Annotated in this window: 102 protein-coding genes and 1 tRNA gene (1 of these 103 running past the window's edge); 67 read left to right on the plus strand and 36 right to left on the minus strand. The window is 49.4% G+C overall.

What is annotated here, in order from left to right:
* Positions 1 to 22 precede the first annotated feature (22 nt).
* Positions 23 to 1,303, minus strand: a complete 1,281-nt coding sequence (locus AAC007_RS10700; protein WP_339676659.1) for an AMP-binding protein — start codon at positions 1,301 to 1,303, stop codon at positions 23 to 25.
* Positions 1,304 to 1,838: 535 nt separating this feature from the next.
* On the opposite strand from AAC007_RS10700, the gene AAC007_RS10705 reads away from it, so the two are divergent.
* Complete coding sequence (locus AAC007_RS10705) at positions 1,839 to 2,867, plus strand: AraC family transcriptional regulator (RefSeq protein WP_295872509.1); 1,029 nt, start codon at positions 1,839 to 1,841, stop codon at positions 2,865 to 2,867.
* 14 nt (positions 2,868 to 2,881) lie between these two features.
* Here AAC007_RS10705 and AAC007_RS10710 read toward each other — a convergent pair whose 3' ends face one another.
* Positions 2,882 to 3,769 carry a LysR family transcriptional regulator gene (locus tag AAC007_RS10710; protein ID WP_339676665.1) on the minus strand — a complete coding sequence of 296 codons (888 nt, stop codon included), beginning with the start codon at positions 3,767 to 3,769 and terminating at the stop codon, positions 2,882 to 2,884.
* Positions 3,770 to 3,965: 196 nt separating this feature from the next.
* Here AAC007_RS10710 and AAC007_RS10715 point away from each other — a divergent pair, with 196 nt between their 5' ends.
* The 4 genes from AAC007_RS10715 to AAC007_RS10730 are packed head-to-tail and all read left to right on the plus strand — an operon-like array spanning position 3,966 to position 7,755.
* Positions 3,966 to 4,652, plus strand: coding sequence for a histidine phosphatase family protein (locus AAC007_RS10715; protein WP_339676668.1), 687 nt, complete (start codon positions 3,966 to 3,968; stop codon positions 4,650 to 4,652).
* Between the two features lie 39 nt (positions 4,653 to 4,691).
* Positions 4,692 to 5,915, plus strand: a complete 1,224-nt coding sequence (locus tag AAC007_RS10720; RefSeq protein WP_339676671.1) for an acyl-CoA dehydrogenase family protein — start codon at positions 4,692 to 4,694, stop codon at positions 5,913 to 5,915.
* A 12-nt stretch (positions 5,916 to 5,927) separates the two neighbouring features.
* Positions 5,928 to 6,956: a phosphotransferase gene (locus AAC007_RS10725; protein WP_339676672.1), complete on the plus strand. Its 1,029-nt coding sequence runs from the start codon at positions 5,928 to 5,930 to the stop codon at positions 6,954 to 6,956.
* A gap of 19 nt (positions 6,957 to 6,975) precedes the next feature.
* On the plus strand, positions 6,976 to 7,755 hold the full coding sequence (locus tag AAC007_RS10730; protein ID WP_339676673.1) for an SDR family NAD(P)-dependent oxidoreductase: 780 nt from the start codon (positions 6,976 to 6,978) through the stop codon (positions 7,753 to 7,755).
* Positions 7,756 to 7,794: 39 nt separating this feature from the next.
* Here the strand turns inward: AAC007_RS10730 and AAC007_RS10735 are convergent, their stop codons facing one another.
* A complete protein-coding gene (locus tag AAC007_RS10735) occupies positions 7,795 to 8,721 on the minus strand; it encodes a LysR family transcriptional regulator (protein ID WP_339676675.1) in 927 nt (308 codons plus the stop codon).
* A 158-nt stretch (positions 8,722 to 8,879) separates the two neighbouring features.
* Here AAC007_RS10735 and AAC007_RS10740 point away from each other — a divergent pair, with 158 nt between their 5' ends.
* Positions 8,880 to 9,236, plus strand: a complete 357-nt coding sequence (locus tag AAC007_RS10740; protein WP_295872494.1) for a hypothetical protein — start codon at positions 8,880 to 8,882, stop codon at positions 9,234 to 9,236.
* 255 nt (positions 9,237 to 9,491) lie between these two features.
* Positions 9,492 to 11,021 carry an acetyl-CoA acetyltransferase gene (locus AAC007_RS10745; protein ID WP_339676676.1) on the plus strand — a complete coding sequence of 510 codons (1,530 nt, stop codon included), beginning with the start codon at positions 9,492 to 9,494 and terminating at the stop codon, positions 11,019 to 11,021.
* 51 nt (positions 11,022 to 11,072) lie between these two features.
* On the opposite strand, the gene AAC007_RS10750 is transcribed toward AAC007_RS10745, so the two are convergent.
* The 3 genes from AAC007_RS10750 to gpt form a co-directional block, all read right to left on the minus strand.
* Positions 11,073 to 12,092 (minus strand): AraC family transcriptional regulator, encoded by a 1,020-nt coding sequence (locus AAC007_RS10750; RefSeq protein ID WP_339676678.1) that lies wholly within the window; start codon positions 12,090 to 12,092, stop codon positions 11,073 to 11,075.
* Positions 12,093 to 12,171: 79 nt separating this feature from the next.
* Positions 12,172 to 12,248, minus strand: a tRNA-Arg gene (locus tag AAC007_RS10755).
* Between the two features lie 104 nt (positions 12,249 to 12,352).
* A complete protein-coding gene (gpt, locus tag AAC007_RS10760) occupies positions 12,353 to 12,817 on the minus strand; it encodes a xanthine phosphoribosyltransferase (RefSeq protein ID WP_339676680.1) in 465 nt (154 codons plus the stop codon).
* 234 nt (positions 12,818 to 13,051) lie between these two features.
* On the opposite strand from gpt, the gene AAC007_RS10765 reads away from it, so the two are divergent.
* Complete coding sequence (locus AAC007_RS10765; protein WP_339676682.1) at positions 13,052 to 14,389, plus strand: sigma-54 dependent transcriptional regulator; 1,338 nt, start codon at positions 13,052 to 13,054, stop codon at positions 14,387 to 14,389.
* Positions 14,390 to 14,396: 7 nt separating this feature from the next.
* Here AAC007_RS10765 and AAC007_RS10770 read toward each other — a convergent pair whose 3' ends face one another.
* Entirely contained in the window at positions 14,397 to 14,798 is a 402-nt protein-coding gene (locus tag AAC007_RS10770; protein WP_339676684.1) for a VOC family protein, read from the minus strand.
* Positions 14,799 to 14,929: 131 nt separating this feature from the next.
* Positions 14,930 to 15,277 carry a stress response translation initiation inhibitor YciH gene (locus AAC007_RS10775; RefSeq protein ID WP_339676685.1) on the minus strand — a complete coding sequence of 116 codons (348 nt, stop codon included), beginning with the start codon at positions 15,275 to 15,277 and terminating at the stop codon, positions 14,930 to 14,932.
* A gap of 86 nt (positions 15,278 to 15,363) precedes the next feature.
* Here AAC007_RS10775 and AAC007_RS10780 point away from each other — a divergent pair, with 86 nt between their 5' ends.
* Positions 15,364 to 15,582, plus strand: a complete 219-nt coding sequence (locus AAC007_RS10780) for a SlyX family protein (protein ID WP_339676686.1) — start codon at positions 15,364 to 15,366, stop codon at positions 15,580 to 15,582.
* Positions 15,583 to 15,635: 53 nt separating this feature from the next.
* On the opposite strand, the gene AAC007_RS10785 is transcribed toward AAC007_RS10780, so the two are convergent.
* Positions 15,636 to 15,896: a cold shock domain-containing protein gene (locus AAC007_RS10785; protein ID WP_339676687.1), complete on the minus strand. Its 261-nt coding sequence runs from the start codon at positions 15,894 to 15,896 to the stop codon at positions 15,636 to 15,638.
* Positions 15,897 to 16,153: 257 nt separating this feature from the next.
* Between AAC007_RS10785 and AAC007_RS10790 the strand changes: the two genes are divergently transcribed.
* Positions 16,154 to 18,934, plus strand: a complete 2,781-nt coding sequence (locus AAC007_RS10790; protein WP_339676689.1) for an ATP-binding protein — start codon at positions 16,154 to 16,156, stop codon at positions 18,932 to 18,934.
* 64 nt (positions 18,935 to 18,998) lie between these two features.
* On the opposite strand, the gene AAC007_RS10795 is transcribed toward AAC007_RS10790, so the two are convergent.
* The 5 genes from AAC007_RS10795 to AAC007_RS10815 all read right to left on the minus strand — a co-directional run bounded on the left by AAC007_RS10795 (position 18,999) and on the right by AAC007_RS10815 (position 24,922).
* On the minus strand, positions 18,999 to 19,208 hold the full coding sequence (locus tag AAC007_RS10795; RefSeq protein WP_339676690.1) for a cold shock domain-containing protein: 210 nt from the start codon (positions 19,206 to 19,208) through the stop codon (positions 18,999 to 19,001).
* Between the two features lie 317 nt (positions 19,209 to 19,525).
* Complete coding sequence (locus AAC007_RS10800) at positions 19,526 to 22,393, minus strand: valine--tRNA ligase (protein WP_339676691.1); 2,868 nt, start codon at positions 22,391 to 22,393, stop codon at positions 19,526 to 19,528.
* A gap of 170 nt (positions 22,394 to 22,563) precedes the next feature.
* The gene (locus AAC007_RS10805) at positions 22,564 to 22,992 is read right to left on the minus strand and encodes a hypothetical protein (protein WP_296436387.1); all 429 of its coding nucleotides are present in this window, start codon (positions 22,990 to 22,992) and stop codon (positions 22,564 to 22,566) included.
* 6 nt (positions 22,993 to 22,998) lie between these two features.
* Positions 22,999 to 23,421 carry a DNA polymerase III subunit chi gene (locus tag AAC007_RS10810; RefSeq protein ID WP_296436388.1) on the minus strand — a complete coding sequence of 141 codons (423 nt, stop codon included), beginning with the start codon at positions 23,419 to 23,421 and terminating at the stop codon, positions 22,999 to 23,001.
* A gap of 19 nt (positions 23,422 to 23,440) precedes the next feature.
* On the minus strand, positions 23,441 to 24,922 hold the full coding sequence (locus AAC007_RS10815; RefSeq protein WP_295872455.1) for a leucyl aminopeptidase: 1,482 nt from the start codon (positions 24,920 to 24,922) through the stop codon (positions 23,441 to 23,443).
* Positions 24,923 to 25,280: 358 nt separating this feature from the next.
* On the opposite strand from AAC007_RS10815, the gene lptF reads away from it, so the two are divergent.
* The gene (gene lptF / locus AAC007_RS10820; protein WP_339676695.1) at positions 25,281 to 26,393 is read left to right on the plus strand and encodes an LPS export ABC transporter permease LptF; all 1,113 of its coding nucleotides are present in this window, start codon (positions 25,281 to 25,283) and stop codon (positions 26,391 to 26,393) included.
* Entirely contained in the window at positions 26,386 to 27,447 is a 1,062-nt protein-coding gene (gene lptG / locus AAC007_RS10825; protein ID WP_295872451.1) for an LPS export ABC transporter permease LptG, read from the plus strand. Before lptF ends, lptG begins: the two co-directional genes overlap by 8 nt.
* Before the next feature lie 8 nt (positions 27,448 to 27,455).
* On the opposite strand, the gene AAC007_RS10830 is transcribed toward lptG, so the two are convergent.
* Both AAC007_RS10830 and AAC007_RS10835 read right to left on the minus strand, forming a co-directional pair.
* Positions 27,456 to 28,016, minus strand: a complete 561-nt coding sequence (locus AAC007_RS10830) for an RDD family protein (protein WP_339676699.1) — start codon at positions 28,014 to 28,016, stop codon at positions 27,456 to 27,458.
* Between the two features lie 51 nt (positions 28,017 to 28,067).
* Positions 28,068 to 28,556, minus strand: coding sequence for a hypothetical protein (locus AAC007_RS10835; RefSeq protein ID WP_296436393.1), 489 nt, complete (start codon positions 28,554 to 28,556; stop codon positions 28,068 to 28,070).
* A gap of 177 nt (positions 28,557 to 28,733) precedes the next feature.
* Between AAC007_RS10835 and AAC007_RS10840 the strand changes: the two genes are divergently transcribed.
* Together AAC007_RS10840 and AAC007_RS10845 are read left to right on the plus strand one after the other, a co-directional pair.
* A complete protein-coding gene (locus AAC007_RS10840) occupies positions 28,734 to 29,411 on the plus strand; it encodes a response regulator transcription factor (protein ID WP_103683491.1) in 678 nt (225 codons plus the stop codon).
* Entirely contained in the window at positions 29,398 to 30,771 is a 1,374-nt protein-coding gene (locus tag AAC007_RS10845) for a HAMP domain-containing sensor histidine kinase (RefSeq protein ID WP_339676704.1), read from the plus strand. The genes AAC007_RS10840 and AAC007_RS10845 overlap by 14 nt, the downstream gene beginning before the upstream one ends.
* Before the next feature lie 24 nt (positions 30,772 to 30,795).
* Here the strand turns inward: AAC007_RS10845 and AAC007_RS10850 are convergent, their stop codons facing one another.
* Positions 30,796 to 31,401, minus strand: coding sequence for a hypothetical protein (locus AAC007_RS10850; protein WP_339676705.1), 606 nt, complete (start codon positions 31,399 to 31,401; stop codon positions 30,796 to 30,798).
* A gap of 156 nt (positions 31,402 to 31,557) precedes the next feature.
* Here AAC007_RS10850 and AAC007_RS10855 point away from each other — a divergent pair, with 156 nt between their 5' ends.
* The 5 genes from AAC007_RS10855 (at position 31,558) to AAC007_RS10875 (ending at position 38,063) form a co-directional block, all read left to right on the plus strand.
* Positions 31,558 to 32,598, plus strand: coding sequence for an AraC family transcriptional regulator (locus AAC007_RS10855; RefSeq protein ID WP_339676707.1), 1,041 nt, complete (start codon positions 31,558 to 31,560; stop codon positions 32,596 to 32,598).
* 212 nt (positions 32,599 to 32,810) lie between these two features.
* On the plus strand, positions 32,811 to 34,010 hold the full coding sequence (locus AAC007_RS10860; protein WP_339676709.1) for an acetyl-CoA C-acetyltransferase: 1,200 nt from the start codon (positions 32,811 to 32,813) through the stop codon (positions 34,008 to 34,010).
* A gap of 132 nt (positions 34,011 to 34,142) precedes the next feature.
* Complete coding sequence (locus tag AAC007_RS10865; RefSeq protein WP_339676711.1) at positions 34,143 to 36,305, plus strand: 3-hydroxyacyl-CoA dehydrogenase NAD-binding domain-containing protein; 2,163 nt, start codon at positions 34,143 to 34,145, stop codon at positions 36,303 to 36,305.
* A gap of 167 nt (positions 36,306 to 36,472) precedes the next feature.
* Positions 36,473 to 37,675 carry an EAL domain-containing protein gene (locus AAC007_RS10870; protein WP_339676712.1) on the plus strand — a complete coding sequence of 401 codons (1,203 nt, stop codon included), beginning with the start codon at positions 36,473 to 36,475 and terminating at the stop codon, positions 37,673 to 37,675.
* A 4-nt stretch (positions 37,676 to 37,679) separates the two neighbouring features.
* Positions 37,680 to 38,063, plus strand: a complete 384-nt coding sequence (locus AAC007_RS10875; protein ID WP_339676715.1) for a gamma-glutamylcyclotransferase family protein — start codon at positions 37,680 to 37,682, stop codon at positions 38,061 to 38,063.
* A 7-nt stretch (positions 38,064 to 38,070) separates the two neighbouring features.
* Here AAC007_RS10875 and AAC007_RS10880 read toward each other — a convergent pair whose 3' ends face one another.
* Both AAC007_RS10880 and rlmC read right to left on the minus strand, forming a co-directional pair.
* Positions 38,071 to 39,006 carry a 2Fe-2S iron-sulfur cluster binding domain-containing protein gene (locus tag AAC007_RS10880; protein ID WP_339676717.1) on the minus strand — a complete coding sequence of 312 codons (936 nt, stop codon included), beginning with the start codon at positions 39,004 to 39,006 and terminating at the stop codon, positions 38,071 to 38,073.
* A gap of 43 nt (positions 39,007 to 39,049) precedes the next feature.
* Positions 39,050 to 40,195 carry a 23S rRNA (uracil(747)-C(5))-methyltransferase RlmC gene (rlmC, locus tag AAC007_RS10885; protein WP_339676719.1) on the minus strand — a complete coding sequence of 382 codons (1,146 nt, stop codon included), beginning with the start codon at positions 40,193 to 40,195 and terminating at the stop codon, positions 39,050 to 39,052.
* Between the two features lie 134 nt (positions 40,196 to 40,329).
* Here rlmC and AAC007_RS10890 point away from each other — a divergent pair, with 134 nt between their 5' ends.
* Positions 40,330 to 41,007: a class I SAM-dependent methyltransferase gene (locus tag AAC007_RS10890; RefSeq protein WP_339676721.1), complete on the plus strand. Its 678-nt coding sequence runs from the start codon at positions 40,330 to 40,332 to the stop codon at positions 41,005 to 41,007.
* Positions 41,008 to 41,130: 123 nt separating this feature from the next.
* Complete coding sequence (locus AAC007_RS10895) at positions 41,131 to 41,532, plus strand: TM2 domain-containing protein (protein WP_339676722.1); 402 nt, start codon at positions 41,131 to 41,133, stop codon at positions 41,530 to 41,532.
* 36 nt (positions 41,533 to 41,568) lie between these two features.
* Here AAC007_RS10895 and bcsG read toward each other — a convergent pair whose 3' ends face one another.
* Positions 41,569 to 43,182, minus strand: coding sequence for a cellulose biosynthesis protein BcsG (gene bcsG, locus AAC007_RS10900; protein WP_339676724.1), 1,614 nt, complete (start codon positions 43,180 to 43,182; stop codon positions 41,569 to 41,571).
* A gap of 212 nt (positions 43,183 to 43,394) precedes the next feature.
* On the minus strand, positions 43,395 to 45,047 hold the full coding sequence (locus AAC007_RS10905; protein WP_339676727.1) for a BcsE family c-di-GMP-binding protein: 1,653 nt from the start codon (positions 45,045 to 45,047) through the stop codon (positions 43,395 to 43,397).
* 159 nt (positions 45,048 to 45,206) lie between these two features.
* Between AAC007_RS10905 and AAC007_RS10910 the strand changes: the two genes are divergently transcribed.
* From AAC007_RS10910 to AAC007_RS10980, 15 genes are all read left to right on the plus strand, one after another.
* Positions 45,207 to 45,407, plus strand: a complete 201-nt coding sequence (locus AAC007_RS10910; RefSeq protein WP_295872418.1) for a hypothetical protein — start codon at positions 45,207 to 45,209, stop codon at positions 45,405 to 45,407.
* The gene (gene bcsQ / locus AAC007_RS10915) at positions 45,407 to 46,183 is read left to right on the plus strand and encodes a cellulose biosynthesis protein BcsQ (RefSeq protein WP_295872416.1); all 777 of its coding nucleotides are present in this window, start codon (positions 45,407 to 45,409) and stop codon (positions 46,181 to 46,183) included. The genes AAC007_RS10910 and bcsQ overlap by 1 nt, the downstream gene beginning before the upstream one ends.
* Entirely contained in the window at positions 46,176 to 48,836 is a 2,661-nt protein-coding gene (gene bcsA / locus AAC007_RS10920; protein ID WP_339676731.1) for a UDP-forming cellulose synthase catalytic subunit, read from the plus strand. The genes bcsQ and bcsA overlap by 8 nt, the downstream gene beginning before the upstream one ends.
* Positions 48,833 to 51,094: a cellulose biosynthesis cyclic di-GMP-binding regulatory protein BcsB gene (bcsB, locus tag AAC007_RS10925; protein WP_339676734.1), complete on the plus strand. Its 2,262-nt coding sequence runs from the start codon at positions 48,833 to 48,835 to the stop codon at positions 51,092 to 51,094. Before bcsA ends, bcsB begins: the two co-directional genes overlap by 4 nt.
* Complete coding sequence (gene bcsZ, locus AAC007_RS10930; RefSeq protein ID WP_339676736.1) at positions 51,094 to 52,227, plus strand: cellulose synthase complex periplasmic endoglucanase BcsZ; 1,134 nt, start codon at positions 51,094 to 51,096, stop codon at positions 52,225 to 52,227. Before bcsB ends, bcsZ begins: the two co-directional genes overlap by 1 nt.
* Positions 52,224 to 55,985, plus strand: coding sequence for a cellulose synthase subunit BcsC-related outer membrane protein (locus AAC007_RS10935; RefSeq protein ID WP_339676738.1), 3,762 nt, complete (start codon positions 52,224 to 52,226; stop codon positions 55,983 to 55,985). Before bcsZ ends, AAC007_RS10935 begins: the two co-directional genes overlap by 4 nt.
* Before the next feature lie 71 nt (positions 55,986 to 56,056).
* Positions 56,057 to 56,311: a hypothetical protein gene (locus tag AAC007_RS10940; RefSeq protein ID WP_296436416.1), complete on the plus strand. Its 255-nt coding sequence runs from the start codon at positions 56,057 to 56,059 to the stop codon at positions 56,309 to 56,311.
* An 8-nt stretch (positions 56,312 to 56,319) separates the two neighbouring features.
* The gene (locus tag AAC007_RS10945) at positions 56,320 to 57,642 is read left to right on the plus strand and encodes a glycosyltransferase (RefSeq protein WP_339676741.1); all 1,323 of its coding nucleotides are present in this window, start codon (positions 56,320 to 56,322) and stop codon (positions 57,640 to 57,642) included.
* Positions 57,643 to 57,760: 118 nt separating this feature from the next.
* A complete protein-coding gene (locus AAC007_RS10950) occupies positions 57,761 to 58,516 on the plus strand; it encodes an amidohydrolase family protein (RefSeq protein ID WP_295872402.1) in 756 nt (251 codons plus the stop codon).
* A 246-nt stretch (positions 58,517 to 58,762) separates the two neighbouring features.
* A complete protein-coding gene (gene cbiB, locus AAC007_RS10955; RefSeq protein ID WP_339676745.1) occupies positions 58,763 to 59,704 on the plus strand; it encodes an adenosylcobinamide-phosphate synthase CbiB in 942 nt (313 codons plus the stop codon).
* The gene (locus AAC007_RS10960; protein WP_339676747.1) at positions 59,701 to 60,744 is read left to right on the plus strand and encodes an aminotransferase class I/II-fold pyridoxal phosphate-dependent enzyme; all 1,044 of its coding nucleotides are present in this window, start codon (positions 59,701 to 59,703) and stop codon (positions 60,742 to 60,744) included. The genes cbiB and AAC007_RS10960 overlap by 4 nt, the downstream gene beginning before the upstream one ends.
* 11 nt (positions 60,745 to 60,755) lie before the next feature.
* The gene (locus AAC007_RS10965; RefSeq protein ID WP_295872398.1) at positions 60,756 to 61,118 is read left to right on the plus strand and encodes a TfoX/Sxy family protein; all 363 of its coding nucleotides are present in this window, start codon (positions 60,756 to 60,758) and stop codon (positions 61,116 to 61,118) included.
* A 30-nt stretch (positions 61,119 to 61,148) separates the two neighbouring features.
* Positions 61,149 to 61,475 carry a BolA/IbaG family iron-sulfur metabolism protein gene (locus AAC007_RS10970; protein WP_295872395.1) on the plus strand — a complete coding sequence of 109 codons (327 nt, stop codon included), beginning with the start codon at positions 61,149 to 61,151 and terminating at the stop codon, positions 61,473 to 61,475.
* Between the two features lie 7 nt (positions 61,476 to 61,482).
* On the plus strand, positions 61,483 to 62,433 hold the full coding sequence (locus AAC007_RS10975) for a rhodanese-related sulfurtransferase (RefSeq protein WP_339676751.1): 951 nt from the start codon (positions 61,483 to 61,485) through the stop codon (positions 62,431 to 62,433).
* Positions 62,434 to 62,665: 232 nt separating this feature from the next.
* Positions 62,666 to 64,354, plus strand: coding sequence for a wax ester/triacylglycerol synthase family O-acyltransferase (locus AAC007_RS10980; RefSeq protein ID WP_339676754.1), 1,689 nt, complete (start codon positions 62,666 to 62,668; stop codon positions 64,352 to 64,354).
* A 51-nt stretch (positions 64,355 to 64,405) separates the two neighbouring features.
* Here the strand turns inward: AAC007_RS10980 and AAC007_RS10985 are convergent, their stop codons facing one another.
* The 7 genes from AAC007_RS10985 to AAC007_RS11015 all read right to left on the minus strand — a co-directional run bounded on the left by AAC007_RS10985 (position 64,406) and on the right by AAC007_RS11015 (position 73,353).
* Positions 64,406 to 65,047: a flavin reductase gene (locus AAC007_RS10985; protein ID WP_339676756.1), complete on the minus strand. Its 642-nt coding sequence runs from the start codon at positions 65,045 to 65,047 to the stop codon at positions 64,406 to 64,408.
* 236 nt (positions 65,048 to 65,283) lie between these two features.
* Entirely contained in the window at positions 65,284 to 66,807 is a 1,524-nt protein-coding gene (locus AAC007_RS10990) for a diguanylate cyclase (protein WP_296436426.1), read from the minus strand.
* A gap of 124 nt (positions 66,808 to 66,931) precedes the next feature.
* Positions 66,932 to 68,320, minus strand: coding sequence for a multicopper oxidase family protein (locus AAC007_RS10995; RefSeq protein WP_296436427.1), 1,389 nt, complete (start codon positions 68,318 to 68,320; stop codon positions 66,932 to 66,934).
* A gap of 24 nt (positions 68,321 to 68,344) precedes the next feature.
* Positions 68,345 to 69,460 carry a DUF1513 domain-containing protein gene (locus tag AAC007_RS11000; protein WP_296436428.1) on the minus strand — a complete coding sequence of 372 codons (1,116 nt, stop codon included), beginning with the start codon at positions 69,458 to 69,460 and terminating at the stop codon, positions 68,345 to 68,347.
* 30 nt (positions 69,461 to 69,490) lie between these two features.
* Positions 69,491 to 70,534: an imelysin family protein gene (locus AAC007_RS11005; protein WP_296436430.1), complete on the minus strand. Its 1,044-nt coding sequence runs from the start codon at positions 70,532 to 70,534 to the stop codon at positions 69,491 to 69,493.
* Positions 70,535 to 70,644: 110 nt separating this feature from the next.
* Positions 70,645 to 72,084 (minus strand): di-heme oxidoredictase family protein, encoded by a 1,440-nt coding sequence (locus tag AAC007_RS11010; protein WP_296436432.1) that lies wholly within the window; start codon positions 72,082 to 72,084, stop codon positions 70,645 to 70,647.
* A 3-nt stretch (positions 72,085 to 72,087) separates the two neighbouring features.
* On the minus strand, positions 72,088 to 73,353 hold the full coding sequence (locus AAC007_RS11015; RefSeq protein ID WP_296436434.1) for an imelysin family protein: 1,266 nt from the start codon (positions 73,351 to 73,353) through the stop codon (positions 72,088 to 72,090).
* 176 nt (positions 73,354 to 73,529) lie between these two features.
* On the opposite strand from AAC007_RS11015, the gene AAC007_RS11020 reads away from it, so the two are divergent.
* Positions 73,530 to 74,405, plus strand: a complete 876-nt coding sequence (locus AAC007_RS11020; RefSeq protein WP_296436435.1) for a CoA ester lyase — start codon at positions 73,530 to 73,532, stop codon at positions 74,403 to 74,405.
* Positions 74,406 to 74,433: 28 nt separating this feature from the next.
* Here AAC007_RS11020 and AAC007_RS11025 read toward each other — a convergent pair whose 3' ends face one another.
* A complete protein-coding gene (locus tag AAC007_RS11025) occupies positions 74,434 to 75,444 on the minus strand; it encodes an alpha/beta fold hydrolase (protein WP_339676760.1) in 1,011 nt (336 codons plus the stop codon).
* A 243-nt stretch (positions 75,445 to 75,687) separates the two neighbouring features.
* Here AAC007_RS11025 and AAC007_RS11030 point away from each other — a divergent pair, with 243 nt between their 5' ends.
* From AAC007_RS11030 to AAC007_RS11055, 6 genes are all read left to right on the plus strand, one after another.
* Positions 75,688 to 77,838 (plus strand): TonB-dependent receptor, encoded by a 2,151-nt coding sequence (locus tag AAC007_RS11030; RefSeq protein ID WP_339676762.1) that lies wholly within the window; start codon positions 75,688 to 75,690, stop codon positions 77,836 to 77,838.
* 104 nt (positions 77,839 to 77,942) lie between these two features.
* Positions 77,943 to 78,347 (plus strand): nuclear transport factor 2 family protein, encoded by a 405-nt coding sequence (locus AAC007_RS11035; RefSeq protein WP_339676764.1) that lies wholly within the window; start codon positions 77,943 to 77,945, stop codon positions 78,345 to 78,347.
* Positions 78,348 to 78,668: 321 nt separating this feature from the next.
* Positions 78,669 to 79,598, plus strand: a complete 930-nt coding sequence (locus AAC007_RS11040; RefSeq protein WP_339676766.1) for an OmpA family protein — start codon at positions 78,669 to 78,671, stop codon at positions 79,596 to 79,598.
* Between the two features lie 35 nt (positions 79,599 to 79,633).
* A complete protein-coding gene (locus AAC007_RS11045; protein WP_339676768.1) occupies positions 79,634 to 81,319 on the plus strand; it encodes a hypothetical protein in 1,686 nt (561 codons plus the stop codon).
* 794 nt (positions 81,320 to 82,113) lie between these two features.
* Positions 82,114 to 82,746, plus strand: a complete 633-nt coding sequence (locus tag AAC007_RS11050) for a TetR/AcrR family transcriptional regulator (protein ID WP_339676770.1) — start codon at positions 82,114 to 82,116, stop codon at positions 82,744 to 82,746.
* Positions 82,747 to 82,811: 65 nt separating this feature from the next.
* Positions 82,812 to 83,723, plus strand: a complete 912-nt coding sequence (locus tag AAC007_RS11055) for an alpha/beta hydrolase (protein WP_296436445.1) — start codon at positions 82,812 to 82,814, stop codon at positions 83,721 to 83,723.
* A gap of 54 nt (positions 83,724 to 83,777) precedes the next feature.
* Here AAC007_RS11055 and AAC007_RS11060 read toward each other — a convergent pair whose 3' ends face one another.
* Positions 83,778 to 84,917, minus strand: coding sequence for an epoxide hydrolase (locus AAC007_RS11060; protein ID WP_296436447.1), 1,140 nt, complete (start codon positions 84,915 to 84,917; stop codon positions 83,778 to 83,780).
* 550 nt (positions 84,918 to 85,467) lie between these two features.
* Here AAC007_RS11060 and AAC007_RS11065 point away from each other — a divergent pair.
* Together AAC007_RS11065 and eda are read left to right on the plus strand one after the other, a co-directional pair.
* Positions 85,468 to 86,808 carry a hypothetical protein gene (locus AAC007_RS11065; protein ID WP_296436448.1) on the plus strand — a complete coding sequence of 447 codons (1,341 nt, stop codon included), beginning with the start codon at positions 85,468 to 85,470 and terminating at the stop codon, positions 86,806 to 86,808.
* Positions 86,809 to 87,239: 431 nt separating this feature from the next.
* Entirely contained in the window at positions 87,240 to 87,860 is a 621-nt protein-coding gene (eda, locus tag AAC007_RS11070; RefSeq protein WP_296436450.1) for a bifunctional 4-hydroxy-2-oxoglutarate aldolase/2-dehydro-3-deoxy-phosphogluconate aldolase, read from the plus strand.
* Positions 87,861 to 87,864: 4 nt separating this feature from the next.
* Here the strand turns inward: eda and edd are convergent, their stop codons facing one another.
* From edd to zwf, 3 genes are read right to left on the minus strand one after another with little or no spacing between them, the layout of a single operon-like run.
* A complete protein-coding gene (edd, locus tag AAC007_RS11075; RefSeq protein WP_296436451.1) occupies positions 87,865 to 89,700 on the minus strand; it encodes a phosphogluconate dehydratase in 1,836 nt (611 codons plus the stop codon).
* Complete coding sequence (gene pgl, locus AAC007_RS11080; protein ID WP_339676775.1) at positions 89,700 to 90,392, minus strand: 6-phosphogluconolactonase; 693 nt, start codon at positions 90,390 to 90,392, stop codon at positions 89,700 to 89,702. The genes edd and pgl overlap by 1 nt, the downstream gene beginning before the upstream one ends.
* On the minus strand, positions 90,385 to 91,845 hold the full coding sequence (gene zwf, locus AAC007_RS11085; RefSeq protein ID WP_339676777.1) for a glucose-6-phosphate dehydrogenase: 1,461 nt from the start codon (positions 91,843 to 91,845) through the stop codon (positions 90,385 to 90,387). The genes pgl and zwf overlap by 8 nt, the downstream gene beginning before the upstream one ends.
* 221 nt (positions 91,846 to 92,066) lie before the next feature.
* On the opposite strand from zwf, the gene AAC007_RS11090 reads away from it, so the two are divergent.
* Entirely contained in the window at positions 92,067 to 92,669 is a 603-nt protein-coding gene (locus AAC007_RS11090) for a GNAT family N-acetyltransferase (protein ID WP_339676779.1), read from the plus strand.
* Between the two features lie 22 nt (positions 92,670 to 92,691).
* On the opposite strand, the gene flgN is transcribed toward AAC007_RS11090, so the two are convergent.
* The 3 genes from flgN to flgA are packed head-to-tail and all read right to left on the minus strand — an operon-like array spanning position 92,692 to position 94,205.
* Positions 92,692 to 93,120, minus strand: coding sequence for a flagellar export chaperone FlgN (flgN, locus tag AAC007_RS11095; RefSeq protein WP_339676781.1), 429 nt, complete (start codon positions 93,118 to 93,120; stop codon positions 92,692 to 92,694).
* Positions 93,121 to 93,125: 5 nt separating this feature from the next.
* Positions 93,126 to 93,428 carry a flagellar biosynthesis anti-sigma factor FlgM gene (gene flgM, locus AAC007_RS11100; protein ID WP_219043864.1) on the minus strand — a complete coding sequence of 101 codons (303 nt, stop codon included), beginning with the start codon at positions 93,426 to 93,428 and terminating at the stop codon, positions 93,126 to 93,128.
* Positions 93,429 to 93,488: 60 nt separating this feature from the next.
* Positions 93,489 to 94,205, minus strand: a complete 717-nt coding sequence (flgA, locus tag AAC007_RS11105) for a flagellar basal body P-ring formation chaperone FlgA (protein ID WP_339676785.1) — start codon at positions 94,203 to 94,205, stop codon at positions 93,489 to 93,491.
* Between the two features lie 318 nt (positions 94,206 to 94,523).
* Here flgA and flgB point away from each other — a divergent pair, with 318 nt between their 5' ends.
* The 21 genes from flgB to fliG form a co-directional block, all read left to right on the plus strand.
* Entirely contained in the window at positions 94,524 to 94,940 is a 417-nt protein-coding gene (gene flgB, locus AAC007_RS11110; RefSeq protein ID WP_339676787.1) for a flagellar basal body rod protein FlgB, read from the plus strand.
* 3 nt (positions 94,941 to 94,943) lie between these two features.
* Positions 94,944 to 95,345, plus strand: coding sequence for a flagellar basal body rod protein FlgC (flgC, locus tag AAC007_RS11115; protein WP_219043861.1), 402 nt, complete (start codon positions 94,944 to 94,946; stop codon positions 95,343 to 95,345).
* Between the two features lie 10 nt (positions 95,346 to 95,355).
* On the plus strand, positions 95,356 to 96,021 hold the full coding sequence (locus tag AAC007_RS11120) for a flagellar hook capping FlgD N-terminal domain-containing protein (RefSeq protein WP_339676790.1): 666 nt from the start codon (positions 95,356 to 95,358) through the stop codon (positions 96,019 to 96,021).
* A 55-nt stretch (positions 96,022 to 96,076) separates the two neighbouring features.
* Positions 96,077 to 97,294, plus strand: a complete 1,218-nt coding sequence (flgE, locus tag AAC007_RS11125) for a flagellar hook protein FlgE (RefSeq protein ID WP_339676792.1) — start codon at positions 96,077 to 96,079, stop codon at positions 97,292 to 97,294.
* A gap of 33 nt (positions 97,295 to 97,327) precedes the next feature.
* A complete protein-coding gene (locus AAC007_RS11130) occupies positions 97,328 to 98,071 on the plus strand; it encodes a flagellar basal body rod protein FlgF (RefSeq protein ID WP_339676794.1) in 744 nt (247 codons plus the stop codon).
* Between the two features lie 21 nt (positions 98,072 to 98,092).
* Positions 98,093 to 98,878 carry a flagellar basal-body rod protein FlgG gene (gene flgG, locus AAC007_RS11135; protein ID WP_219043857.1) on the plus strand — a complete coding sequence of 262 codons (786 nt, stop codon included), beginning with the start codon at positions 98,093 to 98,095 and terminating at the stop codon, positions 98,876 to 98,878.
* Positions 98,879 to 98,951: 73 nt separating this feature from the next.
* Positions 98,952 to 99,656: a flagellar basal body L-ring protein FlgH gene (flgH, locus tag AAC007_RS11140; RefSeq protein ID WP_339676797.1), complete on the plus strand. Its 705-nt coding sequence runs from the start codon at positions 98,952 to 98,954 to the stop codon at positions 99,654 to 99,656.
* A gap of 11 nt (positions 99,657 to 99,667) precedes the next feature.
* Positions 99,668 to 100,801, plus strand: coding sequence for a flagellar basal body P-ring protein FlgI (locus tag AAC007_RS11145; RefSeq protein ID WP_339676799.1), 1,134 nt, complete (start codon positions 99,668 to 99,670; stop codon positions 100,799 to 100,801).
* A gap of 29 nt (positions 100,802 to 100,830) precedes the next feature.
* The gene (locus AAC007_RS11150; RefSeq protein ID WP_219043855.1) at positions 100,831 to 101,253 is read left to right on the plus strand and encodes a rod-binding protein; all 423 of its coding nucleotides are present in this window, start codon (positions 100,831 to 100,833) and stop codon (positions 101,251 to 101,253) included.
* Positions 101,254 to 101,263: 10 nt separating this feature from the next.
* Entirely contained in the window at positions 101,264 to 103,153 is a 1,890-nt protein-coding gene (gene flgK, locus AAC007_RS11155; protein ID WP_339676801.1) for a flagellar hook-associated protein FlgK, read from the plus strand.
* 58 nt (positions 103,154 to 103,211) lie between these two features.
* The gene (gene flgL / locus AAC007_RS11160) at positions 103,212 to 104,405 is read left to right on the plus strand and encodes a flagellar hook-associated protein FlgL (RefSeq protein ID WP_339676803.1); all 1,194 of its coding nucleotides are present in this window, start codon (positions 103,212 to 103,214) and stop codon (positions 104,403 to 104,405) included.
* Positions 104,406 to 104,741: 336 nt separating this feature from the next.
* Positions 104,742 to 106,136 carry a flagellin gene (locus tag AAC007_RS11165; RefSeq protein ID WP_295872325.1) on the plus strand — a complete coding sequence of 465 codons (1,395 nt, stop codon included), beginning with the start codon at positions 104,742 to 104,744 and terminating at the stop codon, positions 106,134 to 106,136.
* Between the two features lie 139 nt (positions 106,137 to 106,275).
* Positions 106,276 to 106,773: a flagellar protein FlaG gene (locus tag AAC007_RS11170; protein WP_339676805.1), complete on the plus strand. Its 498-nt coding sequence runs from the start codon at positions 106,276 to 106,278 to the stop codon at positions 106,771 to 106,773.
* Between the two features lie 169 nt (positions 106,774 to 106,942).
* A complete protein-coding gene (gene fliD, locus AAC007_RS11175) occupies positions 106,943 to 108,343 on the plus strand; it encodes a flagellar filament capping protein FliD (RefSeq protein WP_339676807.1) in 1,401 nt (466 codons plus the stop codon).
* A gap of 100 nt (positions 108,344 to 108,443) precedes the next feature.
* Positions 108,444 to 108,878 carry a flagellar export chaperone FliS gene (fliS, locus tag AAC007_RS11180; protein ID WP_295872318.1) on the plus strand — a complete coding sequence of 145 codons (435 nt, stop codon included), beginning with the start codon at positions 108,444 to 108,446 and terminating at the stop codon, positions 108,876 to 108,878.
* A 77-nt stretch (positions 108,879 to 108,955) separates the two neighbouring features.
* The gene (gene fliT / locus AAC007_RS11185; RefSeq protein WP_295872317.1) at positions 108,956 to 109,297 is read left to right on the plus strand and encodes a flagellar protein FliT; all 342 of its coding nucleotides are present in this window, start codon (positions 108,956 to 108,958) and stop codon (positions 109,295 to 109,297) included.
* A 208-nt stretch (positions 109,298 to 109,505) separates the two neighbouring features.
* Positions 109,506 to 110,597 carry a sigma-54 dependent transcriptional regulator gene (locus AAC007_RS11190; RefSeq protein WP_296436463.1) on the plus strand — a complete coding sequence of 364 codons (1,092 nt, stop codon included), beginning with the start codon at positions 109,506 to 109,508 and terminating at the stop codon, positions 110,595 to 110,597.
* 755 nt (positions 110,598 to 111,352) lie between these two features.
* A complete protein-coding gene (locus AAC007_RS11195; RefSeq protein WP_339676809.1) occupies positions 111,353 to 112,345 on the plus strand; it encodes a sigma-54 dependent transcriptional regulator in 993 nt (330 codons plus the stop codon).
* 11 nt (positions 112,346 to 112,356) lie between these two features.
* Entirely contained in the window at positions 112,357 to 112,704 is a 348-nt protein-coding gene (gene fliE / locus AAC007_RS11200) for a flagellar hook-basal body complex protein FliE (protein ID WP_339676811.1), read from the plus strand.
* Between the two features lie 39 nt (positions 112,705 to 112,743).
* Positions 112,744 to 114,378 carry a flagellar basal-body MS-ring/collar protein FliF gene (fliF, locus tag AAC007_RS11205; RefSeq protein ID WP_295872308.1) on the plus strand — a complete coding sequence of 545 codons (1,635 nt, stop codon included), beginning with the start codon at positions 112,744 to 112,746 and terminating at the stop codon, positions 114,376 to 114,378.
* Positions 114,365 to 115,343, plus strand: the 5' portion of a protein-coding gene (gene fliG, locus AAC007_RS11210) for a flagellar motor switch protein FliG (RefSeq protein WP_339676813.1). 41 nt of this gene lie beyond the right edge of the window; only the first 979 of its 1,020 coding nucleotides appear in the window; the start codon lies at positions 114,365 to 114,367; its stop codon lies off the right edge, out of view. The genes fliF and fliG overlap by 14 nt, the downstream gene beginning before the upstream one ends.

The raw sequence follows: 115,343 nt of genomic DNA on the forward strand, positions 1-115,343 counted from the left end.
ACTCTACCAGCTGGCCTCCTTCTTACCAATTGCACTTATTATCCGAAACCGCCATGTCTTTGATTCTGTCGCGAAGAAAAATGTAGCCGTCCTCATCGATCATGGCGGAGTCGCCGGTGTGCACCCAACCGTCAATGACAGTGTCGCGGCTGGCTTGTTCTAAATTGAAATAGCCCTGCATATTCGATTCAGAGCGAATCAATAGCTCTCCGGTTTGACCGCTTGCAAGCGCTTCGCCTTGCTTGTTGATGACTTTGACTTCAACACCGGCTAGCGGGCGACCGCAGGATTGCAATAATTCGGGCCTGCCGTTGAGGGCTAAGGCGTGGTCGGCGGGAGATAGAGAAACGACTGTGCCGGTGGTTTCTGTCATGCCGTAGCATTGATAAAAGTCACATTTAAAAATGCTCGTGGCTTTTTCGAGCAGGCCGGTACTAATCGGTGAAGCGCCATACAGCAATTGTTTCAGATGACTGAAATCGCGCTGCTCAATATTCGGCACATATTCAATAATAGCCATGATCATGGCGGGCACAATAAACATATTGTCTATTTGCAGTTGCTCAAGGTCGTCAACAATGGCGACGGGGTTAAAACTGCTGTGCAAGACCACGCTGGCCCCAGCCAAAATGGGGAGCAGTAAAGTGCCAGAGCCGCCAATGTGAAAATTGGGTGCACAGACTAAGTCTCTAGTGCCCACGCCTGATTTTACCGGCAACGAGGTTTGGCTCATGGTGTAGAGGGCGATGATATTGTGATGGCTTATTACAACGCCTTTGGGATTGCCGGTGGTGCCACTGGTGTATAGCTGTAAAAAAGCAGAGTAGGTGTTGGGATCAGATTTACTGAAATTGGTTTCGGCAGTGTTGGCAGCGCCATGCTCTAACCAATTCTGCCAGTTGTAGTCCCCTTGTTCGGTGGTCGAGATCACGGTTAATCCGCTAATCAGCGGTCGCAAGCCCTCGACTAATTCGGTTAACTTACCGTCGGGTGCGAGCAGTAATTTGGTTTTGGTATCTTGTAGTACAAATAATACTTCGGCGGGTGCGAGCCGATAGTTGATAGGCACTAGCACTGCGCCAATGCGGCTACAGGCCATCATCAAGCTTAAATATTCGGGGCAATTCTCGCATAGCACGGCCACGCGGTCGCCGTGTTCTAGCCCTTCGCTGCGCAGAGATCGTGCGAGCTGCTCTGATTGATGCGAAATATCTCGATAGCTGTAGTGTGTTCCCGCAAATATCAAGCAGAGGTTGTTGGGATTACGTTGACAATGAAAATCGAAGAACTGATGAACGAGCATTTGTGAGCGTCCCGCTGAGTCTTATTTTTATTACTTACTTATTTGATTGTACTGCAATTACTTACGCCGACAAGCGTCACTTGGATTATTGTTCCATGGGTTCCGGTTTTATTGTCTGCGCTGTGTCATGCTGGCATAGTTATCTACTGAGTTAAGGCAACTCTGATTAATTCGGTGACGCCTCAGGCTTAGCCAAAAATGGCTCGGCAAGGCGCCGTACCCACAGCACTCGCTACGCTCATGGGGCAGGCTCTCGTGCAGGAAGGCTGGCTGCCTTTCAAGCGACGGTAACACTGCCGAGCTATTTTTGGCTAAGCCCCGAAGGGCGGGCCTCTGGCGCACACTGGACTGCGTTGCGACGCCGAAACGTCGGACCGTCATCAAGGACAACCAGCCTTGATCTTCGCGCCGCGTCGGAGTGCCGCATCACTTACCAGTGCGCGCCAGAGACTCCGCTGAGACATTACCGAATTAATCAGAGTTGCCTTAAGTATTTTCAGGTTTTTATACAAAGCCTATTTTTGAGGGTTGTGTCGTGCGTACACCGACAGTGTGTTCTGAATATTTGGTGGATTTGCTCCAGTACATTGAAAATCGTGGTGTTGGTGCCAAGAGCCTGATCGCCGCGGTAGGATTTACACCAGAGCAGCATTTGACTGTGCAGGGACGTTTTCCGCTGCGCCTTTTTGAAGTGATTCTAGATGTCGCTAGTGTCATGCTGGATGATACTTTCTTGGGTGCGCATGCGGGGGCAGACTCGTCGCCGACCGCGTGGGGTATGGTGAGCTATATCGGCATGAGTGCGCCAAATTCCAGGGCGGCATTTGATGCGGTAGCGAATTTTTCGCGTTTGCTGATTGATCATGGCGATGTGATGTACAGCGAGACGGAAGATGAATGGACGTGTTTGGCATGGGTCGTACCTGAGCGCAAGCCGGTGTCGCGACAGTTAACCGAGTTCTTTTTTACCAGTTGGTATCGCGCCAATAAGGTGATTCTAGATCGCTGGTGCAATCAGCGTGAGGTGTACTTTAGTCACTCTGGTCCGACTGAGAAGACGGAGATCGAGCGTATTTTAGAGGCGCCGGTAAAGTACGATAGTGACGTCAGTATGGTGAAGTTTGACCGCCATTTTCTTGAGCGACCAACCCGTTTCCCCCATACCGGTATTTATAATTCTCTGGTGCAAACTGCGCGATCTGAGCTGGCCAAATTGCAAATGGAAGATCGCATTGTCAAAGATGTTATCGCCTGTGTTGTGCGGCAGTTGCCCAATGGTGTGCCCAAATTAGATGAGGTTGCCGCGGAGCTAGGCTTGGCCCCTCGCACGCTGCAGCGCCGTTTGAATAATACCGATACCAATTTTAAATGCCTTGTTGACGATGCCCGTAAGCAACGCTCGAAACAGTTAGTGAATGAGGGTGAGTTGGCCTTGCTCGAAATTTCAGCTGAGCTGGGTTTTAGCGATCAAAGTTCATTTCAAAAAGCGTTTAAACGCTGGTTTGGCTTGGCGCCAGGGCGCTATCGAATGAATCAGCAGTTGTCAGACAACGCGATCAATTAATAAAAAATGGCGCTTTAGTGCCCTAAGGCCAGCGTGAATTCACGCAGCCATAGTACCGCTGGGTCGTGCTCCACGCTTTTGTGCCAGAATAGTTGTAGCTCTAACTTAGGTGTATCGAAGGGCAGTGGGCGGTTGGATAACTGCCAATGAGTGGCAACGGCTGCCGGTACGGCGGCAATAAAGTCAGATTGCGCCAGTAATGCGGGCAGCGCTGCATAGTGTTGCAAGCGTAGAGCGATACGACGTTTTTGGCCAATAGATCGCAATGCTAAATCAATATGACCTGAGCCTTTCATTCTGCTGGAAATATGGATGTGCTCATGCTCCAAAAAGTCATCTAAACTGAACTCTGTCGCAGTGAGCGGATGGTTTTCTCGCATCACACAAACATAGTCATCTGTTTGCAAGGGCTGACTAAGCAGTTCGGGGTGGCTAAGTAGCGGCGCGTCTACGGCGAGGTGTATTTTGCCGCTGGCCATTTCATACGCTACTTCACGCCGATCAATAAATACGACCTCTAAATCAATTTGCGGCGCGTGCTGTTTAAGTTGTTTTAGTAGCACGGGTAGTAAAATTAATTCGGCGTTTTCGGTGGCGTGCAGGCGAAAGGTCCGCCTTGCGGTGCTAGCCTCAAACGGAATTCGTGTCGCAATGCAATTATCCAGATTTTTCAAGGATTCCCGAACCGTGCTGACGAGTTGCCTGGCCAGTGGGGTTGGCGTCATACCGGTACTGGTGCGGACAAATAATGGGTCGTCGAAGATGCTGCGCAATTTCGCCAGCGAGCTGCTAACAGCGGGCTGACTAACGTGCAAAACACCCGCGGCGCGGGTCAGGCTTTGCTGTGAGTAGATGGCGTCAAAGACAGTAAACAGATTTAGATCTATTTTTGATGTGTTCATAAAGCCTGCCTTGTTATACCCAAAGTAAAATAAGCATAGCTTATTATGCTTGATAAAAATAATAGATTTCAATAATGAATGTGCTGGCGTTATGATGCTGTCTCATCGAATTTACTTGTGCTGATCGTTCTGCGCGAGGCGATATAAATAAGGACGGTGGTAATTTCCATGACCGTGTTGATAGTAGGAGACAATTGTGGCTGAAGTCATTGTGGTCCGACATGGGCAAGCTGCCTTTGGTACCGACGATTACGACCGTCTTACTGAAGTTGGCTGGGAGCAGGCCCGCTTGCTGGGCGAACATTTTGCCGATGCCGAACAGCGTTTTGATGCCGTGTTTACCGGTACGATGCGACGTCATCGCGAGACCTTGGCGGGAATTCGTGATGCCTTGGCGCAATCGTCTATCGTTACGCCTCAGGCCACTGAACTCCCAGGCTTGAACGAGTATGACTTCCATAGTTTGGTCGGCGCTTATATCGCTTTAAATGGCGACTTGCTTGATGGTGGGAAGATCAACCTTGCCGATTCGCAGAGCTTTTATCGCATGTTACGCGTGGCACTGATGGCTTGGAGCCGCAATGAGTTGAAGAATATTGCCGAGCCGTGGGCTGAATTCGAGCGGCGGGTTCGCGGCACTATAGAGGACTTGTCGGGAGTAAAGGGGCGCGTGTTAGTGGTTACCTCCGGCGGTCCTATTAGTGCCATGTTAAGAGAGGTACTCGCGCTAGATGTCGAGACTATGGTGAATACCAATCTACAGGCAAAAAACACGGGGGTGACTCGCTATTTCACCCGCGGTATGAATTTTAGTTTGAATATGTTTAATGCGGTGCCGCATCTGGAAAGCTCAGGGCATCGCCATTTAATTACTTACACTTAGGGCGACTTGTCGCCGTATTACGCAAAAGAGGATTTAGTTATGGATCTTACGCCAAGCCCAAAAGGACAAGCGCTGTTAAACAAACTCGGCGCGTTTATGGATGAGCATATTTATCCAAATGAAAAAGCCTATGCAGAGCAATTGCACGGCGCAAAAGACCGTTTTGCTATTGTGCCGTTAATGGATGAGCTGAAAGAAAAGGCCAAAAACGCCGGCTTGTGGAATCTATTTTGCCCAGAAGAATACTCGCAATATTGCGAACACGGTGGTTTAAGCTTTGTGGATTACGCGCCGCTCGCGGAGCTAATGGGTCGCGTATTGTGGTCGCCAGAAGTGTTTAACTGCAATGCGCCAGACACCGGCAATATGGAAGTGTTCATGAAGTACGCGACCGATGCCCAGCGCGAGAAGTGGTTAACGCCGCTACTAAACGGTGATATTCGCTCTTCGTACGCGATGACCGAGCCGCAAGTCGCCTCTAGCGATGCCACCAATATACAAATGAGTATTGTTAAAGACGGCGATGAATGGGTGTTAAATGGCCGGAAATGGTTTATCACTGGCGCAATGAACGAACGCACTAAAATTTTTATCGTGATGGGCAAAACTGACCCAGATAACCCGAGTCGTCACAAGCAGCAGACCCAAGTATTGGTGCCGGCTGGCACCGCTGGCATGTCGATCACCCGACCATTGACGACCTTGGGATATGACGATGCGCCTATTGGTCACGCGGAAATGGTTTTCGACAATGTACGGGTGCCATTAGAAAACGTACTATTGGGTGAGGGCCGCGGTTTTGAAATTGCACAGGGTCGTTTGGCACCAGGTCGTATGCATCACTGCATGCGTTTGATTGGTGCGGCACAGCGTGCCCTGGAACTAGCGTGTAAGCGTGCGGTATCACGTACCACTTTCGGTAAGCCCTTGAGCAAGCATCAGTCAGTGCGCGAAGAGATTTCTCGGAGTTTTTCTGAGATTGAAATGGCGCGCTTGTTGGTTTTGAAAACCTGTAAGCTGATTGATGAGCAGGGTCCCATGCAAACCACCGACATGATTGCGGCAACTAAAACAACGGTTCCCTTACTCGTACAGAATGTGATTGACCGTTGCATGCAGTTGCACGGTGCAGGTGGTTTGACCGAAGATTACTTCATGGCGGAAGCATTTAATTATGCGCGCTGGTGCCGTCAAGCAGATGGCCCCGATCAGGTGCATCAAATGGCCTTGGGTAAACAAATCATTGACCGTTATGCGGGTTAAAAGGGGAGCACAATGGCAAATGAATTCGAGCTTGATATAGTCTCATTGACGGCGTATCTAGAAGCGAATGTCGACGGGTTTAAAGGGCCGCTCTCAGCAGAGAAATTTGCCGGGGGTCAATCTAATCCAACCTATCTGATTGAGGCTGCCAGTGGCAAATATGTGCTGCGGCGCAAACCGCCGGGTGAGCTATTAAAGTCTGCTCATGCAGTCGATCGCGAGTTTCGGGTGATGCACGCATTGGCCTCAACTGACGTCCCAGTGCCTAAAATGCGGGTATTGTGTGACGACGATAGTGTTATTGGCTCGATGTTTTACCTGATGGATTTTCTTGATGGTCGGATTATGTGGGATGCCGCTTTACCAGGGCAAACACCCGCAGAACGCACTGCCATTTATGACGCCATGAATAAAGTGTTAGCTGATCTACACAGTGTCGATATTGAAAAGGCGGGCCTAAGTGATTACGGCAAGCCTGGGAATTATTTTGAGCGTCAGCTAAGTCGATGGACTACGCAGTATCGCGCCAGTGAAACAGAAACGGTGCCATCTATGGAAAAAATGATGGTGTGGCTTAGCGATAATCTGCCTGCAGATGATGGCTTGGTGTGTATCAATCATGGTGATTTCCGGCTCGACAACATGATGTTCGCCCACGATAGCAGTGAGGTATTGGCATTGCTTGATTGGGAGTTGTCTACTCTCGGTCACCCCTATGCGGATTTAGCCTACCAGTGTATGCAGCTTCGGATTCCGAGTGACGCGGCTATTCCTGGCTTAGGGGGTGTTGATCGTGAGCTCTTGGGTATTCCAAGTGAAAAAGCCTATGTACAGCAGTATTGTCAGCGTCGAGGCATAGCCGAGATAGATAATTGGGTATTCTATTTGGCTTTTTCTTTCTTCCGTTTGAGCGCCATTTTGCAAGGCGTATACAAGCGCGCATTGGATGGCAACGCGTCCAGCAAAAAAGCAATGGACTACGGCGCACTTGCCGCGCCTTTGGCTGATTTAGGCTGGGCTCTAATTGAGACGGGCGAGTAAAAATTCAGAGAATTAATGTATGAATGATGCAGTGATAAAGAGCCTCGACTTGTCAGGGCAGCTTGCGTTAGTAACGGGTGCCTCTAGCGGTTTAGGGGTACATTTTGCCAAGGTGTTGGCGCAGGCTGGCGCGACGGTCGTGGCAGCGGCGAGGCGAGTGGATCGCTTAGAGAGCCTTGTTGCAGATATTGAGGCGGCGGGCGGTAAGGCAATGGCCGTAGCAATGGATGTAAACGATGGCAGCTCAGTGGTGGCGGCGTTTGACCAGGTGCAAGCGAATCTCGGTACGGTAACGGTTGTCGTTAATAATGCCGGGGTTGCCGACCCTAGCCGCTTTGTCGACAGCACGGAAGATAAATGGGATTTTACCGTCGACACTAATTTAAAAGCGGTGTGGCGAGTGTCGCGCGAGGCCTCAGAGCGAATGATTAAGGCAGGCGTCGGGGGGAGTATTATCAATATTTCCTCTATTCTTGGTTTGCAGCCCAGCTCAAATAATACCCTGTACGCCACTGCCAAGGCCGGCGTTATTCAGCTTACTAAAAATAGCGCGCAGGAGTTGTGGCGGCATAATATTCGGGTTAATGCACTTTGCCCCGGCTATTTTGAAACTGAAATTAACACTGATTTTTTTCAATCAGAAAAAGGCGCGCAGTATTTGAATAAAATTCCGCCGCGTCGCTTGGGTCAAATGGATGAATTAACTATGCCATTGCTCATGTTGGCGAGTAGCGCGGGTTCGTTTATAAGCGGTGTTGCCTTGCCTGTGGATGGCGGCCATTTGCTCCAGTCATTATAATTTTACTAGCTTAATGGCCTTGGCCTGCGGTCACGGGCATTAAGCTAGTCCCATTTGCTTGCGGAGGCCAAACACCTCTTCACTGGTCATTCTTCCCTCAATGAGTGGAATGTAAGGCTGGATAGCGTCTAACATAAAATCTCGAAATATTCTGATTCTAGCCGTTGTGCGTAAGTCAATGTGCGACAGCAGCCAAAAGTCCATTCCGGGTTCGATATAATCACTGTCGATGCGGGTGAGACTTGGGTCAGCGTCACCTAAGCCGCATGGCAGTAAGGCAAACCCAAATTCCTGGGCCACTAAATCGTAAGCAATTGATAGCGAATTCACCCGGTAGCGAACCTGCATGCCGGGAAATGTTTTTTGCATCCACGGCGGCACGGTGTGGCCGTCGCCCATCCAAGTTATTCCACTGATCTGGTGCTCGCCTGTTAAATAGCGTTGATATAGATTTTTGCTGCCGTAGATGGCGTAGGCGAATTTAGCTATTTTGGTGCCTAGTACATTTGGGGGCGGTTCGTTGGTTGTGCGGAAGGCAATGTCGGCTTCGTGTCCGGCAAGATTAAATGTGCTCTCCGAGGCGATGAGTTCAATATTGATATCTGGATAGCGCGCGGAAAAAGCTTTAAGGCCAGGCATCAATATCCTTTGGATGCATACATCCAAGGCCGTTACTCTTAACTTGCCACTCAATTCCTGCCGGTCAACTTGAACCGTCCGCTGTATGCCGAGTATCTGTTCATTTATTTGTTCAGCGGAGTGAATAACGGCTTCGCCGACAGGAGTGACAAGCCAGCCACTGGTGGAACGATCAAACAGCGGGGCGCCTAGTACGGATTCTAAACCGCTAATTCGTCGAGATACTGTTGCGTGATTTACATCAAGTTTTTTTGCAGCTGCAGTGACAGAACCTTCAGTAATCACCGCCAAGCAGTAGCGAATATCGTCCCAGTTGATGCTGTCCATTTTTATAATGCCTTTTTCAAGCTAACCATTTTTGCACAAACTATGTGAGTTTTTTGGTATTCCTGTGCGCTAATATAGATCTTAGACTGGGTTCCGTGAATGAGCAAGTCGGCGTTAATAGGCGCCACAATGAATTACTTGGGCCTTTGGAGAAGACTATGAAAAACCGTAAAAACATTACCCTCACCGCCGTTTTATTTTCTGCATTAGCTCTCAGTGCGGGCCAATCGGCATTTGCAGGGTCATATATTACTCAGGCGGCTAAAATGTGTAAGTCGGAAGCTAACACCAAATACGGAAGTGAGGAGAGCCCGGTACGTTTGAAATTTAAAGGTGCCATGGGAAGCCAGGTTAGCCCGACTATTGTATTGCAAGTGATCGCGCGCGATGCGGATTCCTTTAAGGTGGTATGCGACGTTAATGGTCGGAATTGGCAGGTTGTTTCCCTTGAGCGTCAAGATGCTTTAGATAGCATTCGTATTGTTGGCGCGCGCGACAATATAGTGGCGCCATAGCCATTTCAATTAGCTATGTAACTCCCTCATAATTATGATTGCGGGTTTCACTGTGAACTTAGGTCTTTTCCTGAGTTTGATGTGAAGCCTGCTTTTCTGTTTTATCTAGATAACTGCAACAGTGTTATTAGGGCCTTTGATATTTTATCCGCTACTAGCGATCTTGTGCGCAATCTCTAACTACCTTGGCTGAGATGTCGCGCTGAACCAGTCAATATCATGTTGAAGGAGTACTAACAATAATGAGGAAGCTTTGTGGCTAATACAACACCGATTCTGGTCGCGTCTGGACAATATGTGTTTCGTGGTGAAATCACTGCGGAAACGGCAATGTCACCCGTTGATATCGCCGCTAAAGCGGCAATATCAGCTATCAACGCAGCAGGCGCAAAGAGTGATCTAGCATCCGAGATTGATACCATTGCCTTCATTCGCGGCTTTGTTGATTCAGTTCCGGGGGGCAAAGGGCCCTTTGGGATAAGTAATAATATTCCCCGATCGCTGGCTAAGCGGATCGGCGCAGATCCTGAAACTGCTATTTACGGACGCGAAGGAGGGCATTCTCCTCAGCGCTTTGTGAATGAGTTTGCCGAGAAGATCGCTTCTGGTGAAATGTCGCTTGGCTTAATAGCCGGTGCTGAAGCAACAGGGATCATGAAGCAAGCTAACCGGGCCGGGCTAAGCTTGGACTGGAGTGAGACAATTGACGGTCAGCTCGATGATCGTGGTTGTCATTGGCTCTTTACTCCGCATGAAGTTGCTCATGGCATCACCTTTCCGACCCAAGTCTACCCACTGTTCGAGAACGCATGGCGTGCACGTCATAAATTAAGCGTTGGTGAGCACCGGCAATTAGCCTCTGAGTTATTTGCGAAGTTTTCTGATGTCGCAGCCAACAATCCCTATTCACAATTTCCAGTGGCTCGTAGCGCGGAGTTTTTAAATACCGTCTCAGCGGAGAATTATTGGGTAGCATCACCACATACAAAGTGGATGGTGGCGCAGGATGCGGTCAATCAGGGCGCGGCACTATTGATGTGTTCGGTTGATAAGGCGATTGAGTTTGGTATTCCCGAATCACAGTGGGTTTACCTGCATAGCTATGCAGATGTTGATGATCGCTACGTTTCTGCTCGACCAGATTTAGCTGTGTCCGAATCAATGAAGTTAACGTTGAGCGGCGTACTTAACGCAGCGGGAAAAACGATTTCCGACATAGACGTTTTGGATATTTATAGCTGTTTTCCCATCGCGGTTTTGGCTGCCTGTGAGGCGATGGATTTAGACTGGAATATCGACAGGGATCTAACGGTTACTGGCGGTTTACCCTTTTTCGGCGGTGCAGGAAATAATTACAGCACCCATGCGATTGCCAGTTTGACTGATAAGTTACGGGAAACGTCCGACGGTTTCGGGTTGATCACCGCCAATGGCGGCTTTTTGTCGAAACAGTCGGTGGGCTTGTATTCTGCCCAAGCGCCACAAACGCCTTGCCATAATGCTGACCCGACGTTACAGGCGACGTTTGATAACTTGCCGGTAGCGGAATTGGCTGAGCAGGCTGAAGGTGAGGCTGTGGTCGAAACCTATACACTTGTTTATAAGCGCGGTAAGCCGAGCGTGGGTATTGTGATTGGTCGTTTAGAAGACGGTCGTCGTTTTCTGGCAAATACCGCTGCCGATGACGATGCGGCTTACGCCATATTGCAAGGTGATAGCGAAGTGATTGGGCGAAAAATCGCGGTGACGCATAAGGCCCCGCAAAACATCGTACGTTTTATTTAATGTGCTTAGACACGCTTTGTACTTTAAACAAAGCGTGTCACGTTTAACGACTCACATACGACGACGATAATCTTGTGGAGTCATTCCTGTCCATGTTTTAAAGGCCCGGGTAAACGCACTGGACTCAGAGAATCCAGTGCGCTGCGCGATACTCTCAATCGATAGATTGCTGCGGCCGAGATGGTATAAGGCGGTGTCGTGTCGGCATTGGGTTTTTACGTCGTTAAAGGTGGTCCCTTCTTGCGCGAGTCTTCTGCGCAGGGTTTGCGGGTGCAAATGCAATTGCTCTGCAATCTCGTCAATGCCGGGTGTGTCGATTAAGCGCTTGTTAACGATCATACGCACCTGATCGGTCCAGCTTTTTTCTTGATACTGCTGAATTAACATCACCAGGCTGGGATGCTGTAAAAAGCGCTGCAGGGATTGCTCGTTTTGTTCAATTGCTAGTTCGGTTAGGCTGCGGTGAAAAATGATCTCCGTGCGCGGTTTATTGAAGAATACTGCTTGGCCTAGAAATAGGTGACGGTATTCCTGGGCGTGAGCAGGTGCGGGATACGCTAGATTCACGGTAATGAGCGGCAGGTGTCGGCGTACCATCCAGCTGCAGAATCGATGAAAATTAAACATCACGAGCTCGAAACCGTATTCGCTAACAGGGTGATCGGTGTTACCGCGTTCGAAAACAATTTTGGCTTTATCACCATTGATTTCAAAGCGCAGCTGTAAGCCCCAGTCGAACATTTGATAAAAGCGGCAGTATCTCGCCATGACATGACCAAGAGTCGTGCAGTGGATGACGGAGTGGCACATATTCGTCCAGGTGCCGATTACGTAGCGAGACGGGCCATATCCTAAAAACTCGTCTTTCATTTCCTTCATTACGGCTGTTTGTAGGCGGCAGAAGTTTATTGCTGAAACTCGCGCATTAGTTTGACCTAGTAGTTCTGGGGAGATCCCTGCGGCAAGGAGTAACTGCTTGGAATCGAGACCATGGGCCGCCGCATTGCTAAGTACCGCATGGATGAAATAGTTGCCAACAGAAATATTGCGCATGGATGAAATGCTATTCATGCCGCGGAGCCTCTAATGTGCCGTGGATATAATTATAAGTGGATCTACGTTGGGCAGTGTGGTCATTTGTATTTGAAAATGGTGTCCCCGACAGGATTCGAACCTGTGACCTGCCCCTTAGGAGGGGGCCGCGCTATCCAGCTGTGCCACGGGGACATAAAAATGCAGGCGTGCTGCGTAAAACGAAACGAAGTTTATAGTGAATGTTGACTTGAATCAAAAGCTTAACTGCGTGATCGAGTATTTAGCTTATGTGTTTTTTATTGCACTAGCGGTTGGCTGTACGCTGGTTCGATATCCCACGGGAAATGTATCCAGGTATCTTGACTAAATTCGCGTACGAAATGTTCGGCTAAAGCCATGGCTTTGGGTTTGGCGTAAATCGTGACAAAACAGGCTTTGGGCAGTAGCTCTTTGGCAATTTTGGCGGTGCCACCGGTATCGACCAGGTCATCAACGAGCAGATATCCATCGCCGTCGCCCTCGACGGTTTTAAGGACATTCACTTTACCCTGTTGGTCGTGGTCATAGCTGGCGATGCAGAGCGTATCGACAACGCGCAAATTTAACTCTCTTGCCAAGATGGCGCCGGGCACGAGCCCACCGCGGGCAATACTGATAATACCTTTCCAGGATGGCTGCGTGAGCTTGCGAGCCAACGCCCGTGTGTCACGGTGCAGTTCATCCCATGATAAGTAATAAACAGGAGGGTTGCCGTCTGACATGCTAATGACCGTTCTGCTGGGGGAAAGGTGGCAGATTGTGCCGTATGCCCGTGGTCATCGCAAGGGTTTCGGCGGTCCGGTGTGTGTAGGTGGGTCGGCTTTAGTTGCGTGTTGAGTTTATTTTTGGCGTCAATTATTTGACTTTTTCGTGTCGATTATGAATGGTTTTGACTGTATTACTGGTATAGTCAATAAATTGACTGTGCCAAGCTAAATCTAACCCAAGGAAACGCCGTGGCCTCTGCTCCTACCATTCCTATTTTTGCGATCTTTGCGCCGGACTCGCTCAGCATGCGTTTGCAAACGATTCTATTGTCGTTGGGGGATTACCGTATTTATACAGATTGTGCCGGTTTGAACCCTGGTGATTGCACCGCTATTTTTTCGAGCGGTCTTAGCGTGGAGCAAGCCCAGTGGCTCGGGCAAGCGACGATACCGCTGGTAGATTTGAGGTCGAAGGCCGATGCGCACAGCAAGCCCAACGCGGAATTAAGTTTGAGTAGCGACTTCTATTATCAAGATGTGTTGGAAGTTTTGTATCGGCTGCAGCTTGGGCAAGCGCAGACTCAAATTGAGGCTGCGGGAGATAAGCAGCGATTGGTCGGGGTAAGCCCAGCGGTGAAAGAACTTAGGCGCTTGTCTGCGCAAGTGGCTGACAAGGCTGTGACGGTGCTCATAACGGGTCCCTCAGGTGCTGGCAAAGAAGTGGTTGCCCGTTCACTGCACGATTTATCTAGTCGCCGAGATGCGCCCTTTGTTCCTATCAACTGTGGCGCTATTCCCCGGGAGTTGTTGGAGAGCGAATTGTTTGGCCACGAGCGGGGGGCATTTACGGGTGCAATATCCAGCCGAGCAGGGCGCTTTGAATTGGCGGAGGGCGGCACACTTTTCCTTGATGAAATTGGTGATATGCCCCTGGAAATGCAGGTGAAAATCCTCCGGGTCATTCAAGAGCGCAAGTTTGAGCGGGTGGGGTCGGATAAAACCCGCAGTGCGGATGTACGAATTATTGCCGCTACCCACCGCAATTTAGAAGAGATGATCAACGCGGGGCAATTTCGTGAGGATCTCTATTATCGAATTAACGTGTTTCCGCTGCGGGTGCCAGCGTTAGCGGAACGGCCTGATGATATTGGGCATCTGATTCGGGCCTTATCGAAACAAATTGAAAGTGAGGGTTTGGGGCAGCTGCGTCTGGCAGATTCAGCGCTAAGATCGCTTTGCAGCCACTCTTGGCCGGGCAATATCCGAGAATTGGCAAACTTGCTTGAGCGTTTAGTGATTATGTACCCTGATTCGGTGGTCGGGCTGACTGACTTGCCGGAAAACTATCGCTATGGTGAGAGCGATTGGCAGCCCGCGCCATTAGTTGCGCAGGACGCGGCGCCAGCTGGGGAGCTACCGGCTTTGCCAACCGACGGTATCGATATGAAAGCCTATATACAAAACCTCGAGCGAGAGTGGATATCTCAGGCCTTGGCATCACATGCAGGCGTGATGAGTAAGGCGGCGGCGCATCTAGGCCTGCGAAGAACAACCCTGATTGAGAAGGTGCGTAAATTAGGCTTATAGACTTAAATTACAGCACGCCAAATACTTCTATCCAATTCCCGTCTGGGTCGGCTAAGAACCCAAAACCTATACCGTCGGCGAAGGCCGTGACATCAACGGGAATCTCTACGCCAGCGGCCTTTAGTTCAGTGAACCATGCAGTTAAGCCATTTACACCCATCGAGATGTAGCGGTAACCCTTGGCGCTGAAGCCACCCCCAGGGATAACGTCGTTCTCCGGTGGGGTATCGTAGCTCACCAGTTTTACGATGGCGGAGCCCATGTGATAACGGTGCATGACTCCGCCGGGGAACTTCAATTCTGATTCGTATTTTAACCCTAAGATGTCGCCGTAAAAGCGACGCATATTGCTTATATTTGTTGTAACAACGCCAATTTCTATATTGTCACTCAGTAGTTGCAGGGGCATGTAGGATTCCTTTAATTATTATAGTGTGAGGTGGCGTTCAGGCAGCAAAGAGTAGTACAGAGCAATAGTGATTGTTAGCCTTATTAAAGGTTTACAGTGCTTTTGTGTACTGAATACTAACTTATTAAACCCTAAGCCCCAGAAAGTTTGACGGTGTACCCTTTTGCCTCTAAAAGCGTTTTGAGGGCCTGTCGATGATCGCCCTGAAATTCTAGTTCGCCGTCTTTGATTGCACCGCCTGTACTGAGCTTTTGTCTCAGCTCTTTGCCTAGCGTTTTAAGTTCTGCAGCGTTTATTAATATCCCGCTTGCGATGCTGACCCCTTTACCTTTCCGGCCCTTGGTTTCGCGGCGGATACGCACGATCCCGTCGCCAGTGGGCACTAAATTGTCAGTGTTTTTGCAGCTGCATTCGGTGTTGGCGTGGCCGCAGTCGGGGCAGCGGCGACCAATATCGGTAGAGTAGACAAGTCTAGACACGAATTTCTCCTATTTAACGCTGTGATGATTATAATGGCATCGCCTTTGTTAGGGCTATTTGAGTGTTAATTTTTAGGGAGCCTTTAATGGCCGATGATGTAAATGCAGCGCTGATCGATGTGCAGACCCAGCTGGCGTTTCAAGAGGACATGCTAAATGCATTGAATGAGCGTGTGGTTGCGCAAGATCTTGAAATACGTAATTTGCGCCGTACTTTGGAGTTGCTGCACGAGCAGATTCAGCAAAAAAATAGCGCGGGAGAGGGAGCGTTAACACACGAGCTTGAGCGCCCGCCACATTACTAAATGCTTTCTTGAAGGAAGAGTGGCAATGCCGAGACACTGCCACAGGTGCGGTGTTACTTAACGATGGATACTTCCTCTGCTTGAGGACCTTTTTCACCCTCGCTCAGTGCAAACTCAACGGTTTGCCCTTCGTTTAGGCTGCGACGGCCGCGACCTTGGCCGCGTATCGAGCGGAAGTGAACAAACACATCACCGCCCGCGTCGCGGGTGATAAATCCGTAGCCTTTGCTCACGTTAAACCATTTAACCGTACCGCGTTCGCGTTGACTTTTAAATTTGTCTGCTAGTGCTGGCAGGCTAGGCGATAGGAGCATAGCAAGAAGTATTGCTAGTGTAATAACTGCCGCCGGAATGGGACTGCTTACATTAATACCTATGAATTGGAGCGCTGCAATGCTCAAAAAACTTAAGATGGCCAAAAATATAATTCTAATTATCAGTAACATAAAGATCCAAAAATTGCTAAAAGTGGAAAGAACCTACCCGTAAAGTGCAGGTGGGGTTTATACCCGCGCGCAATTATAGCATTGGTATACGATCACGTCGCGGGATCTGAGATCGGCGCCCATGTATGGCGAAATTGTCAAAACATTACAAAGAGGGAGCTTTTCGCCGCTTAGATTTTGTCCTGCTAGTGGAAAATACGAATAGTTCTTATCTTCCCTTAAATCCATTATGTGGCATTGTTGAGGAGTGGCTAAGCTGCTTATTAGCCGGGATAAAAAAGGACATATTGATGCGCGACTGGATCGAATCCAGAGAGGCGAAGCTTAGTACTCAGAAGCACCGCACCATACTCAACACCGCAATTGTGGTTCTCAGTGCGCTGATGTTTATCTTATTTGCCAATCAGGCCTATGTTCTCAACAGACTGGCGGCGAATTCATCATCTGGCGTGCCGTTAAGCCTGTTGCAGCAACACAGCGCAGCCTTAATGGAATTAGATAATGTCTTAGCGCGAGGCAATGTGATCCAAGAGTTTGCCACGGCATACATCGTCAATGATAAATTTCAAGCAGATATTATTCGCAATCGTCTATTGAAAGGGCAAGAGCTTTTAATGGGCGACGTTTTGCAGCAGTTTTCGCAGCCACATTCGCAAGAAATAATGCATGTGTTGGACCTGTATATATCTTATCAAGCAGAGGCTGTGGAGCCCTTGGCGGGCGTGCCAGTTCCCTTGAACCCTCAGGTAGACTCTAAAAAATTATTGGACGGCTTGCAGCGTCTATGGGCAAAGCAACAGGAAGCGGAGGCGGTCGCGGCAGCATCGGTAATCAAGGATCAATTACTTTGGCGGCAGCAGAGCCAGCTTGTCCTTACTTTGCTGTTTCTGTGCATGGCACCATTGATAGCAGGTATATATGTCTCTAGAAAGTTCGCGAGGGAGCATCAAGATATGCTCTGTACACGCGCATACTTTAATAGCCTTGTTTATACCTTGCCAGGAATTGCGATTATAACTAACCGCAACGGCGAAATTTTTTCGGTTAGCCAATCCGCGGCGGAATTTTTGAAGTATAGCCGCGATGACCTTTCTCGAATGCAGATGACCGACATTTTGCCAAAGCGGTTTCGGCAGCAGTACGAGTTGTATTGTCGAAATTATCTAGACACCAGTGATGGCAGGGGCACTCAATATATTAAGGGTCGTGAATTACTCGTTCTGAATGCGGATGACGAAGAAATACCTGTAGAGCTTCGGTTTGGCGATTTTGACAGCGACGAGGGCGAGGTATTGGTGGTTTGTTTACAAGATGTCTCTGAGCGTCGGCATCTATATCAGCAATACGAGCACGCGCAGAAACGCTTTGAAATGGCAATGATGGCGTCACGAGACGGTTTGTGGGATTGGGATCTGACTACTGACTCGGTATTTTTTAGCGCTGCTTGGCTCAGTATGATTGGTATCCGCGGTGGGCAGCCACTAGACGGCCACGTTGTATTTGAAGACAGTATTCACCCGGAAGATCGGCCGCGGGTAAAAGAGGCTATACGCAAATTCATCAACAGTGACCAAACATTGTTTCGAGATGAGCACCGTTTGCGACGTCGAGACGGCACTATCTGTGACGCGGTAACGCGTGCTTGCGCGCAGCGGGATAGTAGTGGTCAAGTTATCCGAATTGTGGGCATGCACTCTGATGTTACCCACTTTAAAGAAACCGAGCGCGAAGTGAGGCGCTTAAATCGCAATCTCGAGGACCGTGTGCGCCTGCGCACGCAACAGTTGGAAACAGCACTGCTTCGCGCTGAAGCTGCAAATCGCACCAAGGCGACATTCTTGGCTGTTATGGGGCATGAGATCAGAACCCCCATGAACGGCATCATTGGTATGGCAGATTTGTTGAGTAAAACCAAGGTCGATCAAGAGCAGTGGATGATGGTCGATACGGTGCGGCGTTCCTCAGAGAGCTTATTGGGAACCTTAGACAATATTCTGGATTACTCAGCCCTTGATTCCGGTGATGTAGAAATGGAGGCTGAAAGTATTCAGTTGGTGGAATTTGTCGAGGGTGTCGCTGACGAATTTGCTGAGCGCGCTAGTAAAAATAAGCTCAGATTTATTTTGCATGTTGACCCGAGTGTGCCCACAGCGGTTTTCGCCGATGCGCCTCGCTTGCGTAAAATTTTGATTAATTTATTAGATAATGCCATGAAGTTTACGAATTCATTACATGGCGAAGGGCTTGTTCAATTGCGCTTGAAAGCCGCAGATAGTGTTTCTGAGCCACGACAGCGTGTCGAGTTTGAGGTGATAGATAACGGTGTCGGTGTGTCGCAAGAAATACGTAAACAGTTATTTAAGCCGTTTATGTTTGAAGAGAATAGCCGCGCTCGTCGTTTTGGCGGTACCGGCCTTGGCTTGGCCATTTCCACTCGCTTACTCGGATTGATGGGCGGTGAAATTTCATTAGATGACCAACACAAAAATGGAAGTCGTTTTGTATTCACGATACCGTTTACTGTAGATACCACGTCGAAGCGCATCCCCATCGCTGAGGGTGTGGGTATACTGGCTTGTTTGTCTAACCCTTTGTTAAAAGCGTCGGTACATGCGGCCTTGGCTTTGGGTGGTCAAGACGCCTATTGGCTCAGTTCTACTGCGGAGCTGGCAGCGCGCCTGTCCATGGCAAATATTGAGAAAACGGTACTTATACTGGCTGAAGGTGAGAGCAGTGATTTGGCTGAGTTTTGCTCAGAGCATGGCGTGCGAATTATTTATATCTCACCTAGACCTCTTCGCATACAAGCAAGAGATCCGCATAAAGTGTATAGCGATCCCGTGCTGCCTTCGGCATTAACGAGGGCAGTGGAGTACCGACCACGGCTTGCAGTGGAAACATTCTGAGTTTCCGGTTTAGCGCGAGGGCTAAGTAAGCTGCCGCTCTCGCGCTAGAGTGTGTTGCCGCCGGTTAAACTTTTGTGACGTCTTCGGCTTGCAGGCCTTTGGGTCCGTCAATCAGGTTGAATTCAACAGTTTGCCCTTCGTCTAATGTGCGATAGCCTTCACCGCGAATAGAGCGGAAGTGCACAAAGACATCGCTGCCTTCACTGTGGGTAATAAACCCAAACCCCTTGGCATTGTTAAACCACTTAACTGTACCGGACGCGCGGTCGCTCATTGCTCTTCCTCATTGAGTTGTTAAACAGATAGGGTGAAAACAGGACGAAATAGTGAATGCTGGCTTGCTGTCGGAATGTAATAAACGTATCGAGTGACTTAAATCTTAGGGGGGAGTTGGCCCCAAAGCAGTGATTACTGCGAGGAACGGGCGGTGTCAGCACATTGTATCTGGGTGTAACCATCACATCACGGCGAATAATAAACTTGTCGTGAGTTCTACTATAACGGCTTTAGCGATTTTGTCTATGCCTTGGCTATTTATAGTAGAACTAGTACTCCTTCAACATCATGTTGAAGGAGTACTAGGTTGCAGCTTTACAATGCTTGAATGGTTTGAATTTGTTCGCTGAGTTTTGCTAAGGCAGCTTGTTGAGCGGCGAGTTTTTCCTGCTCTTTCGCGACCACATCCGCCGGCGCCTTGTCCAGGAATCCGGCGTTGCCGAGTTTACCTTGCAGACGTTGGATTTCCTTGTCCAATTTTTGGATTTCTTTTTCCAAGCGGGTAATCTCAGCGGCCTTGTCGATCAAGCCTGACATGGGTACTAGCACTTCCATGGCGCCAACTAACTGGGTAGCTGACATAGGTGCTTCGTCTTCGCCTGTTAGCCATTGAATGTTATCGAGTTTAGCGAGCTTGCTGAGTGATTGACGGTTGCTAGTCAGGCGTCGTAAATCTTCATCGCTGCCATTTTTTAATAATAGCGATAGGGCTTTTGACGGAGGTACATTCATTTCGCCGCGAATGTTGCGAATAGCGAGAATGACCTGCTTCAGCCATTCGACATCGGCTATGGCGGCGTCATCAATTTTTTCATTTTCGGCTAGCGGATAGGCTTGCAACATAATGGTGTCGTCGCCAGCGTTGAAATTGACACCTGCGATGGGGGCGACCTGCTGCCAAATTTCCTCGGTGATAAAGGGCATAAAGGGATGGGCCATACGGAGAGTGGCTTCAAGTACCCGAATCAGCGTGCGGCGAGTGCCACGTTTTATTTCGTCGCTTGCATTGTCATCCCACAGTACCGGCTTAGATAATTCTAGGTACCAGTCACAGTAGTCGTTCCAAATAAACTCGTAAATTGCCTGAGACGCGTGATCGAGTCGATAGGCTGACATGGCGTCCGCGACCGTTTGCTCGGTTTGTTGGAGGCGGGAAATTATCCAGCGATCGGCAAGGCTAAGCTCAACAGCTTCGCTGTTTGCACCGCAATCCTGACCCTCGGTATTCATCAGTACGTAGCGGGCTGCGTTCCAAATCTTGTTGCAGAAATTGCGATAGCCTTCCAGTCTGCGCATATCCCAGTTTATGTCGCGCCCCGTTGAGGCCAGCGAAAATAAGGTGAAGCGCAGGGCGTCAGTGCCGTGGGCGCCGATGCCTTCCGGGAATGTGTTGCGGGTAGCCTTGGCGATTTTCTCAGCCAGCTGTGGCTGCATCATATTGCCGCAGCGCTTTTCTAATAGCGCGTCTAATTCTATGCCATCAATCATATCCAGCGGGTCTAAAACATTGCCCTTGGATTTAGACATTTTTTGGCCCTGTTCATCTCTAATTAGGCCAGTCACGTAAACGGTTTTGAAAGGCACCTGGGCCGCGCCGTTTTCGTCTTTATTAAAGTGCATGGTCATCATGATCATTCTGGCAACCCAGAAGAAAATGATGTCGAAGCCGGTTACTAACACGTCTGTCGGATGGAAGTTTTTGAGTCGCTCGGTCTGCTCAGGCCAGCCCAATGTTCCGAAGGTCCAAAGTGCAGAGCTAAACCACGTGTCGAGCACATCGTCGTCTTGGTTTAGTGCCAGGTCGGGAGATAATTGATATTTGCTGCGGGCTTCAGCCTCGTCGCGGGCGACATAGATATTTCCCTCCGCATCATACCAAGCGGGAATGCGGTGACCCCACCAAAGTTGCCGAGAGATACACCAGTCTTGAATGTCGCGCATCCAGCTGAAATACATATTTTCGTATTGCTTGGGGACGAATTCGATTCGACCGTCTTCCACGGCTTCAATTGCGGGTTTGGCCAGCGCCGCTGTGGCAACAAACCACTGATCGGTCAGCATCGGTTCAATCACTAATCCAGAGCGGTCTCCGCGCGGGACTTTTAAGGCGTGATCATCAATTTTTTCGAGTAGGCCGGCAGACTCAAAGTCCACAACAATCGCTTTCCGTGCCGCGTAGCGGTCTAACTTTGCGTAGTTTGCGGGCAAGGTTTTATCAATGTCGGTATTTTCGGAGCTGTCGCTATTAAAGATTTCCGCTTCGTCGCGGATGGCGGCGTCTTTGTCGAGGATATTAATCATCGGCAATTTGTGGCGCTGACCTACCGCGTAGTCATTAAAGTCGTGGGCGGGGGTGATTTTTACACAGCCGGTGCCGAACTCACGATCAACGTAATCGTCGGCGACAATCGGAATAAGGCGATTTACCAGCGGTAGCGCGACAAATTTACCGATCAGCGCAGCGTAGCGCTCGTCTTTTGGATTAACCGCTACTGCCGTATCGCCAAGCATAGTCTCTGGGCGTGTGGTCGCGACGATTAAATAGTCTTTGCCATCTGCGGTGGTCTCGCCATTTGCTAAGGGATAGCGCAGATGCCACATAAACCCTTTTTCGTCGGTGTTTTCGACTTCAAGGTCTGATATCGCGGTGTGTAGCTTGGGGTCCCAATTTACTAATCGCTTACCGCGGTAAATGAGTTTGTCGTCGTAAAGGCGAACAAAGACTTCTTGTACGGCTTTGTAGAATCCGTCATCCATGGTGAAGCGTTCATGGTTCCAATCTACTGATGCACCTAGACGGCGGAGCTGGCGAGTAATGGTACCGCCGGATTCTTCTTTCCATTCCCATACTTTTTCTAGAAACGCGTCGCGGCCGAGGTCGTGACGTGTCTGGCCAGTTTCAGCCGCAATTTTGCGTTCGACCAGCATTTGCGTGGCGATACCGGCATGGTCGGTGCCGACCTGCCAGAGGGTATTGTGCCCCTTCATGCGGTGGTAGCGGGTGAGGGCATCCATGATGGAGTCTTGGAAGGCGTGTCCCATGTGTAAGCTGCCGGTGACATTCGGCGGTGGGATCATAATGCTGTAAGAGTCGCCCTTGCCCTGGGGAGAAAAATAGCCTTTTTCTTCCCAATTCTGGTACCACTTGGTTTCTATGTCTGCGGGCTGAAATGTCTTGTCCATTGGGTCTCTGTGGGGTTTTGGCCTGCTTTACAGGTTATGTTAGTGGCGTTGCAGGGGCTGATCGACCTTGCGGTTCAGCCGTATGTTGCGACGATTTAAAAGTGGACAAGTATACTGATTTTTCGACGGGCTGGCTAAAAAGAAGGCGTGTTTGGAGTGAACTTCTCGTCTTATTTGTCGTGACGTAATTGGGAGTACCAGCGTTCTAAAATGCTCTCGTCTAAATTGAGCAAACGCTTGCGAAGTTGTGCTTCTATTTCCGGCATCATCGAGTCGATTACTTCCTGCATGAAAATTTCCCGCTCGTAATTCCCGTCGTCGCTATAATTGGATTCGTAGCTGAGTTCGTAACTCGGCTTTACTGTTGTGGCCACAAATTCATTTATACCGACATTGTCGGCAATATATTCGCTTAGCTCGCTGTATTCAGTGCTTGCAGCACTTTCGCCGTCTGTTTCTGAATCGTCGACCGAGGGGCTCGGCTCATTAATAATATCGTCAAGTAGGGGAATGGCTGATAAGTCGACAGCCCGTTGTTTGCGTAAAACGGCTTTTAGCTCTTCGAGTTCACCCAGCAATGGGCCTTTGTCATTAGCCATTGGGATCTAACCTTTGATGGTGTGAGTTTTAAGCGGGTAGCCGCGGTTTTTATAGAAGCTGTAACGCTCACGCGACGCGCCTAGTTTGTCCTCTTGTTGACTGACGATTTCCGCTAGACGTTTAAACCGGCTGAAAAAGCTTGGTACTTTCAGGGCAAGGTTAACCAGTACATCGCAGTGTTCGCCAGCGTGTTCGCCGCAGCCGACTAATACGGAGTTTTGGTCAGCGGGGTGGCAGCTATGAGGGATAAAGCTTTCTTCGCGATACTGCCAGAGCATCCTGTCTAGGATTTCTGTCGTCCTCACATCATCGCAGTGCAAATACACCTGATGACCGGCTCGCCATGCTTTTTCGGTAAGGCGGCATGCGTAAAGCATAGCCGCCTCTGCGTCGTGCAAGCTAAGAATATGAAAATCAATTCGCGTCATTGCGTGTATCTGCTAGCCACTACTTGCCGACTTTGCTGGCTAGGTATTGGCACAGTAGACCGACGGGGCGGCCAGTGGCTCCTTTGTTCGCACCGCCGTGCCAAGCCGCACCGGCGATATCGAGATGCGCCCAGCGATAGTCTTTGGTGAAGCGAGACAGGAAACAGGCCGCAGTAACACTGCCTGCTTCCGGCCCGCCGATATTGGCAATGTCAGCGAAATTACTATCTAGTTGAGATTGGTAGTCGTCCCACAGGGGCATATGCCATGCGCGATCTTGAGCTAGGCGGCCCTGTTCGAGTAATTCTGCGGCGAAATCGTCGTCATTGCTGAATAATCCGGCGGCATGTTTGCCCAGGGCGACCACGCAGGCACCAGTAAGTGTTGCGATATCGATTACCGAGGCTGGCTTGAATTTAGCAGCATAAGTAAGTGCATCGCAAAGTACGAGGCGGCCCTCGGCATCGGTATTGAGAACTTCAATGGTTTGCCCGGACATGCTTGTCACCACATCGCCTGGTTTCGTCGCGTTGCCATTCGGCATGTTCTCAGCTGCCGCGACAATGCCGATCACGTTTAGCTTTAAGTCCATCTCAGCGACAGCGCCCATGGTGCCGACAACGCTGGCTGCACCACACATATCGTATTTCATTTCATCCATTTTCGCGCCGGGTTTTAAGCTTATGCCGCCGGTGTCGAAGGTGATGCCTTTGCCAACTAAAACATGGGGCTTGTCAGATTTTTTACCCCCCTTATATTCAATAACAATAAGTCGTGCAGGTTGATCACTGCCGGCTGAGACCGAGAGCAGTGAATGCATACCCAGCTGCGCCATTTTCTTTTCGTCGAGCACACTTACCGAGACGGATTCGAATTTGCGGCCCAATGCGCGGGCTTCGTTGGCAAGGTAATTTGGTGTACAGATGTTGCCGGGCAGATCGCCGAGGTCTCGCGCGACGTTGACACCTTTACCAATGCTGAGGCCGGCGTGAACCGCGCGCCGATTGGCATCGGTATTGGCAGCTTGTAGGGTTGCGCGCTTGATTGTGAGCGGTGGTTTGGGTTTGCTGACCGTTGCGGTGTAGCGATATCCGGCGGTTGTCGAAAGAAGCGCGATACGCTGATATTGCCATGACTCAGTGCGATGGCTAACGCCGACGCCGTCGAGCATAATGCTAAAGTCTTTACAGCTCGCACTATTTGCACTGCTAATTGCCGCTGTGATGATTTTATCGAATTCACTGTCTTTTAAATCGCCGCCGTCACCTTTGCCAATAAGCAGCAAGCGCTGTGCTTTTAGCCCGCTGATCGCCGGTAAATACAGTGTCTCGGCAATTTTTGCACTAAAGTCACCGCGCTTAATGATATTGCTAATAGCGCCGCCGCTGGCGGAATCTGCGGCCTTGGCGATGTCGGTGCTAAGTGCCCGATCAATGATAAGAATCAGGCAGTCGGTGTTTACTGTGGTGACATCTTTGCAGGGCTTTAGACTAATTTGCATTTATATACTCGCAGGCAATGAACAGATTGGTGATAATGCACGCCGTCATATTGCTTAATAGTGCGTTCGCGGCATGTCGCGTAGCAATGAAGGCGTGATATCGATGTATTCTCGTCTTAGTGTAAAGGGTATCATCGTGACGGGAAACAGTTACGGGTGTCTTGGTGAGCTGCTAGGCGGGGTATTTTATCTTTTGGCGGCGAAGAGAAAACGTTTTAACTGCTCTGTAATCTTTGCTTACTTCCTAGAGTAGATTCTTAAATTACTTGGTTTTACGTATATTCGTGTTTGCCAAGGCAAAAAATAAGGTGCTTGGTCGGCGATTGAGTACTAGTACGAGCGGTGGAGAGATAGTTGTTTGATTTTATTTAGGTACCTCGCTAGCGAAATGCTCAAGACGGTGTTTGCCGTTACTCTCACGTTGCTTGTTATTATAATGAGTGGGCGATTCGTAAAATACCTCGGTCAAGCTGCGTCGGGTGATTTTGCGCCTGATGTTTTGTTTTTGGTGATGATGTACCGCCTGCCAAATTTTCTGGAAGTTGTGCTGCCACTCGGCCTCTTTATCGGCATTCTTCTCTCTTATGGGCGTCTTTACGTCGACAGTGAAATGACCGTGATGAGTGCCTGTGGCATGAGTCGACGACGCCTTTTGGCATATACCCTCATTCCCGGCTTCTTCACTGCGGCCATTGTTGGCTACGTTAGTCTAATCGTCACTCCCTCTGGTATACAGGCTTACGTCGACTTGCTTGCGGAAAGTCGTTCGGAAATTGGCGTGAAGGCTGCCGTAGAAGGGCGTTTTCGAGTCGATAAAGCCAATGGGCGGGTAACGTATATTGAACGTGCCAATCGCGACGATCAAACGATGGAGGGGGTCTTTATAGCGCAGCCCGAGCCGATTGTAGATGGCGGTCGGCCCTTGGTGTCGCTGGTCACTGCTGCTCAGGGACGTTTTGAAATTGACAAGAAGTCCGGTCAACGCTACTTGGTATTAGATGATGGCGTGCGTTATGTAGGGCAGTCTGGATTTATGGACTACCAAGTAACAAGTTTTAGTCAGCTTGATCAATTGCTTCGCGATTCAGAAGTTAAAACCTATCGTCAGGAACTAGACGGCAAGGACACGGCAGAACTGTGGGGGTCTAGTAAATTGGAGGATATAGCGGCGATTCAGTGGCGCATCTCCCTTGCTCTCTTGGTGCCGATAGCAGCCATTATCGCCGTATCGCTGAGTAAAACTGATCATCGCCGCGGACGCTACGGCAAAATGTTCCCCGCCTTTATGATTTATATGGTGTATTTGGTTTGCCTTAATGCGATTCGCGATGCAATTGCCAAAGGAGAATGGCCGGTATTCCCTGGTATGTGGATAGTGCACATCGTGTTTTTGTTATTGGGTTTGATTTTATTGTACCGAGACAGCATGTGGCGCCACTGGTGGTTAAGCTGGAGGCGTCGACGTGGCTAAGCTTAATCGCTATATAGGTAGGACCGTCGCCGGCGCAATTATTTTGGTGCTGCTTGTGATCGTCGGACTTGATTTGTTGTCGTCGCTGATTGACGGCCTCAAAGAAGTGCGCGGCGATTATACGTTTTGGTCAGTGCTGCAGTATGTAGGCCTGACGTCGCCGGGTAGTTTTTATGACTATCTTCCCTTTGCGGCCTTGGTGGGGTGTTTAGCAGGCTTGGGATCACTGGCGAGCAGCAGTGAATTAATTGTGATGCGCGCCGCGGGCGTGTCGACGCGCCAGTTAGTCTTCGCGGTCATTAAGCCTACCTTAGCTATCACCATATTAGGTTTGTGCGTCGCGGAATTTGTTGCGCCAGTATCGCAGCAAATAGCAGAAAGTCAGCGCGCGGTAGCGCTGCAAAAAACTCAGAATATCCATTCCCAGCACGGTATGTGGCACCGCGAAGGCCAGCAATTCATGCATTTTAATGCAGTGCAGCCCAATGGGGTGCTGTTTGGCGTAAGTATTTTCAGCTTCGATGATAAGCGGCAGTTAGAGCGTAATATCTTCGCTGAGCGCGCCCACTATATTGACGGTGCGTGGACATTAGAGGCGGCAAAGATTGTTGATTTAACATCGAAGGGCGCCAAGTTTGAGTTTGTGCCCCAGTTGCCGTGGGAGAGTGGTTTGTCTCCAGAGCTTTTGAATATTCTTGTATTGGACCCAAAAGATTTATCGATAAGCGGGTTGTGGCGATATGCCAATTATTTGAAAAAGCAGGGGTTAAATGCGGGCGACTATGAGTTGGCATTTTGGAATAAGCTGCTTCAACCGCTCACCATTATGGGCATGGTTCTCGTTGCTATTTCCTTCATATTTGGCCCATTGCGAAATGTAACAATGGGTTTTAGGGTCTTTGTAGGCGTGATGGTGGGGATTGTTTTTAGAACCCTGCAAGATATTTTGGGGCCGTCCAGCATGGTCTATGGTTTTGACCCAATTTACGCGAGTATTTTGCCGATTGGCATTTGTTTTGTCGCGGGCACCCTTATGTTAATGAAAAAAGCCTGAGCAATTACTCAGGCTTTTTTCTTGTCTTTTGGTATTGAGCGCAATACTGTTTTTGAGGCTAGGTCATGCCATGAGCGGCCTTCCTTATCTAACCATATCCACCAGTAGCCTAGCCCAGCTGCCGCAAACGATACCCCCGCGACAAGTACCCTAGTAACGCACTGTGACCAACTCGGTTTGCCACCGCTGACACTTTCCAGTTTTATACGCCAAGCTTGCATACCAAGAGTTTGACCACTTTTGCGCCAGAACCAGCCGTAAAAAAGGATAATCAGCGCGACCAAATAAACTCGATAAATCCACCCCTGCATTGGGATGTTAAGTTCGTGTACAACACTGTCATTCGCAGGTTTGGCGGCGAACATTTCCGGGCTGAGGATGTAGGCTGGAATTAAGGTGGCGACAAATAGAACCGCAAATAGTAAAAAGCTGTCGTAGACGATGACGGCGAGTCGACGGAAAACGCCAGGCGGCCCTTGCTGGAGAATAGGCTTAGCATCTTCAATGGCATTGGTATTGGGGGGAGTAACGGGTTTTTTAACTTTTGGCGGCATTGGCGGTAGATCCACATCAGAAACCACCACATTGTAACAGGGCCTAACTCGATAGGTGTAGCTAGCTTAAAACGCCAACGCTAAACCGAGGGTGATTGAATCGCTGCTTAAGTGGACTTTGTAATCAGCGTCATAGCCGGTGAACTGTGAGACAGCAACCCGACCTTCTTCATCGGGTAAAAAGCGTTTTGCGCCAGCGCTGCGATTGTGAAACGATTTATACAGCGCCTTTATCCCCATTTTAATCAAGGCTTTACTGGCATCACTGCCGTGTTTCGCGTTATTTTGCTCCATCCACACGCGATTGAATCGCGCTTGGTTGGCGTTGTAGGCTTGGAATTTACCAGTGTTTTCATCGCGCTCGATACAAAACGTGATTGTTGGGCGATAGCTAAGCTTTTCGTGCCGTGGCAGGGTGATGTCATTGACCGATTCTTTGCCCCAATTATCACCAAGCGCTGTGCAGGGCAGTAGGCCGCAGCTCAGTAAGATCAAATAATGAAGCTTGCTTACATATTGTATAAGACAGGTGCATACATTTTTTATATTATTCATTGCTGTTAGTCTCCCATGTCGGAGCTGTAGCTGTTGGAAAAAAGTGTACGCGCCCCCATACTAAGGGTGAATAAGTAGATGTACTTCACCAACTTAGGTCTTTCATCGATGGGTGTTTCGCTGTGTGAAAGTCATGGCGCCGCGAAGCCATAATAAAAACGGAAGGGATTAGTATAGATGCGGGTTTTATTGATAGAAGATGATGCGAGCGTAGCGGAATATATCGTTAAAGGCTTGCGTGAAAGTGGGTATCAAGTTGAGCACGCGGCGGACGGCAAAACCGGTTTGGTGAAGGCAACCACGGAGCAGTACGACGCCCTTATCGTTGACCGTATGCTTCCCCATGTCGACGGATTAACCATTATTCAAACCCTGCGCGCGTCGAATGACAGCACGCCAGCGCTGATCTTGAGTGCATTAGGTGAGGTTGATGATCGCGTGAAAGGGCTTAAAGCCGGTGGTGACGATTATCTAGTAAAGCCATTTGCCTTCGCAGAGCTGTTGGCTCGTATCGAGGTCATCTTGCGTCGCCAGGAAGCGGGATCAGCTGTAACTCGGTTAAAGGTAGCCGATTTAGAGATGGATTTGCTGGCACATAAGGTTACCCGCGCCGGCCAGCCTTTTAATCTTCAGCCCCGTGAATACAAATTATTGGAATACCTCATGCGTCACGCCGGCCAGGTAGTGACCCGCACAATGCTGCTAGAAAACGTGTGGGACTATCACTTTGATCCGCAGACCAATGTCATTGATGTTCATATCAGCCGCCTGCGCCAAAAAATAGACAAAGGCTTTGATAAACCCTTATTGAACACAGTTCGTGGCGCTGGATATATGTTGGATGATTCTCAGTAAAATTTTTACCAGTTTTACCTTCCGCTTTTTGGTCAGCTATGTTGCGTGGCTCAGTGTCGCCGTATTTATGGTGCTGGCATTGATCTATGCATTTATTGCCTATGATTTTTTTGCCAAGGTTCACGAGTCTGTTGATACCGAACTTAAAGATTTAAGTACCGCATACGAGAGCGGTGGTGAATCTGCGGTCGACGCCTTTGTAAAGTCCCATAGTGGTCCCGATCGTCTTATTCGTTTTTTTTATTATGTGGGTGATGAAAATCTTAATAAGATTGCCGGCAACCTCGATCAGTGGCCGGACAGCGAGGAATACCGTAATGGCTGGCTGGGATTCAGTTTTGAATCTTTAACCAGTGATCCAGATTCTACCGGTACTGAGTTCATAGCGCGCTCTCGCCAGTTGGCGGGGGGGGAGCATGTATTGGTTGCACGTCATTATGCTGATGTGCTGAATAGTACCAAGCTAGTGGGCGGGGCATTAACCCGAAGTATGGTAGCCACTATTTTATTGGGGACTATTGGCGGTGCCATCGTTACCGCGTTAACGCTGCGACGTGTCGACAATATAAATATCACGCTGCGTCGAATTATGACGGGTGATTTGTCGGAGCGTATCGATACCAAAACCAGCAGCGGTGATTTTCTGCGCCTGTCCGAAAGCGTAAACCAAATGCTGGACCGGATTGAAGCGCTAATGACGGGAGTGCGACAGGTCTCGGATAATATTGCCCACGATTTGCGTACACCTCTGACTAGGCTTCGAAATAAGCTTAGTGAGCTTCACGAAAGTTGTGATGATCACGCCAGTCGAGACCAACTGGAAAGTTTGATAGAAGAGGCCGATGGTTTACTGGGTACGTTTAGCGCATTGCTTCGTATAGCGCAGGTGGAAACGGGACATAGGCGCTCAGGGTTTGCCGAGGTTGATTTGTGCACCTTGGTGACCGATGTTATTGAGCTTTACGAACCGTTGGCTGCTGAAAAGGAGCAAACTTTTCACACCGGTTTGGCCAAAGTGGGTAGCTTCAATGGCGACCGCAATTTGCTATTTCAGGCTGTCGCCAATCTGGTAGATAACGCGATTAAATATACCCCTGAGGGTGGTCGGGTCCAGGTTAATCTCGCCGTCGAGGGCAGTATTGTCAGAATAGAAGTGGCTGACAGTGGTATAGGTATCCCGGAAGAAGATCGGGAACGGGTTTTTCAGCGCTTTTTTAGAGTTGAGCACAGTCGCAGTCGTCACCCAGGCAATGGTCTTGGCTTGAGCTTGGTGCAGGCAGTGGTGCGTTTACACGACGGCTATATTGAATTGAAAGATAACAATCCTGGTTTGCGGATAGTGCTGCGGTTTCCGCGGTAAAGTCGGAATCGCCTAGGTGGATGTTTATTGCAGGCTAAGATGTTCGGTATTGGGCACCCGATAATTAGGCTCTGGTTTTTTGTCTAGGAGTGGGGTGCCGGGTCCGCATAAGCTCAAATGACTAAGGGACTTTTGCGGAGGATTTTCTTTGGGTGCCGGCGGTAATATGGTACTTCCCACCGGCGCTACGCTGATATGGTCGGTGTCAGGTGCGGGCACCGGTATCGAGTCGTTACTGCTCAGGTTTTCACCGGAGTCAGCGACACTAAGGTGATCAGTATCGGGTGCTGCGACGGCAGGCCTATAACGTTCGTCCTCACTGAGCACGGGTGTGCCGTTTGGACACAGGTTTAGCGTAGCAGGGGTTTTGTCAATTTGCGGGACGTCTGCTGCTTGCGCTGAGGCCACTGCTTTGGTGATTACGCCAATACTTTCGAAGGCATTTTGGTAGCGCTCAAGCTCAGCTTGATTTAGGTTTTTACGGACGCGGCTCGGCTTTCCACAGAGCAGCTTGTCGACTTGCTCGACAGGGCGTTTAAATAGCGTGGCGAGCTTACTAACGGCGATATTCCGATCCACACCGGGGGCGGTATCGCCAGTCATTAGCAGGTCGAATTGAGCTTCAGTCATAGTAGTGATTATGGCAGTTTATAAGATCAATTCAATATAGTTGATAATTATGCGGTTAATGGATATTACTGCTGCCTGTAATTCAGCGATGCTAGACTACACATAATAGATAAAACGCCTTGGAGAAATCTGCTGAGTAATATTGATTTAGAAACCGTGCCGACCAAATTTGCCCGGTCGCTGCTGAACCTTGCCGCGGAGAGAGGTTACGACCACAGCGGCCTCTTAACGGTTGCTGGAATTGGCTTTAACCCCCTGAATAGCCGGTCTGCAGGCTATCAAGCCAATATTTCTGCGATGCAATACACCAAGCTGTATCAGCAGGTGATGAGCCTATTGCAGGATGAGGCCTTTGGCTTAATGCTCGGCCAGAGTGTGACGCCGGGTGCGTTTCGGATGATGTGTTACTGCATTATTGGCTGTGAGAATTTGGAGAAGGCGATAAAGCGCGCCTGTGAGTTTTTTCGTACCTTCTATGATGCCGATGCCCAAATTTACTTAGATACGCGCAAATATAGCGCGATTGTCGGTTACGGCAGTATTAAAAAAGGCTTTGCTGGCGATAAAGTCGACATGGCCGACCTGTATGGCTTATCGATTTGGCACCGGTTTTTTTGCTGGCTAGTCGGTAGCAATATCGAACTAAAAGAAGTGCGATTTGCGGGCCAATCACCATCCGGTAAAACCCGCGTCGAAAAGTATCAGCAGCTGTTTTCCTGCCCAGTGTATTACGGCCAGCTTCGAGATGAGTTCGTATTTGATACCCGCTACCTGAGCTATCCGCTGGTTCATAATGAGCGCACATTAAAAGAATTTCTGCGCACTGCACCGTATCCCCTAATGGTGATGAGTGGTGCGCGGGATGACGGCAGTCTCGTGGCGAGAGTCAGAGCGATGATCGGCCACGATTTTTCGCAGGGATTTCCTAGTTTTGAGCGTATTACCGACGCCTTAAATATGTCGGCACCCACCTTGCGTCGTCGTCTTAAAAAAGAGGGTACGACCTTTCAGCAACTTAAGGATGAGTGTCGTCGAGACGCTGCAATGGCCTATCTCGGTAACTCTGAGTTATCGATTAACGCAGTGGCTGCCCTAATGGGGTTTACCGATCCCTCTGCATTTCATCGCTGTTTCAAAAAATGGACGGGCACCACACCGGGCGAGTATCGCCAACAAGAGCGGGAAAATAACCGTTAGGGAGTGGCGCTAGCTATATCCATTCAGCGCACTCTTTATTTGTCGCCGTTGTCCTTACTTTGCCATAAGTCATTGTTTTAAATTCCTTTTCAAAAATTCTGTCAGTGTGTTGACCGGAAATGTCATTGTCTTAAAACCTACGGACGGCCATTGTGCGTTCCGTGGTAGATAGCTTAAGCGATAACATTCATCTCAGTTTGACAGGATATTCCATGACAGAAGCATTTATATACGATGCGATTCGTACACCGCGTGGCAAAGGTAAGCGCGGAGGTTCGCTCTATGAGGTTAAGCCTATCGATTTGGTGACCAATCTCTTAGAGGCGTTAAAAGAGCGCCATGATCTGGATACCTCTAAAGTCGAAGATCTGATTTTAGCCTGCGGCGAGCCAGTAAAAGAACAGGGGCAGAACATCGCCAAGGCGGCTTTGGTGTATTCGAGCTGGGATGATGTAACCACGGGTGCGCAGCTGCATCGATTTTGCGCCGGCGGTTTAGACGTGGTGAACATGGCGGCGGCAAAAGTCGCTGCGGGTTACGAAGATTTGGTTGCTGCGGGCGGCGTGGAGTCCATGTCTCGTCTGGGAATCGGTGCCAGTGGCGGCGCAACAGGCGACCCCTGGGTGGCGATGAAGAGCTATTTTATTTCCCAAGGTCTTGGCGCCGATATGATCGCGACCATGGACGGATTCAGCCGTGAAGATGTTGACCGCTATGCGGTGATGTCACAACAGCGTGCAGCATTGGCTAGAGAAAAGGGCTATTTTACATCGATAGTACCAGTCAAGGATTTTAACGGTGTGACGATTCTTGACCACGATGAGTTTATTCGTGGCGACACCAACTTAGCTGGCTTAGCAAAGCTAAAGCCTGCCTTCCAGATGTTTGACGATTTTGGTCACGGCGGTGTGGCACGCCTGAAGTATCCTGAGTTGGAAAATATCCACTGTGTGCATACCCCGGGAAATTCCTCTGGCATCGTCGATGGTGCTGGGTTGGTATTAGTGGGCAACGAGCGGGCTGGCAAGGAGCAAAACCTGACGCCAAGAGCACGTATTTTGAGCTGCGCATTAGTCGGCACTGAACCCACTATCATGCTAACGGGGCCTGCACCGGCCACTGAAAAGGCATTAAAAAAGGCCGGATTAACAGTCGACGATATAGATTTGTTTGAACTGAATGAAGCCTTTGCCTCGGTTGTGCTGCGCTATCAGAAAGTGCTGAATATTCCAGACGAAAAAATCAACGTTAACGGCGGCGCGATCGCGATGGGGCATCCGATTGGCGCGACCGGTGCGATGATTCTTGGCACCTTATTGGACGAGCTTGAACGTCGGAATTTAAAGCGCGGTGTGGTCACGCTATGTGCGGGCGGCGGCATTGGTATTGCAACGGTTATTGAGCGAGTTTAAGCACTTCGTAACCGTACAGTAACGACATGGAATCACTGAGCTAGTCATTCGGCTTAGGTGAATAAGCTAAAGAAATAATGGTAGCCGGGCTTGAACTGATCTCGGCTACCGGCAGAGCAGAGAGAAAATATCATGGCATATATTCGCTTGGAAAAAGATAGCGACGGCATTGTAGAGTTGATTTTTGATCAGCCCGGTAAAGCAGTAAATACCATGGGGCGAGAATACGACGAGGCGATGCGCGCGACGATCGTTGAATTGCAGGCCATGGTAGCTCAGGGTGGCGTAAGCGGTGTGTACGTGCGCAGTGGTAAGCTTGGGCAGTTTTTTGCTGGTGGCGATATCAATGAAATGCTGGATATGGATTTAAATCCCAGCGCAGAAGAAAAAACAAAAATGTACGAGGGGGTGATAGCGACAAAAGCACCTCTGCGTCAGCTCGAAACCCTAGGCGTACCCGTGGCGGTGGGCTTGAATGGTCCGGCACTCGGTGGCGGTTTTGAAATAGCCTTGGCCTGTCATTACCGTGTGGCGATACAGGGTGTTCAAGTGGGCTTGCCTGAGGCGATGATCGGTCTCATGCCCGGCGCTGGTGGCGTGGTCCGCATGACCTACTTGCTCGGTATGCAAGAGGCGATTGGCCTTATTAGCCAAGGACGTCGCTTAAAGGCTGATCAGGCATTAGAGAAAGGTTTGCTGCATGAATTAGCGGCGGATGAGGCAGATATGCACGCCAAGGCAAAGGCGTGGATTAAAACACATGCCGACGCCAAGCAGCCCTGGGATCAAGACGGGTTCATTATTCCCGGCGGCGGGCCAGATGAGCCGGCGAATCAGGGCTTAACTTTTTTTGGCCCAGCAAATGTAATGGTACAAACGAAGAATTTGATGCCTGCGCAGAATGCGATTTTTGCCTGTGTGGTAGATTGCGCAAAGGTAGATTTTGATACTGCCCAAAAGATTGAAGGGCGCTATTTTTTGAGTTTGTTACTAGATCAAACCGCCAGAAATATGATGACGGCATTTTTTGTGCAGATGGAAGCCTTGAATAAAGGCGCGAGTCGGCCTGATGTCAGCGAGCGCTTTAAATGTAAAAAGTTAGGGATCCTAGGCGCGGGGCAAATGGGTGCGGGTATTGCGACCGTTGCCGCCCAGAAGGGTATTCAGGTTGTGCTAAAAGACATCAGCCAAGAAAATGCAGATCGCGGCCGCGGCTACGCAGAGGCCTTTTTTAACAAGGGTCTGGCCAAGGGTAAGCTGACTGAAGACGCGATGAGCAAGTGCATGGCCTTGATTCACGCGACAGCGGATTACAACGATCTTGCTGACTGCGACATGGTGATCGAAGCGGTTTTTGAAGATCGCGGTATTAAAGCAGCCGTCACTGCCGAATGCGAAGCTGTGTTGGCGAGCGACAGTGTGTTTGCTTCAAATACCTCAGCGTTACCGATCTCTGAATTGGCTCAGGCCAGTGTGCGGGCGCAAAACTTTATCGGTATGCATTTCTTTTCACCCGCAGAAAAAATGCCCTTGGTGGAAATTATTCGCGGTGTGCAAACCTCTGATGAAACGCTTGCGAAGGCCTTTGACCTTGCGCAGCAGCTAGGTAAAACGCCGATTGTGGTTAATGATGCTCCGGGCTTCTTTACCACCCGTGTCATCAGCAAGACCGTCACCCAAGGCGCCATTATGCTTGAGGAGGGGGTGAATCCGGTTTTGATTGAATCCGCTGCTCGCGACAACGGTTCTCCGGTTGGTCCGCTAGCGGCCATCGATGAAATTAGTCAAGAAACCGCTTATAAAAATGGACAGCAGGCTAAAGCCGACACCGTCGCGCAGGGCCGTGAATGGCATGACAATGCGGCATCGCGGGTCTTAGATCGCATGGTCGTTGAATTCGGTCGCAAGGGTAAAATCCACGGCGGTGGCTATTACGAATACCCCGCAGGCGGCAAAAAACACATTTGGTCCGGTTTGAAAGATGCCTTCGCTAAGAATGGCTATACCGATATTCCCTATCAAGATATTAAAGATCGCCTCACGTTTAGTCAGTGCTTAGAGGCGGTGAAATGCATGGAAGAAGGCGTAATTGACGTCGTCGGTGACGGTAATATCGGCTCGATTATGGGTATTGGCTTCCCCGCGCAAACCGGCGGAGTCTTTCAAGCCATAAATGCGTATGGATTAAACGCTTTTGTAGTTAGGGCCAGAGAGCTAGAGGCTCGTTACGGCTCTGATTTTGCTGTGCCGTCTCTGTTACTGAGTCGCGCTGAGAGTGGCGAATTATTTCGTTAAGTGATTATTTAGTAAGGAGACTAAGGCCAGCGCAATGCTGGTCTTTTTTTGAGATTAATCATCTAAGCTGTTACTTGGGTTAGGTTTTCTAAGGAAACAGTACTTGTAAAATTGTTTTTGCTTAGTTACTTTGTTAGCTCTTACAAAGGTTCTATAGCGGAGTGGAAGTGCAATATTTCCCGTGTTTTCAGCCAATAATTGACATTAGTAAAATGTCGATCGTTGGATACGAAGCGCTAGCTAGAACGCGATCGTCAGATGGGCAAATCGTTTCTATTGGGGCTTTATTTAGCGATCCCGGTTTCAACCGCGCAGACCTACTTGGTATTGATCGCAGTGTTCGTGAGCAAGCCATAGCCTACCTTTCCGAAAGTCCGCACAATGTGTTTCTGTCATTAAATCTATCGCCGGAGTGGATGGATCACGTGGCCGATGATATGCCAGTTCCGACCCTTGAAATGGCAAAGAAGTTGGGTGTAGACCCCAGTCGAATTCTTATTGAATTCGTTGAAGGGGCGGGTGATAACAAGAATATGCAACGCTTATTAGCGCGTTATCGCGCCGCTGGAATGCATGTTGCTATCGACGATTTTGGCGCGGGGTTCTCACATCTAGATCGAATTATTTCGCTTGAACCGGATATCATAAAATTAGATATGAGCCTGTTTAAGCGCGCTATGTCTGGTGGCGTGTCTCAAGAAGTGGTGCAGAGTATTGCCTATTTAGCGCGGCGCACGGGTAGCAAACTTTTGTGTGAAGGCGTCGAAACTGAGCAAGAGTTTTATTTTGCACTGGAGTGCGGCGCGCGCTACGTCCAGGGCTATTTTTTTTGGCCAGCTCTGCCAGAGTTTATAGATTCAAACGCCCCCAAAGAGATCATTCGCGGCCTACTTAAAGGCTATGTTGAACGCAATTTAAACCGCGAAAAGCAGTTGATGTTGTATATGGAAGAAATGGAACTCTATTTTCTTTCGATCCAGTCTGCCATGAAAGGTCATACCGTAGAATTTAATAACTTAACGGCGCCACCAGATGGCATTTTACGAGTGTTTGTCTGCAATTGTAGCGGTGAGCAAATCTCACCAAATTATGAAGTTGTAAACGGTGAGGGTAAGCGAAAATGGATCGTCGACAACGATAATTTAGGGTCAAATTGGTCGATGCGTCCTTATTTTTATCAGGCCTTGGCAGCAAAGCAATTGCGGCAGAGGAACCAGGTCGCTTCGCAACCCTATCGGGATGTTCGTAGCGGACGGCTGTGCCAGACCATTGGCAAGATGTTATCTGGCGATAGAATGTTGTTTGCTGACATTATCTGTTTTGGCGAGGATGACAAAGACAATTATGGCAATAGTTTTTACTTACGGTAGTCTAATGTGTGACGACATAATGGCTGCGGTAACGGGGCAGGCATTAGCTTCAGAATCGGCATCATTGAATGATTTTGCACGCTACGCTGTTCGCAATGAGGCTTATCCTGCCATCGTCCCTGAGGCGTCCGCTAAGGTGCAGGGCCGTGTTTATTACGATGTGAATGAGTTGGTTTTAGCACGCTTGGATTTATTTGAGGGCGACTGGTATTCGAGAGTTGCGCTTAAGGTAGAAGTGCAGGGAACGCTAGTCGAGGCGCAGACCTATGTGTTTCGAGATGAATGTCGGCAGCAACTGGCTGATTGGCTCTGGGATTTTGAGTTCTTTTTGCAGCATGGAAAGCACATATTTACTGCCGAGTATTTAGGGTATCAACGTCTAGGCTGACGATTTTTCAGCGCAGGGAACCGAAGTTAATAAATGCTTCAGTAATAATATCCCTCGGTGATGCGCCAAGCATAAAACACCGTTTTCTGATTTTCTGTACAAAATCTTCGCCACCGCAAATATACACTCTCTGCCCGCGCAAACTCGGAAATTGATTGCCGATTATCGTCTCGGTGTTGTCAGTGAGATCAGTTTGATACGAAAAAATCGCGGCGCTATTTCCCAGTGCGTCCAGCTGTTGCTGAGCGTAATTCTCCGTTGTGTGATCAAGGGCGAGAAAGTGGATGTTCGCGTGATGTCCATAGTCTATTGCATCGCGCGCAATTCCTATCAGAGGGGCAATACCGGTCCCCGCGCCAATCAATAATAGCGGCTGATTTGCGAATTCCTGATCGTACACAAAGTGCCCGAAGGGACCTTGGAAGTGAATGACATCCTGTAATTCGGTTGAATTGAATAGTTGCTGGCTAACGAGACCATTTGGCTGCGCGCGGATATGAAGTTCTATAAATGGGTCCAGGCGGGCAACACTGGCAATGGAGTAGCAACGGGCAATATTGTTAATCCAGAGCGTAATATATTGACCGGCGCGCCAGCGCAAGCGGCAACTTAGACGAAGGCGTAAGGTTCTTTCATCAAACCGTGTTTTATCTATGATAGTGGCTGATATTTTTTGCTCGGAAATATCGATGGCGTTAACTTCTATATCCTGCTCAGGAATGCACTGACAGGCTAGAAAGTGGCCTTGCCGGATCTGCTGCTCAGTTAAACCCGGCTGGCAGTCGTCGGGGATTTGATCGGGAGCCGCTTGAAGTGTGCAAGCCTGGCAGGCACCGGCACGACAGCCATAGGGTATTGAGATCTGATTGCGCAGTAGCGTATCTAATACCGACTCGTCGCATGCGCTCAAATAGTCGTGTTCTTTAAATCGAATAGTTGGCATGTAGTGTGTTGCCGAGTGTCGAGAAGCGATATTGCCACCTAGCTTATATACGAGCTAGTAGCACTAAGACTTCATAGTGAGCGGTATTGGGGAACATATCAAATAATTGAACGGTTTGAATGCGGTAGCTTGGCAGTTGAATCAGGTCTTTAGCCAGCGTTTGGGGGTTGCAACTTGAGTATAAAATATACGGAGGATTAATAGCGCACAGGTCTTCGCACAAGGCTGAGCCCAAACCCCGTCGCGGCGGGTTGACAATGATAATGTCGGGTGCCGCTATCGTATCTGCATTGCTGGCTTTTTTATCTGTGAACGCGGCTGAGTCTAGAGCGCGAAAGTTGACCTTTGATTCAAGGCCTAGTTCTTTCGCGCTGCGCATTGCACAGGCGATCGCCTCAGCTTCAATTTCAATTCCGCTAAGTGTTCGTTCGGGTGTGAGGCAGTGCAAACCAAAGCCACCAGAGCCGCAGTATAAATCCCAGATATGGTGTATTGGCAAAGTAGAAAGCCATCGTGCGGCGGTCGCATATAATTTTTCCGCGACATTTGGGTTGGTTTGGAAAAAGCCCTTTGGCCGCTGATATAGGGGTATTCCATTTAGGGTTTGGCGCAGCCATGGCGTGCCCTGTAAAAGCCGCTCGACCGGTCCTTCCAGGATAGCTGCGTGAACTGCTTGAATATTGGCTGAGACGGTTTCAATTTGTGGGTATGCGCTGAGCAAATCCGGAAGTGCAGCGGTAATAAGCGGTATGCTGTCTTCACTTCGCAAGACCAAACGCAGCATAAATACTCCAACTTCATTCTGGTTTAGAAGAAGGTATTTTAATTCACCGCTGCGCCGTTTTATGTCATAGGGTGCAATGTTCAGTGTTGTCAGCCAATCTTCTAGCGCTTGTAATACGGATTGCATTTGCTCAGGATAGAGTGGGCAATCACAAATGCTGACTGGTTTCCCTTTTGGTGACAGGATGCCGAGTTTGACTTGTTTGGCCCTGCCGAGGACCACCATTTTTGCCTTATAGCGAAAACCAAGCTGTGGCGAACTCACAGTCGCTAATAAAGGCGGCGGAGCGAGGGGCGTGAGTAGTGCTAAAAGCTCAGCCTCTTTTTTGGCAAGTTGCTGCGTATAGCTGGTGTCTAGCCACTGGCATGAGCGACATTGATAAGAGTTGTAATGTTGGCAATCCACTTGCTGGTTCGCTTTAATTAGTAAACCGACGTTATAAGCCGGTGTCAGTGTTGCTGCAAGAACATTTACTCATTTTGTTATTTGATGCTTTATGAATCATGGTGACAGGCTAGGCAGCCGAGTGAGGGTGGGGTGTGGATAATCGTGATAATGATGATGTAATAGTTCAATCGTGGCATAAGAATGTTGATGCGTGGACTAAGGCAATACGCAGCGCCGAAATTCATAGCCGTGTCACAGTTACCGATGCCGCCATTGTTAATGCGGTGGTAGCCGAAGCCCCCGAACTTGTTTTAGATCTTGGTTGCGGCGAAGGTTGGTTGGTGCGAGCTTTAAGCGATTTGGGCATCAATGCGATGGGCATTGACGCGGTACCGGGTTTAATAGCGCGGGCAAGTGCGCTAGGCGGTAGTTTTACGCAGATGTCCTATCGGGAGTTTGCCGAAGGTCAATGGGGGCGAAAAGTCGATTGCGTGGTCTGCAACTTTTCCTTACTCGGCAATGAAATTGTGGCTGATGTTCTCCATGCCATAGTGGATACGCTTACCGCACAGGGCTGCTGCATAATACAAACATTACACCCGAACTACAGCGGCGAGCCCTATTGTGACGGCTGGCGAGAGGGCAGCTGGGCAGGTTTTAGTGACGAATTCACCGATCCTGCGCCCTGGTATTTCCGAACGCTGTCATCATGGCTTAGCCTTTTTTCGAGAGCTGGTTTACATCTTCGAGAGATGCTGGAACCGCTTAACAACACGACGGGACAGCCAGCGTCGATAATTTTTGTCGTATCGTCAAAGTGTAAACGTTGAAAGCGCAAAGGCTTAATTACGCAAGTTACTACTGAATACGCCTTTAGCTTAAGGCTGGAATCCCCTACACTTTGATTTTTGCTTTGTAGTCTAAGCATAACTCCATTGCGGGAAGTATGATCAATGAACGACACCCATAGCAAAGTAGTGGCTTATATTTTGTGGATTTTTGGTTTTATGGGCGCCCACCGTTTTTACTATGGTCGCCCGATAAGCGGAACAATCTATTTTTTTACTCTTGGACTATTTTTGATCGGTTGGTTTGTTGATTTATTCTTAATTCCCAGCATGGATAGAGCTGCCGATGCGAATTATGCGTCTGGCACAACGAGTTATAATTTAGCGTGGATACTGCTTACTTTTTTGGGTGTGTTCGGTTTGCATCGATTCTATCTGGGGAAGTGGCTGACCGGCATCCTGTATTTGTTGACGGGCGGTCTGTTTCTATTGGGTGTGATTTACGACTATTGGACCTTGAATCAACAGATAAACGACAAGAACTCGGCGCTATTCAGTTTGCGTTGAGGGACTCACCTAGCAGCCCGAGCTTAGCCTAATTAGTTATTTGCTTGTGCTGTAGGGGGTCCATGTTTGTTGGTCTAAGGAAATAAAATATTCCCTATTAACCTTGATCACAGTGCTGCCTTCATTTTGAGATACTGGCGCGGTTTGGGGAAGATTTGAGCTGAGCAGCGCTGCGCTAAAATGAGCTTGATCGAAAACTTTTTGTTCAAGGATATTGGCCAATAATTGCGATAGTGCTTGGTGGCTGCTGGCTTCTCTAACATGAAAAACCGAGTCACTGCGCTGTAAGTTTGGACCTATTACCTTCACCGCAACGGGAATGTGAGTGATAGAAGGAGATGGCAATTCTCGCATCCCAGATATTTGCATCTTGTCGCCTCGCAATCCAGCGCCATGCTCAGGTATGAGTACAACGACAATATTCCGGTCGGATTTTTCTAGATTCTCTAGGAATGTGGCAAGTTCATCAAAAAGGGTATTGCCCCGCTGTTGGTAACTTGCCACGCCAAAAACCGCTGGCTTATTAAGTATGCGATTACCGTCGTGAAGGCTGGTGGTATTGTATAGTGCAGCGACGCGATCATTGTCTAAGGTCTGTCGATTCTTCCACCATGCGTTTAGCATTCCCCCGTCGTTGTAGATCAACGCACCTGAAAAATCTTTTTGGGTGGCGGCCACGCCGGTATTGGGGAAGGGGGCGGAGCTAATGCCACTATAACGCTGAGTTCTTTCTAAAAAGGAATCAAAAACGCCGTCGTGATTCAGGATCAGCTCTTTGCCGTAGCCGAGCTGTTCTAACTGATGAAAAAGCTGGCATTCTGGGTCCACCGGGCCATACAGCGTGCTGTGCTCTGCTTGGCCACAAGTGGCTCGGCTTAAGCGGATGATCGCTGGTCCGCTGTAGCTTGTGGCGGAGTTGAACTCGTCAAAGACGATATCGAATTTTTGGAATAGTGGGTGATCCTCGAGGCCAGCGAGCTTGATATCATCGACCCCGAGGGAGCAGACACTCAACAGTAGAATATCGAATGCTGCACCTTGAGTGTCAGCGCTAGGAAACTGGGTTTGGCGAGATTTCTCGGCGCTAAAAAACGAGTCGAGATAGCGATTCAGGGCCGCATTGCTGGTGTCGTTTGGCGACGTTACCGCGTTCTTTGTTGTATTGCTTGCTGTTTGTGTCGCAGCGGGTGGTGTGGTCAATGTGCTTATGCCAGTTGCCACAATGGCAATCAGGACAAGTGATGTAACCCTAATCGATTTCGCCATGTAGTAGTAAATACAAGCAACTGCGATTCCAGCTAAAATCAACTTTAGAGAGACAAAGCGACTCAGCAATTCAATAATGTAACTGAATTCAAAGCTAAGAAATTGATCAAACTGCGAAAAAAGACGCGATAGCGGCGGCATGAACGAGTCGTAGTGTAGAAGCACGGCTGCGATCGGGATGGCAACAATTTGTCGAAGGACTTTGCCGTAGTGATTGCGGATTGGTAGCAGTAAACAGGCGGCAAATGTAAAGTTTTCAAGTGCGTGGAAGTCGATAAGGCCTTGAGCGTACAACGCTATTTTGCATATAAAATAAAGATTCCACCAACCGAGGCCGGCAGGTAGCACCACGGTTTCTACTGCGGTGTTATGCTTCGATCTCATGCGTCCACCTTGGGTTCAATCGCGCGGTCAGAGTGCGTCGCTGATTGGTAGGGCTTGAGAAACCTGGGTTTAATTAGGTGTTTTCGGGCCTGTTGAACGACATGCTGGCTGATGTCTCGCAATGTAAAGCCAATAAAAAGGCCCGCACTGAGCGCAACTATAAGCGTAAGTAAAAAGCTTCTTATATCCATTTTTCTAGCCTAGCCTCATTTCTAATTGATCACATACGGTGTCGCAAGCGGCACAGCAATGAGGTCTTTGGTTTTATTGGTTTGAATTTTTTCGGGGTTGCTTGCCAATAGTTTTTGGCCGATATCCATCGGTATTCCATCGGTCGATAAGTCGATAAGTTCTAGCTCGGCTGCAATGTCGTCGGGGTCATGAATCACAGACTGTGAGCCAAACGCGTCCTGCACTGGCAGCACGAGTGAGTTGCGCAATGCGACACCCACATCGTTGAGTCGACAGGCATGCAAAAAAATGTAAATAAACCCGCGACAAACAGTAATTAAATCGCCATCCCGCTTTATGGAGCAAAGGTTAAGTGATTGCTCTAAGCTGATACCACGCAGTGGTTCAAAGCGCACCAGTATATGCTCGACACCTGAATAGCGTTGCGAGTCCATGGTTTTAGTGACAGAGCTGGCAAAGACAAAAGAGTCAGCATAACCGCGATAGTTAGACGTTTGTCTGCTTTCGAGTAAGCCATAGAGTGTGGGCGGAAGTTGGCGTACAACATTGATGTTTCGAATTGCATCGATGTGGCTTACTAGTCTTGTGCTGGTAATGATGTACGGGATAATTTGGGTGGCGCCTGCCTTAAGTAGAAATTGCTCGTCTGCGTAGCGAAGGCACTGTACGTTTTCCCTGATGAGAATTTTTATATTCTGTCGATACCTGGAGCGGAGCTGGTAAGTCATCGTCGCCAGCTCGACCACCTCAGTAGGCGATGAGCAGGCGAAAATTACCGTTGCACTATGTAGCTCATCGAATGAATTCATGATTAAGTTGTTTGAAGCAACAACAATACCGATGTCCAGTTCGGATGAAATTTCACTCGCTACGCTAGTGGTGGTGACTATCTCGCTGTGTGCGGAGCCTTTGTTAGCTGCTACACCACTATCGGCAATGTGTTCGCGGGGAATGTCGATAGCCTTTAAGGTGGCCGCTGAGCTAGTGGTAAGTAAATACTCTTGGTCGGCGATGACTTTGGCGTCGGAGTTCCAGTGGTGGATAAAGTATCGGTAGTGATTGGTGTCTAGTGCGTAAGCGCTACTAAGCCCTGAGAGTAAATTGTTGGCATGCAAGGCCGCCGTTTCAATGGTCTTTTCTGAACCGTGACATAGGAACAGCACCGTGTGTTGGTATTGTCTGGCCCAGGCTTGCCATTTCCCCAGTACCTTGTTTAGCTTTTTTTGCTGCTTGCTAGGAAAAGACGTTGCCTTGGCAACAATGATATACAAGCGCGGCTCGGTGGGTGCGAACTTCTTTAAGTCCCTTAGTAAACTGCCAACGGACCCTGAGGTTATCTCTTCCGGATCATGCCAAAAATGCACCCGTTTGCATTGCGCTTGAAGACATTGATCTAATAGCTGCGAGGCGTCGTTATTTAAGCCTCGGAATAACTCATCTGGTGTGCACAGGCCGATGAAGTCTGGGGAATCGTTGCGTTTGCAGATACTTGAGACAAGCGCGGACAGGTGTTTTTTCCCCGCACTTAAGCAGAGGTAAACTGATCCAACTGTCATTTCGCTGCCGTAACTTGGTATATCCGCAATGCCAAGTGAGCGCGATGTACTCTCAGTATCGGTGTCTAAAATTTGAGATTTCCTTTGCCAGCAGACGGGTTGTGAGACCCCATACACTTTGTGACATCAATTTTTCGAGCTAATATGCTGGAAATACTAAACTATTTCAGTGGTTTGGTGTAGCTACTTAAGTGCTTATTTGGAAGCAGGCATGTATCATCGTTAGTCTAAATTCGCATCTTTCACGTATGTTGGAAAACAGTGAGGAGCACTGTGTTGTCGAATAGTAGCCGCGATATTAATACCGCATATAGCGCCTTTGGTGATGATGCCTCTGGGTATCAGGAATTGAGTGAGAATGAGTACGTTCTTTCTATATTGATGAAGTGGCCTGCGCTCGCACATATGAATGGATTGGAGCGTAATCCCCCGCTGCGCAAGGATGATAAAATAGGGACATCTGAGGGGACCCCCTAGTGCCGCTTGTTATTATTTCAGGACAGCGCGGTGGCGCTGGTGCAACGACGGTTGTGTCGAATTTAGCGGCGAGTCTGCAAAATGCAGGCGAGCAGACCCTATCTATTGATTTGCATCCAGATAATCAGCTCTGCTTGCACTTTGGTGTGTCGCAAGAGTGTATCAGTGGTTGGGCACAGGCAATTGCTACCGGAGCGGATTGGAAGCAATGTGCTTTCCAGGCCAGTGATGGGCGACGTGTTTTGCCATTTGGCGAACTAGCACCCTATCAATTCAAGCGGTTTCGGGAAGTGTTGATGTCATCGATAAAGTCGATTGCGGATACATTTGCTTTGCGACAGGACGAGTGGGTGTTGATTGACATGCCGGTGGATCGCCAGCAAGCACTCAGCGATAATTTGATTAGTGAATGTTATCAAGCGATATATGCACTGGCCGATTTTAGTTTCTATGTTGCCCATCCAGATTTGGGTACGTATCGGCTGCTAAAGCAAGCTGCGTTGAATGGTGAAACCCTAGCTGACAAACAGCTCTATCTTCTCAATGAAGTTGATACCAATTCAGCATTGAGTTTGGATATTGAGTTGCTGCTAAAAGCAGAGTTCGCGGCGCAGGTTTTGCCGGCATCTATTCACCGTGACACCGCTGTGCCAGAGGCAGCGGCGTATATGACAGCTGTTAACACGTATATGCCTAGCAGCCAGGCGAGCAGTGACTACCATTCTCTAGCACTTTGGTGCTTGGGGCGTTTAGGCGAGGACGCTGAAAATGCCTAAGGTGGTTGACATCAGCGAGTTGCATTCCGGGGAACTCATACCGGTAATGAGGCGCTATTACGCTAGCCGAATGCTCGCATTTCGTGGACTTAAACCCTATCGACTGGCCGGCTTTATAGTGGTCCCGCTTTGGCTGAGCCTGTGTTTTGTGTTTCTAAAACCGACCATCGCCGGTGTGGAAAGCTGGAGATTGCCTCTGGTCTATTTTCCCCATATCAATTTTAGTCGGCCTCGGGTTAGTGATCTATTTCGATTCCTGATTCAACTCTGCTGGGTAATCGTTGTTCGGCAGTCGCCTCCGGCACGGACCCGAATAGGTGTCGATGGCGCGGAACAGCCTTCCGACGAGCCTTTAACATTGCTATGGCGTTTTATCTCTAAATGTAAGGCGCTGCTGTTTGCTAATGTACTTACACGGAGTATGAGTCGTTACATTCAGCAGCTCGAGTCGCAATCTACGACTACAAGTAAGACACCATCGAAAAAGCCTGTTTTTCTGACAGCGCTAGCGAGAACCTTAGTCGGGGTCTTATTAGTCATATTGGCGTTGATGAGTTTCACTGTGCCACTGACAGTCGAAGATCAATTTATTTTCGTCAGCCTTTTGTTCCTTCTTGCATACGCACTCAACCGTGTTCCCGGCCACCTGCCGCTGATGTTAATGGTGGGGATATCACTGCTTGTTTCCGGCAGATACGTCTGGTGGCGCTGCACCTCGACCTTAAATTTCGATGACCCAATTGGGCTGGTTTTTGGCATTGGTTTGCTAATGGCGGAGGCCTACGCCTGGCTTGTTATGTTGTTGGGCTATGTGCAAAACATCCGGCCGCTGCACCGAGGCACCGTCACCTTACCCGCTGACTCTCGCGAATGGCCAAGTGTCGACATTATGATTCCTTCATATAACGAGGATTTGAGTGTCGTGCGGGCAACGGTATACGCCTGCTTGGGTTTAGACTGGCCTAAAGAAAAGCTACATATCCATATTCTGGATGATGGCAAGCGCGATAGTTTCAAAGACTTTGCCGCAGAGGTTGGTGTGGGCTATATCCGGCGGCCGACCAATAATCACGCAAAAGCGGGAAACATCAATTACGCACTGGCACAAACCAGTGGTGAATATGTCGCGATATTTGATTGCGACCACATTCCCACCCGCGTTTTTTTACAAATAAGTATGGGCTGGTTTTTAAAGGACCCGAAACTCGCATTAATACAGACACCGCACCACTTTTTTTCGCCGGACCCCTTTGAACGCAATTTGTCTAACTTCCGAAAAGTGCCGAATGAAGGCGGGCTATTTTACGGCTTAATACAAGATGGTAATGACCTCTGGAATAGCACCTTTTTCTGTGGTTCCTGTGCAATATTGCGGCGCGGTCCATTAGAAGAGGTAGGCGGTATCGCCGTGGAGACGGTAACCGAGGACGCCCACACTTCTTTGCGATTGCATCGTCGCGGATACCACTCTGCCTATTTACGAGCGCCACTGTCGGCGGGTTTGGCCACCGAAACCTTGTCGGCACATATAGGTCAGCGTATTCGGTGGGCAAGGGGGATGGCGCAGATACTGCGAACTGATAATCCGCTGTTTGGCCCTGGGCTAAAATGGCAGCAACGGCTCTGTTATTTAAACGCTATGCTGCACTTTTTGTCGGGTATTCCGCGCTTGATATTCTTGACGGCGCCATTGGCCTTTTTGATTTTTCACGCCTACGTAATATACGCGCCGGCGATGGTTCTGGTCTTATATGTACTGCCTCATATTCTGCATTCCAGTATTACCAATTCGCGGATGCAGGGAAAATATCGCTATTCCTTTTGGGGTGAAGTCTACGAGGTTGTTCTGTCTTGGTATATTGCGCGACCAACCACGGTTGCTCTGTTCGCACCTAAAAAAGGTAGTTTCAACGTTACCGCCAAGGGCGGCCTAGTCGAAAATTCCTATTATGATTGGGTTATATCCAAACCGTATATGTTCCTTGTCCTCGCCAATTTTATAGGTTTGGGTTTTGGTTTATATCGTTATTTTAATGGTCCGGAGAACGAAATAGGCGCTGTTATCGTCAATATGACCTGGACGCTCTACAACGTTTTGATTATTGGCAGTGCGGTTGCCGTTGCCTCAGAAATGAAACAGGTGCGTCGAGTCCATCGCGTAGACACGAATATACCCGCTAAGGTGAGGTTGAATAGTGGTCATTTAATTCAGGCGACTGTGATGGATTTTTCACTAGAAGGCCTTCGAGTTGCCGTGCAGGATATGAGTAAATTGCCCCGTGGCCAGTTCGATATTGACATTATTTTAATGCGAGCTAATCGCGAGTTTACCTTTCCGATGCGCAGTGTTTACACCCTGGATAATGCTATGGGCTTGCATCTGAAGCCGCTGAGTACCGAGCAAATGACTGATTTTGTGCAGTGCACCTTCGCTCGAGCAGATACCTGGGTGAAGTGGCAGGATTCCTATGAGTATGATCGTCCAATGGCAAGTATGGCTGCGGTTTTCCGCGCTGCGGTATACGGCTATCGACGTCTATTTGCCCTAGCGCCTCGGCCATTGCCCGATATAGCACGGTGGTTAGTGAGGCGTTTTAAATATTTATCTTCCTTTAGTCCTAGAAAAGCGTTGCCGAGAGCAGAACAGCTATGAGTATTGCTAGAGTCCGTATTATAGATATCTTCGTGTTAGCACTAGTGATGCTTTCACCGTTTTCCTACGGAGAGCCGTTGTCGACATTGGTCGACGAGGAGCCTCCAATTATAGAGCGTGACTTTCCGCTAAGTGATATCGGATATGGCGGCTCGATTGAATTGCAAGGCAGTAAGAGCGACACCCATATCGGCTTTGGCTCGCGGCTCGATGAAGTGATTACCGGCGGCGAGTTCGATCTCCGTTTTACTAGTTCACCGGCCCTGCAGGCGAAATATTCCCATCTAAAGGTGTATTTTAATCAGGAGTTAATGAAGGTTATTGCCATCGAAGAAGGCAAGCAAGGGCAGATGAGCGGTGCGACAATACCGTTGGATTCGCGGTTTTTTGCAAATTATAACCAGGTTCGCATTGAGCTTGTTGGTCATTTGGATCTTGAATGTTGGAATCCCGACGATCAAAGTATTTGGGCAGAGATAAGTAAAAGTAGCCGTTTGCGTATCACGTCGCGAAAAATTCGCTTACGCAATGAGCTCGGTTTTCTTCCCGCGCCGTTTTTTGATGAAAGAGAATTTACTAAATTAGTATTGCCGGTGGTTCTGCCCAATTCCCCCAGTATTGAGCTCATCAAATCTGCCGGTATCACTGCATCCTATTTTGGCGCTCTGTCACAGTGGCGCGGCGCCGAGTTTCCAGTTCAGATTGATGCTGTGCCCAGCCAGCATCAGCATGCCTTGGTTTTCATGACGAACGACCAGCGGCCGACATTTTTAAAAGATTTTCCGCCAGTAAATAAGCCTACGCTGCAGGTTATTAGTCACCCTGAAAACCCCTATAGCAAGCTTTTGCTTATTATGGGCCGCGATACCTCAGAATTGCTTACTGCCGTAAAGGGTTTGGCGTTGGGGAATTCGCTACTTACTGGATCGTTGGCGGAGATCAATCGCGCGCTGCAAATTAAGCCGCGTCGCCCTTACGATGCGCCGAATTGGGTACGCACAGATAGAAAGGTCTTGTTCTCTGAATTAGTCAACAATAAGCAGGACTTGCAAGTTATAGGACGCAATGCCTCAGCAGTTAAAATTAGCTTGCAGTTGCCACCGGATTTATTTACCTGGCGGAGTCGCGGAATTCCAATGGACTTGGAGTACCGCTACTCGCCGACGTCGGCTGATTTCGATGGCTCACGTATGAGTGTGTCTATTAATAAGCAGTTTGTAGAGGCTTTCAATTTAAACAGTAGTGGTGTCAGCGGCGGAGAAAATCTAGTCCGAATTCCTCTTGTTGCCGATAGTCTTGTCGGTGGCGAACTGGTTCGAATTCCCGCTTTTAAAGTTGGTAGTAAAAATCAATTAGAATTCCAATTTGCGTTCTCTAGTGTCAGCAACGGTGCCTGTAAAACAGTCCCGGCAGCGCCGCCAAATGCGGTAGTCGACGGCAGTTCTAGCTTAGACTTTTCCGGTTACCCGCATTACATCGAGATGCCGAGCTTGCGTGCATTTGCAAACGCAGGCTTTCCATTTACACGTATGGCGGATTTGAGCGAAACGGTTGTAGTCCTTCCCAGTGAACTAAACGCCAGAGAGATAGAAACCTATCTTCAGTTATTGGGCTTTATTGGCGCTAGCTCTGGCTATCCGGCGGTAGGCGTTGAGGTCGTGAATGACTGGGTCCCGGCGCAATTAGAAGATAAGGATATTCTTGCGATTAGTGTTACACCAGCACTGCGCACCGCGATGGCTGATTCCGATGCCTTGCCGATGATATTGAGTGAAACAGAACGGGTTATCTCTATTCCAGTTCGCAATCGTCAAGCGTCATTGAATATAGGCGAGAGTGGCCGCGCAATTGATAATGAAGTTGCGGACAATGTGAATGTAAGTGCAACAGGTGGTCTAGCCGCCGTGGTGGGCGCCGAATCTCCCTACACACCTGGCCGGAGTGTGATTTCAGTGATGGCCGCTACAACTGATGATCTTGCGAAGGTCAGCGCTGCGTTTAACGATAGTGGCAAAATTTCGGCGATGTTTGGTTCGGTAGCGGTGTTTCGCGAAGATCGGGTTAGCAGCTACCTCGTTGGTGACCGTTACCATGTTGGGAAACTCCCGATATGGCAGTTAATTTGGTATCACTTCTCAGATCATCCCTTCATCTTATTGGCGTGCGCCGCTTTGCTCATTACTATGTTGGTAATCGTGATTTGGCGAATTCTAAATCAAATTGCGGCGATGCGTTTGCGTGCGGGCGAGGATGAATAGTGAAGTATGCTCTGCTGTTCATAAGTGTGCTGCTTGCGTTTCCAGCGTCGGCTGACCCACTTTGCGAGTGGCCCCATTGGGAGTCGTTTAAGGCAGCTTACATCGAAGATGGCCGGGTAATAGATCGCAGTGATCCTCGTCATATTACGACCTCAGAGGGGCAGTCTTATGCGATGTTTTTTGCTTTGGTGGCGAATGACAGAAGTAGTTTTGATCAAGTGCTGGCCTGGACGCAGCGGGAATTGGCGGGAGGCGATCTAGCTGCCTATTTACCTGCGTGGTTGTGGGGGCAGCGCGATTTAGCAGTCACCTCGCGAGGCGGCAAGAAATACGGTGTTCTCGACAATAACTCAGCGGCGGATTCTGACCTTTGGATCGCCTATAGCTTGATTGAGGCGGGGCGACTTTGGCATCACTATTATTACTCTTCGCTGGGCTATTTATTACTAGAGCAAATTCGCCGCTACGAAGTGGTAGAAATCCCCAAGCTGGGATTGAGCCTGTTACCGGCCCCTATGGGGTTTGTTAGTGATGGCGAGTTTCGAGTGAATCCGAGCTATGCGCCGCTGCAAATATTAGATCGTTTTGCCACGCTTTATCCGCAAAAAAACTGGGATAAGGTGTCTGCGAGTGCATATAAGCTACTCTTACAATCCATGCCAAAGGGCTATTCCCCCGATTGGGTAAAAATACCTGCCGGAAGCAATGCTGCCAACTGGGTGTTGGATGTGGGAAGTTATGATGCGATTCGTAACTATTTATGGGTTGGTATGCTAGCCGATTCACATCCGCAAAAGCCGACACTGATTTCGGCGATGAAACCAATGGCCGACGCCGTAGAGAAAAATGATGGACCCCCTGAGGAAATTAATACCAGTACGGGTGTGTATTCAGGTACCGGCCCCGCGGGATTTTCAGCGGCCTTGCTACCATTTTTGACACAGTACGATAAAAAGGAATCGCTTATCCAGCAGCGCGAACGCGCCGCTGGTTTGCTAGCTAATGCCACGGAAAACGAACGCTACTACAGTTCGGTGTTGGCCTTGTTTGGTGTTGGTTGGGATCAAAACTATTTCCAGTTTTCTAAGGATGGCGCGCTGCATACTGCTTGGCAGACGGGGTGTCAGTCTTGAAGTTGTGGCGTTGGGTATACTTTGCGGTCTTCGTGCTACTTTCTGGTTTGCTATATCAGTGGTTTTTTAGCGCTTCACCTAGTTCCGAACAGTCGTCGCCGGCTGAATTTGGCTTTGAAAGCGTGGATAGTCAGGCATTTGAACGCAATGATAGTGACGAGTTTAGCGATGACCCGGTAGTTGCTGATTTAGTAAAGCGAATGCAATTGGCCGATGCGCTGGAAAAACCTGACTTATTAGAAAGCGCCTTAGACCGCTTGTTGTTGCTCGAGCCAAATCATCCTGCGGCGTTTTTTTTTCAGGCGCAAAAAGCCTTAATCAATGATGATGTGGATCGGGCGAAGGCAATTTTAGAGGCGAGAAAATTAGCTGATCCGGACTCCTTGGCGACGCGCCAATTGTCAGCCTACATCTTAAGTATGACTTCCAAACGAAATGCTTTACAGCAAGCGCGTATTTTTCGGCGCGCGGCTCGTTACGGTGATGCACTTACAATATATAAAGCGCTTTTTCCAGATGGTATGCCAAGTTTAAAGCTGGAGCTGGAGCTTCTTGATGTTTTAAGTTTTATCGAAGGCAAGGAAGCGCATGTCTTATCTCGCTTGATCGACTTAAATCGCGAATATCCCGATGTTGCTTTACTTGAGCTCACTCTTGCCGAATTTCAAAGTCGGCAAAACCCGCATGATCCAGCGGCGTTAGCGACATATCGACGACTGGCGCAGGGCGACGGTCTCGGGCGCAGAGCGGCCGACTCGTGGCTGCGAACGCTTGGACGTTTGCCGCTAGGCAGTGCTGTCTTGGCGGACTATGCGCTTTTGGCTGAGCGCTATCCTAGCGATCTCAGTATCCAAAATAGTTACCGCAATGTTTTAAAACAACAGGCAGAAGAACGAGAGCGTTTGAAGGATCCGTATTACCGAGCAAAAAAACAAGGTTTGGCTTTGCTGGAGGCCAATAGAGTTACTGAGGCAGAGCCGCTGTTGCGCTATGCTTTGCGCGGTCGCAGTGAAGATGCTGAGGTGAACGGTGGTGTCGGCACCGTATACATGCGGCGTGGGGATCACGATCGTGCCTTACACTATTTCAAGAATGCGGCGCGCTACAATCAAGATCCAGATATGAATAGCAAATGGGCTAGCTTGATAAAGGCCAGCAGTTATTGGTCAAGTTTGCGCAGAGCTGAGGCGTATATAAAAAGCGGCAAATATCAGCAGGCCCAAGAAGAGCTGAATATTGCTTTAGAAATCGATCCATCTAATCCAGAAACCTATGTTGGTTTAGCGGATCTTGCGATTGCGAACGCTAAGCCATTAACCGCCGATGTTTATTATTTAGAGGCGTTGCGACGTGATTCAAGCAATCGCAGCGCACTGTGGGGGCGTGTGCAATTGCGCCAAGCAGTAAGTGGTCGTCGGGCAGCCTTGGAATTAGCCGACACCGAATACTCCGCGCCACAGCGACGGCGTATTGCCGAGCAATTGCAAAGCCTTAGAATTGACGAAGACTTGGAAGCGCTTGCCGGAATTAATCCGCAACGCAATCGCGACGGCTACATTGCGGCGATTAATCGTGTTCTTGCGAGGCAGCCAACGTCACCCTGGCAACGTTCTGACTTAGCAACGGGCTTAGTAACAGTGGGGGAACAAGCTCGCGGTGATGCCCTTATGGCGGATTGGGCAGATAAAGATAAGAGCGCTGAAATGCGCTTTGCCTATGGTTTGTATTTATCTGCTCGTGGCGATGTAAAGCGTGCGGTGTCGGTATTGGAGAGTATTCCCGCTGATCAGCGCAGTGCCGCAATGCAAAGTAATTTAATGCGTCTATCGTTGGAGCAAAATTTGGCGGGTATACAGGCGCCGATTAGTGATAACTCTGTGGAGCGCAGCCGGCAGCTTGATCAGTTGATAAGCCAATACCAGTCGCAACCAATTGCGCTGCTGCGCTTGGCAGAAATATGTGTTGATCTGGGTGAGCGGGAGCGCGCTGAGGATATCGCGCGCCGATTAGTACCCGAGGATTCATGGGCATTTGAATCGCAATTAGACTACGGTCGGTTGCTATTATCTTTAGACCAGTTCGACCAGTTTATGCGTTGGCAGCAGCGCTGGCGTGCTGAGTCAGACTCGCCGGCGGAGCAGGCGCAGTTAGATGATTTGTCCCTTGAGTACGATCTCGCAAGAGCGAGATATTACACCGAACGTGGCGATATGATTATTGCGTATTCGATGTATCAGCGCGCAGCGGAACACACCGGCGCGGGTCAATTGTCGGCACGTATCAGTTTATTAAAAATGTCAGTAAAAATGGCCAATCAAGCTGAGCTAAGTGCACAGAGCGATGCAATACTACAGGGTGGTGATTCGCTCAGTTCCGGTGACATTTTAGACATCGCTCAGCTGCTACATGACGCTGACGCGACATCGGAACGAGATAGATACATGTCGCTGTTAGAAACCCGGAGTGACCTGAGTGCGCAGCAGCTTCGCCAGGCGATGTTGCTGGAAAAGTCTGCACGGGATTGGGACGCCAGTGAAAAATATGCCTATGCCGCATTGCAGCAGGTGAGGGTAGAAGACAACCCAGCTCTAGCAACACAGCAGCTGAGTCAAAAACAACTCTATCAGTTAGCTGACGATGACTACTGGTTAACGAGTAGTGTTAAATCGACAATTGATGACATTCGTGAAAGGCGTGACGGCTACATTAAATTCGGTATAGACCACAATTTCCGAAGCGGTAGTGATACGACATCGCAAATTCCGGTAGAAGTGCGCTGGCCAGTGCCGTCCTTAGATGGTCATTTATTATTCCGCGTAGATTATGTCAGCGTTAAGTCTGGCACAGTCGATTACCTGGAGCCAGGTGCCTCGCCACCGACAACGATAACGCGCGTACCATTTTCGGAATCCGCCCGCGGTATGGCAATTGGTGTCGGTTGGGAGGCGGACAAGTGGCACGCCGATATTGGGACTACGCCTATCGGTTTTCGCGAGTCTAATATTGTCGGTAGTGCAGGAGTAAAAGGCAGCCTCGGAGACGTCGGCTGGAATGCGGTTTTATCGCAGAGACCAGAGGTGAGCTCGACACTATCCTACGCGGGAATGGAGGTGCCCTTAGGTGCCAATTTTGCAGGAGCCGAGTGGGGGGGCGTCATTCTAAGTGGTGCAAAATTGGGTTTGAGCTATGATCTTGGTGGTGCCAATGGCTATTGGGCAAGCTTGCAATATCATTTAATTACGGGTGATCAGGTCGCAGACAACACGCGAATTGGTTTGCTGGGTGGTGTATATCATCGGGTGATAGACGAGGAGGATCGTAAATTTCGCGTTGGTTTGAATGTATTGCATTTTCAGTACGACAAAAATTTAAGCGAAGATACCCTTCAGCATGGTTCTTATTTTAGTCCACAAAATTATATCTCGGTGTCATTGCCAGTTCGATATTTTGGCCGACACGGTTCTAAATTGTCATACCTTTTAGGCGCCTCTATCTCCAATTCTTGGTCTAGCGAAGATGCGCCTTATCTACTCGGGACTGGTAGTTCATCCGGTGGCGGTTTCGGTTATTCAATTGAGGCTGCTCTGGAAAAGAGAGTCAGTAAACGCTGGTATGTTGGTTTGGCTGCAGATATACAGCGCGCAGATTTTTATGAGCCAAACCATGTGGTGATGTACGCAAAGTATACGTTTAATGATCGCTGGCAGCCAATATGGACACCACCAGAACCGCCAATTCCCTACAGTGATTTTGATTAATTATTTGCGCACATCAGGCACTTTAGAAATAGTGGGCTGAGTTTGTCGTTGCTGTTTTGAGGGTTTAGAAAATGTTTCCCATACTTGTTCTGTTCGCGTTTTTTACTCTGCTGAGTGCTTGTTCTAACCAACCTTTATCACATCAATCAAATGCCGAATCCGTTGCTGTTGGTGATGACCGCGACGTAAAAGGCTGTATTCGGTCGGCTGGCTATTCATGGTGTGAGTATACCGCGCAATGCGAGCGCCCCTGGGAGCTCGCTAAGGAACAGGGTTTCGCACTTGAAAATGAAGGCTTTGCGAATTTTTGCGCCGAGGCTAATTAAGCAAAAATATGACCGATCTCTCGCATAACGCAAACCTCGATGCTTTGGATTCGTCCTTGAACGTGCTGATTATCGGCTATGTTTGGCCCGAGCCAAACTCCTCTGCTGCCGGGCGTCGAATGATAGATTTGATCTCGGTGTTTAAGCGTCGTGGAGCGAGGTTGACTTTCGCGAGCGCGGCACAGCGCAGCGAGCACAGTGTTGATCTAAGCGAAATGGGCGTGAATGCGGTAGACATTGTCTTAAATTGTGCGAGTTTTGATGAGTTTGTTAGCGGATTAAAGCCCGATATCGTGTTGTTCGATCGGTTTTTTACCGAGGAGCAATTTGGCTGGCGTATTGAGCGCAGCTGCGAGTCAGCACTGCGTATATTAGATACTGAAGATTTACACTGCCTGCGTCACGCTCGTCATCAAGCTTTAAAACAAGGTCGCGATGTGCAGCGCAGCGATCTTTATAGTGAGCTAGCGCAGCGTGAAATCGCAGCCATTTGGCGCTGTGATCTCAGTCTGATCATTTCTGAATACGAACTCGCACTATTACAAAATACCTATGGCGTAGCAGCTGACATATTACATTATTTGCCCTTGCTTTCGACCTTGAGTGACGAGGGCGCGGCGACATGGTCGGGGTTCGACAGGCGTGAACATTGCGTTGTGATCGGCAATTTTCGCCACGCGCCAAACTGGGATGCGGTGCATTATTTGCGGACGGCTATTTGGCCAAAAATTCGCCAATCTCTACCTAAGGTCGAATGCCATATTTACGGTGCCTATCCACCACCCAAGGCCCAGCAACTGCACAATGACAAACTCGGGTTTTTAATTAAAGGCTGGGCAAAAAGTGCAGCCGAGGTAGTGGGCGGCGCGCGTTTATGTCTGGCTCCTTTGCGCTTTGGCGCGGGCCAAAAAGGTAAGTTACTGGAAGCCATGGAGTGCGGTACGCCGTCGGTAACTAGTGATATTGGTGCCGAGGGAATGGGTGGTGACATGCCTTGGAGTGGGGCGGTGGTAGGTGGTTTGCCACCATATTCTGATGCCTTTGCAGATCAATTTGCCGTTGCGGCGATAAAGCTATATCAGTCAGCAAATGACTGGCAGATAGCGCAGTTTGCAGGTAAAAATTTAATTGCTTCGCGCTTTGATCGCGATGTGTATTTGCCCTTGTTTGAACAGCGTGTAGACCTATTGCTGTGCAGCCTAGAATCGCATCGCCAAAGCCATTTTAATAGTATTATGCTGCGTCACCAGACCTTAAAAAGTCACCAGTATATGTCCCAGTGGATAGAGGCTAAGACACGTTTAGCCGCTATTGATACCGACGTTCTTTGAGCATTGCTTTTATCCTTTAAATCTGCGAATGTTGATGGGCTTCACAGAATGCCTAAAAATTAATAATAAAAGTAGCGGATACGCAGGCGGGAATACTGCTGGCGGAGGTGAGAGCAGTATGCAGCACATGATTTTTGATGCCCATCTACACATTATTGACCCCGCGTTCCCTCTGGTCAGCAATGATGGATTTTTGCCTGATGCGTTTACAGTAGACGATTATGTTGGGCAAACCGCGGCTTTAGGTGTTGGTGGTGGTGCAGTTGTTTCTGGTTCCTTTCAGAGTTTTGATCAAAGTTATTTAATCACCGCGCTTGCTGCTTTGGGGCCGACCTTTGTTGGCGTTACTCAGCTGCCGTACTCGGTAAGCGATGAAGATCTATTGTTGCTTGCCAGCCATGGCGTGCGCGCGGTGAGATTTAATTTGCGGCGCGGTGGTTCTGAGAGTAGCGCCTATCTGTGTGAGTTTGCTCATCGCGTATACGATTTATTGGGATGGCATATTGAAATCTATGCTGATTGTAAATCGCTAACAGATCTTGCTGGTAAGCTTTGCAAACTTCCCGCCATCAGTATTGATCATCTGGGTTTATCAAAAGAAGGCTTACCTTTGCTGTATCAACTGGCTGAAAGTGGTGCCAAAGTTAAAGCAACAGGATTCGGTCGGGTCGATTTTGCTGTCAGCCAAGCGATAAAGCGCTTGTTTGAAATCAATCCCGATGCCTTGATGTTTGGTACAGACCTTCCGTCAACTCGCTCTCCGCGGGCTTTTAATCCCGTTGATATTGAAATTATAGGCAACGCTCTCGGCGATGCTGCCGCTAAAAAGGTCCTTTGGGACAATGCCGCTGCCTTTTATCGTTTAGGCGTCTGAGTTTGATTGGTCTTAGCGGTTGACCACCTTTATAGAGTTCATTAAAGTCCCCGCCACAATTTTCTACTTTTGCTGATAGTCCTGCCAGTGGCTGCTTGCCTGCATGATTTTGACCTCGGGTTCTGCGAGCTAGGCCCCAGTCAGCGTGAATGAGTAAACTATGGATTTCCCAGCGCGTGGTGTAAATGATCAAATGGTCATAAAGAAAGCGTTTGCCGCTTTGACGGTTTTGATGGGTAATGCCGGATGGTGAGTAGTGCAATGTACATTGCCATGGTTTGGTTTAGCGCGCTGTGCTTGGATCGTGTTTTCGGCGAACCGCGGCGTTTTCACCCTTTAGTAGGCTTTGGGTATTTGGCGAAATGGGTCGAGCTCGGCTTAAATCGAGTAAATTCTGCTTTGCTGCAGCGCGGATTAGGTGTTTTCGCGTGGAGCCTATTGGTTCTGCCACCGGTAATTCTAGTGTGGCTATTTCGTCATTACCTTGAGGAGTTTTCGGCGCCCTTGGTGTTTTTAGTGGATAGCCTTGTGCTCTACTCAGCGATAGGCTGGCGCAGTTTGTGCGAGCATATTCGTCCAGTCGCTCAGGGCTTGGCCGCCGGCGACTTAGCTGAAGCGCGCTTGCGGATAAGCTATCTAGTCAGTCGTGATACGGCGGAGTTAAACAGCGACCAAATCCTATCGGCTGGTTTGGAGACTAGTCTGGAGAATAGCAGTGATGCCTTATTTGGGTCCTTGCTTTGGTATTTGTTAGCTGGCCCTGCTGGGGTTGTTTTGCATCGTTTAGCTAATACCTTGGATGCGATGTGGGGTTACAAAAACAGCCGCTATCGCTACTTCGGATGGTGGGCCGCTCGCAGCGATGATGTGTTAAATTTTATTCCCGCCCAGCTTACCGCGTTTGGGTTTAGTGTATTAGAGCTGTCTAAACGTGGCTTTAGATGCTGGTTCAGCCAGGGGTGGCGGTGGAAAAGCATCAATGCCGGCTCCGTTATGGCCAGCGGTGCCGCAGCCTTAAACATCAACTTAGGTGGCGTGGCGACGTATCACGGCGAAACCACAGAGCGACCGATATTGGGCTGTGGTATGGCGCCTAAGGCGGGTGATTTGGAGCGTAGTATCGTCTTGATTAATAAACAATTACTGTTGTGGCTTGTTGTTATGGCACTTGTCGGAGGTCTGTTGTGAGCGACTCTCGGTATGTGGCGCCTAGTCACGGAGGTGACCCGCGAAATATACCGGCGAGTGCTTCCGCTCAGCCAATGCTCGATCTGGCAACGGGGGTGAATCCCTGGCTGTGGCCGGTTCCCACACCGCCAGTCGAGTGCTACTCAAAACTGCCGTATTTTAGTGAGGCACTGCAGGCAGCGGCGGCGGCGTACTACGGTGTGCCGGCACACTGCTTGTTGGCGACGGCTGGCAGTCAGCCGCTGATTCAAGAATTACCTTACATTGCTGCCAAGGGACGCGTGCTGCTAGCAAAGGTTGGCTACGAAGAACACCGTTATCGCTGGCACTTGGCGGGGCATGAAGTGCGGTGCTTTGATCGGTGCGGACGCGACACAGTAGCCGAGCAAATTCGCCGAGACGCCATTACACATTTAGTGCTCATTAGCCCGAATAACCCAAGTGCGGAGCAAGTGTCGATAGATGACATTCGCTATTGGCGCTCACTTTTGCCGGCAAATGGCTTGGTTGTAGTCGATCAGGCTTTTGCCGACGGCAATCCAGAGAGCGATGTGTCGGCATTAGCGGGGGAGCCGGGTATCGTTTTACTGCGTTCAGTTGGGAAGTTTTTTGGATTACCTGGGCTTCGCTTAGGCTTTGTGATCGCGGAGTCCGGTTTATTATCCGAGTTAGATAACCGTCTTGGCCCCTGGGCGGTGAGTGGCACAGCACAGTGGATAGGGGGGCGCGCCTTGGCTGATGTCGAGTGGCAAAGTCAGATGCGCAGTAAATTAGCAGAGGCATCTCTGGCACAAAAAGACTTGCTCGCAGCAACGTTCGCCGATTGCGGCGTGCGCTGTGTGAGTTCGGCCCTGTTTATCACCTTAATTATGCCCTTGGCCCGCGCTCAACGCCTGCAAGCTGAGTGCTATCAAGTTGGCCTGTCAGTGCGGGTTTATCAATGCGACGATCTCGCTTATATGCGTTGGGGTTTAGCATCCGATATAGAGGTATTGGCCGAACGTTTAGGCCAGCTTAATTTAGCTGAGCTGGCTGCCTAGCGGAGTTGTTTATGGCGTCTGAATCTGCGTTTCTCCGCTATCTTTTGGATCAATTACAGTTAATTGGTCCAGTCGTCGGTCGTAAGATGTTTGGCGGCTATGGCGTGTTTTTAGACGGCCTGATGTTTGGCTTGATTATGGAAGACACCTTGTATCTGAAAATCGATGGCGATAGCAAACAGGACTTTGAGGCGCTGGGTTTGCCGGCCTTTACCTATCCTCGGGGAAACAAAGAAATAGCGCTGTCGTATTATCAAACACCTGAAGAAGCGCTAGATGATGTAGAAATGCTGTGTACCTGGGCGAATCGTGCTTATCTCGCAGCAATTCGCTCAGCGGCGGAAAAGGGCAAGAAGTTGACTAGGCGTGTATAATACACGCCGATTTATACGCGCGGAGTCCCCATGTCGGTTATTCAAGAAAGCATCACCAGTAAGCTGACTGCGGCTTTAAATCCGCAGTACCTCGAAGTGGTTAACGAGAGCCACATGCACAGCGTACCGCCAAATTCTGAAACCCATTTTAAGTTGGTGATCGTCGCTTCGGTGTTCAGCGCCAAGCGCAAAGTTGCGCGTCAGCAGAGTGTGTATCAATTGCTGGCGGAGGAGTTGGCCGGGCCGGTTCATGCCCTGGCAATGCACACCTACAGTCCGGAGGAGTGGCAAAGCAGAGCGGCGCCGGCCCCCGACTCTCCAAATTGCTTGGGCGGCAGTAAAAAGGACCAAGGGTAAAAAGCATATGGATCAGTTTGTTGTCGCCGCATTATACAAGTTCGTTAGCCTTCCTGATTACCACGAGATTCGTGAACCGCTGTTAGAGGTTTGTATTCAAGCTGGTGTCAAAGGGACACTGCTACTGGCAAATGAAGGTGTAAATGGCACGATTGCTGGCTCGCGCCAGGGCATTGATACAGTGCTCAACTACTTGCGCGCAGACAGTCGTCTAGCAAATCTCAGCCACAAAGAGTCCTTCGATACGAGTCAACCCTTCTACCGAATGAAGGTGAAGTTAAAGAAAGAAATTGTCACGATGGGGGTCGACGGTATTGATCCCAATGAGGTCGTGGGCAGCTATGTGAAGCCTGCAGACTGGAACGCTTTGATTTCAGACCCCGAGGTGTTTCTAATCGATACCCGCAACGATTACGAAGTTGAAATTGGCAGTTTTCGCGGCGCAGTTGATCCTAAAACGACTAGTTTTAGAGAGTTTCCCGAATATGTGCGCGAGCACTATGACCCGCAAAAGCACAAGAAAGTGGCGATGTTTTGCACCGGTGGTATTCGCTGTGAAAAGGCGTCGGCCTTTATGAAGCACGAGGGTTTCGACGAGGTTTACCATTTAGAGGGCGGAATTCTAAAGTATCTGGAAGAAATACCCGAACAGGAAAGCTTGTGGCAGGGGGAGTGCTTTGTCTTTGATAACCGCGTCTCTGTTACCCACGGTCTGCAAATCGGCGAGCACGATCTCTGCCACGGTTGTCGCCGGCCAATAAACGGTGTGGATAAAGCTAGCGAGTACTACGAAGAAGGTGTGACCTGCCCAGCGTGTTTTGATGTGGTAACAGAGGATCAAAAAAAGCGCTTTCGCGATCGCCAAAAACAGGTTGAGTTGGCGCGATTAAGAAACGAAGAGCACGTTGGTGCGCCGCCGCCAGCACGTCAGCGCAAGGCACGGGTAGAGAAACCTTAAGTACGCTACGCGTCGGTTTTAAGCCTTCCGATACCTGTTGAATACGAGTGCAAGTCGAATTTGCAGGTATATCTAGCATCATTTTTGTGCCCGAATGCGATATCTCATTTGAATTACTTTGATCCTCATTAAATTCATGTACTATGCTTCAATAGCCCGTTTTGTCTGGTCTGTGAGCTAGGGTCTGTGAACAGGCCCTAGACGCAATTATTACAATAAGAGGATTTGGTGCATGAAGCAGCTTGGCGTTTTGGATACCGCATTTATTAACCTTGAGCATCCTAATACCCCTCAGCATGTTGGTGGTCTTGGTATTTATGACCCGTCAACTGCGCCTGGTGGTTTTGTGCGGTTTAAGGGGGTTATTGCCAATTTTGAGCGTCGCCTACTGAAACATACTATTTTCCGTTCGCGTTTGCTCAGAGTGCCCGGCAATGTCGATCGCCCGTATTGGGTGGAAGATGCCAACTTTGACGTTGAATTCCATATTCGCCATATCGCCTTGCCGCAACCAGGCGATTGGCGCCAGCTTTGTATCTTGGTTGCGCGCCTTCATGCACGCCCCTTGGATATGAATAGGCCGCTTTGGGAGGCTTATATCATAGAGGGTTTGGACAATATCCCAGGTGTACCTAAAGGCGGTTTTGCTATCTACACGAAGATGCACCACTCCTTGGTAGACGGTGCTGGTGGTTCCTCGATTATGTCGGTGATCCATGATCTTGAGCCTGATCCAGCCGCTGTGCCGCAGGGGCAGCAAGTCGTAAATGTGGATGTATCTCCGGGCGTCATGTATTTGACCGCATCGTCAGCGGTAAATAACGTTAAAAATAGCGTGAAAATGCTGGCCGGCGGTGTTGGTGTTTTGCGTGATTTGGGCAAAATGGCTGTGGGAATGGCGCAAAAGCGAATTCCGATTCCGTCTATTAACTCGCCGAAAACACGCTTTAACACGCCGGTAGGACCTTATCGTGTATTTGAAGCAGCGGAATTCCCTTTACAAGATATTAAATTCTTAAAAGATGTTGCCAATGTAAAAATCAACGATGTAGTTCTTTGCATTGTTGCAGGTGGCTTGCGGCATTATTTACAGCATCACAATGAATTGCCCGATGAAAGTTTGTCCGTGTCAATTCCGCTGGATATGCGTACCCGTCGCGGTATGACTGATGAAAATAATCAGATCGGGTCGGTGTTTGTAGAATTACATACCAATGTGGCTGACCCTTTAGAACGGCTTAAGGGGGTTTATTCGAGTTCACAGGAAGCCAAGGTGTTTGGTGAAAACTCACCCTTGGTCGACGTGCTCAAACTGGCAGGTGTGTTGTCGCCTGCGCTCACAAAACCGCTGGTAAATAGCTACTCCAATAATAAATGGACTCGACATTTACCTTTGGGTATTAGCTCGGTTGTCTCTAATGTTGCTGGCCCGACTTTCCCGCTTTATTCGGCGGGGGCGCAGATGGTCCGCTATTACGGCTTGGGTTTACTCACGCCAGGTGTCGGTTTATTCCATCTTATCTTTAGCTCCAACGGAATTATGACCATGTCGATTCTGGGTGATCGCGATGCGATGCCCGATCCCGCCTTTTATAGAGAGTGTATTGAAAAATCCTTTACTGAACTTTTGAGCGCCGCGAAATCAAGTCAGTCTGAGAAGAAGCAACCTGCAGTTGCTAAAAAGGCGGTGAAATCAGCGGCGAGTAGCGTGGCCAAAACCCCAACGAGAGCCCAGGGGGCTTCGGCAGCAAGTACGGCAAAGAAAACGGCAACTAAGCGCAGTGCAAAATCCTCGCTCACAACGCCGGTCAAAAAGCCGATTGTTAAAAAAGCAAAAAGCGCCGCGGCAGCAAAATCCGCATCATCTAAAGCGCAAAATGAGGACGATGGTAATGTGGTCCCCATTAAAGTGAGCAACTGATAATTTGCGAAAAGTGTTTTAACGGTGGCGGGTAGTTCATGCCCGCCACAGCTATTTTTCCACGTTAATTTCTTGCGGCCATGAATCAGTTTTTGCGTAGCTAAAACGCATTACTTTTTCAATCACGGCATAGCTATCGAGGCCTGTCGCGGCGATTGTTTCATTGCTTGCGATATCTACAAAACCATCTTCCCCCAATACATCCTCAGCGAGTTCTATTAGTTTAATTTCGCCAATAATCAAATGCGTGTTGTTTATTGATAGCAATTGATGCTCTACAAGCTTGAGACCAAGGCGAATAGTAGACTGGGCGACAAACGGCGCGGGAAAGTCACTAAGATATGTTTGTGAAAGACCGCTGGCTGCAAACTCGCTCTGTTCCGTCGGGTAGCGTGCAGAAGTTTGGTGTGCCGCCGCGATATCAATTCTATTTACATGATTTAGGGTGTAGTGACCGGTAGACAGTATATTGCTGAGGGTGTGTCTCGCACTTTCACTGGGGCGGATAATTAGCCCGATGAGCGCTGGACTGGCCCCTAAGTGAAATACAGACGACATGATTGCCAGATTGGTATTTCCTGTTAGATCTTGACTGCCCACCAGCAGGGCTGGCTTCGCGCCGAGCACGCTATTGATAAACCTGCCGCGATACCGTTTTTCCATTTTCGCGATGTCGTCTTGCCTAATAATCATCGTGGTCTTGCGTCCTTTATTGCTGTTTAAGTCCCGTCAAAAATTCGCTTTGCATAGATTGATAGTCGCGCAGGCTATGACGGTTGATGATTAAAATACGCGGTTCTAACGGTCTCGGATTTTTAAAATATCTTAAGGGTAGAAATCTGCTTAAGCTTATCCAGCTGCGGCTTGCTAGTAGGGATATTGGGTGGCGGGGAGCTGTTTTTCAGAGAGGGGTATTGCTGTGCTATGACTTATTCACTAACTTGATTTCTTCCTTGGTGCTTAGCTCGGTAAAGCGCGTCATCAGCTTGAGTTATGAGGGTTTCAGCGCTTGATGTTTCATTTATTACTAGGGTTGCCACGCCAGCACTGACGGTGACCCGGTCTGATATTGCATTACCTGAGTGGGGAATATTCTGGTTGTCTAAGGCGGTGAGGGCACGCTGCGCAAGTTGAATGGCGAGCGCTTGATTGCTGTCGAGCAGGACAACGATAAATTCTTCGCCACCGGTGCGGGCAATAACATCGGTTTCACGAGTGAAGGTTTTACTTAGAATTTTACTGAATTGTTTTAGCACCTTGTCGCCGCCATCGTGGCCATAGGTGTCGTTGTATTGTTTAAAGTAGTCAAGATCAAAGACGATGGCGCTGAGCGGCATTTCCTTGCGTTTGGCAACACGTTGATTAAATTCCAGCTGTTCTTGAAAGTAGCGGCGATTGCCAATGCCGGTCAATGCGTCTTCATAGGAATAAATGGACAATTTTTCTGTGTGTTGAGATACATGTTTTAGAAGTTCGTTGCATTCCTTGACGAGCAGCCCGAGGTCGTCATTGTTTTTGTACACTAAGTGTTTATTGTAATTATTGGTTTGGCGAATGATCTGCATAGTGTTAGAGATACGTCGCACCGGCGTAATCATATTGTAATACAGGTATATAAAAACAATGCTCCATGACGCAGCAACGGCAAGCATGGCCACCATGAGGGTTGGGCTGAAGGTGTCGTCGTCAAAAGCGCGGGGGGCGGTTTTGAATCGCAGCGAAATGAGCGGCTCGCCGTCATCGCCATAAACTTGAGTGAGCAGGGTGTCGTCATTGCTGCGTACACCTAATTCCACGTTGTTTGATTTAAGTTCCTCTTTGAGTGTTTGTTCCGAAATAGCCTGGGCGGATAGTCCCAGAGCTTCAGTAAAGCTTGGAATCATTGTGTGATTTAAGCGACGAACGGCGATATAAACCGAGGGTAGCTTTTTGCTACTCCAGCTCGCGTGGCCAGCAGCGTATGCAATAGGCCCATCGGCCTTTGATTTGTATAGTCCCGAAATAGTGGCGAGGTTATGACGTTCCAGCTTAGGCAATATGTGAGCGAGTATCTCGTTCAAGGCCTTTTGCGAGGGTGCTGAATTGTCTCGGTCAACAAATTCACCCGCCTGAAGTAGCGCATTTTGGCCGCTGTCGTCGGCGAGAATGAAATAGTCTAGTTCTTCGTAACCACCAATCTTGGCAAGATGCTGAATAATTGGCTGCCAATTTATGCTGCTGTCGAGAGACTCTAATACACCTGCCGCGGCGTAAATCCGTTTAATACGACCTTCTAAATTTAGCCGATATCGGTCTAGGGCTTGGTCGAAGCGCTGGATGTCACGTTGATCAGACGCTCGCTCAATCGCTAGAAGGTCGGGGTTGAGAATGTAGTCGCGCGCGAGCAGGGCAAGGACAAAAATGACGATGACATTGCCAGCGATTGTTAACAGCGCGCGCTTTAGAATCGGCATTGTAGTTTTTATCTTGCCCTTGGATAACGGTACGGTAAATTGATAGTAACGCGTAAGCCGCAAGGTGCATAGTACTTGGAGACCTCCCTATTGTGCTTACGTGTCACGCCTTTGTACTCCAAGCCTACGCGATAGTGATATACCCCATTAAGCCGGTTTTCATATGCTCTATAACGTGACAGTGGAACATCCATTTACCTGGGTTATCGGCGACAAAGGCGATTTTTGCCCGCTCGTTCTTTTCTAATAATATGGTGTCGGTATGAAAGGGAGTGATGTCCTTTTTGTCAGACTCAAGCACCGTAAATATTAAGCCGTGCAGATGGATCGGATGGTGGTGGGGGGTGGCGTTGTGGAGTTCGAAAATATAGCTTTTGCCAAGGCTAAGTGTCGCGAGTGGCTCCGGTAAATGTTGATGGCTGTGGTCACTCCATGCGCGGCGATTGATTAGCCAAAAGCTATGATCAACCTGACCTTTTGCATCGCTCGGTGATAAGGCGCCAGCCCACTCAAATACAAAGCTTAATGACTCTGCTGCACTCAAATCCGGTGCGGGTATAGGGTTTATCGGCAGGGCGGGAATACCGACTTTTTTTGTCGTCTTGGTTTTGGGTGCCACCGTTTTTAAACGGCAGATTTCAACTCCAAATCGACCCTTCATATCGAAAATTGGTATTTCAACACCAATTTCTTCGGGACAAATAAAACCTGCGTCGAGACGCATGCCGGCGCCGGTTGGGTGAATATCGAGGGGAAGTGGTGCGGCAATTGGACTTCCGTCGATCGCGATAATGTAAGCGGCATTGCTGCGCATACTTAAATTAAACACACGTGTGTTGTCCATATTGAGAAAGCGCAGGCGCAGTCGCTCACCGGCAGGGACCTCTATTGTGGGTTTCTGCATACCATTCACGGTCGCTATGGTGCCGAGAGTACCATCGCGAAAGGCTTCCCTCGGTATCGACAGCGGCAAATAGCTGCCGTCGTTTTTCAGTCGCCAGTCTTTTAGACCAAGAATGACATCGTGGTAGTCCTGCGGTGTATCTTCTTCAACAATCAGTGCCCCGACTAGCCCCTTGCCGAGTTGCTCGACACTGTTCATATGCGGGTGGTACCAGAACGTACCGGCATCTGGACAGGTAAACTCGTACAGGAAGGTGCCGCCGGGGGGAATAGGGGGCTGTGTGAGGTTGGGTACACCGTCCATGCTGTTGAGGATCCGGATGCCGTGCCAATGTATGGTGGTGGCTTCGTCGAGCTTGTTAATAAACTTGATACGCAGAAGTTTGCCCTGTTTAGCTCGTATCACCGGGGCTGGAAATTGCCCGTTAAAGCCCAGAATGTCGGAGTCTCCGCCGCTGGCAATGCGCGCCTTGGCGGGCTCCGCCGTTAAAATATAATCGTAGTGCTCACTGCCAGCCTTGTTTGCTGAACTCATGGCGAGTGTCAGTGTTGGCAAATTGGCACCGATTAAGCCAGCGGCAGCGGTTTTGATAAGGGTTCTGCGTTTCATGTGTTCTCCGAGTGCGCCCTGTGTTTACACGCGCAGGGTCAAATGGTTGTCCCAGTGTGTTCCCACACTGTAAGCGAGCTGGGTCAGAGTGCGTTTACCGGGCACTAATGCCAGGAGTTGACCGTCGCCATTGCTCAAAATAAATTGTTGGTAGGCGGCGTCGTAGACGGCGCCGGCGCAATCGCGAACTGTCCACACCTGCGCCAAGCTTTGACTTTGCATATTCCACAAGCAGACCACATTGTCACGCGGACAGCTCGTCACCGCCCATTCGCCGTGATCATCAATCGATACGCTGGCTATGTAGTCGCGTTGAAAATGCAGTGCTAACTCCGCTGTGTTCATAGCATATAGGGCTTGGCCGCGTCGATGCAGATAGACCAAGGGTTTATCTGAGGGCAGCTTACCCTGAAACTGCGCACCTACTAAGACACTGCCATCTGGACTGACATCTAAATGGCGCAAGCTGAGTTGGAAGTGCGGGGCGGGGACCTTTTCGATTACCCGCTGGCTGCTCAAATCTAAGTAGTGTAACGCCGGTGCGAGGTTTTCGGGGTTCAGCGTGGTTCGGCCTCTGCTTGGCAGCGTTTTAATGCCGCCGATGGCGATGACTAAAGTGTCGCCATCGGGCATTAAGGCGAGATCGTGGGGGCCAATACCTTCGCAATCCATGTGGCCAATGCAGCGATAATTCTGTTCACAATCGTAAACGCCAATACAGCCGGCACCGTCGTCATGGATATTATTTTCAGTCGTGTAGAGATAGCGTCCGTCAGCGCTGACGCAGCCGTGGCCGTAATAGTGGTATCCATCTTCGCTTTGGATGGCGTGTAATACGCTGCCATTCTGGGCGTCGACAACGTATAGCTCGCGGCCGGGGCGGCGCGAGAAAAACAATAATTCCTGGCGTTGGCGATGGAAAAAGCTGTCGTGGCCGCGATGTTGGATTGGCTGTGAATACTGCCAGCTGTCTGCCTGCCAAACGCCAATACGGTTGCCGCTGCGGTCGCTAGCGGCACTGATAATAGGGCTGAAGTCACTACCTTGCTTTTTGGTTACCCGCAGCTCTCGGCTAGCAATGATTGCAGCAGGCGCGCATAGCAGCGCGCTACTGGCGATTAAAAAATGACGTCGTTGCATTTCGATACCACCGAAAAAAATTAGGTGTGCTTAGTCGCCATCCTTAGAGTTAAACCCGAGGCTGACACCTAGAACCGTCGGTAAATCATTTCGTAGTAGAGCAAGCAAGTGTGTTAATTCAGCATGAAGGCCGAGTATCGCCTGGCGACGTTCAGGTTTATTTGCTATCTCAAACAAGCTGCCGTCTATAGCCGATGCCGCAGCGATACTTTGCTGGAATGCCTTGTTAATGTTGTCGCTAAGTTCGCCCTGTTGTTTGACCTCACGTAGATAGTCGTCAATGCCGTAGCCCTCATTGGCATTAAAAACACCTTTGAGGGCGATTAAGTTGGTGATGATGGCATCCTTGGAGTACTGACTGCGCCACCATTCAAGTTGGTAAACCTGGGTTTGCGCTGGCCTAGCTTCGGTCTCTTGGCCGATGCCGCTTATGCCTAGTGGTCGTTCAAGCTTGTCTCGTTTTATCAATTCAATACCAGATACTAAGGTGTCTAATAGATAGGCGATCGCGACATTGTCGTCTGGGAACTCAGGGTTTTTGTCGCCTGTGTTACTGAATGTTGAAAGGTAATTGCCGTCGTCGATGCGCCAATTATTGTATAGCTCGGCGCTGACGGTGTGCAGGTGTTCGCTAACGGCAACTAGCAGTTCGCAGCGACGTTGGCCAAGCTCCTGGAGATAGCGCTGTGGCGTGCCGGCTTTGTTGTCAAACAATAAATATTCCAGGGAAGAAAGACCTTGTACAACGACGCTGGCCTCATCTACGCGCTGCTGTGTTATTGGACCATCTTCCTTTAAAAGGCTTTCAACTTTGCGGGCGATAAGATTTTTCTTGTCTGGCCAAAACTGAATTTTCCATGCTTGGTTGTCCACCATTAGGGGACCAAACTGAATGTTTTGAATACTTGACCATTGCCTAGCAGCGTCTTTCCATTTTGTGCGGGCAAGCTCGAATTGGGCGTCATTGTTGGGTGACTGGCAATACTGGGTCGTTGCAGTGGCGAGCTCTTGGCTGGCAATACTAAAAGATTTATAGCTATCGAGGAAACTCAGTGTGGCAGTATCGATTAGCACTTTAGTGCTTGGTGGAGGGCTGCAGGCTGATATTGCAGCGAGGCTCGCGCCAATAATATATGCGCGTGCTGAATTTTTTCTTAGTGATAATTTAATCGCTGCAAAAATCATTAAAGTGCCTTTAAAAAATGTAAGAGCGCTGCGTGCTCTGATTCTGAAAGTTGTGTGAAACGTGACTTGCTTGCGGCAGCCTCGCCGCCGTGCCAGAGGATAGCCTCCGCAATGGATCGTCCGCGACCGTCGTGTAATAAGCGCGCATTGTCGGAATTCTCTGCGCGGATGCCAAGCCCCCAGAGTGGGGCGGTACGCCATTCAGCGGCGGCGGTGCCATCACTCGAATACTGGTCTGCAAGGTTGGGTCCCATATCGTGCAGGAGTAGATCGCTGTAAGGATAGATGGTTTCAGTAATTACGTTTATTTCTTGAGTATTGCCGCCACCATCGACTGCGGCAAAGGGGCTTGCGGGTACTTCAATATTAAAGGACGGTATGTGACAAGCCGCACAGCCAATGTGATTAAAAATGGTCTTGCCCTGCAGACTTAGTTCGTCGTGCGCCGCAGCGGGTACCGCTAAGTTTGCAATATAGTCTGTGACGGCGTTAAGCAATTTATCGCTGATTTCCATTGCGGTGTTTGATGGTTCACTGCAGTCGTTTTTGGGGCAGGCCAGCGGTGGATGCCGCGATGAGGTAATGCCCATATCTTCAAAAAACGCGAGGGCAACTTGCGCGATTAAACTTTCCTGGGATGCCTTCCAGCCAAAGCGTCCTGGCGCTGGGAGGTCGCCATTGCCCCGTACTATATAATTTACGGCGCCGGAGATTCCGTCTCGATTGATGTCGGTCGGGTCACTGTTGGCAATGATATCGTCTGTCTTGATGGCAGCGAGCAAGCCCATGCCGATGAGCGCGGGGGCGAGGCGTGCAGAAGTCGTTTTCTGGCTACCATCAACCGCGTAATTGCGCTTTGTTAAAGCGTATTCGCTGCCGTCTGGTAATACAATGTCCTGGGTGATGTCGCGCCACGTGACTCGGCCCTCGGGTTCACTGCCGGGGTTTGCCATATCTTGCAGTTGCTCGCCAAAGGTGGGGAACTGTGTGCCCAGCCGTAAAATTAGGCCTAAGCCGTTTTCTGGCAAGCGACCCTGACCATTGCGAATGTGGCAGCTACTGCAGCTGTTGGCGTTGAATAATGGGCCTAAGCCATCTCTGGCTGTCGTTGTCGCAGGCGCGCTGACCCAGGCCTGGGTCGCAAAGCTCTTGCCCACCGCCCACTCAAGTTGCTGCTCAGCGCTTAATTTGGGCTGCGGGCGCTGTAAGCTTTGCCGGCCTCTACTCGCGATGGTAAAGCTTCCACCGGCAAGGTTGTAGGCGAGTGGGGCGGCGGTGAGCTCAAGGTGGGGGACGGCGTGTGATGAGATGTTATTTAACGTAGTTTTAGGGGCATCTGCCTGGCCGCAGCCAGTGCTTGTCGCAAGTGCGATAGTGATTAGGGCGCCTAGAAGCGCCCCGCGAATGTGGCTAATGTTGCCTCGCAGTCTTGCTCGCAAGAACTACAGTCCGCTTGCGTTGGGGTCGATGCCTATCGCACTGGCGGCTTGTTCAATACTGCGAGTTTGGTCAACTAAAGCACTGAGGATATTGCTGAGTATTTCTTCGCCACGTTTATTGCCCTCGGCAATCATCATGTCGAATTTCATTGGTTTTTCTTTTGCTTCCGCTGCATTGGTTAAGACGGTTAACGCGGTCATGGTTTTGTTGAGCGCTTGGCGGGTTTGTTTGTCGACAGCGGGGTTCGCCTTTGCGACTAAACTACTCAACGAGGGACCGGTGAGTACTGAGCCATCGAGCCGGCGGTATTTACCCAAATACAGATTTTGAATGCCTAAGCCATTGTAATAGTGAGACCAGTGGGTGTTATCGCTAAAGCAGTCGTGTTCATCTTCGGTGGAGTTTGCTTCAAGTGAAACCTTGATACGTTCACCGCCTAATTCACCTAAAGATAGCGATCCTATGCCGTAAAACATGCGGGCCAGGATTACGTCGTCTTTCATTGCCAATAATTCTGCGCGGTAGTTATCGGCAATTTGGGGTGACCACTGCTGACTCATAAAGTGCAAATCGTCGACTAGCAGGGCGGTAACGACTCGGAGGTAATCCGCGCGGCGATCACAGTGCTGGTTAGTGCAGCCGTCGCCGCTGATGTAATCGGTATAGGGCCTCTCTCCGGCGCCGAGCTTGTGTCCGTTCAGGTCTTGGCCCCACAGCAGAAATTCGATGGCGTGGTAACCTGTGGTGACATTTGCCGCTGAACCGCCTAGTTCGTGCAGACTGCGCAGCAGTTCAGCATCGATTTTTGTTGCGTCAATCACGTCGCTGCCAATGTTTAAGCTGGTATTGGCAATAATATTGAGTTCACCACCGATATTACCCAAGGCATAAAAATAGTCGCCGGCCACGTAATCTATTAAGCCTTCGTCTAGCGGCCAGCTATTTAGCTTTCCTTCCCAGTCGTCAACCACGGGGTTGGCGAAGCGAAATACTTCACTTTGTTGATAGGCTTTACGCGCGGTCTTCCATGCATTTTGGGCTGCGATGAGGCCAGCTTGGTCTGGTGCCGCTAAAAAGGCGGTGATGTTGTCTTGCAATGCCTGTCCGCTTTTTTCTGCGTCGCTGTATATGGCGAGTGCTAGCTCTGTGTATTGAATAGCGACCGCGCGTTTATCACTTTCGCTTATCGCCTGCGGTGCTGCAAACGCAGTGTGAGTGAAAGCGATAAACCCTAAGGTACTTAGGATTTGGCGTAACAGAGCTGGCATGGATTGTCTCCGCAGATAATTAACAGTGCAGGCAATAAGCCTGGGTCGTCATTCTACCTGTAGTTGATAATTATTCGCAATTAATGCGTGGCGAAAATTAGCTATTCGCGGTGTGGATAGGGTCTGCAATCACACCGCTGTGCTAAACTTTCCGCTTTGCCTTGGAGATGCTTTACATGGCCACTAATCCTCGTCGCTCAGTCTTGTATATGCCGGGTTCTAACGCCCGTGCACTGGAAAAGGCGCGCAGTCTGGATGCGGATGTGCTTATTTTGGATTTAGAAGATGCGGTATCGCCGGCACAAAAAGCGGTTGCTCGCGATCAAGTATTGGCTGCGGTAACCGACGGGGGCTATGGTCGTCGCGAACTGGTGGTAAGGATAAATGGCTTTGACACGGAATGGGGGCGCAAGGATATTGAAGCGTTTGCCAATGCGCCCATTTCGGCGCTTTGCTTGCCTAAAGTTGAGTCGGCAGCAGAAATTCATGCTGTTGTTCAAGTTTTGCAGCAGGCTGGTGCTAACGCCAATCTCAAACTCTGGGCAATGGCTGAAACACCGCGGGGCATTTTAGCGGTCAGTGAGATTGCGGGTGCCCATGCGCGTATGGACGCTATTGTGTTGGGAACCTCTGATCTAGCGAAAGACTTGCGCGTTCCTCATACTCCGCAGCGTCTAGGTATGCTCACCTCCCTGGGAATGTGCGTGCTTGCGGCGCGGGCTCACGGTATCGATGTGTTTGATGGGGTTCACTTGGATGTAGACGATGAAAACGGCTTGCACACTGCATGTGAGCAGGGCGTCGAGTTAGGCTTTGATGGTAAGACGCTTATTCATCCCAAACAGATTGCGGTGACGAATCAGTTGTTTTCTCCCTCAAGTGATACGCTTGCCCGAGCAGAAAAAATTCGTTTAGCTTGGCAGGCCGCAGAAGCAGAAGGTAAGGGCGTGGTCTTGGTTGATGGTCGTTTAGTAGAGGCGCTCCATGTTGAGGAAGCCGTCCGAGTCTTGGCCATTGCTGAGCAAATCGGCGCCCGAGACGCGGATTTGTAGGGTCTGGCGGTGCGGCTTACCACAGCGCTCAGGCCGCGCCATTTTTTCCGGGTTGACCGCTGGGGTAGCGACACAGATTAATGAGCTCTAGCAGGCGACCGTCTAGCCAACTGTCCAATTGATAGTTTTTAACGAAGCCGCAATGGCCGCCATACTGCTTAGTTTCAATATGCAAATATTGGCTGGCGGCCAATCGGCTGAGGTCTTCGGATAAAATGATTGGGTCGTCTTGGGCGGCAATAATATGCGCCGGTGATGAAAGACTTGCTAATACGTCATCGGCAATGCAATAGGCTTTAAAGTAGTCTTCTGGCGTGGCAAATTGAGTGTGGTTGGGTATGAAGTATTTATTCATTTCCCGCAGGCTTTTTAGCTTGAGCAAATTGTCTTTATAACCAAGCTCAGGATAGAGGCGGATCTTCTTTTGTAGCGATTTTTGCCATTTCCTGACGAAGTACTTTTCGTAGCCCCACCAACCTGTCTCTAAGGCTAACATCGTTTTTGCAGGGTCTACAACGGGGCATATACCAATCGTCTGCTGAATATTTAAGTCGGCTTCAGCTGCCTTTGCCGCGACCCGCAATGCGAAATTTCCGCCCAGTGAAAACCCCGCCAGAAATTGCCACTCATGGGGATACGTAGCGTGAATCGCTTTAATAGCTCCGATTACCTCGTCTAGCCTCGCTGAATTGAAAAGCTCTTTATTTAGGTGATGGCTGGGGCCATGATCACGCAGGTTTAAGCGGAATACATCATAGCCGGCATTAAAAAAGGTGCCGCCAGCCGATAGCATATAACTAGATTGTGAATTGCCTTCCCAGCCATGAATAAGCGTAACTATTCCTTTGCTTCGCTTTGCTTGGGTAGCAAATTCGCCGAGCAATTGGTGGCCATCACCGCAGTCTAAGATAACGGTCTTGCTCGCGTTGAGCATCGCTTTGGCGCGGGGATAAATACGCAGCCGACGTAATCTAGTCGAGGAGAGTAGCGTTTGAGCATGGCAATTTTGTAAAAGCCCCGTTGGAGCGAAGTCGTTCATATGGTTATTTTATATCCTGTTCTACGCAATGGCTTGGGCCGCGATACTGGCTGTCTCGATCTGCACTACTGCACATCTCAGATTATGACCTACGCCGAATGGGTGATGTTCCCTAACTCCAGTTCGCTGCGATTATTCGCAGCGCATTTATGGTGTTTGCTAAAAAGTCTGCTAAATATACTAATAAGGCTTTGAAAAGCCTCAAATAACAATAATTATGTCAGTATGACATGGGAGATAAAAATGACCACTCTATATAAATCTGCAATAGCTTTGGCTGTTGCGGCATCTTTTGCAACGTCTATGACTCACGCGGAGGCTACGGCAGGCAAGGCGCTCAGTTTAGAGGAGGTGTTGGTCACCGCTGAAAAGAGAGAGCAATCCTTACAAAACACACCCATCTCTATTTTGGCATTTTCCGCCGAAAAACTGGCGCGATTTGGTGTGAGCGATTTAGGTGATATCAGCGGTCTGGCACCGAATGTGGAAATTACGCCATTTCCAATTAGTCGCAGCTCTCTGATTGTTTTTATGCGAGGGGTAGGTAATAACGACAGTCAATCAACCCAAGACCCTGCGGTAGGTGTGTATTTAGATGGCATCTATATGGCGCGGAGTATCGGGCTGACCAGTGATGTCGCCGATCTTGAAAGAATAGAGGTGTTGCGAGGTCCGCAAGGCACCTTATACGGGCGAAACACCACTGGCGGTGCGATTAATTTAATTACAGCTAAGCCGGCAGACGAGGCGGGGATTAGTCAAACCGTGAGTCGTGGCAATCGCAGTTACTGGAAGTCACTCACGAAAATAGAAACGGGCAAAGTCGGCGATGTCGCGGCTAAATTAACTTATTTACGCTCGGCCCATGAGGGTTGGGTCAAAAATGCCGGCCCGGGTAAAAACTTTGGTGAAGAAGATAAGTCCGCCGGACGTTTCGCACTGCGCTGGGATGTTAATGACGCGATCTCGGTAGATTATGCCTACGACTTTTCAGAAATAGACGGTCCACAGCATTATTATCAACCTATTGCTGGCGTGTCGCCAAATCCCGCCGTACCCGCCAGTGGCAGTCGCAATGGCAGTGGCCAGTGGTTTGGTGGGGTATTGCCGAGTAACACCGAAATCAGTGGTCACAGTTTGATTGTGAGCTTAGAAACCTCGGTGGGTGTCGTAAAGTCGATAAGTGCTTACCGCGAGCTGAACGAAAACATAGTACAAGACTACGCCGCTGGTGCACCAGGTTTCCGGGTAAACGTAGATGTTGATCAAGAGCAGTTTTCGCAAGAGCTTCAGTTGGTTGGGGACTACGGCTCAGAATTTAATTACGTGGCGGGACTGTATTATTTCATAGAGAAGGGCAATGAACTTGAGTCTGACAAGTTTGCAGGCTTTCCTGTAGAGACGCGCCAAGTCATTTCAGAGAGTGAAGCTCAGGCAGTTTATGGCCAGTTTACGTGGTCACCTTCAGCCTTAGGCCACCGCTTGGATATCACCTTGGGTGGGCGGTATACAGCCGATGATCGCTCTGCCGATAAAACCAGTACTAACTTTTTTGGTGGACCGCAGTCGGGGAGTGAAAGCTGGAGCCATTTTAATCCCAGTTTAACCCTAGATTATGCATGGACTGATACCTTAAGCACCTACGGTAAGGTAGTCAGTGGCTACAAGTCAGGCGGCTTTAACGTGCGTAGTACCGAAGCCGGTTTTCAGCCACCCTTTGATGAAGAGAATATCTTGTCGTATGAGCTGGGTTTGAAGTCGACTTGGCTTGATCGTCGAATCAGCTTTAATGCCGCCGTGTTCCACGCAAAATACACCGATATTCAGCTTCAGCAAATAACGAATAATGCGACGATCTTCTTAACAGATGTGTTTAATGTGGGTGAAGCTAAGGTAGATGGTTTTGAATTTGACCTAATGGCGGTCGTGGTCGAAGGCTTAACCTTGCAAGCGTCCTACGGCTATACCGATGCGGATTTTGTTGAGTATATTGATCAGCGTCCAGCTGAGTCTACATTTGGCCAGGATGTCTCGGATCGCGCTGTTATGCCTTATGCGCCAGAGCAATCATTCACAGTGGGCTTGGATTACGAAAAGCCGATCAGTATAGGTGTTCTTCAAGCGTCGGTGGACTACAACTGGCGTGACGAGCGCTATGGCACCGCGTTTAATGACGATTTACAGGGCTTTTTCCTGGATGAGAACGGCATAGTTAACGCTCGCTTGGCCGTCACAGAGATTTCGATTGGTAAAGCGAGCTTAGAAGTTGCGGCGTGGGGGCGCAACCTGGACAGTGAAGAGTACAAAGTACATTCAATCAGTCTGGATACTTATCGCAGTGCCTATTTTGGCGAGCCGAAAAGCTATGGAATAGACGTCACACTTAGTTTCTAAGGTCTGAGTTTTTAAATCCAGTGCATTGTTCACTGTTCTGCTAAGTTCATGCGCCGGTATTCATACCGGCGTTTCATCATTGTAAAGACTAAAATAGGTTTGATATGGGAAATGCACAATTAGCCTTAGCCGCCAGTCGTTTGTCTGGGCAATACGTCGAGCAAGGTAACAAAGCGGCGTGGCTTGATTTATTTGCAGAAGATGCCTGCGTTCAAGACCCCGTTGGGAAATCACCCTTAGATCCATCGGGGCTTGGCCATATAGGCAAGGCAGCGATCGCTGATTTTTGGGATATGGTGATAGCCGCGGGTGATATAGAGTTTACTATTGTGTCGTCGCATCCAGCGGGAGATGAGTGCGCCAACGTCGTGAGAATGGTCAATAACTTGCCGGGTGATATTAAAATGGAGCTTGATATGGTGGTGGTTTATACCGCAAATGGAGACGGTAAAATCACATCCCTCAAGGCATACTGGGATTTTGACGCAGTCCAGCAGCAGCTGAGCTGAGACTCTCTTTACACCGTTAATATCTCGCGACAAGCAAGCTCGTTCTGAAAAATGGGTCTTTGTGCCTATTAATTATATTTTATGTGTTTGATACTTGTGTAAAATCTGCGAAGCCAGCCCTGTTTTATCGGCTGGCTTTTTGCTATTTAGTGGTAATCTGGCGTTAGTAACACCTCTTGTAAGTGGTGAATAACATTGCGGCGTAATGAATTGATTTCGTTAATGTCTATAATCATATTTATAAATGCCTGCGTATGAGTGATTAACTTGGTTTTAGTGACACGGTTTTTAATGCTAGCTCTGGTGCTCATAGTTTCAGCTATGTCATTAACTACGCGTGCACAAATAGTAAATATCGAGCTTTTGGGGACGTCACTCACCGCACCGGTGAATGACGTATTAGCGGACATTAACTTGCTAAGCGCCGATAGCGGTGGCATGGACTTGCTAGGTGTTGAGCTGCTTGGCTCTGATGCTCTGTTTGGCGTTAACCTTAGCGGTCAAGATATATTGCTGCTGGGCGCGCCTGTGGCGGGCGGTGCTGGCGTTGGCGATTTGTCAGGCCTAACAGGCGCTGTTGATGGCTCACAAGGCGCAGTGCTGGAGTTTTTGCAAGATACGGCAATGGGGGATATTAACCCGACCGTATTAACGTTGTCTTTACCGGGGTCTAACGGACAGCCAGTGTCGCCGGACGTTGACAACACAAAGGATAGAAAAGCCGCCTCTAAACCTGATGTGTTGGCGGTGTTGTCAGGCGACAAGCTCGGTGCTTGTAACGATAGAGATAAAGATAGCGTTTGCGACAGCGAGGACCGCTGCTTAGGCACACCTGCGGGTGCCATTGTCTTGCCCTCTGGCTGCCACTTTGATCCCGCTAAACCGCTTGCTTTGCAGGGAGTGACCTTTGCGGCTGGCACGGCGGTACTCACTGAGTCGTCTGCCGCTACCTTGAGCAAAGTCGCGAGGATTATAAAGTTTATACCGCTTAGAAAAATTGAACTCGCGGGACATACCGATGATGTTGGTAGTCTCGCTGACAACCAATTACTGTCAGAACGACGCGCGCAAGCTGTTAAGAGATATTTGGTGGCAGAAGGTGTTCCCGCAAAATTGTTAGTGGTTAAGGGTTACGGTGAGTCACAGCCTCTGATTTCCATCGACGGACTTGAAGGCAGTGCCCTCAGCAAAGCGCGTACGCACAACCGGCGAGTAGAACTGCGTTCACTTGACGGGCGGACTCAGCGCTGAATCTCGAGCCAAGATAATAGAAATTTGGAGTAAGCATGGCTATCGATTTACCACCCGTAATCCCACCGCAGGCGTCAACCGCAGAGCGTATTGAGCAATACGCTGCGGCGCAATCGGATTCAATTGTTGACGTGAAGGTTGGCGGCTACGATCTGCGAATTTCTGGAAATCGCTACCTCACCCGTGAACAAATTGACTTGATTATGGGAGTGGCTAAAACGCCTGCACAGGCCGTTAATGCCTTAAATCAAGCCTATTACCAGTTGGGTCATTTACTGGTTACGGTGTATTTTGCACATCGCGATAACGTTATTTACGCCCACGTTATAAATGGTCATTTATCGGCAATAAAGGCGCCAGAAAGTATATCTCCCTATTTTTCGGGATTGATAGGTGATCAGGATTTAACGCGCACTGAATTTGATACCAAGCGGGTCTTAGCCAATCTAAAAAGTGATCGTGCGGGTTTAAACTACGCGGTTACCTACCAGCTTTCAGAGGATCCTACGGCATTTACTATCGTGCTAACAGAAGCAAAGAAAGAAGACCACGATAGTACGGATTTAAGTCTAAGCGCCAATAATTTCGGCAATCGGTTTTTGGGCCGTTACTTTGCCAATGCAGGCTTAAAACACGATTTTGAAAGTGGCGTGGAAGCCTCGCTTTCCTATGACCGTGCACTGACGGAATTCGGTGAAGTGAGCGGTGGTCAATACTATAACGGCTATACATTTAAGCTAAATTATCCCAGTAGTTTTGGTCTATATGGTATTGAGGCGCGTTATATAGAATACGAACGTGATACTGAGGCTTTAGTGGCTGGCCCGAGCGCTATCGATAGCCTGTTGTGTACGATTCCCTTGGTTTGCGAGTTGACAGGTGGTTTGGGCTTAAGTATTGGCGGAGGGACAACTGAGCAGGTCTGGCTGCGTTTAGTTGCCGAGGCAACGACGATTGCTCTTACCGGTGAACAGGTGGTGAGTAGTGATGCGCTGCATCGTTTCACGGTCTCTCAGCGCTTGGAAAAAGTAGATAGCGTGATTGATATAGAGGGGTTCGGTGACGTGCTTGATGAGCCCCAAACAAGCCTGGAACTTGGTCTAAAATATAACCAGTTAATTCGTCTGTTTGGCGTGGGCAGTCAAATCACCGCTCAGGGTTTCGTCGAGGCTGGCTTAGAGTCAGATGCTGGAACGCTAAGCACAGATACCCGTGAAGGTGTGGTCGCTACTGGCCGTCGAACCGGTGAGTATTTGTTATTTAAACCCCGCTTCGGCCTCAAAATGGCGGTGAGTGATTGGGCCACATTGAAGGCAGACGTCATCGCGCAATTCTCGAATGATGAGCAACTGCCCTTGCAGCAACAGTTTTTCTTGGGTGGCGCGGCGGGGCTAAACGCGTATTTGCCCGGTGTATTGGTGGGCGATTCAGGTAGTTATACTAAGCTAGCCTTTGAAAGTAATGGCCTGCCATTATTTGGCATGACCGTTACGCCGGCAGTCTATGTGGAGCATGGCCAAGCGTGGTTCGAAAATGCCGCTGGCGAGGCCGGCAATACGCGCGCAATTGCCGATGCTGGACTTAGTGTAAAGGCCGAGCTAGGTAAACATTTTGTGACTGAAATAGTCGCCGCCAAGCCGGTTTATGACGACAATCTGGATGAGGATTCATTGTCGCAGCTTGAAGTCGATTTTTACTGGCGTCTATCCCTCACTTTCTAAATCTGATTTTTTAATCAGTCCGTGTTTAGAGCGGCTTTCGTAAGCCGCTTTTTACGTGTCTATCTGGTATCTGCGGTCATGGGGTTTTGACTGGATACTTTTCCCATACTTACTATCCGCATATTAATGGATGCTTACTTATAGCCGCCCAACCACTGGTAGGGAGTAGGTGAATTGCGCTTGAAGGCGCAATTTAAAAACTAACCGTATAGGCGGGGAATGCAGCATAGATGCTCGCGGTAAATTTGATTATCGTTGAATTCCAATGCCATCATGTTTGATTTTTTATGGCGAATACTTCTTTTGTGTTTGATCTTGAGTATCTGCGTTTTGATGGTATATCTCGGCAAGCAGGTCGCCGACGCGTTCAATCGCTTTAATTTGGAAGCCTAGCGCGTCCCGTTCCCTCCATTCCAGTAACCTCGCACTACAAGGCGAAAGTGCCCCAAATTCAGCACTCACATCTTAGTTCCTAAGATTCGACCTGTTCATTTGAGGGTATGTGGCTTTTTTGATGCTAACCGCCAGCTTCGAACATTTCTCAGAAAACATCATTCCGGCTGTCTCAATTATTGCACTGTTAACAATGTGGGGCGCAGGCATAAAAATGCGCTATTATTGCGGCTTGTTTGTATCGACGTTGCTGGGCAGGGTAATTAGTGAATGTGTAAACGCTTGTTTATGCTATAAAATCAGACACTGTCGATGTTGGATGTCATAGTTGTTTTCACGGGTGATGCCTTTGTAAGATATTGTTGCTGGCATCGCCTAGCGGAATTTAAAGAGGTGTGGGTGTGGCAAGGACAATAAAATCAGCGGAGGACAATACTTTAGTCAAAACACGGGCAAAACGCATGTCGCCAGAGGCGCGGCGTCAACAAATCTTGATGTGTGCGGTCGACGTGTTTGCTAAGCAGGGTATTGAAAAAGCAACTCATGCCGATATCGCCAAACTTGCCGGCGTTGCTAGTCCTACCGTATTTCACTATTTTCCTACTATTGACGATCTTCAGTTGGATGTGATTAAAGAAGTGCGCCGTTTTTTACTTGAAGGTTTTGTTATTGTCCGTACCGATGTTGACGCCCCCGTGCATCTGCGTGTTGAAGATATGTTGTCTTCATTTGCCAAGTCTGTCGATACGGATAGGAATTATGTAACAATTTGGCTCGAGTGGAGCGGCTCCACCAAGGGACATATTTGGGAACTATACAAAGAGTTTTACACTGCCACGACAGTTGCACTGCGCAAGTTGCTTCTGGAAGGGCGCGCTGATAATTCCATCAAGCCTAGCCTGCAAGCCTCAGATGCAGCGCGTATTATTTTGGGCATGGCGCATACCATCGCTCATATGCGCTTTTGCGGAGCGACGTCAAAAACTGCTCAAAAAACGATTAATTCATTTGTCGCAGAATACATAGCGCCTTGAATTTCCGCTTGAGATAATTTTTTTAATAAATTGATTTTTTAATGGGCGCTTATAAGGACGTATTGATGAAGCAAAGTATTCGCAGCCGGCTCCTGAATTTTGTACTGAGGCTAATCCGGCGTCCTATAAGAAACCACGGACAACTGATGGCACTTCGGCGACGTTTTGCAAAGCTTGACGAACGTCTTGTGGGAAATGCGGAGAGGCTTTGCCGTATCAGTCAGGTAGATTTATCCCACTGTCAGACAGATGTTTTACAAACCATCGATTTTAGCGATGATCCTATCAAGGCAAAACACGTTTTGTTATTTCATGGTGGCGCTTACTGCTTGCGTTCGCCAAATACTTATCGGTCGATGCTAGCAGGTATCTGTAACAACCTTGGTGCGATCGGTGTGCTGCCAGACTATCGTTTGGCTCCTGAGCACCCGCATCCAGCTGCCATAGAAGATTGTTTCGAGAGTTACAAAATGCTGTTAGATAAGGGAGTGGCAGCCGATCATATCGCTTTGCTGGGTGATTCAGCAGGTGGCGGGCTGGTATTATCGATTCTTGCCAAAATAAGGGAAGAAAATTTACCCATGCCGACGTCGGCGAGTCTATTTTCACCCGCTGGGGATTGGACTTTGTCGGGGGCGTCCCTCTTTCAAAATGAGGGTCGAGATCCCATGTTCCGTTTAAGTTCGTTTTTGTTTTTTCGGAGTTTATATCTAGGAGGGCACGATACCACTGATCCTGCTGTGTCGCCGCTACTGGCGTCTTTTAGCGGCTACCCGCCTATGTATTTTACCGCGAGTGAGACCGAGTTGCTGAGGGATGTGGCGATTGTGGGCGCCGAAAAAGCGCGGGAAGCAGGTGTTACAGTAGAAATTGATATTTGGCCTGGGCAATGTCATGACATGCAGCTGATGTCGATTTTGCCTGAAAGCAAAGTTGCACTAAACAAATTGTGCGAGTTTATTGCCAAACATTGGTAGGCGTTTGAATTATTTAAAAGGCCATAGGGCTCCTAAGAGCCCGACGGATCGTTACTATCGAATTTTCGCAAAACAAGTACGTACTTCATTTACAAAAATTTCTGCTTGCTCAAAAGCGGCAAAATGGCCGCCTTTTTCAACATTGTTCCAGTGAATCAAGTTTTGATAAAGTCGCTCAACCCACTGGCGTGCAGGTCTGAATAATTCCTTCGGAAATATTGAAACACCACAAGGCATGGTGATGGGCTCTGCAAGTAGACTGTGGAAGCTTTCCCAGTAGAGTCTGGCAGACGACGCGCCACTGTTTGTCAGCCAGTAAATACTGATGTCGTCGAGCATTTGATCTCTGGAAAGTGCATCCTCAGGGCGACCTTTGTTGTCTGTCCAGCCATGAAATTTCTCATATATCCACGCTGCTTGTGCGACGGGAGAGTCCGCTAGACCATAGCCTAATGATTGCGGCCGAGATTTTTGAATCATTGCGTAGCCGGAGTCATTGTCGAAATAGTGCTTAACATCCGCCAAGGCATTTTTGTCGCGCTCTGTCAGCGAAGCCATATCATCGGCGGTTGGTTGTGCTAATGCCATATTGATATGGATTGCTAGGCATTCAGGTGGTTCTATGCGAGCGATGGCTGTGGTGACGCCGGATCCCCAGTCTCCGCCTTGGGCAACATATTTGGAGTAGCCCAAGCGAGCCATAAGCGTGATCCACGCCTGTGCAATGCGTTCTAGTCCCCAGCCTGTCGCGCTGGGTTTGCCAGAGAACCCGTAGCCCGGTAGGGAGGGAATCACCAAGTGAAACGCATCTTTGGCACTGCCGCCGTGGGCAGTGGGGTTTGTCAGGGGGGCAATCACTTGCATAAACTCGAGTACGGAACCGGGCCAACCGTGGGTCATGAGCATGGGCAGAGCATTGTCGTGGGGCGACCGAATATGCAAGAAATGTATGTCTAATCCATCTATTTCGGTGGTGAACTGGGGGTGGGCATTTAATTCCTGCTCGCACCGGCGCCAGTCATAGCTGTGCTGCCAGTATTTGCATAGCGATTTTACTGCGTTTAACGGCGCGCCTTGGCTCCAGTCATCGACGGTCTCAGCGTCGGGCCAGCGGGTGTTGGCAAGTCTCGCCTTTAGGTCGTCTAGTTGTGACTGAGGGATATCAACTCGAAATGGCTTGATGGCTCGATCCATAGTAAAAACTCGTCATTGGGGCTGGATATTTCTGTTTTTAGTCAGCTTGCTTAATAAGTTATTTAAGCACATCTCACTTGTTATTTGGACTTTACTTCGGCCGGAAATGTATTGCGGTATCATTCAAATACTTCTCTTGGTTACCGGCCATAAGGTCTGCTGCGCCGCTCCTTTGAAGATATTTGCCATGAGATCGATTGTTATGCAGCTAGCTTTTCTTATTGCGCTGATTCTAGGGGGGAGGATGGCTGGAGGGCAGAGTGGGGCGACAATTGTTACATACCGATAACGGGGACTATTCGCTTATATTTACTGCTAAAAAGCCGGTTTTTTTTGGTCTCGTGCCAAGGCAATCTGAGTCTATTTTGCTAGTGAATGGTGCAATGTTTGCCCTCAATGTGGTCGCTGCATTCAGGTGAAGTCCAAAAGTGTGAACTGCGGCACGCTTTTGTATAGGTATAAACCCGTACCATCGCAGCTCAGGATAAGCGTCAGTTAATTAAAGTTTAAGACGCTAAATGATAAAAACATTCTACAAGAGCGCGCATATATGAAGAAATCACCTTTTAGAAAGACCCTGATGGCTTCGCTGATGGCCACCGCAGGTGCGGTGCAAGCGGGTCCGTTGGCGGTCGTTATCTCTCCGCTTGCCGGTGCGGTGGCGGGTACCCCTTTAGATGCAGTCGTTATTCAGCTAGTTGAAGTTGATAACCAACTTGGCGCGCTGTCTGGCGGTGGCATACCGGGTTTGGATTCACTACCCGGTTTGGATGCATTGCCACTCCCCGGCCTTGATGCTCTGCCCATTCCAGGCGCAGGTGGTGCCGGCGGACTGCCAGGTTTAGATGCATTGCCGATTCCAGGTTTAGACTCCCTGGCTGGCGGTGGATTACCTGGTTTAGATGCATTGCCAATCCCCGGCCTTGACGCTCTGCCGATTCCAGGCTTAGGTGGCGGCGGCGGTGGTGCTCCGGGTGTAGAACAATTAAGCCAATTAACACTCACAGTCGACACGGCATTGAATGATGTTGTTGGTGCAAACGGGGTTACTGACAAAGTAACCGATTTAGTTGTCGCTTTGTCGACCGCTGATGTCGACACAATCGACGCCGGGGCATTCTTTGTTGGTGATCAGCTTCGCGCCACTGTCGACCATTTGACTTCTAATCTGACCGCACTTGGTGGCGGCGCTCCTATCCCTGGCTTGGACGCATTGCCTGGCCTGGATGTATTGGGTGGTTTGCCAATTCCCGGTGGCGCTGACGGTGGAATTCCAAGCTTTGGCGGATTACCGATTCCAGGTCTAGACGCATTGCCAATCCCAGGTCTTGATATGCTTGCTGCTGGTGGACTTCCAGGCTTAGACGCCTTACCAATCCCCGGTCTAGATGCATTGCCAATTCCAGGTTTAGATGCTCTGCCAATTCCTGGTGCTGGCGGCGGCGCGGCCGGTATTCCTGGCTTAGATGCCCTTCCATTTGATTTGGCGGCTGGTGCAGAGAAACTAGGTCAACTGACCTTTGCAGTGGATACCGCACTGGATGATCTTGGCGGCTTTGACGGCGTAACTGATAAGTTGACCGATGTTATCGATCTGTTGCCGACTGCTGATCCAGATGCGATTCAAGCTGCGGCGATGTTGATTCCTGGTCAGTTCGAGGTGTTAGCTGGCCATTTGCAGGAAAACTTGATGGCGCTGGCTGACGGCGGACTTCCAGGGCTAGATGCTCTGCCAATTCCTGGCTTAGACGCACTGCCTCTCCCAGGTGCTGGCGGCGGTGCCGGCGGTTTGCCAGGCTTGGATGCGCTTCCAATCCCAGGCCTCGATGCACTACCAGGTTTGGATGCACTTCCAATCCCAGGTCTTGATGCACTGCCACTACCTATCTAAATGAAGGCATGGGTTTCCCCCACAATCTCAGATAGCTTAAAGGGCCAGACCGGCAACGGTCTGGCCCTTTTTAGTTTTGAGCTATGGATGAGGATATTGTTTGCAATGTGACTGTCGGTGCCTGTGTTTCCGTTTCGACGTACGCCGCTGTTATTGGTGAAGGCATACTCTTATGTATTTTCTTGTGGGTGGTTGCGCGGCATTACACTAGAACGACGAGGATTACTTTTTTAAAATTGATATGGCTGTCATTGTTGTTTTTACGGTGGCGGTACTTATTGCGATGATTCATTAAGTGCTTAGCAAAGACAGATACGCTAATTCTTTGAACCCATTGGCCACTCACGTGTAGAGTGGTGGTAGATGAGAAAACATGTGCAGCCCAATTCATTTACTGCGTTTTATGTGGGCGCACCCAGCGGGAGTAAATTATGAACGACGCACTGAGAATTTTGCATCGCGCCGCGCCGGTCATGCCGGTCGCGCACTTCCAAAACTTGGCTCACGCACAGGCTTGCGCTGAACTGTTTGCGGAAGCGAAAGTGCCTACAGTAGAAGTTACCTTGCGCCACCCACAGGCGTGGCAAATGGTGAAAATATTTAAAGACATCATGCCCTTCGCCAAAATTGGCGTGGGAACAGTGGTGAATCGGCGGCAGATGTTGCGCGCAGCCGATGAAGCGGATTTTGTCATCAGCCCTGGCTTTTCCGCTGAGTTATCAATTTTAGCGAGAAAAACCCTTACCCCTTACATTCCCGGTATTGCGACAGCCAGCGAATTGATGGCCGCTATGAATGAAGAACATAGGGTGTTTAAGTGCTTTCCCGCGGCTGCCATTGGCGGGGTGGGGCTAATAAAAGCCTTGTCGGCGCCTTTTCCTGATGTCACTTTTTGTCCAACTGGCGGTATTTCTCCATCCAATTATCAGGAGTATTTGGCTTTAGAGTCGGTGGCCTGTGTTGGTGGCAGCTGGATTGTTCCCAGCGAAGACGCCTTGAATAAAGACCGCGCCGGATTCTTGGCGATGCTTAAAGATCTTTATGCAAGCTAGTAGGTCAGTTTAGGAAGGTCGCAGCACCTTCCTCTGCTGTGCCGACATTGGCGCGCAGTCCGGCGAAAAGGTCGCGGCCGTAATTGTCACTTGCCGGTGCTGGGTGAAAGTCAGCCGCCTCGCGTTGCGACAATTCTTCTACTGACAGCAATATCTCTAGTGTCTCTTTTTCCGCATCTAGAATAAGCATGTCGCCATCTTGAATTTTTGCAATTGGGCCACCAGCTAAGGCTTCTGGGTAGAGATGGATCGCTGCCGGAATTTTACCCGAGGCGCCAGACATACGACCATCTGTGACCAGAGCCACTTTAAATCCGCGCTCCTGCAATATGCCAAGGTAAGGTGTCAGTTTGTGTAGCTCTGGCATTCCGTTGGCCTTAGGCCCTTGGAAACGCACTACAGCAACAAAATCTCGCTCTAGCTCACCCTTATCAAAGGCGAGTTTTAAATCTTCTTGATTCTCAAATACCAGGGCGGGGGCCTCAATATATCGATGTTCAGGCTTTACAGCTGACACTTTGATAATACTTCGGCCAAGTTTGCCCGTCAGTAATTTCATCCCACCGTGTGGATCAAATGGTTTATTGATTGGGCGCAGAACGTCTAAATCAGCGCTGACCTCAGGACTTGCTTGCCAGCTTATAGCGCCGTTTTTAAGGCTTGGCGCTTGGCTGTAGTGCTGTAAGCCCTTACCCCAAACTGTGTTGACGTCGGCATGTAGCAGGCCGGCCGCAATTAATTCTGCGATCACAAAACCCGTGCCGCCGGCGGCGTGAAAGTGGTTCACATCTGCTTTGCCGTTTGGATAAATTCGACACAGTAGGGGGGTGGCTTCAGACAGCTCGGCATAATCCTGCCAGTCGATAATGATGCCGGCTGCCCTTGCAATCGCGATCCAGTGAATACTGTGATTGGTTGAGCCTCCTGTGGCCAATAGCGCGACAATGGCGTTTACCAAGCTGCGTTCATCGACAACGTCGCATAGGGGTGTGTAATTCGGCGTTAGCGCGGTAATTTTGCAAACTTGCTGGGCGGCGGTGCGGGTGAGTTCTTGCCTTAAAGCGCCGTTAGGCGGGACAAACGCCGTGCCTGGTACATGTAGTCCCATGGCTTCCATCAGCATTTGATTACTATTTGCCGTACCGTAAAACGTGCACGTCCCCTCGCCGTGGTAGGCGCTGGCCTCGGCCTCTAATAATTCTTCACGGCCCACTTTGCCTTCGGCATACAGTTGTCGAATGTTGGCTTTGTCGTCATTGCTTAGCCCCGTGGACATCGGGCCGGCGGGTACCATTATCAGTGGTAAATGGCCAAAACTGAGGGCGCCCATTAATAATCCTGGGACAATTTTGTCACATACACCTAAGCACAGAACGCCATCAAACATATTGTGGGTCAGCGCGATGGCGGTACTCATCGCAATGGTGTCACGGCTAAATAGGCTTAATTCCATGCCCTCAGCGCCTTGGGTGACGCCGTCACACATCGCGGGTGTGCCGCCTGCAAATTGCGCGGTGCAGCCGAGCTCAGTAACCGCTTTGCGGATAATGTCTGGGTAGTTTTCCAGTGGCTTATGGGCCGACAGCATGTCGTTGTAAGCGCTGACAATGCCGATATTAGCAGCCTCTTCAAGGCGAATACGCTGTTTATCGTCTTGGCTACAGGCAGCAAAGCCATGCGCTAAATTGCTGCATGAGAGTTGTCCGCGCTGTGTCCCTTTGCGCCTCATGCTTTCGCATTTGTTCAGATAGGCTTTGCGGCTAGCGACACTGCGCAGGCGAATACGCTCGGTAACCTTAGCAACAATCGGATGCAAGGGTATTTGCTTGGTAGAAGTCATTACGGGGCCCAGTAAATGTCGACTGGCACTTGCTGCTGGTGCAAGACCATAGAAATTGGATAATCGGCGTTTTGAGCCAAGGCGTCTTCAAGTACATCGCGCTTGGCTTTGCCGCTAATGTGTATAACTATTTTTTCGCTGTTAAAGACCGCTGACGGAGATAACGTAATTCTGGGGTAGGGCGCGGCGCCAGGATGCACGGCAAAGCAATGCTGGGTGTGCGCTGAGCACAGCTGTTGATATTCCGGGGCATCGTGAAACCATGAGGCGGTGTGGCCGTCGTCACCCATACCAAGATGTACAATGCTCAGCGGCCAATTTAATTCATCGAGCTGCTCTTCAAGAATAAACTGGCCATCAACTGCGTTATCGGCCTCGTTCTTCAATGGAAGATAATGACACCCAGTGGCTGCTTTTAGCAGCGTACTCTGCAACATGGCGTCATTGCTATTGCTGTGGTCAAGAGCTACCCAGCGTTCGTCAACCAGCAATGCGTGTACGGCTGTCCAATCTAGTTTCTCTTTACCTAGCAGGCTCAGCATATTTTTGGGTGTTGACCCACCCGATACCGCCAAGCTCGCATGCCCGTGATTGTGTATGGCAGTGCGCAGCGTATTGGCAATATCGCGGCTGAGTAGCTGGTCCATTTCCTCGCGATTTGGCAGCAAAATTAATTTTGGTTTTTTATTCATGCCAGCTCCTACCATATTTTTCAGGCAGGGCGAGGGATGCATTTGGTCCCATCGTTCCTGCCGAGTAAGGCTTGGTTTTTATACCGGCGTTGTGCCACGCATCGATAATACTGTCTACCCAGGCCCAGCAGGCTTCTACTTCATCGCGTCGCATAAACAGTGTTTGATCGCCTTCCAGTACATCCAAGAGCAATCGTTCGTAGGCTTCATGTGCATGTAATTCATCGTGTAGGTCGGCGTCCAGATTTAATTCCACCTGTTCTAATTTTAATTGTCTGCCGAGCCCCGGTTTTTTATTCACCTTGTACAGGGTAATGTTTTCCTCTGGTTGTAAGCGTATGACTAATTTATTCGGCAGGTCGTTGGGGTCTCCCTCAAACAGGCTGAATGGATGCTTTTTTAACTCAACAATAATTTCTGAGTAACGTCGCGCTAAACGTTTGCCCGTGCGGAGATAGAAGGGTGTGCCTTCCCATCGCCAATTGTGAACATCGGCTTGCAAGGCAACAAATGTCTCGGTGTTGTTACTATCTTCAAATCCTGTTTCATCTAAAAATGCCGCTACTGGAGAGGCGTTGACTGCTCCAGCAGTATATTGCCCCCGCACGGTTTTAGCTTTTACATTGTCAGCGGTGATCGGTCGCAGAGCCTGGAGTACCTTTACTTTTTCATCGCGAATGGTATCCGCCCGCAAATTGGCGGGAGGTTCCATGGCGACTAAGCACAGCAATTGCAGAATATGGTTTTGGACCATATCTCGCAGTGCGCCAGTTTTAGCATAGAAGTCACCGCGGCCTTCAACACCAATATCTTCTGCGACGGTAATTTGAATATTGTCGATATATTGGCTATTCCAGAGCGGGCCAAAGAGGGCGTTGCCGAAACGGAGTACCAGTAAGTTTTGAACGGTTTCTTTGCCTAAGTAGTGATCGATACGAAAGATGTTTCGCTCAGGGAAGACCTGCAAGACTTCGTGATTAATCTCTGTGCAGCTCGCGAGATCGTGGCCAAGGGGTTTTTCCAATACGACCCTTGACTCTGCACTGACCACACCGATGCTGTGTAAATTACGACAAATGCTGTTGTAAAGTGTGGAGGAAGTCGCCAGATAGAAGACGGCCTTGCTATCGGGGTGCCTGTCAATCGCCTCCGCTAAGCTGTGGTAATCCTTTAGGCTGTTTACGTCTAGGCTGATGAAATGTAGCTTGGCAGAGAATATTTGCCAGTGCTGCTCATCCCAAAAATGGGGAGGCAGAAATTCACGCATTTTCTCTTTCACTGCGGCGCGGTATTCTTCGTCGCTGCTTTCGCCGCGGCCGAGGGCGATGATGGCGCGCACATCGTCTATTAAACCTTCGCGCTGCAGTTTATATAGGGCGGGCTGCAGCTTTCGCAAAGCGAGATCGCCGGTACCGCCAAAGATAACAAGTTGTGAAGACTGAGTGCTGCTCATCGCCATTCTCTATATACGTAAAATGAGGCTGGTGACAAATTTTCTACATTGAATACCGGAGGGCTGTGGCAGTATTTGTTAGAAAATTTGCCTTAGCGTTGTTTGAGCATAGAGGTTTTAGAAAAATTTTAATACCACTGTTCGGTATTTTTTAAACAGTAGTTGAAAATGGGGTTATGCTAAAAATACGGCGATTCACTGGCAATGGTTAGGGATGATTTATGGCTATACGCATAGCACAAAGTAGCGACAGCATACAGGCAGGCCCGCTGATATATTCATCGGGGCCAGTCGCTTTTGAATATATATTCAGTCGCAAACACGGTCCGGCGATTGGTGATTTCTTGGTTGCCGAGTTTGCGCACGGTGCAACAATGTTTAGTCACCGCCACCACCATGTATATGAACTTGAAGGTGATGTGGTTGGCAGTATAGCTAGTTTCGATGCGTCCAGTCACGGTGGCACATTTTTGGCGAACGCGCGCGCTATTTTTCGTCACTATGGTTTGCGCGGTATTGTCAAAGGACTGATTTTTGAGCTTCGGCTAGTAAAGGCTCCGCGTAAAGCTTGTTTATACCTTTGTCATATCGCGGTTCGTGAGGATTGTCGCGGGAAAGGCATCGCTGCGCAAATGATCAACTTTATGGCGGCTAAAGCGCGCGGTGGACATTACCGCTATCTCAGCTTGGATGTGGCCGAGCAAAACAGCAATGCGCTGCGCTTGTATGAGCAGATGGGATTTAAAGTGCGGGTAAGAAATAAGAGCTATAACAAAATTCTGGACAATCATCTGTACATGGAGCTAGATCTCGACGTGGATTAACGCCAAGTAAAATGCTGTATTGCTAAGCTTTGCCCAGAGCCTGTTTGGGGCCGGCATACTGTGCCGCGCCCTTGGCGCTGTATAGAGGCGTGTCACCGTGTGCGCTGCTGCCGAGAATTTCAAGGGCGCGCTGTTTATAGCGAGCTTGCACGGCGATGTCTGCGCCGGTCTGATTATTTAACATTTGGCAGCGAGACAATATGGCAAGTGTCTCTTGCCAGTCAGGTGCACTGCTGTGCTGAGCAGCGCTACTCGATTCTTCGAGTAACTGGCGACGGCGCAGGGCGAGCTGATCCAGTGTTTGAACTAAGTCCATTTTTTGAATGGCAATGGCTTCAATTTGTTCAGCGGAGTTAGCTAGTTTCAAGCTGGCTGCCTCGCTAATTAACAACGATTCTAATGCGCTGGCATTATCGTGAATATGTTGAAGTACATCGCTAAGTTCATTCATCGTTATTAGGCGCCTGTTAGAGTTTCCATATTTACCAAGGCTTCCGCGACTTTTTGGGCGTCGATATTAAATTCGCCGTTGCGAATAGCCGTTTTAATGGCATCTACTTTTTGGCGATCAATGCCGTCGCTGCTATTCACTTCCACGCGGGTGCGCTCCATTAGCGGCGTTTCCGCTATAGATGGCTGATTGCTGGTTACGTTTGCCGCAGTATTTGGCGCTACACTTTCTGATTTACTGCCGCCAGTGCGTCCGCCCTCTAGCTTGCGGAGCTGGCTCAGTGAAGAGCCGTCTAATCGGTCGACCATGTCAGAATCCTCTCATTTAATAGGCTTACGCTACTTATATCGGCAGCCGTGCCAAAAACTTTAGTTAAGCAATACAACATTTTCTGACGCTACCACACCCTCAAGTTGCTTACCCGAATTGAGGTTTTTAACCATTATTCGCGAGCCCAGGGCGCCATTTTGCAGTGCAATTCCCATCATGCTGACGCTTACCGGTCCCGTGTTGCTATTTAACTGTACGCGCTGGCCTTTATTCACGATGCTGCTGGCAGTGACCATATTTGGGGTAAGCACTGCGCCTTGGGCAATACTGCGTCTGCTAGTGTAGCCACCACGATCGCCAAGTGATTGTAAGTAACCATAGCCCAGCGCCGAGATATCGCGCTGGCTCCAGCTTATGTCGCGCTCGCTAATAGTGGTGTTGGGCGCAATAGGGTGACGGGCAACCATCACATTGGCAAAGGCCTCAACCGTCACTGGCAAGTAAATCTTCCATGGCTTGTTGCCATTGCATCGCACGCCAACGGTGGTCCGGCGTTTAATCTTTGCGCCAGTTGATAAAAAAGCCTCAAGTTTGGCCGGGCACTGGGCGAGCTTGGTCCGCGGATCTAAAGCTTGCACCGTTATCTTGGTCTTCATTTTCTGCCACGGGTGACGCGCTGCAATATAGGCGCGAGCCGTCTCCGCGATTCGCGCGTGATTCTCGTTCGCGGCGGCGAAAAGCGATTGACTAGTGAACATCAGCAGAATGTTCGCTAGTAAAAAATAAATGTATTTTCCTTTTTTATTCATAGCCATAAAACACGTCAAAGTTTTGTCGTTTTCCAAAAACCTGCAATGCCTATGCCAGTGTTGTGGTTTTTCTGTGCTTGATAGATAGGGGTTTATACGGAGGATGCCGGCTGCCGGAATTTTGCCTATGCGGGAAAAAGAGCGCCGTTTTTTTGGCAAAGCGGTGTTGTGAAGATTTTAACACTTTGTATTTTAAAGGAAAAAAAATATGGCACGAGCCTTGCCTTGTTCGTTAGTGCGCGGCGTTGAAAGCCGGCAAATGGCAAGCTTACAAACTATATCGACAGCCGCCATAAAAACTTTAGAAAAAGTAGGTTTAAAAAAATGTCTATAAATTTTGATAAAGCGCTAGGGATACATGAGCAAGCATTGCAGGTGCGCGATAAGCGCAACGAAGTGCTGGCTACCAATATAGCAAACGCCGATACCCCCGGCTACAAAGCGCAAGACATAGATTTTAAAGCGGTCTTATCACAGTCGGCAGCGAGTGGTAATTCGATGCAGTTAGCAATGCGGACGACAAATAGCGGGCACATACAAGGTATGGGCGCCGCGACTGACGGCTTGCCAATGGATCTTCAATACCGTGTTCCCACCCAGCCATCGCAAGATGGGAACACGGTTGACACCCATTTAGAACAAGCAGAGTTCGCGGACAACGCGATGCGCTACCAAGCCACACTGTCGTTTTTGAGCAGCCGTTTTAGTGGCATGAAGTCTGTATTACAAGGAGGACGATAAGTCATGGCTAATCCTTTGAGTGTCGCCGCATCAGCGATGAATGCGCAAATGCTTAGATTGAATACGGTCGCCAGTAATATGGCGAACGCCGAAACCGTCAGCGGCAGCGAAGATACCGCTTACCGCTCTCGGCAACCCATTTTCTCTACCGTTATGAACCAGCAGCGCGAAGTTGCCGGTGTTGCAGTGACCGGTATCGTGCAAAGTGACGCGGCAGTGGCAAAACGCTACGAACCGGGTCATCCCCAGGCGGATGCGGATGGCTATATCTACAGTTCCAATGTGAACACGATGGAAGAAATGGCAAACATGATGTCGGCTTCAAGGGCGTATCAAAATAACGCTGAAGTTTTCTCTACCACTAAAACTCTCATGCTGCGCGCTTTGCAGCTTGGTCAGCAGTAGGACGTAAATTATGGAACTTCGCACGATAGAAGACCTGCAACTACAGACTGCGGCAAGTAAGGCTAAGAAGGATGCGTCGTCGCTGGATCAGAATGATTTTATGAAGCTAATGCTTCAGCAATTAAAAAGTCAGGATCCGTTTAAGCCCACCGACAACACCGAGTTTATTAGCCAAATGGCGCAGCTAACCTCGGTTAGTGGCATCAGCGAAATGAACACAAATTTAGCGGGTTTAACTCAGTCTTTATATTCCGCGCAACTGCTAGATGCGTCGTCGTTGATCGGCAAAGACGTGCTGGTAGAAACGGATGTCGCTGCGCTGCCGTCAAGTGGCAATGTACAGGGGCAAGTTAATTTGGCGACCAGTACCACCGCTTTAGATATCGATATTCTGGCGCCGACGGGTGAGGTTATTGGCAAAGTTCCCTTGGGGCCGCAGCGCGCAGGCACTGTTGCCTTTGAATGGAATGGCGTCGGTTTGAATGGTGAGCGTATGCCGCCGGGCACATACCAAATTCGCGCTAATTATTTAAATGGCAATACCTTGGAAGCCGTGTCTACCGAAATGCGCAGCGAAGTGCTGAGTGTGAAGGTGCCGGCATCGGGTGGAACACCACAGGTGCAAGTCCAGGGTTTGGGTAGCGTTAGCATGTCGCAAATTATAGAAATTAGCTGAGCGGTAATAGCATCGTTTCGCAAATAACAGAAGTCATTAGACCAGGAGTAAGCCCATGAGCTTTCGCATTGCACTGAGTGGATTAAACGCCGCATCGGCACACCTTGATGTCACCGCGAACAATATTGCCAACGTCAATACCGCTGGTTTTAAAGGTTCGCGAGCGGCATTCGCTGACGTTTATGCAACGTCAAATAATGACGTCACCAAGACTACGCCAGGGGCAGGTGTTCGCTTGAATACCATTACTCAGGAGTTCTCGCAGGGCAATATCGACTTTACCGATAATAATTTAGATCTCGCGATTTCAGGCGAAGGCTTTTTCACCATGAAAGGGACTAGCGGCGTGACTTACACTCGTGCAGGTTCCTTCAGTGTCGATCGCGACGGTTTTGTCGTAAACAACAATTTAGAGCGTCTACAGGTGTTTCCACCTTCTGGTGACGGTAACTTTTCGACCGGTTCTTTAAGTGATTTGGAGTTGCAGGTTTCTGAGAATGCACCTAAAAGCACAGAGCGCGCCCAGATTGGCGTAAATTTACCGGCCAATGCTCCTACGCCTGCCGCGACTCCCTTCGACCCGAGTTTGCCAACCAGCTATAACCACGCGACCTCGATGACGGTATACGATTCCTTGGGTACCCAACACACGGCGACCTTGTACTTTGTTAAAGATGCTGCAGCCAACACCTGGAACCAACAATTGTATGTTGATAACAATGCGGTAGGCGGTTTTAACACCGTTAACTTCAGTAATGCCGGTGAGCTTCAGACGCCAGCATCAGGCCTTATTACCTATCCGTCCTATGACCCAGGTACTGGTGCGGCAGCCATGGATCTGAGTTTCGACTTCACCGCCTCTACACAATATGGCAAAGAGTTTGGTGTAAACAACTTACAGCAAGATGGTTTTACCACAGGACGCTTGACCGGTATTGAAGTTGATAACACCGGTATTGTCTCTGCGCGTTTTACCAACGGTCAGTCTAAGCAATTGGGCAAAGTCGCGATGGCAAGCTTTTCTAATCCCAATGGCTTGCAGCAGCAAGGCGATACTTCTTGGGCAGAAACGTTTGCCTCTGGCAGCCCACGGGTGGGTGAGGCCGGTTCATCAAACTTTGGTCTGCTGCAGTCTGGCGCCTTGGAAAGCTCTAACGTCGACCTGACGTCACAGCTGGTTGAAATGATTACTGCGCAGCGCAACTTCCAGGCGAATACGCAAATGATCTCGACCGCAGACGCGGTGACACAAGCCATTATCAACATCCGATAGTCGCTGAACGACGCGAACTGAGCGGGAGGATTTATGGATAAGTTACTTTTTGTAGGCATGATGGGTGCTAAAAACACCCAGCAAGCGCAAGCCGTAAACGCCAATAACTTGGCGAACGTAAGCACGGCTGGCTTTCGTGGTGACTTTCAAAATTTACTTTCCCGCCAGATTGAGGGTCCAGGTTTGGCCACCCGCTTTAATCCCGTGTTAGAAGGGCAGGCGAGTGATTTTTCAACCGGTGTAGTGACAACCACCGGCCGAGATTTAGATGTATCTATTCGCGGTGATAAAGGCTGGTTTGCGGTGCAGGCCAGCGACGGTACTGAAGCCTATAGCCGCCGCGGTGATTTTCGTATTAGCGCAGACGGCATGTTATTGAATGGCGCCGGTCAGCCGGTGATGGGTGATGGTGGGCCCGTTGCTATTCCAGAGCATGAAAGTTTAATGATTGGCGACGACGGCACGGTATCGATTGTACCGCTTGGCCAAGGAGCTGAGTCAGTGGCCACGGTCGATAGAATTCGTCTGGTAGACGCGGCACCGGCCGACCTTGAAAAAGGTGACGATGGTTTGATGCGTATGCGCAATGGCGGCGTCGCGGAAACCTCTGCAGAGATTCGAATCAGCTCAGGCAGTTTGGAATCGTCAAACGTCAATACAGTCGATGCCATGGTAACCATGATCGCATTGGCTAGACAGTTTGAAATGCAAGTCAAGGTCATGAGTGCCGCTGACTCAATGGCAGAAACAGGCAGCCGTTTGCTGCGTTTGGAATAACAGGTACTAGAGGTAGTTATTATGAATTCATCACTTTGGGTTGCTAAAACCGGTCTTGATGCTCAGCAAACTAAAATGCAGGTTGTCAGTAACAACCTAGCTAACGCGAACACCACGGGCTTTAAACGTGACCGTGCATCGTTCGAGGATTTGCTTTACCAGAATATGCGCCAAGTGGGCGGACAAACCTCGCAGTCAACACGGTCGCCAAGTGGCATGCATGTGGGTACTGGGGTGAGGGTGGTGTCTACTGAAAAGATCTTTCAACAAGGCACTATGACGCAAACCAATAACTCCATGGATGTGGCCATTAATGGGCGCGGTTTTTTTCAAATACAAATGCCCGATGGCACCGCAGCCTACACCCGCGATGGCTCCTTTCAATTGGATGACCAGGGCCAAATAGTGACCAATACCGGCAATATTGTCGACCCCGGCATCACCGTGCCACAGGGTGCATTGAGCGTCACCGTCGGCTCAGATGGGGTGATCAGCGCGGTATTAGCCGGCAATGCTTCGCCGGTGCAATTGGGCAGCTTCCAACTTGCGGACTTTGTTAACGCCTCTGGCTTGCAGGCGCGCGGTGAGAACTTATATATGGAGTCCGCCTCAAGCGGCGCACCGCAAACCGGCACACCAGGCCTTAGTGGCCTAGGTACTATCCAGCAAGGCGCCTTAGAGGGCTCGAATGTTAACGTGGTAGAAGAGCTGGTGAATATGATTGAAACCCAGCGCGCCTATGAAATGAACTCGAAGGCCATCGCGACCAGTGACCAGATGATGCAGTACGTAAACAATAATTTGTAAGAGCGTATCTCTCGGCCATTTTCGAATGGGCTGAAAGGATAGTCTTTATTTATAGACATCGCGGAATACTGATATGAGCAAAACGATAGCAATAAACATACAGCATTTAAGCGCCTTGATGATGGTGGCGATAGTTAGTCTTGTGTCTGCTTGTTCCTCTGCGCCGGCGCGCGATCAAAGTGCTGATTATGAATCTGCGGCACCCGCTGCAGCCGTTGATGACGGCAGCAATATGGGGTCGATCTATCGTTCTGGTTACGGCATGAGTTTGTTTCTAGATCGTCGCGCCCGCCAAGTCGGCGACATCATCACCGTGACCCTTGAAGAGAAGACCGATGCGTCTAAATCTTCCAGCACAGCTACCGGTAAAGAGAGCAATATTTCGGTGCCAACCGTGACCTTGTTAGGTCGTGGCGTAACCCACAACGGCGTACCGATTCTATCTTCCGGCGTGTCATCCGACCAAGATTTTGCGGGTAAGGGCACAAGCAGTCAAAGCAATAGCTTGACGGGCAGTATTACCGTCACCGTCTCTGAAGTACTGCGTAATGGCAGTCTGCGAGTGCGGGGCGAGAAGTGGGTAACGATTAACCAAGGTGAAGAATTTATCCGCATAAAAGGCATTGTTCGCCCTGAAGATATCGGCGCCGACAATGCAGTGCCATCTTACAAAGTGGCGGATGCGCGTATTACCTACAGCGGCAAAGGCGCCTTGGCAGATGCAAATTCTATGGGTTGGCTGGGGCGGGTGTTCCAGTCCGTACTGTCGCCCTTTTGAGGTACACCGTCATGTCAGCATTTATTAAACTAACATCTCTTCGCAACGCACTGATTGCGGCGACGCTTGTTTTGTCTTGTCAAATTCCTACCGCGCAGGCTGAGCGCGTAAAAGACTTAGTGAATGTGGCTGGCGTGCGTGAGAACCAGTTAGTGGGTTACGGCTTAGTGGTTGGCTTAAGTGGTACTGGCGACCAAACCAGTCAAGCGCCATTCACCATTCAAAGTATTCGCAATATGTTGACCGGCTTTGGTGTCCGTGTGCCAGACAATGTTAACCCACAGCTAAAAAACGTAGCGGCCGTGACTGTGCACGCGAGTTTACCGGCGTTTGCCAAACCAGGTCAGACAATTGATGTCACTGTGTCGTCTATCGGCAACGCCGCCAGCTTGCGTGGCGGCAGCCTGCTAATGGCGCCAATGATGGGCGCTGACGGTCAAGTTTACGCGGTGGCGCAGGGTAGTCTTTTAGTCGGTGGATTAGGTGTTTCTGGCGCAGACGGGTCGCGGGTTACCGTGAATATACCCAGTGCTGGTCGTATACCAAACGGTGCGATTGTCGAGCGCCCGGCGCCGAGTATGATGTCATCTAACGGTAAAATTATGCTGAACTTGAAGAAGTCTGACTTCACCACGGCGCGACGCCTGGCAGAAGAAATAAACGCGAAATTCGGTGAAGGTACGGCCAGCGCCATGGATTCAGCGACAGTAAAAGTGCTGGGTCCAAGCAATGCGGATCGCAGCGTGACCTTTATCTCGATGCTTGAAAGTTTAGAAATCACGCCATCTGAAGCGGGGGCGCGTGTGGTCGTTAATTCGCGCACCGGCACCATCGTTATAGGTGGCAATGTGCGGGTTATGCCAGCGGCCGTAAGTCACGGCTCCCTGACTGTATCGATCTCCGAGAGCGTTGAGGTGTCTCAACCTGGCGCCTTCTCTCGCGGCGGCGAAACCGTAGCAGCGCAAAAATCCGATATCAATGTACAAGAGAGCGGTTCGCGGATGTTCTTGCTCGATGCTGGCGTCACCCTCGAAGACATCGTTAAGGCAATTAACAATGTCGGGGCTTCGCCAAGTGATTTGGTGGCCATTCTTGAAGCTTTAGATCAGGCCGGTGCACTGCGTGCCGAGCTCCTGGTTATTTAGACGCTTATTAAAGGCGACGGTGAAATACCATGGACGTTAAGGCAGCGAGTAATTATCACGACTTCTCCGGTTTGGCATCGCTACGCCGCGATGCTGAGTTATCGCCGGAAGAGGCAGTCAAGCCGGTTGCCAAACAGTTCGAAGCCCTATTTTTGCAAATGATGTTAAAGAGTATGCGCGCCGGCGTTCAGGAAAGCGGATTGTTTAGTGATAGCAGCGTGGGTATGTACGAAGAAATGCTCGATAGCCAGTTGTCGGTAACGCTGTCAGATCAAGGTGGCATTGGTATGGCAGAGGCCATTGTGACGCAATTAGTTGGCCCTGCAGAGCAAGCTCCACAGGCGCTCAGCGGAGAGGGCGCGGCGCTGCGTAGTCGTTTGCAACAGCTCGGCGGGATTGAGAAAAGTATTCAGGATTTTAGTCTGACGGCCGATAAGTCGTTCAGTAAATAAGGGGTAAATCATGGGTGATATGCTAGGTAATGCTTTGTCGGGACTGGTGTCTTACCAACGCGCCTTGGCAACCACCAGTCACAATATTGCCAACGCCGACACTGAAGGATACAGCCGTCAGAAAGTGGATTTTGCTACCCGTGTGCCTTCCCAGTCTGGAAATTTAACTATTGGCTCCGGTGTCAAAGTGTCGTCGGTAAGCCGTGTTTACAGTAGTTTTACAGTGGATCAGCTGCGCAGCTCCCAATCTGCTTTCGCGCAGGCAGATGCCTCTTACCAATTGACGACCCAGGTGGATAACGCACTGGCGGATACCGAACTTGGTCTGAGTGCGTCTTTATCCCGCTTTTATAATAGTTTGCAGGACGTTGCCGACAACCCTTCATCTATTTCCGCTAGGCAATTGATGTTGGCTGAGGCGCAGGGCTTGGGTGATCGCTTTGCAGATATGTCATCGCAAATGGACACCTTGGATCGCGAAGTGAATACCCGCGTAAGCGCGTCGATAAGTGACATTAATGATCTCAGTAAGCAGATAGCTGATATCAATTTAATGATCAGTAAAACACAGGGGCAGTTCGGTACAGATGCCAATGATTTGCTCGATCAACGCGACCAAGCGCTGCTAGAGTTAAATGAACTCATTGGCACGACGTCAGTTGAGCAAGCCGACGGCAGTGTTAGTGTCTTTATTGGCAACGGTGAGGCCTTGGTGCTGGGTGAGCGTGCCATTGCTATGCGTACAGTGCCCAATCCTTTCGAGCCGGGTCGGACAGAAATCGCAATGGACGTCGGCGGCAGTCTGGCGGTGATCAGCGGTAGTCTGCGCGGTGGCAGCTTGGGCGGCACCTTGAGCTTCCGCGATGGCGTACTCAACGACACGCGCAATGAGCTAGGCAGAATCACTGTTGCCATTGCCGATACGCTAAATACGATCAACCGCGCCGGTATGGACTTAAAAGGCGCTCAGGGTGGCGCGATATTTTCGGTGCCTGATCCTGATGTCTTCCGTAGTAGAAATAACACCAGCGGTGCTGAAATAACGGCTCAAATAACGGATGTATCTGCGCTCAATGGCAGCAATACCTTGATTCGTTTAGACGGCAGCGGTTGGCGCTTCTTTGACGAAAGTAGTGGTGCCGAATTAACTGGTGTGACCGGCAGTGGCAGCGTGGTAGATCCTTTTGTGGTGGACGGCGTATCGCTCAGCTTAACGTCGGCGGCCGCAGTGGGAGATCAGTTTCTATTGCGTCCAACACGCGGCGCAGCTGAGAACTTAAAAGTGGTGATGACTGATCCTGCGGGCATTGCTGCAGCGGCGGCAACCCGGAGTACCGCTGACCTAAATAATATTGGTTCCGGAAAGATTTCAGAAACTGACGTCGTTGATAGCAGCAATCCGAATCTATTGGACGCAGTTGACATACAATTTTTATCGCCAACCTCTTACCAGATAAATGGTGCAGGTAGCTTTAGCTATGCATCGGGTTCAGACATCACTATCAACGGCAATAAAGTCGTGATTACCGGATCACCACAAGCGGGCGATAGCTTCACGATCGCTGCCAACACAAATGCCTTGGGCGACAACCGCAACCTTCTAAAAATGGCGGGGGCAGAAAGTAGCAAGGTCCTTAATGGCGGTAGCGCGAGTATTCAAGATACCGTAAATGGTTTGGTTGGGAATATTGCTGTAGCAACTCGCAGTGCGCAGATTAACCAACAATCTCAAGAAAATTTGCTTAATCAAACTCGCAGTAATCAGCAGGCAATATCGGGTGTGAATTTAGACGAAGAGGCGGCTAATTTATTGAAGTTTCAACAGGCCTATCAAGCCGCAGCTCAGGCCGCCGGCGTCGCCAATGATTTGTTTCAGGCCCTGATGGGTGCATTTCGATAAGTCGTTTTAACACGGCGAGTCTGCACGGCATAGCGTTGTAGCTAAAGAGAGTAATTCGATGAGAATTTCGACAAGTCAAATGTATACCAACAGCGTGACCAGCATGCTGAACCAGCAATCAAAGCTGGCGGCGACGCAGCAGCAGCTGTCGACTGGCAAGCGTATTCTCACACCTTCCGATGACCCAGTCGGTGCGGTGCGGAGTTTGGAACTAAGCCGCGCGCAGGAACAAACTGAACAATATATGCGCAATTCGGAATTACTAGACAGTCGTCTGCGTCTTGAAGAAAGTGTGGTCGGCAGCAGTATCGACGTCGTTCAGCGTATCCGTGAGCTGACGGTCCAAGCGAATAATGATTCCCAGAGTAACGAGTCGCGCCTATCCATAGCCTCTGAGCTCCGCCAGCAATTAGATAATTTACTGGCATATGCCAATACCAAAGACAGTAGCGGCCATTTCATTTTTGCGGGATACCAAGAGGGCAGTGCACCATTCTCAAAAACCGCTAATGGCTATAGCTACAACGGAGACGATGGCCAGCGCCAATTGCAGATTGGACCCTCACGTCGCATGGCGGACGGTGATCCCGGCTCTGATGTGTATATGAGTATTCTCAACGGCAATGGCCAATTTATCGCCAGTGCCGCCGATGGCAATACCGGAACCGGCATTATTAATGCTGGCAGCGTTGCAAACGTCCAAGCATTCAGCCACGACACGGTGAGTGTTCGTTTTAATAGTGAAACCCAATACGATATTTTGGATAGTGGCGGTGCGGTTATCGATTCCGGCGACTACCTCAGTGGTGGCGACATCCAAGTCGCGGGTATGTCGGTGAGTATAAAAGGCACGCCGGCAGCAGGAGATGAATTCACGCTTGCGCCCTCAAAGCGGCAAGATCTGTTTTCTATGGTCGAGGCGCTAGCGCTGTCTCTAGAAACGCCACGTAAAAACCCGACTGAACGAGCCGATCAGCACAATGAAATAAACACTGCCCTTAGCAGTTTTGACCGTGCCATTGACCATCTTATACAGAAGCAGTCCAGTATTGGCGCGAGAATGGAGTCCTTGCAGCGTCAAACTGATATAAATTCAGGTGCCAGTTTGCAAATATCTGAAAACCTGAGTTTGATTAACGATTTAGACTACGCTGAAGCAATCTCTAGATTTAGCCAGCAGCAGGCGGCATTGCAGGCTGCCCAACAGGCATTTGCTAAGACCCAGGGCTTATCGTTATTTAATTACATCTAAACCCTCGATGCTGGTTCGAAGGATTCGAGCTGGCATCAAATACTTCCCTTCCTTTGTACTCTTCCTCAAGCAACTTTTAATAGCACTTTAATTTTAGTTTTAAAATCTTAGGTCGATATTGCTAAAGCGTGCGATTTTTCCGGCGAAAACCGCATAAATCCTTGATTTACGAAGGGCATTACGGATCCAAGTGCGTACATCTACTTACTAAATAAACTTAAAGATCTCCCTGAAATCTCCGTTATATGGGGTGAAAGCAAAATACAGCCAATCGGGCTGGTGCTTAATCAAAGACACTTAGTCTTTATACCGCATAGAGTGGAAAGGAGATTTACCATGGCCCTAAGTATCAACACCAATGTTGCGTCACTGAATGCACAGCGTAACCTGCAAAAGTCGCAAGAAACATTGAACACTTCATTGCAGCGCCTTTCTACTGGCCTGCGTATCAATAGCGCGAAAGATGATGCGGCTGGTTTGGCGATCACTACACGCTTCACAACCCAAATCAACGGTTTGAACCAAGCGGTTCGTAATGCCAACGACGGTATCTCACTAGCCCAAACTGGTGAAGCGGCCATCGACGAAATTACTAACAACTTACAGCGTATTCGCGAGCTAGCGGTTCAGTCAGCTAACTCAACATACTCTGCCTCAGACCGCGCGGCACTGGACTCAGAAGTACAGCAACGTCTAGCTGAGATCGACCGTATCGGCAGCCAAACTTCCTTTAACGGAACCAAACTTCTCGACGGTAGCTTCGGCAGCGCCAGCTTCCAAGTAGGTGCCAACGTCGGTGAAACCATCAGCGTTAACTTAGCCACAGGTGTTAAATCTAACCAGATCGGTCAGATTGCTAGCGCAACTGGTATAGCTACATCAGATGCACTTCCAGCCAATACCTTGAGTATTGCAGTGGGAGATGGTGATGCAGTGGTAATCGACGCGTCTACAGCAGGTAATGGCGCTGGCCAAACCGCAGCGAGCGCATTCGCTAAAGCCGATGCGATTAACTCAGCCGGTGTATTTGGCTTGAGCGCAACGGCAACCAACGAGAGCACTCTAGCCTTCAGCGCTATCGGTGGCGCGTCTGGTAATACATACGCCCTGACCATCAACGGTGTAGACGTGTTCGACGCAGCCACTGACGTATCTACCGCTGTTGATATCAACTCCTTCGTCAACACAGTTAACCAGAAATCGGTTGAAACTGGTGTAACAGCTTCGGTATCGGGTACAGATGTTATCTTCACCTCCGCAGATGGTCGTGAAATTGCCCTTGACGAAACTAGTGCAGTTGGCGGTGTGGGTGACGACACAAGCTACGGCTCAGTGACCTTGTCATCTTCAGACACCATCACAGTTGTAGGCGGCACTACCATCGGGGTAGCTGACGGCACCGTTGCTAAAGACACAACGACTTTGTCTTCGGTATCAGTATCTTCGGTAGCAAACTCGAATGACGCGATACAGCGTATCGACTCAGCGCTTAATTCGGTAAGTACACTGCGCAGCGAGTTCGGTGCAGTTCAAAACCGCTTTGAATCAACGATCACTAACTTGCAGACAATCTCTGAAAACCTGTCTGCATCACGTGGTCGGATTCTGGACGCTGACTTCGCTGCTGAAACGGCAAACCTGACTAAAGCGCAAATCCTGCAACAGGCTGGCACCGCCATCCTAGCCCAGGCTAACTCGCTTCCACAGGCTGCCTTAAGTCTGCTGCAATAAGCAACAACCCGATGACTTCCCGCGCTCAGTGAGCGCGGGATTTTCGGCCCGGAAAGGGAGTTAAAGGGAGAGACTTAAGGGCCAATAGGCCCTATTCGTGTTTTCCGAATAGCTGTTTGAAAGGGTGAAAGGTTACGTTATGGATACTAGTTTACATACCCAAGCAGTCGCGAGTAGCTTAGTCAAAGCGCCTGTTAGAACGGCGAACAGTACGATGACTGTTGGTCAGGTAGCGGCCGCGTCTAGTCAGTTTCAGGGCGGCAGTTCTTTGCCCAAGGGCGCAGATGTCGGCGCCAAATTGCCGCTCTCTGCTGCTAATAAGCCGACCGCAGATAAAAGCTCCGAGGCGAATCAGTCCTCAGAGATGAGTCGTATGGCGGCGGCCTTGGCGACGGAATTGAGCTCGCCGGGCAATATAGAGCGTACCGAACAAGCGGTAGCAAAGCTCAATGAAATACTTAAAGATCGCGAGCGAGACCTAGAGTTTTCGATAGATGAAGACACGGGACGTACAATTTTGAAAGTAATTCACGCTGAGTCTGGCGAAGTCATTCGGCAGATACCACCGGAGGAGCTTCTCAATATTGCGCGGGTTTTTATTGAGGGGACGGGCAGCTTAATTGAAGACCAAGCCTGATTGGCGTGATATCTGCATAGTAAAGCCGAATAGGACATGTAGATTTGAGCTTAAGGCTTTTTAAAACACAAAGCAGCTTATATTGCATGTTAGTAAGTACATGTGATTATAGCGAAGCGGCAGTATCTCTTCATAATATATTGTTGCTAAAAGCGGGTAGGTAAATGATATGGCATCTTTAACCGCATCGGGAATTGGTTCAGGGCTCGATATTAATAGTATCGTCTCACAGCTTGTTGCTGCCGAACGCAGCCCAGTGGAAACACGATTAAACTCCAAGGAATCATTAATTCAGGCGCGTCTATCGGCGTTTGGGTCCCTTAAATCTGCCCTAACAAACTTCAAAGCTAGCCTCAGTACACTTAAAAACCCTGAAAGCTTTACCAAGCGTAGTGCGACCGTTGGCGATCCCACGGTGTTTTCCGCAACGACCACCGCAACAGCAGCGCCTGGCACCTATTCAGTTAAAGTAGAACAATTGGCGACAAGCCATAAAATAGCGTCGCAAGCGTATACCGATAGCGCCACCAGTGTCGGCAGTGGCGAGTTAAACTTCACTATCAATGGTGAATCATTTTCAGTCGCTGTCGCCGAGGGTGCGGATAGCTTGGCGGAAATACGTGACGCGGTAAATTCCGCAGCGGGGAACAGTGGTGTAAGCGCGTCAATTATTAATGATCAAGACGGCGCCCACTTGGTATTTTCCTCCACAAAAACCGGTGTTGAGAATGCTATTAATATTTCTGTCACCGCCGGAGCTAGTGGTGACTTGAGCCAGCTCGCCTACGATACCAATCTAGGTTCACAAGTTAGTTCAATGGTTGAGAAAGCAGAGGCCTTAGATTCTATTGTCATCGTTGACGGTTTCACCAAAACCAGCGCGGATACCAAAATTGAAGGCATGATCGAAGGCGTAAGTTTAGACCTCAAAAAAGCAGTGCCAGGTGAAAGCTTTAGCCTTAAAGTGCAAGTAGATACTAAATCGGTTAAGAGTGCGATTGAGGGTTTTGTAAACAATTATAATACCCTGATGACCACCATAAATGACCTGACTGCCTACAACCCAGAATCTAAAACCGCGGGATTATTGCAGGGCGATTCAGCAACGCGCAGCGTAGCCAATCAATTGCGCCAAGAAATGGGAACGATAGTGAGCGGCTTGGGAACTGAGCTCGACTCGCTAGCGGAAATAGGCATCACCACCGGCGATAAGAACAAGTTGGTTATCGACACCACGGTGTTTGCTGAGGTCGTCGCCTCCGATTTTGACAAATTAAGCGGAATATTTTCTAGCGAATCTGGCTATGCAGTTCGTCTCGATAGTTTAATTGGCGACCTCACTGCAAGCGGCGGCATTTTAACGAATCGTACTGACGGCCTTACCAGTCAGGTCAAGCGGATTAACGAGCAAAGAGAAGCCTTGGATGCCCGTATCGTGGGAATCGAAGCCCGCTACCAAGCTCAGTTTAGCGCACTAGATAGCCTGCTGGGGCAGCTTAATTCAACCGGCGACTTTCTCACTCAGCAGCTGGCAAACTTGCCGGGTACTGTGTTTAAAAATGGTAAATAGGCCGTCTTTATACGTATAAGTACCTTGATAAAAGACTAAAGAAATCCGCTGAAAAGTCGTCAATTAGGATAAGCAAAGGGGCTTATCAAGAGGAAAGAATATGAGTTATTCAGCAGGTAGAGCGACTCAAGCATACGCATCAGTAGGGGCCCAATCTAGGGTGTCGGCGGCGAGTCCACACCGCTTAATTCAACTGTTAATGGATGGTGCGCTTGATCGGCTTGCAATTGCCAAAGGTCATATGCAGCGCCACGAAGTGCCTCAGAAGATAAATGCAGTAAATCGTACTATGTCTATCATCGACGGTTTGCGAATGAGCTTAGATCATAATATTGACGCTAAAATGAGCGATAACTTAGAGAGCTTATACGACTATATGAATCGTCGTCTCTTGCTGGCAAACATCAATAACGACGTTACCGGTTTAGACGAAGTCTCGTCCTTGTTACGTGAATTGAAAGAAGCATGGGATGCCATTCCCGACGGTTTACAAAATAGTGGCAAGGGCGAGAGTTTAGCGGCGCTCACAATGTAACGGTATTTCTTTTAGGTGTAGGTTTTTGCTCTGTCCGCGGTGCGCAGACTGCGGGTGGGGCATCTCTAAGGTGACTAATGAATAATATAGCAAATATAAGCACCGCATTGACCGCTAGACAGCACAGCCTACAAGCGCTTGTGGAGCTTACCGAGTATATAAGAGAGCTGGCAGAGAGCAATGACTGGCTGGCCGCACTTAGCGAGCAGCGACGGCGCCGAGTGCTTATGGATGAGTTTTTTGCAACGCCTTGCTCCCCAGCAGAGAGCAGTGATGTTGCCAGTGCAATAGAAAATATTCTAGCCGTTGATCAGCTTGTGAGTGAAATGCTGTATCGCCAACGTGGTAGCTTGGCTCACGAGGCCAATCAGTCCTGCCGCAATATCCGCAATGTAGGACGTTATTTAAGCAATACCTAGGATCTGCACAAGCTACCCACTCTAGTTTGTGTCGTATCGCGTTATAGAACCTAGGACATTCACGTATTCTCTTCCCTCCCGTAAATTCTGCACAATAGCCCTATTGGCGATGTGGCGAGATTTCCTCATCGTTATCTAAGCCGTCACAACAAACGAATATATAGGTACAACTGTTGTGCGCTACTTTCATTGAATGAGTGAGATTTCAATGCAACAGAATAAAAAATTAATCTCAGATGGTTATGATTTAATTGCCAAAAAGTCCTTGGAGTCAAAAGCAATGCGCGATCTTGATGAGTTGATTTCTCAGGTATCGAGCTTTGACACTTTAGTACTAATTCGTGGCGAATCTGGTAGCGGCAAAGAAGTTGTAGCCCGTCGTATTCATGAAGCATCTTCACGGGCAGGAAAAGCCTTTATCCCGGTTAACTGTGGTGCTATTCCAGCCGACCTGTTAGAAAGTGAGCTGTTTGGTCACGAAAAGGGTGCTTTCACTGGCGCCATAGCTACGCGCCAGGGCCGTTTTGAGCTCGCAGAGGGCGGCACATTGTTTCTAGACGAAATCGGCGATATGAGCCTACCTATGCAGGTTAAGCTGCTGCGGGTATTGCAAGAGCGCTGCTTTGAGCGGGTTGGAAGCAACGAAACCAAAAAATGCAATGTCCGTATTTTGGCTGCGACTCACCGCAACCTTGAACAAATGGTCGAGGCGGGCACCTTCCGTCAGGATTTATTTTATCGTTTAGATGTATTCCCCATCGAGGTACCGGCGCTAAGAGAGCACACCGAAGACGTGGCAACATTGATGTCGATCTTTATGGAAAAATTAGAAGCCAAAGGTATGCGTACGCCGCGCTTCTCTTCAAGCGCGATGCGCGCCCTAAAATTGTATGGCTGGCCTGGCAATATTCGCGAGCTCGAGAACTTAATGGAGCGCCTAGCCATTACTCACGCTGGCAAACTGATAGGTATGAATGATCTACCTAAGCAGTTCCGCACCATGGGAATGGTTGATCTAACGGTTGAAGATGAGCGCGAAGATCAAGACGTCTTAATTACGTCACTGATGTCACGCCCCTGTGAGGCGGATTTCGAAGTGGCTCTGTCGGTGGGCGACAGCAGCAAACCGCCGCTGCCTGCCGAAGGTATTGACTTAAAATCCTATCTACAGGATATCGAGCAGTGGTTTATCACTGAAGCGCTGCGCAAGGAAGAGGGCGTAATAACCCGCGCGGCACAGCTGCTCGGTTTGCAGCGCACTACGCTGGCAGAAAAAATGAAGAAGCTTGGAGTTATGTAAATTGCCGAGATAGCGCAGCAGAGCGCTGCTCTGTTTTTAAAATAGTTAGAAAATTCCCAACACATTTATGTTCGGGTCAGTAATACAATCTCCCTCCGTTTTTAACGCCTATTCCCGTCTTGCATATATGCAGCTCGTATATCATTTAGTATTGTGAGCAGAGTCCCCTTTCATTCGGTTATACAAACTGTAATAACTGGACTGGTTATAAGTTCATGTTGAGGGAAATAACCTGTTGATTGCCGTCCTTTTTTCACCTGGTTGAGGTAGGGAAGGGTAATGTCCTGTTAGTGTCAGCGGGTTATGTAGCGACGACTCTATGTTTTTTTACTCCGCCTGTTTCCGTAAATTAGCTATACCAATAAATTTACTTTCTAAGGTCTAGTTGTTTATACGTATAGACAAATTAGATACTAAAACAATTATAAATTCCGCTAAAAATTTATGCCAAAAAACACCCGCCAAAAAACCGTCGTATTTTCGATTAAGGTTAATAAGTTATTGTATTTTATAGTAAAAATATAATGGCATGAGCATTGCTTTAGTCTCTGCAGGTAACTGATGTAGGTCTACGACGATGACAAACGATAAACACAAAAATAAATCTTTTCAGAATAATGGCGATATTAATCAGAGCCGTTGTTTGGAATCCTGTCATCAAGAATTAGCCTATGCGTCAAGCCGACTTGTTGCTGAGCTTTCAATAGCGAAAAGCCTATCCGCGCATAACAAAATGGAAATGGGAGGTCGTGCTAATGGCTGATTTAATAGTCGCCGATCAGGCCTCGATTGCTGTCAAGGAGCTGGCGACTCGCGTTGCCAGAACGGATGCGACGGTATTGATTAGTGGTCAGAGTGGTGCGGGTAAGGAAGTTTACGCGCGCTTTATTCACAGCCAGTCTCGCCGCGCTGAGGCGCCTTTTGTCGCCTTAAACTGTGCGGCAATTCCAGAGAATATGTTAGAAGCCATGTTGTTTGGCTATGAAAAGGGCGCGTTCACCGGTGCGATCAATAGTCACACCGGTAAGTTTGAACAGGCTCAGGGCGGCACACTGTTGTTGGACGAAATTTCCGAGATGGATCTTGGCTTGCAGAGCAAACTATTGCGGGTATTGCAGGAGCGCGAGCTTGAGCGCTTGGGTAGCCGCAAGACCTTAAAACTCGATGTGCGGGTTATTGCGACCAGCAACCGGGACGTGCGCTGTGCGGTTCGCGAGGGCGAATTCAGAGAAGATTTGTTTTATCGTTTAAATGTTTTTCCCTTGTTGGTGCCGAGTTTGGCGGAACGTCGCCGCGACATTCTGCCATTGGCACATCATTTCTTAAGTCGAGATAGCAGTGTGCGTGATCCCGCTGCGATGCTGACAGACGAAGCAATTCAAAAACTATTTGCCTACGCTTGGCCTGGTAATGTCAGGGAACTTGATAACGTCATTCAGCGCGCCCTGATTCTTCGCCAGCAAGAAACGATTAGTGAGCGCGACGTACAGTTTGAAACAGGCTTGAGCTTTATCAGTGATTTTGATGAGCGCTTTGAATTAGCTAGTCGCAATATTGCTGATCTTCCGTCTTGCGAAACTAATGGTGTGTTAGATGGGTATATGCGTGATCAGGAGCGTCGTGTGATTAGCGATGCATTGCGCGCAGGTCGTTCAAAGAAGGAAGCGGCGGAAATCCTCGGAATCAGCCCACGCACCTTGCGCTATAAATTGGCGCGTCTGCGTGAACAAAGTTATATCGCCGGTTAAGGAGCCTCGACATGTCAGATATGAGAGTAGATACAATTCTTAACCAAATTCGCTCAATCCGCGATCAAACCGGTATAGCCAAGCCTGAGTTTGATCCGAGTAATTTGGGCGCGATTAATGTTGGCGCTGCGCCGAAGGTCGATTTTGGTTCTATGCTTAAGCAGTCTATCGAAGCCGTCAATGAGACTCAGAAAACGGCTGGTGCGGCAGCGGCAGCGTTTGAGCGCGGTGATCAAGACGTTAGCTTGACCCAGGTGATGGTCAATATGCAAAAGTCTGAAGTGAGTTTTAAGGCTCTTGTTGAAGTGCGTAATAAGTTTGTGGATGCCTATCAAGAAGTGATGAGGATGTCGATGTAATGGCAGTTCTAAGCGTAACAGTGTCGGTGGAGAATCAGTATGGCCGAAGCTAAGGGAAACATGCCCGCAAACTTGCTTGCGCAAATGGCGGGAAACGATGTCCTGCGTCAACTACTTATACTGGTGGGTATTGCCGCCAGTGTTGCCGTTGGGGTCGCGGCGGTGATGTGGTCACAGGGCAGTGACTACCGCACTTTGTACGCTAACGTAGAGCCTCAGCGCGCTGCTGGGGTAGTCGACGCCCTAAACGCTGCGGGTATCCCTTATAAGATTCAGGACAATACCGGCTCTATTATGGTGCCTTCGACGCAGTTGCACGATGCGCGTATCAAACTGGCTGGACAAGGCGTTATGCGTGATGGATCGGGTATGGCGATGCTAGAGCAAGAGCAGGGCTTTGGCGTTAGCGAATTCATGCAGTCTAAGAAATTCCACTACGCGCTAGAGCAAGAGCTGGCGCGCACCATTGAAAGTATGCATCAGGTCCGCAAAGCGCGTGTGCATTTGGCAATTCCAAAGCAGTCTGTCTTTGTGCGTGATCGCAAAGCCGCCAGCGCGTCAATTATGCTAGATGTATTTCCCGGCAGCGTGATCGATAAACAGAACGTAGCCGCCATTGTAAATCTGGTGGCGTCCAGCATCACCGGTTTATCACCTGAGCAGGTGACGGTGGTTGATCAGCAAGGCCAGCAGCTGTCTTACCAGGGTGAGAAAGATGATCTGGGTCTTAGCTCGCGCCAATTTACCTACCGTCAGCGGATTGAAGAAGCTTATCAGCAAAATATTCAAGAGTTGTTGGGGCCACTGGCAGATGCTGGTCAGGTTCGAGTAAAGGTAGCGGCAGATATTGATTTTTCTAGCGCTGAAGAGAGTCGTGAGACCTGGAACCCTGAAAGCAAAGTGGTTCGCAGCGAGCAAATTAACGAGCAGATGGATGGCAGTAACGTAAACGCTAACGCCAGCGGTATACCGGGCGCATTGAGCAATCAACCGCCAAGTAGCGGTGGTGTGGAAGAAGCGGCGAAAGCTGATACAGGTAATCGCTCCATTGTGCGTAACTATGAGATCGAACGCATTCTAAACCACTCGTCTACGCCGACGGGTATGGTGCGTCGTCTTTCAGTCGCCGTCGTGGTAGCCAATCATCAGCGCACAAATGACGAGGGGGAAACCGTCACGGTAGAGGTGTCGCCCACAGAACTTGAAAAATTGAATTTACTGGTGCGTGACGCCATTGGCTTTGATGCCGCTCGCGGTGATCGCGTAACTGTTGTGTCGGCAGACTTTAGACCAGTAGAGACAATGGAAATGGACATGACCGCACCGGGCTTTTGGGAGCAGCCATGGTTCGCTAACTTAATTAAGCAGTCACTAATTGGTGTTGGTGTGTTGTTTATTATCTTCGCCATATTGCGCCCTGGTATGCGTACCTTAATGCAGGCACAGGTTAGCGGAGCGCACTCAGCGCAGCGCTCTATAGGCAACGGTGGCGACGGCAGCTTAAGCGGTGAGGTATTGCATCCTGCTATCGCTGCGCTAGGCGCGCCCCCAATAGCTGGTCGTATGGGCTTTGAAGACAAGATGACAGAGGTGCGCTCGGTAGTGGATGAAAATCCGCAACGGGTTGCTCAAGTAATGAAAAAATGGGTGGCGGAAGAAAATGGCAAATCCTGAGATGGCAATGAATTCTGGTAGCAAAGGCAGCGAGAAGGCCGCACTATTTTTATTGATGCTTGGTGAAGAACAGGCTTCTAAAGTTCTGAAGTTCGTTGAGCCTTATGAGGTAGAGCGAATCGGCACGGCCATGGCCTCAATTCGCAGCGTAGACAATCGCCTGGCGGAAGCTGTCGTCGATGAGTTTAGAACCTCTTTACACCAAGAAACCTCGCTTGGTGTCGGTGTGCAGGGTTATGTGCGGAAGTTGTTCACCTCCACTCTCGGTGATCAAAAAGGCACTACCATGGCTGACCGTGTGCTTGGCGACGAAGAAACCCAGGAAATGAGTTCACTGCGCTGGTTAGAGCCAGAAGCCTTGCTGCACATGATGCAAGATGAGCATCCTCAGATTATCGCCATAACAATGGCGCACATGGATCAGGCGCAAGCTGTGGCGGTTTTAAAACAAATGCCGCCCGCTGTTCAAGACGATATTGTGTTGCGCATTGCCAATATGCAAACCATTCCCCAGTCGGCTATGCGCCAGTTGCAAACGGTGCTTAAGAAGAAATTATCGGTTACCGCCACATTTAAAAATCGCAAAATCGATGGTGCCATGACCGTTGCCGGCATTATGAATGGTCTAGATCCAGATTCCGAAACTCGTATTTTAGAAGCGGTTGCCAAGGAAAACCAAACTCTGTCAGAGCGTATTCAAGACCTGATGTTTGTGTTCGGTAACCTCGTTAATATTCCGGATAAGGGTATCCAACTCCTGTTGCGCGAAGTGGGTTCGGACGTATTACCTCTGGCATTGAAAGGTGCCGACGAACAGGTGCGCGAGAAATTACTGGGCAATATGTCGAAACGTGCACGGGAGATGTTACTTGAAGATATGGACTCTCGTGGTCCCATGAAACTGAGTGATGTAGAAGCGGCTCAGAAAGATATTTTGGCGGTGGCGAGAAAGCTCGCGGATGCAG

This window comes from uncultured Zhongshania sp. (assembly GCF_963975605.1).
Taxonomy (GTDB): domain Bacteria; phylum Pseudomonadota; class Gammaproteobacteria; order Pseudomonadales; family Spongiibacteraceae; genus Spongiibacter; species Spongiibacter aquimaris.

What these genes read in the sequence shown, in the direction of transcription:
- AAC007_RS11000 (WP_296436428.1), bottom strand. Translation starts at nt 69,460, where the DNA reads ATGCAACGACGTCATTTTTTAATCGCCAGTAGCGCGCTGCTATGCGCG.
- AAC007_RS10730 (WP_339676673.1), top strand. Translation starts at nt 6,976, where the DNA reads ATGAATGATGCAGTGATAAAGAGCCTCGACTTGTCAGGGCAGCTTGCG.
- AAC007_RS11130 (WP_339676794.1), top strand. Translation starts at nt 97,328, where the DNA reads ATGGATAAGTTACTTTTTGTAGGCATGATGGGTGCTAAAAACACCCAG.
- AAC007_RS11025 (WP_339676760.1), bottom strand. Translation starts at nt 75,444, where the DNA reads ATGAACGACTTCGCTCCAACGGGGCTTTTACAAAATTGCCATGCTCAA.
- fliD (WP_339676807.1), top strand. Translation starts at nt 106,943, where the DNA reads ATGGCATCTTTAACCGCATCGGGAATTGGTTCAGGGCTCGATATTAAT.
- AAC007_RS11170 (WP_339676805.1), top strand. Translation starts at nt 106,276, where the DNA reads ATGGATACTAGTTTACATACCCAAGCAGTCGCGAGTAGCTTAGTCAAA.
- AAC007_RS11195 (WP_339676809.1), top strand. Translation starts at nt 111,353, where the DNA reads ATGGCTGATTTAATAGTCGCCGATCAGGCCTCGATTGCTGTCAAGGAG.
- AAC007_RS10895 (WP_339676722.1), top strand. Translation starts at nt 41,131, where the DNA reads ATGAACGACACCCATAGCAAAGTAGTGGCTTATATTTTGTGGATTTTT.
- AAC007_RS10725 (WP_339676672.1), top strand. Translation starts at nt 5,928, where the DNA reads ATGGCAAATGAATTCGAGCTTGATATAGTCTCATTGACGGCGTATCTA.
- AAC007_RS11145 (WP_339676799.1), top strand. Translation starts at nt 99,668, where the DNA reads ATGTCAGCATTTATTAAACTAACATCTCTTCGCAACGCACTGATTGCG.
- AAC007_RS11150 (WP_219043855.1), top strand. Translation starts at nt 100,831, where the DNA reads ATGGACGTTAAGGCAGCGAGTAATTATCACGACTTCTCCGGTTTGGCA.
- AAC007_RS11090 (WP_339676779.1), top strand. Translation starts at nt 92,067, where the DNA reads ATGGCTATACGCATAGCACAAAGTAGCGACAGCATACAGGCAGGCCCG.
- AAC007_RS10880 (WP_339676717.1), bottom strand. Translation starts at nt 39,006, where the DNA reads ATGCCAACTATTCGATTTAAAGAACACGACTATTTGAGCGCATGCGAC.
- AAC007_RS10740 (WP_295872494.1), top strand. Translation starts at nt 8,880, where the DNA reads ATGAAAAACCGTAAAAACATTACCCTCACCGCCGTTTTATTTTCTGCA.
- AAC007_RS10710 (WP_339676665.1), bottom strand. Translation starts at nt 3,769, where the DNA reads ATGAACACATCAAAAATAGATCTAAATCTGTTTACTGTCTTTGACGCC.
- AAC007_RS10815 (WP_295872455.1), bottom strand. Translation starts at nt 24,922, where the DNA reads ATGCAAATTAGTCTAAAGCCCTGCAAAGATGTCACCACAGTAAACACC.
- AAC007_RS11045 (WP_339676768.1), top strand. Translation starts at nt 79,634, where the DNA reads ATGGCTATCGATTTACCACCCGTAATCCCACCGCAGGCGTCAACCGCA.
- AAC007_RS11120 (WP_339676790.1), top strand. Translation starts at nt 95,356, where the DNA reads ATGGAACTTCGCACGATAGAAGACCTGCAACTACAGACTGCGGCAAGT.
- AAC007_RS11060 (WP_296436447.1), bottom strand. Translation starts at nt 84,917, where the DNA reads ATGGATCGAGCCATCAAGCCATTTCGAGTTGATATCCCTCAGTCACAA.
- AAC007_RS10780 (WP_339676686.1), top strand. Translation starts at nt 15,364, where the DNA reads ATGGCCGATGATGTAAATGCAGCGCTGATCGATGTGCAGACCCAGCTG.
- AAC007_RS11040 (WP_339676766.1), top strand. Translation starts at nt 78,669, where the DNA reads ATGTCATTAACTACGCGTGCACAAATAGTAAATATCGAGCTTTTGGGG.
- flgH (WP_339676797.1), top strand. Translation starts at nt 98,952, where the DNA reads ATGAGCAAAACGATAGCAATAAACATACAGCATTTAAGCGCCTTGATG.
- flgE (WP_339676792.1), top strand. Translation starts at nt 96,077, where the DNA reads ATGAGCTTTCGCATTGCACTGAGTGGATTAAACGCCGCATCGGCACAC.
- flgM (WP_219043864.1), bottom strand. Translation starts at nt 93,428, where the DNA reads ATGGTCGACCGATTAGACGGCTCTTCACTGAGCCAGCTCCGCAAGCTA.
- AAC007_RS10875 (WP_339676715.1), top strand. Translation starts at nt 37,680, where the DNA reads ATGTGTGACGACATAATGGCTGCGGTAACGGGGCAGGCATTAGCTTCA.
- AAC007_RS10810 (WP_296436388.1), bottom strand. Translation starts at nt 23,421, where the DNA reads ATGACGCGAATTGATTTTCATATTCTTAGCTTGCACGACGCAGAGGCG.
- AAC007_RS10865 (WP_339676711.1), top strand. Translation starts at nt 34,143, where the DNA reads ATGGCATATATTCGCTTGGAAAAAGATAGCGACGGCATTGTAGAGTTG.
- edd (WP_296436451.1), bottom strand. Translation starts at nt 89,700, where the DNA reads ATGACTTCTACCAAGCAAATACCCTTGCATCCGATTGTTGCTAAGGTT.
- bcsG (WP_339676724.1), bottom strand. Translation starts at nt 43,182, where the DNA reads ATGAGATCGAAGCATAACACCGCAGTAGAAACCGTGGTGCTACCTGCC.
- AAC007_RS10845 (WP_339676704.1), top strand. Translation starts at nt 29,398, where the DNA reads ATGATTCTCAGTAAAATTTTTACCAGTTTTACCTTCCGCTTTTTGGTC.
- AAC007_RS10835 (WP_296436393.1), bottom strand. Translation starts at nt 28,556, where the DNA reads ATGAATAATATAAAAAATGTATGCACCTGTCTTATACAATATGTAAGC.
- flgA (WP_339676785.1), bottom strand. Translation starts at nt 94,205, where the DNA reads ATGGCTATGAATAAAAAAGGAAAATACATTTATTTTTTACTAGCGAAC.
- AAC007_RS10975 (WP_339676751.1), top strand. Translation starts at nt 61,483, where the DNA reads ATGGATCAGTTTGTTGTCGCCGCATTATACAAGTTCGTTAGCCTTCCT.
- AAC007_RS10735 (WP_339676675.1), bottom strand. Translation starts at nt 8,721, where the DNA reads ATGGACAGCATCAACTGGGACGATATTCGCTACTGCTTGGCGGTGATT.
- AAC007_RS11035 (WP_339676764.1), top strand. Translation starts at nt 77,943, where the DNA reads ATGGGAAATGCACAATTAGCCTTAGCCGCCAGTCGTTTGTCTGGGCAA.
- AAC007_RS11065 (WP_296436448.1), top strand. Translation starts at nt 85,468, where the DNA reads ATGAAGAAATCACCTTTTAGAAAGACCCTGATGGCTTCGCTGATGGCC.
- AAC007_RS10790 (WP_339676689.1), top strand. Translation starts at nt 16,154, where the DNA reads ATGGCGAAATTGTCAAAACATTACAAAGAGGGAGCTTTTCGCCGCTTA.
- AAC007_RS10770 (WP_339676684.1), bottom strand. Translation starts at nt 14,798, where the DNA reads ATGCCCCTGCAACTACTGAGTGACAATATAGAAATTGGCGTTGTTACA.
- AAC007_RS10965 (WP_295872398.1), top strand. Translation starts at nt 60,756, where the DNA reads ATGGCGTCTGAATCTGCGTTTCTCCGCTATCTTTTGGATCAATTACAG.
- AAC007_RS10970 (WP_295872395.1), top strand. Translation starts at nt 61,149, where the DNA reads ATGTCGGTTATTCAAGAAAGCATCACCAGTAAGCTGACTGCGGCTTTA.
- gpt (WP_339676680.1), bottom strand. Translation starts at nt 12,817, where the DNA reads ATGTCAGACGGCAACCCTCCTGTTTATTACTTATCATGGGATGAACTG.
- AAC007_RS10940 (WP_296436416.1), top strand. Translation starts at nt 56,057, where the DNA reads ATGTTTCCCATACTTGTTCTGTTCGCGTTTTTTACTCTGCTGAGTGCT.
- AAC007_RS11030 (WP_339676762.1), top strand. Translation starts at nt 75,688, where the DNA reads ATGACCACTCTATATAAATCTGCAATAGCTTTGGCTGTTGCGGCATCT.
- fliS (WP_295872318.1), top strand. Translation starts at nt 108,444, where the DNA reads ATGAGTTATTCAGCAGGTAGAGCGACTCAAGCATACGCATCAGTAGGG.
- fliE (WP_339676811.1), top strand. Translation starts at nt 112,357, where the DNA reads ATGTCAGATATGAGAGTAGATACAATTCTTAACCAAATTCGCTCAATC.
- flgG (WP_219043857.1), top strand. Translation starts at nt 98,093, where the DNA reads ATGAATTCATCACTTTGGGTTGCTAAAACCGGTCTTGATGCTCAGCAA.
- AAC007_RS10700 (WP_339676659.1), bottom strand. Translation starts at nt 1,303, where the DNA reads ATGCTCGTTCATCAGTTCTTCGATTTTCATTGTCAACGTAATCCCAAC.
- flgC (WP_219043861.1), top strand. Translation starts at nt 94,944, where the DNA reads ATGGCTAATCCTTTGAGTGTCGCCGCATCAGCGATGAATGCGCAAATG.
- flgN (WP_339676781.1), bottom strand. Translation starts at nt 93,120, where the DNA reads ATGAATGAACTTAGCGATGTACTTCAACATATTCACGATAATGCCAGC.
- AAC007_RS10720 (WP_339676671.1), top strand. Translation starts at nt 4,692, where the DNA reads ATGGATCTTACGCCAAGCCCAAAAGGACAAGCGCTGTTAAACAAACTC.
- AAC007_RS10950 (WP_295872402.1), top strand. Translation starts at nt 57,761, where the DNA reads ATGCAGCACATGATTTTTGATGCCCATCTACACATTATTGACCCCGCG.
- bcsB (WP_339676734.1), top strand. Translation starts at nt 48,833, where the DNA reads ATGAGTATTGCTAGAGTCCGTATTATAGATATCTTCGTGTTAGCACTA.
- AAC007_RS10840 (WP_103683491.1), top strand. Translation starts at nt 28,734, where the DNA reads ATGCGGGTTTTATTGATAGAAGATGATGCGAGCGTAGCGGAATATATC.
- AAC007_RS10850 (WP_339676705.1), bottom strand. Translation starts at nt 31,401, where the DNA reads ATGACTGAAGCTCAATTCGACCTGCTAATGACTGGCGATACCGCCCCC.
- AAC007_RS10805 (WP_296436387.1), bottom strand. Translation starts at nt 22,992, where the DNA reads ATGGCTAATGACAAAGGCCCATTGCTGGGTGAACTCGAAGAGCTAAAA.
- AAC007_RS11020 (WP_296436435.1), top strand. Translation starts at nt 73,530, where the DNA reads ATGGCCACTAATCCTCGTCGCTCAGTCTTGTATATGCCGGGTTCTAAC.
- AAC007_RS10980 (WP_339676754.1), top strand. Translation starts at nt 62,666, where the DNA reads ATGAAGCAGCTTGGCGTTTTGGATACCGCATTTATTAACCTTGAGCAT.
- AAC007_RS10785 (WP_339676687.1), bottom strand. Translation starts at nt 15,896, where the DNA reads ATGCTCCTATCGCCTAGCCTGCCAGCACTAGCAGACAAATTTAAAAGT.
- AAC007_RS10860 (WP_339676709.1), top strand. Translation starts at nt 32,811, where the DNA reads ATGACAGAAGCATTTATATACGATGCGATTCGTACACCGCGTGGCAAA.
- AAC007_RS10800 (WP_339676691.1), bottom strand. Translation starts at nt 22,393, where the DNA reads ATGGACAAGACATTTCAGCCCGCAGACATAGAAACCAAGTGGTACCAG.
- flgK (WP_339676801.1), top strand. Translation starts at nt 101,264, where the DNA reads ATGGGTGATATGCTAGGTAATGCTTTGTCGGGACTGGTGTCTTACCAA.
- pgl (WP_339676775.1), bottom strand. Translation starts at nt 90,392, where the DNA reads ATGAATAAAAAACCAAAATTAATTTTGCTGCCAAATCGCGAGGAAATG.
- AAC007_RS10985 (WP_339676756.1), bottom strand. Translation starts at nt 65,047, where the DNA reads ATGATTATTAGGCAAGACGACATCGCGAAAATGGAAAAACGGTATCGC.
- AAC007_RS10945 (WP_339676741.1), top strand. Translation starts at nt 56,320, where the DNA reads ATGACCGATCTCTCGCATAACGCAAACCTCGATGCTTTGGATTCGTCC.
- flgB (WP_339676787.1), top strand. Translation starts at nt 94,524, where the DNA reads ATGTCTATAAATTTTGATAAAGCGCTAGGGATACATGAGCAAGCATTG.
- cbiB (WP_339676745.1), top strand. Translation starts at nt 58,763, where the DNA reads ATGGTGAGTAGTGCAATGTACATTGCCATGGTTTGGTTTAGCGCGCTG.
- flgL (WP_339676803.1), top strand. Translation starts at nt 103,212, where the DNA reads ATGAGAATTTCGACAAGTCAAATGTATACCAACAGCGTGACCAGCATG.
- AAC007_RS10995 (WP_296436427.1), bottom strand. Translation starts at nt 68,320, where the DNA reads ATGAAACGCAGAACCCTTATCAAAACCGCTGCCGCTGGCTTAATCGGT.
- AAC007_RS11015 (WP_296436434.1), bottom strand. Translation starts at nt 73,353, where the DNA reads ATGCCAGCTCTGTTACGCCAAATCCTAAGTACCTTAGGGTTTATCGCT.
- fliT (WP_295872317.1), top strand. Translation starts at nt 108,956, where the DNA reads ATGAATAATATAGCAAATATAAGCACCGCATTGACCGCTAGACAGCAC.
- AAC007_RS11165 (WP_295872325.1), top strand. Translation starts at nt 104,742, where the DNA reads ATGGCCCTAAGTATCAACACCAATGTTGCGTCACTGAATGCACAGCGT.
- eda (WP_296436450.1), top strand. Translation starts at nt 87,240, where the DNA reads ATGAACGACGCACTGAGAATTTTGCATCGCGCCGCGCCGGTCATGCCG.
- AAC007_RS11055 (WP_296436445.1), top strand. Translation starts at nt 82,812, where the DNA reads ATGAAGCAAAGTATTCGCAGCCGGCTCCTGAATTTTGTACTGAGGCTA.
- AAC007_RS11190 (WP_296436463.1), top strand. Translation starts at nt 109,506, where the DNA reads ATGCAACAGAATAAAAAATTAATCTCAGATGGTTATGATTTAATTGCC.
- bcsA (WP_339676731.1), top strand. Translation starts at nt 46,176, where the DNA reads ATGCCTAAGGTGGTTGACATCAGCGAGTTGCATTCCGGGGAACTCATA.
- zwf (WP_339676777.1), bottom strand. Translation starts at nt 91,845, where the DNA reads ATGAGCAGCACTCAGTCTTCACAACTTGTTATCTTTGGCGGTACCGGC.
- fliF (WP_295872308.1), top strand. Translation starts at nt 112,744, where the DNA reads ATGGCCGAAGCTAAGGGAAACATGCCCGCAAACTTGCTTGCGCAAATG.
- AAC007_RS10750 (WP_339676678.1), bottom strand. Translation starts at nt 12,092, where the DNA reads ATGAATAGCATTTCATCCATGCGCAATATTTCTGTTGGCAACTATTTC.
- AAC007_RS10795 (WP_339676690.1), bottom strand. Translation starts at nt 19,208, where the DNA reads ATGAGCGACCGCGCGTCCGGTACAGTTAAGTGGTTTAACAATGCCAAG.
- AAC007_RS10990 (WP_296436426.1), bottom strand. Translation starts at nt 66,807, where the DNA reads ATGCCGATTCTAAAGCGCGCGCTGTTAACAATCGCTGGCAATGTCATC.